At 59.2% G+C, this 92,255-nt stretch carries 71 protein-coding genes and 11 pseudogenes; 38 read left to right on the forward strand and 44 right to left on the reverse strand.

Annotation, left to right across the window (positions count from 1 at the left end; translation table 11 throughout):
• The 3 genes and pseudogenes from O7A60_RS25070 to O7A60_RS25080 form a co-directional block, all read left to right on the forward strand.
• A pseudogene (locus O7A60_RS25070) lies at positions 1–414 on the forward strand (malate synthase G); the annotation flags it as partial.
• A gap of 1 nt (position 415) precedes the next feature.
• Positions 416–619, forward strand: coding sequence for a heme-binding protein (locus O7A60_RS25075; protein WP_337108463.1), 204 nt, complete (start codon positions 416–418; stop codon positions 617–619).
• 400 nt (positions 620–1,019) lie between these two features.
• Positions 1,020–2,189, forward strand: coding sequence for a M20 aminoacylase family protein (locus O7A60_RS25080; RefSeq protein WP_337108464.1), 1,170 nt, complete (start codon positions 1,020–1,022; stop codon positions 2,187–2,189).
• 1,011 nt (positions 2,190–3,200) lie between these two features.
• On the opposite strand, the gene O7A60_RS25085 is transcribed toward O7A60_RS25080, so the two are convergent.
• The 3 genes and pseudogenes from O7A60_RS25085 to O7A60_RS25095 form a co-directional block, all read right to left on the reverse strand.
• Positions 3,201–3,899, reverse strand: a complete 699-nt coding sequence (locus O7A60_RS25085) for a class I SAM-dependent DNA methyltransferase (protein ID WP_337108465.1) — start codon at positions 3,897–3,899, stop codon at positions 3,201–3,203.
• Between the two features lie 630 nt (positions 3,900–4,529).
• Positions 4,530–5,117 (reverse strand): annotated as a pseudogene (locus O7A60_RS25090) (transposase); the annotation flags it as partial.
• A 35-nt stretch (positions 5,118–5,152) separates the two neighbouring features.
• Positions 5,153–6,946 carry a gamma-glutamyltransferase family protein gene (locus O7A60_RS25095; RefSeq protein ID WP_337108466.1) on the reverse strand — a complete coding sequence of 598 codons (1,794 nt, stop codon included), beginning with the start codon at positions 6,944–6,946 and terminating at the stop codon, positions 5,153–5,155.
• Positions 6,947–7,611: 665 nt separating this feature from the next.
• Between O7A60_RS25095 and O7A60_RS25100 the strand changes: the two genes are divergently transcribed.
• From O7A60_RS25100 to istB, 3 genes and pseudogenes are all read left to right on the forward strand, one after another.
• Positions 7,612–9,168, forward strand: coding sequence for a serine hydrolase domain-containing protein (locus tag O7A60_RS25100; RefSeq protein ID WP_337108467.1), 1,557 nt, complete (start codon positions 7,612–7,614; stop codon positions 9,166–9,168).
• 280 nt (positions 9,169–9,448) lie between these two features.
• A pseudogene (istA, locus tag O7A60_RS25105) lies at positions 9,449–10,983 on the forward strand (IS21 family transposase).
• Entirely contained in the window at positions 10,916–11,650 is a 735-nt protein-coding gene (gene istB, locus O7A60_RS25110) for an IS21-like element helper ATPase IstB (RefSeq protein ID WP_337108468.1), read from the forward strand. Before istA ends, istB begins: the two are co-directional and overlap by 68 nt.
• Positions 11,651–11,884: 234 nt before the next feature.
• On the opposite strand, the gene O7A60_RS25115 is transcribed toward istB, so the two are convergent.
• The 6 genes and pseudogenes from O7A60_RS25115 to O7A60_RS25140 all read right to left on the reverse strand — a co-directional run bounded on the left by O7A60_RS25115 (position 11,885) and on the right by O7A60_RS25140 (position 21,102).
• Complete coding sequence (locus O7A60_RS25115; RefSeq protein ID WP_337108469.1) at positions 11,885–13,390, reverse strand: amidase; 1,506 nt, start codon at positions 13,388–13,390, stop codon at positions 11,885–11,887.
• Positions 13,391–13,471: 81 nt separating this feature from the next.
• Positions 13,472–15,808, reverse strand: a complete 2,337-nt coding sequence (locus tag O7A60_RS25120) for a penicillin acylase family protein (protein ID WP_337108470.1) — start codon at positions 15,806–15,808, stop codon at positions 13,472–13,474.
• 303 nt (positions 15,809–16,111) lie between these two features.
• Positions 16,112–16,383 (reverse strand): annotated as a pseudogene (locus O7A60_RS25125) (ATP-binding cassette domain-containing protein); the annotation flags it as partial.
• A 110-nt stretch (positions 16,384–16,493) separates the two neighbouring features.
• Entirely contained in the window at positions 16,494–18,095 is a 1,602-nt protein-coding gene (locus tag O7A60_RS25130; protein WP_337108471.1) for an ABC transporter substrate-binding protein, read from the reverse strand.
• Between the two features lie 857 nt (positions 18,096–18,952).
• On the reverse strand, positions 18,953–20,104 hold the full coding sequence (locus O7A60_RS25135; RefSeq protein WP_337108472.1) for a porin: 1,152 nt from the start codon (positions 20,102–20,104) through the stop codon (positions 18,953–18,955).
• Positions 20,105–20,439: 335 nt separating this feature from the next.
• Positions 20,440–21,102, reverse strand: coding sequence for an antitoxin Xre/MbcA/ParS-like domain-containing protein (locus tag O7A60_RS25140; RefSeq protein ID WP_337108473.1), 663 nt, complete (start codon positions 21,100–21,102; stop codon positions 20,440–20,442).
• Between the two features lie 1,198 nt (positions 21,103–22,300).
• Here O7A60_RS25140 and O7A60_RS25145 point away from each other — a divergent pair.
• Positions 22,301–23,908, forward strand: a complete 1,608-nt coding sequence (locus O7A60_RS25145; RefSeq protein WP_337108474.1) for an ABC transporter substrate-binding protein — start codon at positions 22,301–22,303, stop codon at positions 23,906–23,908.
• A gap of 242 nt (positions 23,909–24,150) precedes the next feature.
• Here the strand turns inward: O7A60_RS25145 and O7A60_RS25150 are convergent.
• Positions 24,151–24,500, reverse strand: a pseudogene (locus tag O7A60_RS25150) (FAD-dependent oxidoreductase); the annotation flags it as partial.
• A 648-nt stretch (positions 24,501–25,148) separates the two neighbouring features.
• On the opposite strand from O7A60_RS25150, the gene O7A60_RS25160 reads away from it, so the two are divergent.
• From O7A60_RS25160 to O7A60_RS25175, 5 genes and pseudogenes are all read left to right on the forward strand, one after another.
• Positions 25,149–26,390, forward strand: coding sequence for an ATP-grasp domain-containing protein (locus tag O7A60_RS25160; protein ID WP_337108475.1), 1,242 nt, complete (start codon positions 25,149–25,151; stop codon positions 26,388–26,390).
• A 475-nt stretch (positions 26,391–26,865) separates the two neighbouring features.
• Positions 26,866–27,378, forward strand: a pseudogene (locus tag O7A60_RS32010) (IS630 family transposase); the annotation flags it as partial.
• Between the two features lie 274 nt (positions 27,379–27,652).
• Positions 27,653–29,542, forward strand: coding sequence for an IucA/IucC family protein (locus O7A60_RS25165; protein WP_337108476.1), 1,890 nt, complete (start codon positions 27,653–27,655; stop codon positions 29,540–29,542).
• 168 nt (positions 29,543–29,710) lie between these two features.
• A pseudogene (locus O7A60_RS25170) lies at positions 29,711–29,964 on the forward strand (transposase); the annotation flags it as partial.
• 426 nt (positions 29,965–30,390) lie between these two features.
• Positions 30,391–30,936, forward strand: a pseudogene (locus O7A60_RS25175) (IS110 family transposase); the annotation flags it as partial.
• Here the strand turns inward: O7A60_RS25175 and O7A60_RS25180 are convergent.
• The 7 genes and pseudogenes from O7A60_RS25180 to O7A60_RS25210 form a co-directional block, all read right to left on the reverse strand.
• A pseudogene (locus O7A60_RS25180) lies at positions 30,937–31,151 on the reverse strand (IS481 family transposase); the annotation flags it as partial.
• A gap of 96 nt (positions 31,152–31,247) precedes the next feature.
• Positions 31,248–32,033, reverse strand: coding sequence for an ABC transporter permease (locus O7A60_RS25185; protein WP_337108477.1), 786 nt, complete (start codon positions 32,031–32,033; stop codon positions 31,248–31,250).
• On the reverse strand, positions 32,033–32,947 hold the full coding sequence (nodI, locus tag O7A60_RS25190) for a nodulation factor ABC transporter ATP-binding protein NodI (RefSeq protein ID WP_337108478.1): 915 nt from the start codon (positions 32,945–32,947) through the stop codon (positions 32,033–32,035). The genes O7A60_RS25185 and nodI overlap by 1 nt, the downstream gene beginning before the upstream one ends.
• Positions 32,935–33,267: a hypothetical protein gene (locus O7A60_RS25195; RefSeq protein WP_337108479.1), complete on the reverse strand. Its 333-nt coding sequence runs from the start codon at positions 33,265–33,267 to the stop codon at positions 32,935–32,937. Before O7A60_RS25195 ends, nodI begins: the two co-directional genes overlap by 13 nt.
• A gap of 938 nt (positions 33,268–34,205) precedes the next feature.
• Positions 34,206–35,561 carry a chitooligosaccharide synthase NodC gene (nodC, locus tag O7A60_RS25200; RefSeq protein ID WP_337108480.1) on the reverse strand — a complete coding sequence of 452 codons (1,356 nt, stop codon included), beginning with the start codon at positions 35,559–35,561 and terminating at the stop codon, positions 34,206–34,208.
• The gene (gene nodB / locus O7A60_RS25205; RefSeq protein WP_337108481.1) at positions 35,548–36,234 is read right to left on the reverse strand and encodes a chitooligosaccharide deacetylase NodB; all 687 of its coding nucleotides are present in this window, start codon (positions 36,232–36,234) and stop codon (positions 35,548–35,550) included. Before nodB ends, nodC begins: the two co-directional genes overlap by 14 nt.
• Positions 36,231–36,863, reverse strand: coding sequence for a NodA family N-acyltransferase (locus O7A60_RS25210; RefSeq protein ID WP_337108482.1), 633 nt, complete (start codon positions 36,861–36,863; stop codon positions 36,231–36,233). The genes nodB and O7A60_RS25210 overlap by 4 nt, the downstream gene beginning before the upstream one ends.
• 223 nt (positions 36,864–37,086) lie before the next feature.
• On the opposite strand from O7A60_RS25210, the gene O7A60_RS25215 reads away from it, so the two are divergent.
• A complete protein-coding gene (locus tag O7A60_RS25215) occupies positions 37,087–37,341 on the forward strand; it encodes a hypothetical protein (protein WP_337108483.1) in 255 nt (84 codons plus the stop codon).
• Positions 37,342–38,294: 953 nt separating this feature from the next.
• On the opposite strand, the gene O7A60_RS25220 is transcribed toward O7A60_RS25215, so the two are convergent.
• The gene (locus tag O7A60_RS25220) at positions 38,295–39,353 is read right to left on the reverse strand and encodes an NADP(H)-dependent aldo-keto reductase (protein WP_337108484.1); all 1,059 of its coding nucleotides are present in this window, start codon (positions 39,351–39,353) and stop codon (positions 38,295–38,297) included.
• Positions 39,354–40,252: 899 nt separating this feature from the next.
• Positions 40,253–40,996, reverse strand: a complete 744-nt coding sequence (locus tag O7A60_RS25225; protein ID WP_337108485.1) for a sulfotransferase — start codon at positions 40,994–40,996, stop codon at positions 40,253–40,255.
• A 497-nt stretch (positions 40,997–41,493) separates the two neighbouring features.
• Between O7A60_RS25225 and O7A60_RS25230 the strand changes: the two genes are divergently transcribed.
• The 3 genes and pseudogenes from O7A60_RS25230 to O7A60_RS25240 all read left to right on the forward strand — a co-directional run.
• Positions 41,494–42,432 carry a LysR family transcriptional regulator gene (locus tag O7A60_RS25230; RefSeq protein ID WP_032935642.1) on the forward strand — a complete coding sequence of 313 codons (939 nt, stop codon included), beginning with the start codon at positions 41,494–41,496 and terminating at the stop codon, positions 42,430–42,432.
• A gap of 234 nt (positions 42,433–42,666) precedes the next feature.
• Positions 42,667–43,257 (forward strand): NodA family N-acyltransferase, encoded by a 591-nt coding sequence (locus O7A60_RS25235; RefSeq protein WP_337108487.1) that lies wholly within the window; start codon positions 42,667–42,669, stop codon positions 43,255–43,257.
• A gap of 131 nt (positions 43,258–43,388) precedes the next feature.
• A pseudogene (locus tag O7A60_RS25240) lies at positions 43,389–43,680 on the forward strand (beta-ACP synthase); the annotation flags it as partial.
• 119 nt (positions 43,681–43,799) lie between these two features.
• Here O7A60_RS25240 and O7A60_RS25245 read toward each other — a convergent pair.
• The 13 genes from O7A60_RS25245 to O7A60_RS25305 all read right to left on the reverse strand — a co-directional run bounded on the left by O7A60_RS25245 (position 43,800) and on the right by O7A60_RS25305 (position 55,330).
• A complete protein-coding gene (locus tag O7A60_RS25245; protein ID WP_337108488.1) occupies positions 43,800–44,693 on the reverse strand; it encodes an SIR2 family NAD-dependent protein deacylase in 894 nt (297 codons plus the stop codon).
• 39 nt (positions 44,694–44,732) lie between these two features.
• Positions 44,733–44,945: a putative nitrogen fixation protein NifT gene (nifT, locus tag O7A60_RS25250; protein WP_337108489.1), complete on the reverse strand. Its 213-nt coding sequence runs from the start codon at positions 44,943–44,945 to the stop codon at positions 44,733–44,735.
• On the reverse strand, positions 44,942–45,268 hold the full coding sequence (locus O7A60_RS25255) for a nitrogen fixation protein NifZ (RefSeq protein WP_337108490.1): 327 nt from the start codon (positions 45,266–45,268) through the stop codon (positions 44,942–44,944). The genes nifT and O7A60_RS25255 overlap by 4 nt, the downstream gene beginning before the upstream one ends.
• A gap of 70 nt (positions 45,269–45,338) precedes the next feature.
• Positions 45,339–45,533, reverse strand: coding sequence for a 4Fe-4S binding protein (locus tag O7A60_RS25260; protein WP_027144865.1), 195 nt, complete (start codon positions 45,531–45,533; stop codon positions 45,339–45,341).
• A gap of 35 nt (positions 45,534–45,568) precedes the next feature.
• Complete coding sequence (nifB, locus tag O7A60_RS25265; RefSeq protein ID WP_337108491.1) at positions 45,569–47,020, reverse strand: nitrogenase cofactor biosynthesis protein NifB; 1,452 nt, start codon at positions 47,018–47,020, stop codon at positions 45,569–45,571.
• 233 nt (positions 47,021–47,253) lie between these two features.
• The gene (gene nifA / locus O7A60_RS25270) at positions 47,254–48,954 is read right to left on the reverse strand and encodes a nif-specific transcriptional activator NifA (RefSeq protein ID WP_337108492.1); all 1,701 of its coding nucleotides are present in this window, start codon (positions 48,952–48,954) and stop codon (positions 47,254–47,256) included.
• A gap of 570 nt (positions 48,955–49,524) precedes the next feature.
• Entirely contained in the window at positions 49,525–49,824 is a 300-nt protein-coding gene (locus O7A60_RS25275) for a ferredoxin family protein (protein WP_027144869.1), read from the reverse strand.
• 13 nt (positions 49,825–49,837) lie between these two features.
• Positions 49,838–51,145 (reverse strand): FAD-dependent oxidoreductase, encoded by a 1,308-nt coding sequence (locus O7A60_RS25280; protein ID WP_337108493.1) that lies wholly within the window; start codon positions 51,143–51,145, stop codon positions 49,838–49,840.
• Positions 51,146–51,156: 11 nt separating this feature from the next.
• The gene (locus O7A60_RS25285) at positions 51,157–52,266 is read right to left on the reverse strand and encodes an electron transfer flavoprotein subunit alpha/FixB family protein (protein ID WP_337108494.1); all 1,110 of its coding nucleotides are present in this window, start codon (positions 52,264–52,266) and stop codon (positions 51,157–51,159) included.
• Position 52,267: 1 nt separating this feature from the next.
• Positions 52,268–53,131, reverse strand: coding sequence for an electron transfer flavoprotein subunit beta/FixA family protein (locus tag O7A60_RS25290; RefSeq protein ID WP_337108495.1), 864 nt, complete (start codon positions 53,129–53,131; stop codon positions 52,268–52,270).
• 181 nt (positions 53,132–53,312) lie between these two features.
• A complete protein-coding gene (nifW, locus tag O7A60_RS25295; protein ID WP_337108523.1) occupies positions 53,313–53,696 on the reverse strand; it encodes a nitrogenase stabilizing/protective protein NifW in 384 nt (127 codons plus the stop codon).
• Positions 53,697–53,756: 60 nt separating this feature from the next.
• Entirely contained in the window at positions 53,757–54,935 is a 1,179-nt protein-coding gene (nifS, locus tag O7A60_RS25300) for a cysteine desulfurase NifS (RefSeq protein WP_337108496.1), read from the reverse strand.
• 74 nt (positions 54,936–55,009) lie between these two features.
• Positions 55,010–55,330, reverse strand: coding sequence for a HesB/IscA family protein (locus O7A60_RS25305; protein ID WP_027144875.1), 321 nt, complete (start codon positions 55,328–55,330; stop codon positions 55,010–55,012).
• 1,165 nt (positions 55,331–56,495) lie between these two features.
• Between O7A60_RS25305 and O7A60_RS25310 the strand changes: the two genes are divergently transcribed.
• On the forward strand, positions 56,496–58,235 hold the full coding sequence (locus O7A60_RS25310; protein WP_337108524.1) for an ABC transporter ATP-binding protein: 1,740 nt from the start codon (positions 56,496–56,498) through the stop codon (positions 58,233–58,235).
• Here the strand turns inward: O7A60_RS25310 and O7A60_RS32015 are convergent.
• Positions 58,199–58,489, reverse strand: a complete 291-nt coding sequence (locus O7A60_RS32015) for a hypothetical protein (RefSeq protein WP_415926857.1) — start codon at positions 58,487–58,489, stop codon at positions 58,199–58,201. The genes O7A60_RS25310 and O7A60_RS32015 overlap by 37 nt on opposite strands.
• On the opposite strand from O7A60_RS32015, the gene O7A60_RS25315 reads away from it, so the two are divergent.
• Positions 58,463–60,133 carry an ABC transporter ATP-binding protein gene (locus O7A60_RS25315; RefSeq protein WP_415926858.1) on the forward strand — a complete coding sequence of 557 codons (1,671 nt, stop codon included), beginning with the start codon at positions 58,463–58,465 and terminating at the stop codon, positions 60,131–60,133. The genes O7A60_RS32015 and O7A60_RS25315 overlap by 27 nt on opposite strands.
• A gap of 184 nt (positions 60,134–60,317) precedes the next feature.
• Here O7A60_RS25315 and rpoN read toward each other — a convergent pair whose 3' ends face one another.
• Positions 60,318–61,733 (reverse strand): RNA polymerase factor sigma-54, encoded by a 1,416-nt coding sequence (rpoN, locus tag O7A60_RS25320; protein WP_337108498.1) that lies wholly within the window; start codon positions 61,731–61,733, stop codon positions 60,318–60,320.
• 12 nt (positions 61,734–61,745) lie between these two features.
• A complete protein-coding gene (locus tag O7A60_RS25325; protein WP_337108499.1) occupies positions 61,746–62,297 on the reverse strand; it encodes a peroxiredoxin in 552 nt (183 codons plus the stop codon).
• Between the two features lie 944 nt (positions 62,298–63,241).
• Between O7A60_RS25325 and O7A60_RS25330 the strand changes: the two genes are divergently transcribed.
• From O7A60_RS25330 to O7A60_RS25420, 19 genes are all read left to right on the forward strand, one after another.
• On the forward strand, positions 63,242–63,937 hold the full coding sequence (locus O7A60_RS25330) for a nitrogen fixation protein NifQ (RefSeq protein ID WP_337108500.1): 696 nt from the start codon (positions 63,242–63,244) through the stop codon (positions 63,935–63,937).
• Between the two features lie 134 nt (positions 63,938–64,071).
• The gene (locus O7A60_RS25335; protein ID WP_337108501.1) at positions 64,072–65,304 is read left to right on the forward strand and encodes a cytochrome P450; all 1,233 of its coding nucleotides are present in this window, start codon (positions 64,072–64,074) and stop codon (positions 65,302–65,304) included.
• Positions 65,305–65,349: 45 nt separating this feature from the next.
• A complete protein-coding gene (locus O7A60_RS25340) occupies positions 65,350–65,553 on the forward strand; it encodes a ferredoxin (RefSeq protein WP_337108502.1) in 204 nt (67 codons plus the stop codon).
• 162 nt (positions 65,554–65,715) lie between these two features.
• Positions 65,716–66,258 (forward strand): nuclear transport factor 2 family protein, encoded by a 543-nt coding sequence (locus O7A60_RS25345; RefSeq protein WP_027144883.1) that lies wholly within the window; start codon positions 65,716–65,718, stop codon positions 66,256–66,258.
• A gap of 191 nt (positions 66,259–66,449) precedes the next feature.
• On the forward strand, positions 66,450–67,967 hold the full coding sequence (locus O7A60_RS25350) for an SDR family oxidoreductase (RefSeq protein WP_337108505.1): 1,518 nt from the start codon (positions 66,450–66,452) through the stop codon (positions 67,965–67,967).
• A 260-nt stretch (positions 67,968–68,227) separates the two neighbouring features.
• Entirely contained in the window at positions 68,228–69,310 is a 1,083-nt protein-coding gene (locus O7A60_RS25355; RefSeq protein ID WP_337108506.1) for an LLM class flavin-dependent oxidoreductase, read from the forward strand.
• Positions 69,311–70,335: 1,025 nt separating this feature from the next.
• On the forward strand, positions 70,336–70,545 hold the full coding sequence (locus O7A60_RS25360; RefSeq protein WP_337108507.1) for a hypothetical protein: 210 nt from the start codon (positions 70,336–70,338) through the stop codon (positions 70,543–70,545).
• 498 nt (positions 70,546–71,043) lie between these two features.
• Positions 71,044–71,940 (forward strand): nitrogenase iron protein, encoded by an 897-nt coding sequence (gene nifH / locus O7A60_RS25365; protein WP_027144886.1) that lies wholly within the window; start codon positions 71,044–71,046, stop codon positions 71,938–71,940.
• An 87-nt stretch (positions 71,941–72,027) separates the two neighbouring features.
• Entirely contained in the window at positions 72,028–73,527 is a 1,500-nt protein-coding gene (gene nifD / locus O7A60_RS25370) for a nitrogenase molybdenum-iron protein alpha chain (protein WP_027144887.1), read from the forward strand.
• A 120-nt stretch (positions 73,528–73,647) separates the two neighbouring features.
• Positions 73,648–75,189, forward strand: coding sequence for a nitrogenase molybdenum-iron protein subunit beta (gene nifK, locus O7A60_RS25375; protein ID WP_337108508.1), 1,542 nt, complete (start codon positions 73,648–73,650; stop codon positions 75,187–75,189).
• A 59-nt stretch (positions 75,190–75,248) separates the two neighbouring features.
• Positions 75,249–76,739, forward strand: a complete 1,491-nt coding sequence (gene nifE, locus O7A60_RS25380) for a nitrogenase iron-molybdenum cofactor biosynthesis protein NifE (RefSeq protein ID WP_337108509.1) — start codon at positions 75,249–75,251, stop codon at positions 76,737–76,739.
• 2 nt (positions 76,740–76,741) lie between these two features.
• The gene (nifN, locus tag O7A60_RS25385; RefSeq protein WP_337108510.1) at positions 76,742–78,124 is read left to right on the forward strand and encodes a nitrogenase iron-molybdenum cofactor biosynthesis protein NifN; all 1,383 of its coding nucleotides are present in this window, start codon (positions 76,742–76,744) and stop codon (positions 78,122–78,124) included.
• Positions 78,090–78,590: a nitrogen fixation protein NifX gene (gene nifX / locus O7A60_RS25390; protein WP_337108525.1), complete on the forward strand. Its 501-nt coding sequence runs from the start codon at positions 78,090–78,092 to the stop codon at positions 78,588–78,590. The genes nifN and nifX overlap by 35 nt, the downstream gene beginning before the upstream one ends.
• 16 nt (positions 78,591–78,606) lie before the next feature.
• Positions 78,607–79,086, forward strand: a complete 480-nt coding sequence (locus O7A60_RS25395) for a NifX-associated nitrogen fixation protein (RefSeq protein ID WP_337108511.1) — start codon at positions 78,607–78,609, stop codon at positions 79,084–79,086.
• Positions 79,087–79,299: 213 nt separating this feature from the next.
• Positions 79,300–80,166, forward strand: a complete 867-nt coding sequence (locus O7A60_RS25400; RefSeq protein WP_337108512.1) for a universal stress protein — start codon at positions 79,300–79,302, stop codon at positions 80,164–80,166.
• Between the two features lie 115 nt (positions 80,167–80,281).
• Entirely contained in the window at positions 80,282–80,485 is a 204-nt protein-coding gene (locus O7A60_RS25405; protein ID WP_337108513.1) for a CCE_0567 family metalloprotein, read from the forward strand.
• The gene (gene fdxB, locus O7A60_RS25410; RefSeq protein WP_337108514.1) at positions 80,482–80,799 is read left to right on the forward strand and encodes a ferredoxin III, nif-specific; all 318 of its coding nucleotides are present in this window, start codon (positions 80,482–80,484) and stop codon (positions 80,797–80,799) included. The genes O7A60_RS25405 and fdxB overlap by 4 nt, the downstream gene beginning before the upstream one ends.
• A 74-nt stretch (positions 80,800–80,873) precedes the next feature.
• Positions 80,874–81,083, forward strand: coding sequence for an exopolysaccharide production repressor protein (locus O7A60_RS25415; protein WP_337108526.1), 210 nt, complete (start codon positions 80,874–80,876; stop codon positions 81,081–81,083).
• A 161-nt stretch (positions 81,084–81,244) separates the two neighbouring features.
• A complete protein-coding gene (locus O7A60_RS25420) occupies positions 81,245–82,258 on the forward strand; it encodes a 1-aminocyclopropane-1-carboxylate deaminase (RefSeq protein WP_337108515.1) in 1,014 nt (337 codons plus the stop codon).
• Between the two features lie 148 nt (positions 82,259–82,406).
• On the opposite strand, the pseudogene ccoS reads toward O7A60_RS25420, so the two are convergent.
• The 8 genes and pseudogenes from ccoS to ccoN all read right to left on the reverse strand — a co-directional run.
• Positions 82,407–82,556: pseudogene (gene ccoS / locus O7A60_RS25425) on the reverse strand (cbb3-type cytochrome oxidase assembly protein CcoS); the annotation flags it as partial.
• The gene (locus O7A60_RS25430; RefSeq protein WP_337108516.1) at positions 82,553–84,820 is read right to left on the reverse strand and encodes a cation-translocating P-type ATPase; all 2,268 of its coding nucleotides are present in this window, start codon (positions 84,818–84,820) and stop codon (positions 82,553–82,555) included. The pseudogene ccoS and the gene O7A60_RS25430, both read right to left, overlap by 4 nt.
• Positions 84,817–85,332 carry a FixH family protein gene (locus tag O7A60_RS25435; protein ID WP_337108517.1) on the reverse strand — a complete coding sequence of 172 codons (516 nt, stop codon included), beginning with the start codon at positions 85,330–85,332 and terminating at the stop codon, positions 84,817–84,819. The genes O7A60_RS25430 and O7A60_RS25435 overlap by 4 nt, the downstream gene beginning before the upstream one ends.
• Entirely contained in the window at positions 85,329–86,888 is a 1,560-nt protein-coding gene (ccoG, locus tag O7A60_RS25440) for a cytochrome c oxidase accessory protein CcoG (protein WP_337108518.1), read from the reverse strand. The genes O7A60_RS25435 and ccoG overlap by 4 nt, the downstream gene beginning before the upstream one ends.
• A 313-nt stretch (positions 86,889–87,201) precedes the next feature.
• A complete protein-coding gene (gene ccoP, locus O7A60_RS25445; protein ID WP_337108519.1) occupies positions 87,202–88,065 on the reverse strand; it encodes a cytochrome-c oxidase, cbb3-type subunit III in 864 nt (287 codons plus the stop codon).
• 2 nt (positions 88,066–88,067) lie between these two features.
• A complete protein-coding gene (locus O7A60_RS25450; RefSeq protein WP_337108520.1) occupies positions 88,068–88,217 on the reverse strand; it encodes a cbb3-type cytochrome c oxidase subunit 3 in 150 nt (49 codons plus the stop codon).
• Positions 88,218–88,227: 10 nt separating this feature from the next.
• Positions 88,228–88,959 carry a cytochrome-c oxidase, cbb3-type subunit II gene (gene ccoO / locus O7A60_RS25455; protein ID WP_027144904.1) on the reverse strand — a complete coding sequence of 244 codons (732 nt, stop codon included), beginning with the start codon at positions 88,957–88,959 and terminating at the stop codon, positions 88,228–88,230.
• Between the two features lie 10 nt (positions 88,960–88,969).
• Positions 88,970–90,580 carry a cytochrome-c oxidase, cbb3-type subunit I gene (gene ccoN, locus O7A60_RS25460; RefSeq protein ID WP_337108521.1) on the reverse strand — a complete coding sequence of 537 codons (1,611 nt, stop codon included), beginning with the start codon at positions 90,578–90,580 and terminating at the stop codon, positions 88,970–88,972.
• A 144-nt stretch (positions 90,581–90,724) separates the two neighbouring features.
• Between ccoN and O7A60_RS25465 the strand changes: the two genes are divergently transcribed.
• Positions 90,725–91,240 carry a hemerythrin domain-containing protein gene (locus tag O7A60_RS25465; RefSeq protein ID WP_337108522.1) on the forward strand — a complete coding sequence of 172 codons (516 nt, stop codon included), beginning with the start codon at positions 90,725–90,727 and terminating at the stop codon, positions 91,238–91,240.
• Here the strand turns inward: O7A60_RS25465 and O7A60_RS25470 are convergent.
• Positions 91,237–91,983, reverse strand: a complete 747-nt coding sequence (locus O7A60_RS25470) for a Crp/Fnr family transcriptional regulator (RefSeq protein ID WP_337108527.1) — start codon at positions 91,981–91,983, stop codon at positions 91,237–91,239. The two genes, O7A60_RS25465 and O7A60_RS25470, sit on opposite strands and share 4 nt — an antisense overlap.
• Positions 91,984–92,255: the final 272 nt, after the last annotated feature.

Genomic DNA, 92,255 nt, shown 5'->3' on the forward strand with positions numbered 1-92,255 from the left:
GAGCTCGACAACAACGCGCAAGGCATTCTGGGCTATGTCGTGCGCTGGATCGACCAGGGCGTCGGCTGCTCGAAAGTGCCTGACATTAACGATGTCGGCCTGATGGAGGATCGCGCCACGCTGCGCATCTCCTCGCAGCACATTGCCAACTGGCTGCATCACGGCGTCTGCACGGCCGACCAGGTTATGGAAACGATGAAGCGCATGGCGGCGATCGTCGACCAGCAGAACGAAGGCGACCCGCTCTACCAGCCGATGTCAGCCGATTTCGATCGCTCCGTCGCCTTCCAGGCCGCCTGCGACCTGGTGTTCAAGGGCCGCATCCAGCCCAACGGCTACACCGAGCCGGTGCTGCACGCGCGCAGGCTAGAGCTGAAAGCGAGGACCGTCTGCGAACGTGCTGGGGGTAACTGACATGAGTGCACTGAATCTGGCAGCCGCCAACAAGATCATAGCAAGTGCGGTGTCCGCGGCGCAGAAGAGCGGCCTCAAGCAACTGAGCGTTGTGGTCGTCCAAGCCGGCGGTGTCCTGATCGGGTTCCAGAAGCTGGACGGAGCATCGATGCGGGAGGATCGTCCCCGTTCCTGGTGGAGTTCTGGTATGAAACAATGCGGGTGACCTCCTCGGCGCCGTAGGTATTACGGGCGATACTTCCGAACCACGAGCAACGGCAGTGTATTGGATCGAAAAGGGGCGGCTTGATCCCTCAGCCCGGCATAAGCGGCAGTAATCCGTTGCTCTTGAAGCCGACCACCTCTTATTCGAGACCTACCTGGAAAAGCTGTGCCCCATTTCAAAACGTAGGGCTTTGTGTTGCATATGTTTCAGAAGGCGGTGCAGTTTGGCGTCACACGGACGCGCTCATGCACCAATCTGCTTAGGCACATATTATTGAGCGATCGGAAGGATGGGCTCCCAATCCCGAGCTCAAAAATGCGCTTCACATAATGGCCGTCCCTTCGCGGCATAACGTGGTTGCCAGAGTGGTTCCGCAGCATTTCAAAAGGTCTGATGCAGCATGACGAGTATTGAAACTTTCCGGGAGCTACAGGGCGAGGCGACCGACTGGCGCCGCTATCTCCACGAGAATCCAGAGTTGGACTACCGATTGGAGAACACAGCGAGGTTCGTGGCCGAGAAACTGGCTTCGTTTGGGATCAACCATATCGAGACGGGTATTGCTGAAACCGGCATCGTCGCGTTGATTCAGGGCCAAGGCGGAGACGGGCCCACAATCGGATTGAGGGCAGACATGGATGCTCTACCAATCGTTGAAGCTTCCAACAAGCCCTGGTCTTCGAAAACACCGGGCAACATGCATGCATGCGGTCACGACGGTCACACAGCCATGCTCTTGGGTGCAGCGAAACACTTAGCTGCTACCCGGGACTTCAAAGGCACTGTCGCCCTGATCTTTCAACCGGCCGAAGAAGTTGAACTCCCGTCGGGCGCCTTAAGAATGGTTCAAGAAGGGATCTTGGATCGCTTCGGCATATCCGAAGTCTATGGCATGCACATCGCGCCAGGCATTGACATCGGCAAGTTCGGCATCTGCCCTGGCCCAATCATGGGGTCGCAGGACGATTTCGATATCGTCGTTAAGGGAACAGGAGGCCATGCGGCTTCGCCCCACCGAACCACTGATCCAGTCGTGATCGCAGCACAGATCATTCTAGGCCTGCAGGCCCTCGTTTCCCGTAGGACCGATCCCCTGGAGTCGCTTGTGATATCCGTCACCAAATTGAGGGCCGCCCAAGCCTACAATGTCATTCCCGATGAAGTTGAGATCTCCGGAACCGTTAGGACGTTGGGATCTACCCTGCAAGACTTCGCCGAGCGAGAGATACCGTCGGTTGCCAGAGGTATTGCTCAGGGATTCGGTGCGGACATCGAATTCAAGTACATGCGTTCCGTTCCGGCTACCTTCAACAACCCCGATAACACCAAGGTGGCCGTTACCGCGGCCAGAAATCTGGTGGGCGCGTCGTCCGTGAACGATGCAGTCAGAGTATCCATGGGCGCGGAGGACTTCGCCTATATGCTGCAGGAGCGGCCGGGCGCCTACATCTTTGTTGGCAACGGACGGACCGCTGAATGTCATAACCCGGCGTTTGATTTCGATGACGAGGCGCTGCCTTACGGCATTGGCTGGTGGGTGAAGCTGGTAGAGCTAATCCTGGTGCGGTGAGCGCCAGTCCGTCCAAAACGCCGACGTGCGTAAGGAGCAACTCTGGTCTGCGGCTGACGAGCGTTGCAGGTGCGGGGACCAACACCGCGCTTCCGTTCCGTCCCCGATCGATCAACCTGGCCGCCTTCGCCGGAGGATGGATGTGGGCGCGCAGCTGGGCTCGATCCCGACTCGCTATTCGCACGGCCAGCTGTGAGACGCAGAATGGCCGTTCATGAGTGGACCAACACCGCGGCGCAGCACAGTTGCTCGGCAATCCTCCAAGTTAAATTTGCCAGAAATCTTCACCCGTTACGCACAAACACATGAGATACGAACTATCTATGGATAAAGTGCGGAAGGACTTGCGCTGAAGTATTGTTCTTATATAACTGCGGCGACTGTAGCCAAATCACAGGACGCTCCGCAGCGAATGAGCACCAAGGTAACCCCGCCGGGGAAATCAACCAATGCGTCCTATAGCGCAATCACGAGGGATAATACAATATGGCGCTCTACAAAAACGGCGATGAACTGAAGTGTACAAACGATTCAAAGTTCGACGAGATGCACACCCCCGGCACTCGCGTACCCTACTCAGGGATATACGTTTGTACTAACTGTCGCGACGAAGCGGCGTGTAATCACGGCGACCCGCTCCCGCCGCAAAATCATCGCCAACACTCTACTAGCAAAGGCGATATTCGGTGGAAGCTGCTAATCCAGACCCAAAACGGTCCAAATTAATGGTTCTATCCCCTGCCGGTGCTACTAGTATCGGCCGGGCTTTTGCGCAGGGTGGTGGATGGAGAAGCAGCCACCTCGGGGGGGCGCCTTTAATAGAGCTGCTGTCTGTGGCTACTGCCCCGCAAGGCCACATCTCAGAGATTGAAACCCTGATGGCTGTACGTCGACGCCTCCCTGCTCGGTCTGTGATTAGGACACCCAAGACATCCAGGGAGATAACCCGATGACCAACGCCATGATAATGAACCAGCGCGCACTTTGATGAAGAATGCGGATTGCAATCTTCTACCCGAGATTGTTTCCGTTGCCGCCGGGCGCCCGATGCACTTGAAAAGCCCAGTAGTGCGCCTCGTCCTCCCCGATGTATCTGCCGTTGCTCAGATATTGGACCGGTGTAAGGACGCCCTCCTCCTGGAGGCGCAACACCTCCGTTTCGAAGGATGTTGCCTCCGCATAGATCCTTTCAGTGCTTACCACCACAAAACCATTCCGGCGCGTCGCGCGGGCCAACTCGCGCAGCCCATGCGGGCTGACATGTCCCAGCATGAAGACGCCGCAGCACACCGTCATATCATAGCTCGCGCTGGAATAGTCAGAGAGCGGCCTATTGAGGTCAATATCGCCTTGGACATTCCGGTAGATGCCGGTTTGCCTCGCCATGTCGGCCATTGTCTCGGAAAGATCGAACCCATCGATTAAGCGGAAGCCGAGCTGATCCAACTCAATGCCAAGTAGGCCTGTACCGCAGCCAGCGTCCAGGATTGCGATCGCTGCTCGCTCTTTGTCCATGTAGGCCGCTTGAACGGCGCCCGCCAGTTCCGCCACGACCAAGGGGCTGCGATAGTGTTCGCGCTCTACGTCCAGCTCGTAGCAGCCGGCCCACGCACGGTAATATTGGACCAAGCGATCGGCGTCGCCGTCGAGCGCAGTTGATGCCTCGATTCGCTTCTTGCGGGCTAGCCGAATTCCATTTTGTCCGGTCAACTTATTATTCCTCAGAATGGAGTAGATGTAAGCTGGCCACCTTTCAAAATCTGAGGCCAAATATGCCGATAATTTGTTTCGCCGAGTACTTCCTCACCATGCGTGAAGCCCGTCGTGCTAAGAGTGAACCAGCCTTTGACCAGCGTCCTCTTCACCATTGTCCGCAGCTTCCGTCTGTAAAGCGGGGCTCGACGAGCGCCTTTTCCGATCGCGACCGGGCGTGAAGCCTCTCGCCGAGTTGGGGGCAATTCGGTCATTTCCCTTCATCCATGCTGAGTTCGTCTCAGAGTGAGCGGCGTGACGACCGAAGCGCCCAATGTCTCAAAGGCGGTGATTGAGCGCGGTCAAGACGTGAGGCCATAATCGGTGATCCATTCAGCACCAGTCTCGGGGGTTCCAAAGGAGTACCCATAGTCGTCTCTCGTATCTAAGAAGTCGCCTGGCTGCATCGGCAGTCTTAGCTTCGACAAGCTGCCATCCAGCTGCTGACCTCCGACAGTCAGCGGGCATCCGGGTAGAAGCAAGTAGCATGCCGAGCCAAGCCGCCTTACGCCCTTGACGACCCAGCGGACGCGTTCCTGGTCCTTGGCATTTGTCCAATCCCGAACATAGAAGAGTCCGTTTTGAAATTCACGGATGAGCGTTTCGGCTGATGAGATTGCCCATTGCGACCAGGATCATGGCTTGCGAGACGTCGATGCGCTGCTCGCAGTCGCGCACGAGGCGGCGCCATCTTGTCATCCAACCGAAGGTCCGCTCGAGGACCCAGCGTCGGGGCAGTATCTGGAACCCTTTGGTCGTGGATCGACGAATGATGTCGACCAGGAAGTCGAGATAGGCGGCTTTGTCCATAAGCTACAGCTGGTCATTAGGCACGTCGGCGAACAGATGTCTCAGGGCCAGCGTTTGTGGAGAGCATCCCGGATCGCCTGAGCACCGGCACTGTGGAAGATACGGGCGGTGGTGAAGTTGGCCATCGACAGTCGCTTATCCGCATCGACGGCAATGTGTCGCTTGCGGCCGACAATCTACTTGCCGGGCGTCCTAACCGCTTGTTTCAGCTTCCGGAGCTTCGACCAACTGCCTGTCGATCACGCCAGCCGTGGGACTGGCCTCGCTCCCGGCTCGCTCGCGATCCAGCATCAGCACCACATCCTGGATAGTCTGGAACAGAAAGCGCCGCGCCAACTCGCGGAACCAGCCGTAGGCCGTCTGCCAGGGGGCAGCGGCGGCGAACGTCGCGTTCCTCAAGCCTACCAGCCTATTGCGTGGCATGACCGCCGGGGATCAGAACTGGTAACCCTAACCCCGGTTTCCTTGCTCATCAAAGTGACTGTCGCACCCATTCCGCATGTTGAGACATGGCTGACTGCATGACCCATGTCTTTAAGGGTTGCTATGGTTTCCTGCGGGAACCCGCTCTCAAGAGTGAGATTACCTCTCGAACAGGTGTGCGGGTAGAAAGAATTGGGCACTGAGTTAGTAGCGAATCGCCGCGCCTCGACGGCGGTCTGGGCGTTCATTTCCCATACCAGCATATTCAGGATGAGCTGTAAGTTCGCTTGCACCTGGGCATCGCCGCCCGGGCACCCAAAGGCCATGATGTCGCCTGTCGGGCTCGTCAGAATATAGCTGACGAGGGTAGTGCGCGGCCGTTTTCCGGGAGCGACGCAGTTCGGATGGGATTCATCCAAATTGAACATCTCACTGCGTGTGCTGAGTGTGAAGCCCAACTCTTCCAGGAAAACGGATTTGGAGAATGCACCGCCGCTCGGTGTACAGGCAACCACGTTGCCGACGGCATCAATAACAGAAATGTGCGTGGTGCCGGTTTCGGGACCGCTAGCGGGCTTCGGCGAAGCCTCACATGACGCTATCGTCCCGGCCCGGAAGCCGTCGATGATTCCCGGAGCTGGCAGTCCCGCCATGGCTCTCGAAAGGTCGATCAGCCTAGCGCGGTCTTTGGCGTATTCCTTCGACAGCAACGCGCTCTGCGGGACCTCGACCAGTTTCGGATCGCCATAATAAGCGTCACGATCGACGAGAGCTAGTTTCAGCGCTTCACTAACAATATGGATATAGCCGGGCGAATTGAACTGGAGTTTTCGGAGATCGAAATTCTCGAGGATGTTCAGCGCCTGGATCAGGACAGGCGCTTGCGACCAGAACGATTGGCACTGGATTGTGCAGCCTTCGAACTCTCCCATCACTGGCTGTTCATAATCTTCTTGAAATGCCTCGAGGTCGTCCTTTCGGAGCGGGCCACCCAAGCGTTTGGATGCAGCGTTGATCTCGTCGGCGATTGCACCAGAATAGAACTGCACACGCGCGGCGCCGATGCCCTCCAGGCGTTCGAGACCATTCGCGGCGTTAGCGAGCGATTGAAGGGTTCTGGCCAGGGCTGGCTGCTTGAGGAGATCGCCAGTCTTGCCGCGCTCTCCTCCGGGATAAAAGATCTCGGCCACGGCCGGGGTGAAACTTTGCAATTGGTCGCGCCCAAAGTCATCAAGGCGCGCAACCATGTATTCGTAGAATGCTATTCCCTGCGAGGCGTACTCGATGGCCGGCTGAAGCACTTCTTGGATTGATTTCGTGCCGTAGTCCCTCAGCATTCGCAGAGCCGCCCCGAACATACCCGGGGTCGTGAAGGAGAGCGGTGCCTTGGGGCCGGGCCCTGTTGGTATGCTTCTCTCCCCTTTTTTCAGGAAAAAGCCCGATGTAGCCTCTTTCGGCGCCGCGCCCTGACCACACAGACTGCGCACTTCGCGTTTCTTGGCATCCCAAAGCATGCATACACATTCGCTCCCGAACGAGAACGACGATGTCGGCTCGACCACCGCCGCCGCGAATGTGGCCGCGACAGCGGCATCGAAGGCATTGCCTCCCTGCATGAGCATGCGCGCACCGGCAAAGGATGTCAGCCAATGCCCGGTGGAAATCACGTTGTTTAGGCCGTAGATAACCGGCCGCACCGTGACTGATCCTTCCTGATCGCCGCTCTCGCTATATTCTAGCCGATCCGTGTGCGCACTCAGTATTACTTCCATCAGCCTGTCCCAACTAGCCGCACGATCCCAAGTACCTCAATGAGTCGCATCCTTCTGAGGCAGCCGCGCGGTTGATCCATGCCTGGAGGAATACTAAGAGATTGGAGCATGCAGGCGGAAAGTTTACGCCAAAATGCGCCTGGGCTGAAGTATCAACCTCACAAATGGGGCGGGTTTGAAACGCCCTTTGCGAAGCCCAGCGGCTACGGGAGACATCCCGGTGCTATTACATGTCGCTCCGCGGTTGATCCGGGTTATGGAAGGTTCAAACGAACACAGTTTGCTCCATTGGGAGAGTGACCACCCCGCTCGTCCCCAACATCTACCGTCGTCGAGGTTCGCGCGCCGATCGGTCGAAGAACAACCTCCTTTACCGTACCCGCTGATTGCTTGATTGCCGGCCGCCTTGTGCCTGCAGCAGTGAACACGTGGCTGTCGGTGGAAAATTACTCACCCTTGTAGTCGGCCCAGTTGGACCCTGAGCCCCTTGATCTCGTCGAGGATTTCAAAGCAGTACGTGCGGCTTCAAGACTGAGACATAGCAAACATCGCCGCTTATGCGGCCTGTTCTTCAAAAGCCGATGCATTTTGGCGCGAAACTCCCCTGTCCATGCGCCATTGTTCTCGGCGAAGTCCACTAGCATCACCGCCGAGGAACGACGATCATGATCAAGTCACACGCCGATTTTGCGAAGCGCGTCGACGCGCTTTTTGGCCAGTTTAGCGAGGCTGAGATGCCTGGCGCTGTCGTTGCGGTGACGGAGAACGGCCAGGAGATATTCGCTAGCGCCTACGGCTTGGCGAACATCAATGACAATCTACCGATGGGGCGTAAGACTATCATCCGTATCGGTTCGCAGAGCAAACAATTCACCGTGCTGCTGATCCTGATGCTGGAGGCGGAAGGCAAGCTCAGCCTGGAGGATGAGGTGCAGGAGCACCTGCGCTATGTCCCCCGGCTTGAGTACCCGGTTAAGCTCAATCACCTCGCCTCCAATACCAGCGGCTACCGAGACCACCTAGAAATGATGACCATTGGCGGCCTGTCAATCTTCGCGCCCTCAGACCGTCAGACCGTCCGTGATGTCATTGCCACGCAGGATGGGCTCAACTTTAAGCCCGGCAGTGCGATGACCTATTCGAATGCCGGCTTCTTTATGCTATCCGATATCATCGAGCAGATCGAGGGCGCGACTTTCAACGACGTCCTGCGCAAGCGCATCACCGGCCCGCTCGGTATGGACGACACCTCCCTCCTGTTGCGCGATGGGTTGGCGATGAAGCGCCTGGCCGCTCACTATACAAAACGCGCTGACGGCTGGGCCCATCTGGGTTGGGGGATTGAATTCGGCGGCGAGGGCGGCATGGTTTCGACGCTCGACGACATGGTGCTCTGGCAGCAGAACCTGACCGATCCCATGGTCGGTACAGCGCAAATGTATGAGCGCATGAGCGCACCCTGTGTCTTCGACAATGGCGCTACAGGCTTATACGGCCTTGGGTTGGTGACGGACGTGTATTGCGGCCGTCGCGCGGTTGGCCACGGTGGGGCGGTCGCCGGCGGCAAGTCGGAATCGATGCGCTTCATAGATGACGGGCTCGGCATCGTTGTCATCGCCAATAACGATCAGGTTGCCACCTTTGCTGTCGCCCACCGTATCGCCGACATCTATTTCGGGATCTCGGCGCCAGCGCTGATCAAACTTCCTCCCGGCCGGTACCGGCAGGAAGGCGGCACCAATGTGATTGAGATCGTCGACCAGAACGGTGTGCCGACCTTTGTCAGTTCTGATGGTGTGACGGGATTTGATTTCCGCCATCCGGGCGGCCCGAAGCCCGAGAGATCGGTCACCGACCTTGTTCTCAGTCCGCGGCCAAACGGCACGATCGACGGCACGTTCTGCGGCACGCCGAGAATCTACGTCCCCTTGGTTGCAGATCCTAGGGCAGCCGCTCCTCTCGCCGGCCGCTACGTAAACAACGCCCAGGGCCTTGAGGTCAAGATCGATGGCGATGTGCAGCGTGGCGTGTTCCGCTTGCGCTCCGATATTGGCGCAATGAAGGCGCCCATCGTCGCCGCGGACAAGGATCTCTGGTTCCTGCTCCAGCCCAGCACGGGCATGCATGCTGGCCTACCATGGAGTGCCACGCTGAGCGTCACCGGAAATGGTTTCGAGTTGAACTCGGAGCGGGTCAAGAGACTCCGGTTTACGCGAGCCTGAGCGACACCAAAAATGACGATAGTCAGCCTCCCCGTGCCGAAACTTCAGTGCCATGACGTTCGAGAAACAGGAGATGTGGTGTGTCTCCATCCGTGTGGAGGCCTGATCCTATTCTAGGCGGCGGATGGCATGGATAAGGACGCAGTCGAAGAGGAAAGAGTGTGTTTTTTCGTGGAATGAGGACCCTGTTTGAGGGGTGATTTTCGTCCCAACGGGACCCCTTAATGATGATGGGGTCATCAAGATGCCTCCGGTTTGATCGGAGGCATTTGTGTTTTGGATGTTGGTCGTGGAGACGATTGCAAAGATACGCCGGCTGTCGCTGGTGCAGGGGAAGTCGATCAAGGCGATCTGCCGGGAGTTGAAGATCTCCCGGAAGGTGGTGCGTAAGGTGCTGCGTTCGGACGAGACGGAGTTCCGCTACGAGCGCAAGCATCAGCCCTATCCCCGGATGGGCGCCTGGCGCGACGAGTTGGATCGGCTGCTGTCGGCGAATGCAGCGAAGCCGCAGCGAGAGCGACTGACGCTGATCCGCATCTTCGAGGAACTTCGCGGCCTCGGCTATGACGGCAGCTACAGTTCGGTATGGCGGCATGCGCAGAGCTGGGAGTCGGATCGCGGCAGCGCCGCGGCCGAAGCCTATATCCCGCTGAGCTTTGCGCCCGGCGAGGCCTACCAGTTCGACTGGAGCCACAAGATCGTCCTGCTCGATGGCGTGACGGTAACGGTGAAGGTGGCGCACATGCGGCTTTGCCACAGCCGTATGTTCTTCGTTGGCCTATCCGCGCGAAACGCAGGAGATGGTGTTCGACGCCCATGACCGGGCGTTCAGCTTCTTCCGCGGCGCCTGCACGCAACGCGATCTTCATCGGCAGGGATCGCCGCTACAACCGCCGCTTTGCGCAGATGTGCGGGCATTACCTTGTCGAGCCGGAGGCCTGCACGCCGGCGGCTGGCTGGGAGAAGGGTCAGGTCGAGAACCAGGTCGGGCTGGTGCGCGAGCGCTTCTTCACGCCAAGGCTGCGCTTCAAGACGCTGGAGGATCTCAACGGCTGGCTGGCCGACAAAAGCGTCGCCTACGCCAAGGCGCATCGCCATCCCGAGCAGGGCGATCGGACGGTCTGGGACGTCTTCGAGGAAGAACGGGCCAGCTTCATTCCCTATGCCGGGCGCTTCGACGGCTTCCACTGCATTCCCGCATCGGTGTCGAAGACGTGCACGGTGCGCTTCGACAACAACAAATATTCGGTGCTGTCGAGTGCCGTCGGCCGGCCGGTCGAGATCCATGCCTATGCCGACCGGATCGTCATCCGCCAGGATGGAGTGGTCGTGGGGGAACACGTTCGCTCCTTCGGCCGCAACGAGGTCGTCTACGATCCCTGGCACTACGTGCCGGTGCTGGCCCGCAAGCCGGGCGGCCTGCGCAACGGCGCGCCGTTCCGGGAATGGGTTCTGCCATCAGCCATGGAGAAGGTGCGCCGCAAGCTCAAGGCGGCCGATGGCGGCGACCGGCAGATGGTGTCGATCCTCACCTGCGTGCTGACCGACGGATTGAGCGCGGTCGAGGCCGCCTGCCAGGAAGCCCTCGATCACGGCGTCTCGTCGGCGGCAGTGATCCTCAACATCCTGGCCCGCAGCCGCGATCCGGCGCCGGGCACGATCCTTTCCATTCCCCAGGCGCTGAAGCTGGCTCACGAGCCGATCGCCGACTGCGCCCGCTATGACAGTCTCAGGAGGACAAGCAGCCATGGAACGCACCGAGGTTCTGGAACTGATGGGGGTGCTGAAGCTCTTCGGGATGCGCGCGTCCTATGACGAGATAATGGGCGTCGCCATCAAGCGGCAGCACGAGCCGCCGAGGATCCTCGGCGACCTGCTGCAGGCCGAGATATCGGAAAAGCAGGCTCGCTCCATCAAATACCAGCTCACCGTCGCCAAGCTGCCGCTGGCCAAGGATATCGAGGACTTCGATTTTGCCGGCACGCCGGCCAATGAGAGCCTGATCCGAGAGCTCGCCCGCGGCGCCTTCGTCGCCGATCAGCGCAATGTCGTCCTGGTCGGCGGCACAGGCACCGGCAAGTCGCACCTGGCCATCGCCATTGCCCGTTCCCTCATCCGCAACGGCGCACGCGGCCGCTTCTTCAATGTCGTCGACCTCGTCAACAGGCTCGAGACCGAGACCCGTGCCGGCCGGCAGGGCCGCATTGCCGACCATCTTACTCGGCTCGACTTTGTCGTCTTCGACGAACTCGGCTATCTCCCCGTCGCCCAGGCCGGCGGGCAGTTGCTCTTCCATCTGATCTCAAAGCTCTACGAACGCACCAGCGTCATCATCACCACCAATCTCGCCTTCGGCGAATGGCCCACCGTCTTCGGCGACGCCAAGATGACGACCGCGCTGCTCGATCGGCTCACCCATCATTGCGAGATCGTCGAGACCGGAAACGAGTCCTGGCGCTTCAAGAGCCGCTCTCAAAGCTAAAGCCAAAAAGCCAATCAGCCGCGCCCGATCAGGCTGTGCAACCCCGACCAGCTTCGCCTGATCGGGCGCTTACGGCGTGCCTCTCACAAGCCCCAAAAGGGGGTCCCTTTTGCGCGAAAATACAGAGTCCCGATTCCACGGTCATTGACAGAAAGAGCTCGCCCCATAGACAGGCAGTGCCACTCGGCGAAGATCGGAGCCCGGAACACCCACATCGCTCAAATCCCTTCGCTTTTAATCAAAGGTAAGAAAGCCATCTGCGGAGCTCAAGGGCGGCGCGGATTTGAGCACATCGAGATTCGGCGCGCATGGCGCGAGGTCAGAGTGTCCCGCAATCACCTGCTCGAGTTCATTTGCCATGGCGAGCAGGCCCAGATCGTCGTGACGGCGCCCGACGATTTGCAACCCGAACGGCAGCCCGTTCTCGTCGCGCCCGCACGGGATGGTGATTGACGGATGGCCAGGAATTGTCGAGGCGTAGGCCATGGCGAGCCAATGGTAATAACTTTTGGTCGCCTGACCATCGATTTCCGTTGGGTAGAGTTCCCGCCAGGATCGCGGACTTATCGCGACCGCCGGCGATAACAGATATTCGTACTCCGCGAAGAAGGCCTGCCAGTCACGCTGATAACGCCCTTGTGCCATCAGGGCCTTCGCGACATCTTCTGCGGAGTAACTACGCCCTTCCGCCACGTTATTCGTGACGTTCGGTCCAACCAAATCAGGCTGGTTGTCGACCAGGTCGGCAAAGCGAAGGAACACCACTGCGCGCAGAACTGAAAAGATTTGATCGGCGTCGCTGCAATCGGGCGTGGTTTCGTCGAGCGCGCCGAAATACGGCTCCAAGCGCGACAGAATACTGCCAAAATGACGCCGAACGATGCTCTCGGTCGGTGCAAAGCCGAAATCTTCAGTCGCTGCGATCTTCAGTGATGATAAATCCCGCCGCGGCAGATTGGCAAAACTTCCCGGGTCCCAAAGGGTACGCCCGTCGATCACCGTCGTGAAAGGATCGGTCTGGTCGGGCCTGGCAAGGACGGAAAGCATCAGGGCGCAGTCTGCGACGTTGCGAGCCATCGGTCCGGAGGTCGACCACGGGATCAATGCCATGGCGCGAGTGTCGCCAGGCACTACCCCTGGACTCGGCCTGTAACCGACGACGCCGCAGAAGGAGGCGGGGTTGCGGAGACTTCCGCCGGTATCTGAGCCGGTGGCGAGCGGGGCATAGCCGCAAGCCAGCGCTACGGCGGATCCGCCGGACGAGCCAGCGCAGCTTCGACTGAGATCATGCGGATTGGCGGTCACGCCATAAACGCGGTTTCTCGTATTGCCACCCGCGCTCCATTCAGGATTGTTGGTCTTGCCGATTGGCATTGCGCCAGCTTCACGCATTGAAACGACGATCGCATCGTCCTTGCTGGCGATGTGGCCGCGGAATATCTCAGAGCCGAAGGTCGTGGGCAGGCCCTTGACATCGATCATATCCTTGACAGTGAAGGGCAGTCCCTGAAGGGGTCCGAGAAGGAGCCCCGACATCAATCGGTCTTCTACTGATTTGGCACCGGCGCGGAGGCCATCGAAATCGCGCGCGACGAGCGCATTGACGGCGTGGTCGATGGCTTCTACCCTGGCAATGCAGGCATCAGCCAGTTCAAGTGGCGAAAGAGCGCGGCGGGCAATTAGGCTGCGTGCCTCGATGGCGCCGAGATCGGCAGGATCGGTCGCGGAAGTTTGCCTCACGTTTCGGGTTCCCCCATAGAGAGAAGTTTGGCAGAGCGGGACGGAACACATTATGGTTTTGGGATGGACGCTCCCATCACGTTAAGCTGGCGCAAGAACGATCATCGAAGATGTCGCCTCATCGACTTTTGTCATGGAGTAGAGCAACGGTTTGTATTCACCTTGCCTCCAGCTCGACGCCAGATCTGCATAATGTGCCGATCCCGGAATGCCGGACTGTCCGGGATTATTGATGAAGAGACTCTCGTCCCAGTTTCCGACGTCGATTACCATACGTACAGACGGGCCGGCGATAACCGAAAAATCACTTAAGCGGTAAGTTGCGTAGTTGAGGGTCGAGCCGCTGCCGCCTACTCCTATCGATTCCGAAGACCAATTCGTACTTACGAGTGACTGGAGAGCATGCCGCAGATGTAGCGTGTGGAGACGGCCCCACGACCAACTTGCGGGATCTCTCCCCATCAACGTCGAACATTCCGTCCAGGCATTCACGAGGCTAGTTTGCAGATCCTCAACAAGTTCCATACTAGGCGCAGCGTTTTCCAGCCACGCGGCAATGCTTGGAGGGTCAAACGGCATGAGTAACGGAATCACTTGAGCACAGGCAGCTTCACACCTCGCGACCAAGGGCCCCAGGTGTTTGCTCAACCAGACCTCAAACAGAGCTGCTGGCGCCGAATCCGCTGACAGATCGTTGTCCCAATTTGCTAGAAACTGCCAGATTGTCAGATCGCCTGCATCCCTGAAAAGCTGGGTCACGGCCTTGGTAATCCGCATCGCAAGAGGGGAGAAAGTCGAGCATTGCAGGTGGATGCAGTCTTCCAAGGAGAGAAGCTCGTCACGGCTAAGCTCATAATGCAGCCTGTCGTGTCTGCTGCTGTCCAGCCATTCGTAGGCGATTGCCGGATTAGATTTTGACCAGTCATCTGGAACGTTCATTGCGTTCGCCGTGGCGATAAAACCGCGCGCTGGATTGAGCTCTGATGGACCATTGCTAGGGCAAAGATAGCCTCTCCACTCGAAACGACCGTCTCCTGGTACGGGGAGGAGACCATCCCAATTCTCGCGAACAGGCGTGGCCCCGGAAGGCTGCCAAGCAATGGTATTGCTGGTGTCCGCATAAACATGATTGACCGAAGGACATCCCCAACCTTTAAGGCTACGCACATATTCATCATGACTCTTTGCCCTCATGACCGAGAGGCTGGCCATATAGGGCGCCATTCCCGGATCCATCCAGACAGTCCTCAGTCCGAAGGTGCGGTTGTTTTTCTCGTCTTGATAAAGCACTGGTCCGTGGCGGGTGAACTTTAGCCGAACCCGCTGTTCTGAGTATCCCTTGACCGGAATGACTTCGTCGACGACGTGGACTTTCTCCCGACCACCATCGTAGGCGTATCTATCGGGATCAGCCACATCAGTATCATAGACATAGATATCTTCTTGATCGGCACCAAAGATCGTGAGGCCGAAGGCAGCCGTTCCGTTGTGTCCCATCGATATGCCGGGGGCCATTGGCTCCCCAGCGCCAATTATGTTCAAACCCGGCATTGCAAGATGCACGAGGTAACGAATGGAAGGTAGAGTGTGCGTGCGATGAGGGTCTAACGCTAAAATGGGGCGGCCAGTTGTCGTCTTTTGTGCCGAGATTGCCCAGTTGTTTGAGCCTTGCTCAAAGGACGAACGGCTAACCTCACCAGATGGAAGCACGGCAGTCCAAGCGCCGGCCTCCTCTAATGAACAGTTCAGTCTTTCTTCCAAGAAGGTTACCGGGCTAACTGCGAGCTGAAAATCCCGTAACACTCGGTCGCTCATTACTGTCGGGTCAAACCCCGCCGCAGGCGTGGGAATGCGGCCATGGGACAGTTTCTTTCGAAGTAAGTCGAGCTTTGCCCCGAGTTCCGGACCGGCCAAAGCCATGACTTTGGAGCGCACGAGTTCGGAAGACGCATTCCGCGTTAGGCAATGGGTGCGAATGCGGACGACATCTTCCGGCTTCCAGCGATCCGGCCGATTTGCTAGTACAGCAAATTCGGGGGGAAGCTGGGCTAAGCCGACATCGCAAGCATCGATGTAGGCGTTGATGCCGCTTGTAAATGCAGCGCAGATTTCTTCAGCGTCTGATCCGTATGCTTTCCATTCAGACGCCATGTCGCCGCGATAGAGAAAAAGGCGCGAAGCCCTGTCTTGCGCAAGATATCCAGGGCCAAAATCGCGCGAGAGAAGGCCAAGGCCCCGTTTGCGGGCCAGATCGATTTGCCACAGTCGGTCACGTGCCACATTCCAACCCTGCGCGAAGAAAAGATCGTGTAGGTTTTTTGCTCGGATGTGGGGTAAACCCCATCGATCGATATTGATAGACACTTCGCTATGAAGCCCCTTCACTTTCAGGAGCTTCGATGCAATCGCCGTTGTCATACCCGGATCCCCTATAGACCAAAAACGCTTCCTCAGCGATGCCTCGACTACTTGGGCTGTCGAGGCTTGCTCGGCCGCCTATCGGTGCGTAGCAAATCAGATATCGGGCCGCTGCCAAGGCCGGTTTCCGATTTCAGCCATTACGGTCCCTCCTCCTTTCACCTCGGTCAGAGTTACTTCGGCACCCCCTCACGCGAAAGTTGACGTGCTGTCGACGTGATGCCCAAATTTGTCCCCGCCGCACCTAGCACTCTCCACGCCTATTCGCGGGGACAAAGCGCTGACGATCACGATTTGTAGGTTGAGCGGAGAAAGGCCGATCAGACGAGGCTGAGGCAGTAGGGCTTGTTGCATCTGCCGGTCGGAGAGGTTCAGGAGGTCCCGTCCGTGAAAGCGGATCTGGCCGCCGATGGTATTGGCGGTCAGCTCCCGCAGCAGGCGCAGAATGGAAAGGACGGTGACGCTCTTCCCGCATCCGGATTCGCCGACATGCCGAGCGTTTCGCCAATTTTGACCTGGAAGCTGATGCCACCCAAGGCACGAGGACGCTGCCTTCCCCGAGAATATAGCGACAACTTGAGATCATGTTGCCCCGGCTGGGGATCTTCGGCGGCACGCCTACCCCAGGAAGCTCAGATGGCATTCGCTGAGACCATCCTGCCAAGGGCATAGTCAGCCATCGCGCTCATGCCTTCTGCATGTTCCAGATTGCAATCAGGCTCGGCATCTCGATAAGTCCAGCGAGAGTCTTGCGGCGCGCGATTGGCGTAACCTTTTGGCCCAGCCTAGTGTCGCCGACGAAGTCCCACCATATTCCCTGCATCTTGCGAGCCAGGGCCTTGCGCTCGTCGAGCGTGTCGACATCTACCCATTTGGCCCGCAGCGCTTCATATTCCTCGCTCTTTGGCCAGCCAAACCAGGCCTTGTCGCCACTCGCGTTTAGGTAGACCTGAGCGACTGGATTGCCGAGGGAGAAATCGGAAGCGCTCGAAATGAAGATGCTCCAGCCGCCGTCCTCAACGGGACCCTTGTTCGCCCGGCGTTTGGAAAGCCCACCCCAGTCGCTCGGCGCAAGCTCGGCATTGACCCCGATCTTCCGGAGCGTGGCCGCCAGTAACTGCGAGGCATCGGAGGCTTCCCGCCAGTCCGTCGGTTGAAGAATAACGACCTTCTCGCCGGCATATCCCGCCTCCTTGAAGAGTTGCTTGGCTCTTTCCGGATCACCGCGTTTCTTGAACCACCCCGTGTTTTCGTCGTTGGAATAGGGAGTTCCGTTCCCGAAGATTGAAGTTACGGAGGCCGTGTATTTTGGGTCGGGAGCAATGACGCGTAAGAACGCCTCCTGATTGATCAGGTATAGCATCGCCTGACGCACCTTCACATTGTCGAACGGCTTCTGCAGGTGGTTCATGCGAAGGCACCAGTCTTCTCCCGTTTTGTCCAAGACTTGAAGTGCAAGGTTGGGATCGCTCTCGATTACCGAGTAGAGATCGGCAGGCGGAGACCAGATGAAATCAGTCTCACCCGCTTGCAAGGCCGCCACAGCAGTCTGCTCATCTGCGATATTGTCCCAGATGACGCGATCGACGTTGACGATCTTCCCGCCGGCGAATCCGTTAGAAGGCTCACCACGCGGTACGTATTTTTCGTTGCGATCGTAGCCAACGCTCGCGCCAGGTTTCGCAAGAGCGTGATTGAACTTGAACGGCCCCGATCCAATGTTCGCGGTCACCTGCTCGGTTGCGGGGCGATCCGCGTCCTTCTCGCGCATGATGAACAAGCATGGCTGCGATACTTTTGCCAACAGGTCGATCAACACTCCTAGCGGCTCCTTGAGCGAAATCGTGAACGTCTTGTCGTCCTTTTTCGAGATATCCTTGGCCCGCTCCATGAGCAGTTTTCCGCCAAAATCCCTCTGGCCCCAGCGGCGGATCGAGGCGACACAGTCCGCCGCAGTGACCGGAGTGCCGTCGTGCCAGCCGAGACCATCCCGGAGCTCGAACGTATAGGTCTTCTTGTCGTCGGAAATGCCCCACTTCCCGACCATTTGCGGCTGCGGCTTAAAATTGGAGTCGAGCGAGAATAGCGTGTCGTAAATGGCCAGGCCATGGAACGTGGCGAGGTCGCTGGTCGTAAAGATCGGATCGTAGACTGTGAGGTCACCCATTACCATCCGGACCGTACGCGCGTCGGTTGGAGCCATCCGCGCCCGAAGGACCGACGGCATCGATACAGCCGTGCCGGCCGCCAGGCCCACCTTGATGAGGTCGCGTCGAGAGATTGTCATACTAAGCGTTCCCTTCTGAGCCATTCGCGCGATTAATCCGTGCGCATCTGCTGGATGAGCACAAGAGCATAAGCGCGCGAAGGCGGAGTATTTGCGCCAAAATGCGTTCGCTGCTGAAATGCGGACCACATAAAGCGGACGGTGTGAAACGTCAGCCTCAGCGATCCCCCACGTGACTAGATGGGCACCGTTAGGTTGACCGGATGCGTAACAAGCATGGTCTTTGTGTAGAGCTTGATGGTCTGAGGCCATCTTATCATTAGTTACCTTTGCCATTGCCTCGCAATGCGTCGCGAGGTGTCACACCAAGCCTTGAGGATATGCTGGTCCGCGCCATATGTGATCTGTGGTCTCGGCTTCGACCGGACCCTGAGACCTGTGCGCTCGGTTCCATTCGGCGTCTCACCGATCTTACTGGACGGTCGCGGGACTTGTACCCGCATTCTACGATGACTTCGGAAAATCTGACAGCTAGACTAACCACAGCCTTTCCGATGTTTTAAGGCGCCACCTGGGAGGTTTCGAGGAAGAGATCGGAGCCGACTTCCTCCCGAAGGGTTAGGCAAGTAGTACCTGCTGGTGAGCCGCAATGGCTGCACGCCTGCCGAACTCGCCAGACCAGGCCTGCACCCAAATCTCAGGACCTGCCGAGCTGACGTTGGGGCTTCAACGCTAGGATCTTGCGTTAAAAAAAGGGCGCCCCAAGACAGGGCGCCCTTCGCATCGACGAGTGCTCGGGTTGGAGGTCAATATCAAGCAACCCGCCGACAACCTTGTGTCCCTTCACCAACCGGTTTTGTCTCAGGTGGTGACGCTCGTAGTTGCCGGTGCGAGCGCCGAGATTAGCCTTTCAATCCTCAGAACGAGCGCTGAAAGCGGAGGAAACCGCCGACGCTGTTCTTCTTGTCGGCAGCGGTCCAGTTGCCGAACGGAGTTCCATCGTTGAAGTGACCGAAGTGATCGTAGTCAACTTCGCCGGTCACCTTGAAGCCGGGGACGATGTCGTAAGCGACGTTCGCCGCCACGCCGTAATTTTTGTCCTGGTCACCCGAGACCTGGAGATTGAACGAGGTCTTCGGGTTGAACTTATAGGTGCCGCCGGCCCACCAAGCCCAGTGACCGCCCCACTGCTTGTAGAAGTCGCGACCGCTGGCAACGTCGAGTGAACGTTTGTCAGTCCCGTAGCCGAACATGGCGAACAGCGACAGCTCACTGGTTACGTTGAAGTCAGCACGAACCTTGCCGGCCCACTCTTCGTAGTTGCTATCATAAGCGACAACGCCGGTGATGGCGCCCCAGCCCTGCGTGTACTTCACACCGCCGACAACATGCGGAACATAGCTATCGATCGTGCCAACGTAAAAGACGTTGTTAACGTCCACCGAACCCTCTTCGAGCGAGACCACGGCCGAGAAGCCGTTGCCGGCGTCGAAGTTGTACTGGATAAGGTTGGTGGAGAAATCTCCGTAGGGAACAATGGTGTCGTTGATAACGTTGCCGGCATATCCGATGAACGTGTCGAAGGCCGAATCGTCCAGACCGACACGGAGCCCACCAAGCTGGATCCAGGCAAAGTTCAGCGAAGCTCCCTTGTTGTGAGCTTGGTTACCGGCGCCGCCAGCGTAGTAGGCGCTGTTGCCGAAGTTGAAGCGCGTCTCGGTGTAGGTCTTCAAGGTGCCGAGCTCGGTTTCCTGGCCGGTCCAGGTCTTCAGGTTAAAGCGGGTGTTCTTATGCCAGGTCCCCTGGTCCTTGCCGTTGAGAACGTCTGTCGAACGTGCGCCATCGAAGCTGCCGACATCGCCAGCGCTGATGTCGTAACGGACATACCCGCCGATGCGCAGACAGGTTTCGGTGCCGGGGATGTAGAAGTAGCCCGAGCCGTACACGTCGCAGATCTTGACGTATTCAGCCGGTTCCGGCTCGGCGACCGTCACCGCGTCAGCGGCGCGAGCGCCGGAAACTGCGATCAGGGCCGCAGCTGAGCCGAGAAGAAGGCTCTTGATGTTCATACTTTATCTCCATTCAAAGATTTGAAAAGGGCGAGGACGTCGATGGACGAACCGCTCCTTGTCCCCACGATCGAAAAAGATGCGCATCGCGATGCATCCTTCCCGGCTCGACGCTATTCATCGGTCGAATTAGTGCAAGTTGAGATTCCGCTTTCGCGACGTTAAATAAGTACACGTGGCATTTTTGCCACTAAACTGTCAGTATTAATTGTACAAACTGCACAACTATACATCCACTACAAATCGCACAAATGGTACATCGGCTCCTATAAACCTTGGCCGGAAAAAGCCGCGGCCTTAACGGGCGGCTTTCCGATTAAAGAGCTGGCGCCTGGCTAGTCATCAGAAAGAGATTCTAGTAGAGAAAAAGCCTGGGCGGCCGAAGCAACATCTATGGTCCTACCTTCTCTGAGCAATTCGATAGGAACGCGACCCTTGAGAAGAGGCGAAGGGGCAATCAGCCACAGCCACGCCAATCTGGGATCGGAGATAGAGGAGAGCACCTGCCTGATTCCGAGTACAGGCCTGCCGTCGATGAACTGAGCTAAGGGAAACACATGCTTGCGAGAGCCTCTCCGAAAGGCAACCACATCGTTGTGCCGCTGCCACCAATGCAGCGTGGACCGAGGTATTCCAAAACGCGTCTCGAAATGCGTCGACCCTGCAACAGGGCCGGCCCACTCTGCAATGCGTGCGCCTCCTCTCGGGCAAACTGCCAGAACCGGATGCCCGGGCGGATGATCGGCAGACCGGGGTCGCGAAGCGATCTCACACGCCTGGGCGTTTAGCCGTCGCGCTCCTTCGGCCTCGAGCCTACCAAGAAATTCGGCGGCCAAGGCGGTTAGATCCTTGGACGGGGAGCCCGAAGGCACATCAGCAGCCTTTTCACCCTGCTTCGCCTCGTCGCATTGGGCAAGAATGCGCTGCACTTCTTTCATGACAAAGCTTGAAAGCTCAGCCTGGCGCTTTTCAACGCCAAGATCACTCGATCCGGTCATATGTGGCTATCCCGATAGTATCCTCCTCAGCAAACCGCCGAAAGAGTGTTGAAGACACTAAAGTTAATGGACGGCGATGTCGTTCGTAAGCCACCGAGGCGGGATCGGTTGTTCTGTCCCGTTTGGCCTGAGCTTCACAACGCGTCACGACCTCTTCATATATATTGCTGTTCCACCGACTAGGGAAACGCACATAGCCGACCGGTTATGACCCACGCGGCGCACCCGCCCCTAGCCAACTGATCATAGGCCGCTGGGTGCCAACAAGGCCGACCATTCATCTTCAGATTCAAATCTAGCGCGACATTGCTTTCTATTTGGCGGCAATTTGTAGGTGATGGTGAAACGCCAATCGCAATCTGATCCAAGCTATGCAATAGACGATCAATCGGCATCCTCGCTAGCTACCGACATTTCTGGCGTCGGGTCCACCCGCCACGCTGCCCGCCTTGGGAGCTAATCAGGGCGCTGCCGATTTAACGGTGCCCGCCTGAACCGCTCGGCGCCTCGGCTGATAGCGGAGCGCCTCGCGGGGATGAAGGCTGTTGTAACGCTCGGTCCACAAAGCAAGTTTTCCATCACGGCTCTGGAGTCGGGCCGTAGTGAGACGCGGACGTAGTCGCGTTCCTCGGCCATTCCGTGGACTGCGGGCTTTGGAGGGTGTTGTCCTCGGCTCGAAGCTGATATCGCAGGCAAGAGTCTGGTCTCGCGGGCGATGAAGCATGAGCCATTGTCGCTCATGGAGCGGGCCAGGGACATCTCCAAGAACGACGACAAGACCTTCACATTCGCGATCAACGAATAGTGGAGCTCCTGATCGATCTGCTGGCGAAAGGGCGGAGCCGGTCGTATTTATCATGCTCGAGACGGACGCGAACCGCTCAGCCCCCCTGCCTGTGCCCGACTCGCGGCTGCCTAAGACAGATCGACGCATAGCAGCGCAATCCTCGAACAATGTCCCCTCCCATTTCGAGCGTCGAAGATGCCAGACAAAGGCTAAGACGTTTCAAACGAAGCCGCATCGTGGGTCCTCCACGTCAACAGTTGACGCATTTGGCGTAAACGTTCCTCCCAACGATGCTATCGTACCCATCAGGCGCTTGTTGGAATGACAGGCAAATCATTCCCTCCTGATGTCGACGGCTTTGATAGGCGCGGACCAACCGCGCAAAAGTAATTAAAAAGGGGAAATCGAAACATGACAATCTCTCGACGAGACCTCATCAAGGTGGGCATGGGGATAGCAACGGCTATATCGATGCCATCGATCCTTCGGGCGCAGACGGCCCCAACCGACGCGCGGACGGTCCGGATGGTGATGGGTGACCTCAGAGTCTTCGATCCGATCTTCGCGACCGATGACCTCGCCACCTTTCATGGCTTGGCAATCTACGACACGCTATTCTCGCTCGACTCCAAGTTTAAGCCGCAGCCGCAAATGGTGAGGAAGTGGGGCGTTTCCGACGACAAGAAGACCTATACGTTCGAGCTCCGGGATGGGCTCGGCTGGCACGATGGCACACCCGTCACGGCGGCGGACTGTGTGGCTTCGATCCGTCGCTGGGCCCAGAACGATGCCGGCGGAAAACTGCTCATGGAGCGGGCCAAGGATATCTCGAAAAAGGACGACAAGACGTTCACGATTGCGCTCAAGGAGCCGCTGGGATTGTTGACCGATCTGCTGGCAAAAGTATCGCAGCCATGCCTGTTCATCATGCGCGAGAAGGATGCTGATCGCCCCGCAACCGAGCAGGTGATCGCCAGCATCGGGTCGGGTCCGTTCAAGTTCAATCCATCTCTTGCGAAACCTGGCGCGAGCGTTGGCTACGATCGCAACGAAAAATACGTAACGCGCGGCGAGCCTTCTGACGGATTTGCCGGCGGGAAGATCGTTAACGTGGACCGCGTCATCTGGGACAATATCGCAGATCAGCAGACCGCTGTGTCTGCGTTGCAAGCGGGTGAGACGGATTTCATCTGGCTGCCGCCGGCCGATCTCTACTCGGTAATAGAGACCGATCCAAACCTTGAGCTCCAAGTATTGGATACGGCAGGCAGCGATTGGTGCTTTCGCATGAACTTTCTGCAGAAGCCGTTCGATAATGTGAAAGCGCGCCAGGCAATGTTATACTTGATTGATCAGGAGGCATTCTTGCGCGTAATCTCCCCCGGCCTCGGATACGGACACACCACCACCTCGATATTCGGGAACAACACGGCCTACACCAATGACGAAAATACGGAATGGCATAAGAAGGGTGGCGATCCGGAAAAGGCCAAGCAACTCTTTAAGGAGGCCGGATATGCCGGTGAGAGGATAGTCATTCTCGACCCCTCGGGCTGGCCAGAGGCCCATGCCGCGGTAGAGGTATTGGCGGCTGCGATGCATAACATAGGGGTCAATGCCGAGCTTGCACCGAGCGACTGGGGTGGGCTTGTTGCGCGCCGCATGAATAAAGGCGCCATTGAGAGCGGCGGCTGGAGTATTTTTCCGACGAGCGACTCCGATTTCGTGCTCGGGAATCCCCTTTCTGCGCCTTATTTGGCCGCGAATGGTGATCAAGCTTGGTATGGCTGGCCGAAGAGCGACGAATATGAGGCGCTTCGCGCCAAATGGGCGAACGTCGAGACTCTCGAACAGCGCAAGGCTCTGGCCCGCAAGATGCAACGGGTTTGGTGGGATTTCGTCGGCGACGTCAGACTTGGCCAAGTTGTTACGCCAATTGCACGCCGCAAGGAACTCACTGGACTCATTGAGATGCCGCAGCTGATTGCAATGTGGAACATGGAGAAGATTTCAGCCTAGAGACATCCGTTTCCGCAGAATAAAAAATGATCGTCGCCGTTACGGCGATGGTCGAGATTCGGGTGGCCGCCCGGAAGCAACCCCCCAAGGAAACTCCTGGCAAAAAAGACCGTGCTGCCGAACAATCTGGAGAGAGACGCCGCCAATTTACAACAATTCTGGACACTTTCGCTCTCCACACAGACCAGTGGGTGCGGGTCGCCCCGCGGCTCATCCCCAAACTGTCTCTGTACCTGACAGGCTAACCGGTCAGCCCGGCTTTCCCCTTCAGTGGACGCTCTGGCGCTTACGCAGGCCTGAGCCAAGCCCGTGGTGTACTTGTAATGTCACCGGTCGAGTCGGACGGGGTGTAGAAGCCACCATGAACGTCACCGTGCAGAGCCGGTTCTATTGCGGCGATCTCCTCTGCGGTCACGGGTCGCCGGTCCAGTCCTCCTTCAATTAGGAGCTCGTTCACTTTCGTTGCGTGATCGAAGCCGGTCTTGTCCCAGTAGAGGATGCCGCTGCGGAGATGATCGAAATCGATGCTCTCCCGCTCCGCAATCTCGAACATGTACTTGCGGGCCGCGATCGCCATGCGCGTGGTCGCGAGGTCACATCGTAGCAGTGCTCCAAAAGTGCGACACGCGGTGATACCGGCGCGAAGAGGAACGTGCCGCCATGCGACACGGCGGTGATCGTATCGAACGGCCTGATTGATTCCGGCTGTTCAACTCATTGCGCGGGCGAGCAAGACGGTCGTTGGTAAGGTTGAATCCAGCCTTTCCAAAAGCGTCGTTCCTTCGCCATGACCCGCCGCTCCACAACTCGACAAAGGCGAACTTCGAGGTGCGGTCGATAGCGACGAACAGGAGCTGGCCCCTTCAGTGCGCACCTCTGCAACCGATCGGTAGCTGTTGAACTTGTTCTTCGCGGGCCCGTCGCCTTGGATATCCGGCAGGCGGCTGATGCCCCTAACGCTGCAAGCCGCGGCGCAATGAAGACGAGCCAGATGCAGGATTGTCTCCTGCAACCTCCCGGGCAGGCGAGGGCAGGCTCACGGCTATGCCCTGCATGTCGCATCACCCACTCGGGGACGCAATCCAGTCGTTCAACAATCCCGCAAACAATTTTCACGGAATTTTTGCGACCGCCGATCTCTGACAATGATAGCTTCACCGTAAACTTTGAGGTCGGGTGCGATAGAAGCTGATGCCTGTCTACGCTCGGACCGCCTGGCACGCAACGGAGAATCAACTCTATGGCAAGAAAAGCGTTCATCATGGTTGAAGGCCATAACGGTTTTGGTCTGCTTTTCGTCCAAGCGGCCCTGCGTCTCGGTCTTCATCCAATTACCCTTTCGGCCGATCCAACCTCCTACGACTATCTTGCGGCGGGAGGAATCGAGGCGATCCGTGTCGATACAGACGATCTCGGTGCGCTGATCCACAAATGTTCCGAGTTGCGTACGACGTATGACATTGCCGGCATTATTGGCTTTTCGGGCTCGGACGAGTCCGCCTGTTTGACCGCTGCCAAGCTCTGTCGGTACTTCGATTTGCCGGGACCGGACCCCGTATCGATTGAACGATGCTGCGACAAATTCACTCAACGTCAGCTCCTTGCGGGAGCCGGCGTTCCAATACCTGCCTTTCGCTCGGCAACGAATGCTATGGAAGTTGAAAGCTCTGCTGCGGAGATCGGCCTGCCGGTCATCCTTAAGCCAGCCGTCGGCAGCGGCAGCTGCGGAGTCCGATTGTGCAGCAATGTCGACGAGGTAGCCGAACACACGACTTATCTGTTGGGCGGGAAGCACATATGGCGGTCTCCGCCGAGGATACTTGTCGAAGAATTCGCTCAAGGTGCATTCCACTGCGCTCATGTGACGGCAAATGAGGTCATTGGGATTGGCGCCGCTGAGCTCGGGCCGCTACCGCACTTCTCCTTTCGTCAGTTCACGTTTCCGGCTCCGCTCAGTGACGACGAATACAAACGTATCGCCGAAGTTTCTCTGAGCTGTTTGCAAGCGCTTGATCTTGGCTGGGGGCCAACGAACGTTGACCTGCTGTGGACGAAACGTGGCCCCGTTGTCATTGAGGTCAATCCGCGTCTTGCCGGCGCGCCCGATCCTCAACTGATTCAGTTAGCTTACGGTATCGATCTCATCACTGAGCACATCAAGCTAGTCATCGGCGAAAACTGGGACTTGCGCCGAAGGCGTTCGCACACTGCCGCTGTGCGGTACCTAAATCCTGATCATGATGGTATTCTCGATTGGATTGATGGCGACAGTCAGGCGTCTGCTATATCTGGTGTCGTCGAGGCCAAATTGTATGTTAAACCGAAGACGCTTATCGTTAGGAAAGGCAACTATCAAGACATGATCGGACATGTCATTGCCAGTTCACCCAACCTTGCCAGAACCGAGGCGACACTTCAGCGTGCCATTGGCTCAATTACTTGGTCCATCACACCACTCCCTGCCTCTGGCGAACACAAATAATCAGCGGCCTCGCATCTCCGGGTCAGGTTCACGCGGGGGTCGTCAATACCGCAACCGAGGCGCAGCGGCTTGAGGTCTAAATACCAGAGCCGTTCGTGCTGGCCGGGCACGCGCCGACACTCTTTAGCAGAGCGGATCCGCCATCACCGAGCAGCGCGTCTCGAAAGGGCTCGCCTCCCACGATGCGATACGGAGTCAGCACCTCGACGGTTATTGTCGCCGTTGCAAGAAAGCTGCTATAGCGCTGTGGGAGTACTTGACTGAACGGCGTCCTATTCGAGAGTTGCTTGTCAAAGCTATCCCGAGAAGACTAAGCCTTCCAACTGGCTGGAAGCCGAATCAAAGACACGTCTCGCCTTTGGCCCCTGCCGCGGCAAGCGGGATATTGGTGCAGCCGTCCCAACCAGCGATCGTGTGTGAATTTCACCAAGCTTGACCGTGCCGCGTCACGCAATCGGGCTCGGCTCACGGCGGCGAGCCCCTGGGGTTCAAAAAACCCTGTTCGCTCCTGCAGGCCCGCGCCGACTCGCGCGGGGAGGGAACGCTGGCGCTCCTGGCAGGCTGGTCTCGACGCGAGACGGCTTGTGTTTATCACGAGACCTGGATCAAGACCAACAGGGCGCGATTATACGGCTGGGACCATGCGGCCAGTGGCTGCGTGGCCTTGCCCCGCAGCCACTGGCGCCGCTGACCTCCTCGGAGCACTGCGCTGCGGCCCGATGAGGACACCATGTGTCTTCGACGGACCGATCAACGGCCAGTGCTTCCGGCGTATGTGGAGCAGCTCGTGCCACTGCTACGAAGACCTGGTTAAGCTCGGGAGTAAGGCGGCCAAAGCCCAGATCGCCAAGATCAAGCACTGAATGCGAGCCGCTCAGAAGCGAACCATCGCCGACACGAAGCGACACATCGGTCTCCTCGTCGCGACGATCGAGCCCAGCGAATGCAGCAAGTACTGCCAAACCCCGGATATGCTTCCGTAAAACCCTTCAGGCGCTTCAACCGGGCACCGCTGAACACAACACATCGGAAGCGCGGGGCGCCGACACGAACTGTAGCTTTTTGTCCGGTCCGTGACACGGTGGCCTTCGCTTAGCTGCCGAGGCGCCCTTGTTTAAGTCACTGAACAACATGCCCGATCTTTTCTGGCGCTCCTTCTGCTCAGTTGGCACAACTTTTGAATCTTCCTTGGGGGACAGGAGCTGCCGGGGGCGGGTGACAGTGTTCCGCGTATCTGCCAAGTACTAGTCAGAGGACACCCAATGGACGAGAGGAAGCCATCCGCTTCAAATGGCGAAACTCAGGCGCGTGACGCGCTGCTTTGGGAGAATGCATCGCGCAATGCGCTCAATCGGTTGGTACGCTGCCTGTTCGCCGAGCGCCTTCTTGAACCAGAGAGCTTATTTTGGGCCTGCGATAGCGAAGAAGCCTGGCTTCCCCTTTGGCAGTCGCGCCGAGTACTGCATTTCACCGAACTGCAGCGTGCACCTGCCGGAACATTGCAAAATCGTGGTCCGATTGAAATGCTGGACGGAACCGGCGGCCGACACCGGATCAATGATCCCTCCCGTCTCATAAGGCAGGTCGCGCCTGCCCTGGCGATTTCGCCTGCACCGGACTGCTTGGAGAACTTTTTGCGGGACGTCGAAAACAGCGTGCGCAATGACGTCCTGGCGCGTCGCCACCGGGAGCGCTGGAGCGCCGCGCTACGAGGGAAAGTAGCTAAAGCAGGCGCGTCAGGGTTCCTCGCTTATCTTGTTAAGAGCCTGCCGCCGCACCTGGCAGCCATGACTCTCGATCAGTGGGGTGCGTTGGAAGGTCACCCCTTTTATCCGACATGGAAGGCCAAGCCCGGCCTCTCGCCTAAGGACGTGAGTGCGTTATCGCCTGAGTTCGATGCTCGTGTGCCTGTGCGCATCACAGCGCTGCGCAAGGATTGGGCTTATGTGGAGAAGATGCCGCACGTCGGCAGCTATTCGGAGTGGTTTTCACAACACTTTCCAGACGTCTGGCGCGACTGGGTCAAAGGTTTGGGTAAACGTGGAGAATTGTCCGAGGAGTGGCTTCCTCTGCCTGTCCATAGCTGGCATCTTGAAAATTTCGTGCGCCGTGAATTCGCGTCCGAGATTGCTTCGGGTGTTTTCGATCCGGATGGCCCAGAGATCCCGACGCTGCCCTCGATGTCCTTCCGCACAATGCTGCCGGAATCGCAGGAACCGACGGCCTTCATCAAGCTGCCGGTGGCGATCCGGATGACCAGCGCAGAGCGTACTCTGGAAGCCATCGCGATTCGCATGGGGCCGCGCCGCAGCACCCTGATTGCCGATATCCTGTCACAAGAGAAGGATCTCCAGGAGACGCTGGAGATCCTTCCCGAAGAGCTGGGGGCAATCTTGCATCACCCCGAGACGGGCGACGAGCATCCGGGCCGCTTTCTTTCGGTGGTTTTTCGCAACGCGGATGGCCTTGCACGCAAAGACGGGCTTTTACCCGTTACTGTAGCTGCACTGTTGACGCCAAACCCGATCGATGGCCGCCCGCTCATTTGCGAACTGATTGCGAGGAACGGCGACGAAAGCAACGCTACGGTATCTGCGTTTTTTCATGCCTATGCAGGCACGGTCATCCGGCCGATACTCAGCATGTATCTGCTTTACGGAATTGGCCTTGAGGCGCATCAGCAAAACAGCATCATCTTGTTCGATGCAACCGGCCGCTCACAAAAACTATTGATCCGCGATTTAAGCTTCGACGGCAGTTATGCGCCCCTTTTCGAGGAACGTGGGTATCGTCTAAAGCCCTTCAGTTCTAAGGAGATTTTACCCAGAATACTCAACGAGAATATGAGTCCGGTTCGCTCATTTATCATCGATGCCTGCTTTATCTGCCATCTTCATGAGGTCGCACTGTGCCTTAACGAACAGTATAGCCCGACCGGGATGAGCCTCTGGCGGATCCTGCGGGAAGAAACGGAGGCAGCTTTTGACGCGCTCAGGCCGCGTATGTTCTCGGACGCATTCTGGCTGGAGGAACGCAAGGCTTTTCTGGAGAATCCCTGGCCGACTAAATCAGTGCTTCGGATGCTTTTGGAGCGCTGTCCAGAGAATGGTATCGAGCATGATCTTCCCAATCCGCTAACGGAAGTGGAATGAAAACGCCTCTGCCGCGCCTCGCGGATTCGGGCCTGTTTTGTTTTGCTATTGATCCGATACCCGAAACTGGACCGTTCAGAATTGAAGTTTTCCGCTGTAGTTTCCCGGTTGGGAGAAGAGCAGAGAGCGATGAAGACATCGTAGTTTTCGGACGCACAGAAGGCGTTCATTTTGAAGCAGGGAGCGGACGGCATTCCGGTGGCGGAGATCTGCCGCCGCGCGGGGGTCAGCCAGGCGACCCACTTCAACTGGAAAAGAAAGATGACGGGCTGCTGCCGATGGATAGGAAGCGACTGAAGCTTGAGGATGAGAACGGCAAGCTCAGGAAGCTGGTCGCCGACCTGTCGCTGGACAAGGAGATGCTGCAGGATGTGATCCGCCGAAAGCTGCGAGGCCTGGTCGCAAACGCGAGCTGGTCTCGGATGTCTGTACTGAGTGGAACGCGTGGACGTGTCAGGACGCTGCAACAAGTCTGTTCCATGTCGCCGCGAATAGGAACAGCCGCAGGCGACATGATCGCTGCGATTCTTATCGAGTGAAGCCCCGGTCATGCCGGCCCCGGTTTGCGCCGCAACCCTGGCGCCCGCCGCTTTCGCCTCGTCGGTTAGCTGTGAACTTTCCATAGGTTGTCGATTCGGGGCCTGACCGAGGAGACGGGAGTTGCCACGCTTCAGATTCGCCGGAGGGTCAGAATGAACATCCAAGAATGCCCGCTTGACACCGCAGCGTCGATAGAAAATGGGTAAGACCGTATGTCCGCCTCTGTCGGTGAGGTGGCTCGCCCTACACTGCGCGTCCGAGGGTTGCTCGGGCGGGCCGAGCCGATCCTCACCACAGGAGGACGAGCCGTGGCAGATTATAGGGAAGCATTTGTCGGAATCGATGTCGCGAAGCTGAAGAACGCCATCGCGGTTGCGGATGTCGGCCGGCAAGGAGAGGTTCGCTTCTTCGGCGAGGTTGATGCATCGGACGTGAGTATGCGCCGTGTTGTCCAGCGGATCGCCGCCAAGTTTGATCGGGTGTATTTCTGCTACGAGGCCGGCCCGACCGGCTATGGTCTCTATCGGCTGATCCGATCGCTCGGCCATGAATGCATGGTGGTCGCCCCATCGCTGATCCCAAGGAAGGCCGGCGACCGAGTGAAGACAAACCGCCGGGATGCTCTTTCCCTGGCCAGACTGCTGCGCGCCGGCGAACTGACGGCGGTGTGGGTACCCGATGAAAGTCACGAGGCCATGCGGGATCTTGTCCGCGCCCGGGCAGCTGCAGTCGAGACGCTGCGCGTTCACCGGCAGCACGTGAGCGCCTTCATGCTCAAGCACGGCCGTATCTATCCGCGCAAGAAGGGCTGGACGATGCGCTATCTGCGCTGGCTGCAGGAGCAGCCGTTCGATGCGGTGCAATGAAGAGCGCCTCAGATGCGGGATCGTGGGCTGCAACGCGTAGAGGCGATCATCGAGCGGCGATAGCGTGTGCCGACGGAAAGCGACGATGACAACCTCGTCCCTAGCTAGATAGACAGAACCGTCGATCTCGGCTCGCTGGGGCCGGTGGGCAGATCGGTGGTCGAACTCCGCTTGTTCCATATCGCGAACGTCTTAGGCCTGAGAAAACTCATGGTGATTTAATCGCAAGTCCAGCGCGCTGCAGTCAGCCAATCGAGTCATAGGCCTCGGCTATCTTCTCTCCGAAGGCCGAAAGTGCATCAAGGCATAAGGCGTCGGCGCAACAGTGCCGACGACAGGAAGAACGGCAACACAGTGTAGATGCACAGCGCGCCGATATGCAGGCCGACGCTGACGGCCGGGCGGCCAAGCATGGCCGGGCGAATAAGCTCGATCGAATGCGCAAGCGGCAGGAAGCCGGCTACCTGCTGAAAAACCCCAGGCATTCGGCTCACCGGGAAGACAGCGCCGGATGTGAAAAGCATGGGTGTGATGACCAGCGTCTGGTAAAAAACGAGGTAGTCGTAACTGGGCGCAAGCGCCGTCACGACCAACGCCAGGCTCGCGAAAGCCAAACCAGTAAGGGCAAGGGCAGGCAGCGCGTAAAGAGCGGATGGCCATGCTACATAGCCCAGCACAGTGGCGACAACCATGATTCCCGTACCGGCCATCAGAGCCTTCGTGGCTGCCCAGGCCAATTCACCCAGCACGATGTCGCCGAGCGTGAGCTGTGTGTACAGCATTCCTTCCCAGGTCCGCTGCATGCGACCGAAAGCTGCATAGATCGTTTCGAACGTGGAGCCGGTCATCGCGCTCACAGCGACCATGCCGGCTGTCAAAAAAGCAATGTACGACGTGCCCTCAACTTGACCCACCAAAATTCCGAGCCCAAAGCCGAGCCCGAACATGGAGATCATGGGATCGGCCACGTTCCCGATAAGCGAAGCAAGCGCGACTTTTTTCCAAGCAAGGTAGTTGCGGCGCCATACAGAGACCCAATTCCAGGCGTTCGACGGCAGAGCCGCCGCATAACGGTCACCTATCATCATTTCTCCATCTCGCGCCCGGTCAGCCGCAAAAAAACATCCTCCAGATTCGGTGGCCGCTGCAGGAGACGCAGACCCGCGCGCCCGTGCAGCTGCACACGGACCTGCTCCGGATCGGGCGCATAGCAAAACAGCGTCTCGCCGCTCACCTCGCTGCGCTCGACGTATGGCTTGACTATCGCGCTCAGCTCATGCGGGTTGCCCCCGTATATCTCAAGCACCTGGCACCCGATCTGGTCTTCGATGAGCGTGTGTGGGCGCCCTTCGGCGATGATGCGCCCTCTCTCGAGGACGCACAGGCGGTTGCACAAGCGCTCGGCCTCTTCCATGAAATGGGTGGTCAAAATGATCGTCTTGCCCTGCGCCAGGAGCTTGCGCAGCCTCTCCCATATCAGGTGGCGCGCGTGCGGATCCAGGCCAGTGGTGGGCTCGTCCATGACAAGCACCTGTGGGTCGTTGATTAGCGCTCGCGCGAGCGTCAGGCGCCGCTTCATGCCACCGGAAAGTGCGCTGACGCGGGCATCGGCCTTGCTCTCGAGGCGAGCGAACTCAAGCAGTGACGGTATCACCGCTTTGACCGCGCGCGTGCTCATGCCGAAATAGCGCCCGAAAACCAGCAGGTTCTCACGTACAGTGAAGTCAACGTCAAGATTATCGAACTGTGGGACGACCCCGATGCGCCCGCGTGCCAGGCGAGCGCGTGCTGGTATTGGCATATCCAGCACTGTGATCTTACCCGCGTCAGGGGGTGTCATGCCGAGAAGCAAACGGGTAATCGTGCTTTTGCCGGCGCCGTTCGGGCCCAGCAGGCCGAAGCATTCTCCCGCCGCGACAGTGAACGACAGCCCGTCCACAACCAACTTGTTGCCATATGACTTGCTCACGCCGTCCAGGTCGATAGCTAGCCTAGACATGCGTTCGTCTCCCCTTGCAGAACTCCGCCGACCAGCACCAGGTCGCTTGGAGAAAATTGCGAAGACTCGAGCGGAGAGAGGAGGGGCACGTCGCTGATGCTCGGCGAATTGGCCTCACCGTGCCAGCACTCGCTCACGCGCTTATCGCCAGCCCTTGCATGCTGACCGTCTCCCGCGACGGCAGTCCCACTCGTGTCCAGATACCCGGCAATCTGAGTGGGCAGACGTTCGTCTTGCTTCTCCTGTTCCAAGTGACGGAAGAGGCTTCCGTCCTCGGCATGGGCAATCGCCCCATCACGCGTCAGCTTTTTGCCATGCATGCGTATTGTGCCTCCATTCTAACGCCCGCAGGCTATTCAGCTTTCGCAGAGACGTCGGTCCTGTTATCACTAGGATGCCGCTTGACCTCTTGTGTATTGGGTCGTGAACCGCTCGTGGAGCTCTGCTCCTTTCTCCACACCAGACAAAGCATCGCTAAGAAGTACCCGACCTGAGTGAGAAACGCGCAGAGAGCCGACTGACCGAACGAACCGGTCAAGTAATAGGTCGCCGCGGCGAAGGCCGCTGATGCGCCGATCACGTGTATCAAGAAATATGATGCTTCCATTCGGCTCTCCTAGTCTCCCGCTTTCGTCGGCCGGAATTCGATCCACCCCGAATCGAAGCCGAAACCGGAGCACGCTGTCTTTGTTGACGATTCACATCTGCACCTGCTGACGGTCGGCCTGGTCTTATGGAGCATGCTGTTGCGGTGTCGGCGCCGGTGGCGTGCCTTAGCACCGACGAGTGGCATCGCGCGCTGACCGCCAAATGCCGACCGACGCGAGCATAGTCGCCAGCTTTCGGATAGCCGCGCGCATATCGGCCTTGACCGCAGCGGCCGTATAGAATTTCCGCAGCGACAATCAGATCGACGACCCCCGGATCGAGAACATTTCAACCCATCCGAGCCTGAGGCAGACGTGTTGCGGCTCGTTCATCGGGTCCGCCGTCGAACTTGTGCTCGCCGCACGGCGGCGACGACCGCGAGCCTGCGGTAGTGGGGCGAACGTTCCGTCAAATGCCCCGGCCGGGCATCCGATTTGGCGCGCGTTCGTAACAGGCCACTCGGAATGCGACAGCTCGGCGCTTGCGCGTGAGCCTCGCGCCCCAACGGCTTGCTGTCCAGTCGCCATGAATCGGCCGTAGCCAATTCTAAATCCGACCAGCGGCGACTGTCGTCCTCTGACAAGACGTGTGCCCAATATCAGATAGGCAATCACTCTTGGCTGCCGATGCCGGATGACATCACCGTCGAGAACTCCCTCAAAAGAGTGGGCCTGTGCGATGGCGCCGCATTGTCCGGCAATTCCGTGGCTCTCGAACCGACATCGGGGTTTCCAATCGGGCCGCCTTTGCCACCGCCGCTTGCAACCGTGGCAGCAGAGTCTCGCGACAACCAATCGCTGTTGCTCAAGGTGCAAAGCGCATACGCCTTCAACGGAAGCAGAAGAAAGAGATTGATTGGAGTATGTAGACAAAACCCCAGAAACCTCAGTTCGCGAGCACGAAACGCTGCCACACAGCAGCGGATCAGGGTCATGGCCGCAATCATGATTCCTGTCCACCAAGGCACCGAGCCAGTCAGCGCCAGGTGCGCAATCCCAGTTGACACCGAGACGGCGAGGAGCAGCGGCCCGACATTTTGTCCGACCACGTCCAACGTCAGATAGCGATCGAGGCTCGGAAGGAGTCGCAGCGATAGCAAAGTGTCTCTGAAGGTGCTCCGTGCCCATCGCAGTTGCTGGCGCAGATATGGCCGCAGCTTATCCGGCACGACCGTTGCCGCAATCGCGTCCGGAATGTACTCGGTTCGCAGGCCTGCTTTCAGCATGAGGATCGTGAGATGCCGATCCTCGCCGAAGTCGCTTAGCTTCCCACGAAACAGCTGCGTTTCGTACTGATCAAGTACCATGAGAAGCGCCGACCGGCGGTACATGGCACATGGGCCACAGCAGCACATGACCGCACCGAAACGAGCCTGTGCCGCGCGCTCCTCGTTGCAAGCGAGCCAGTACTCCATGTCGATCAACCGGGTTAGCCAATTCTCGTTCCGGTTGCTGGCTATCAACTGACCCATGGCCGCGCCGATCTGTGGATCCCTCATTTTCAGCGCAAGCTTCGTCACGACATCAGAAGCCAGCGTCGTGTCGGAGTCGACGTTGAGCACCAAATCTCCGGATGAGCGGCGTATGGCGGCGATCTGCGCCTTGCGCTTTCCAACATTCTGCGGCAGCAGAATGAAGTTGAACCTCCGGTCGACCGCGTAGAGATCGTGAACAGGTCGCAGGGCAAGGCGATTTGCAGAGCCGTCATCGACGACATAGACCCGTAGTTTTCCGGCGTAATCTTGCTCCGCAATTGAGGCTAGGCAGGCCGACAGCGTGTCCGGGTCCTCATTGTAGCAGGGAATAATGACATCCACACTTGGCAGAAGCTGGGGGCGGGCTTCGCCATCCGAGGGCGACGAAAGGTCTGCCGGCGAAGCATAAACCGTCTGCATGCTTTTATAGGCAGCCGAGAGCAGTGCGTAGGTTGAGACAGCACCAGTGCTGATGGCGTTAAGCAGGTTCATGGGATTCCACTTCGTTCAGTTGTGTCGGGAGGGAGCGGATTGCAAATCCCCGCTCGTGCAGCTCTGGAATGAGACGAGACAGAGCCGTAAGCGTCTGGTCCCGCAGACCGGCCTGAGTGTCCGGCCTGAACTCGTTAGGAGGGGAGCCATCGTGCAAAAGCACCATTGCGCCTGGGCGCACAGAGGCAACGACTGTGTCGACAATCGCGTCGACCCCGGGACGAGACCAGTCGTGAGGGTCGATCGACCAGTGGACCGGGATGAGACCGGCGCGCCCACAATGCGTGAGGACTTGTTCGGTCCAGTTGCCATACGGCGCGCGCATATGCGCCACCGAGGCTTGGGAACAGGCAATCCGAATGACCCTGTTTGCCTCGAGTATTTCATAGTGGATCTGGGCAGGCCGGCATCCGGACAGGTCCGGATGCGTCATCGTGTGGTTGCCGACCCGGTGCCCTTCTGCAATCATTCGTTGGATGAGTTTGGGATGGTCTGCCGCATACGCCCCGATGACGAAGAAAGTTGCCGACACCTCGTTTTCCGCCAACAAATCGAGGACGTCCGGTGTGCAAACCGGGTTAGGACCGTCGTCAAACGTCAAGTAAACTGTACGCCGGCCAGTGCCGTTGGCGCATTCATCATGGACTTCGGATATGCAGTTGGGGGCTCTCATAGCTCTGGCCCGTTCCGATCGATAATCGTCCCGGCCGGCCATTCGGACATCGGCTGTGCAATCGGGAGAACAATGAGGACGACGTCCTCCGTGCGGGTTGGCGGTTTGTCCAGACGCGCACATGGAAGGGTCGATCGCACCCGGATCCCGGACATGATCGTCGCCAAAGCATTTCGGCTGAACCTTGCAACATGGTGCTGCAACGCGGGTCGCACCGCCCCGAAGGCGAATGGAACTTTGAGCTCCTGCAGTACCGGATACATCACCCGCACTGAATGGGCCATCCAGAGTCCCTCTAGATCCGGACGTACTCCCCGGAGACCAAGCTCACCCACCAGCAGATCGACGGTGCCAATGCGGATGAAGCGGCGCAGCAGCCCAATGTGAGCCGCCACGCCCATGGAGTCATAGCCGACTGCACGCAGCTCAGGCCTCGCCCCGCCCCAACTTTGGCTGCCTTCGAATGATTTCGCGTTGAAGCTCCCGGTCTGCCCATAGATCTTGCGAAAGAACGCGGCGAGTTCCACATGCTCATCAAGTTCAAGCTCACTTTCCCAGCACAGTCTCCAGCGGAGGTGAGAGCGCGTAGAGCAACTCTCTACTTCTCTCTGTTTTGTAGAGTCACGCATCACGTGATCCGACCCTAAAACATTCGAAAGCCATACCCAAAAGCTCGGGAGGGTGGATGTATAAGTCTGGTCGGTTCGGCCATGCGCGGTGTATATTGAAGAGCATAGCAGCCGGACATAAAGGTCGGTTGATGCTATCCTCGCAACCAGAACTGTTCCCCTGGGAGTTCACGGCGTAAACAACACTCTCTATCAGGTCTCTAACTCTGGGCTCGGGGTTTTAATGCAGCATTTGCTAAAATTGGGGAAATTTATTGTTTTGATGGATGTCATCCAGGTCATGGATGGCAGCGATGCGGGTGCCAAGCGACATCGCGCGTCACGACCAGAAGTGCCGACCGCAAGATACATGCCAATCCGTTCAACCGCAGGAATGGCATCGTTTGCTGGTATTTCGGCCATCATCGATCAGCCGTTTTGTGCGGATTTCCGCACTTGCCAGCGGCATTCCGCACAGTCGTCGTCGTTGGTGGGTTAGAAGCTAAACGCGCTGCCGCCCTGCACCCAAAGAATCCCGGCGTGCATGGCGCGCGAATTCCGAGACTCATTGCAAGCACGACACTTAGAGTTGCGGGTGTTTGGCTCCACCATGCTCGGGCGCAGCCATGTCACTGCATCGGAACAGGAAACCCTGCCCGCAACAGAGTCCAATCGTGGCGCTATGCGTCAGCCTCTGCTGGCGGGAAGCGCGCCGTTGAGCGCGGCGACGGTATCGGAGGGCCAAAGCGCTGGGAGCACCAGGAAAATCCCAAATCGCTGCTAACAGCCCTGCAGGTTCGCCGAGCTTTCTCCTCAACAACGGTATCCAAGTGGTGGACGCGAAGACGTGCGCGACCAGGTTGTGCAATCGTCAACGGTGTGGAAGTACGCCTCCGAGGAGGCTCTTGGCAGTCGCGTGGGCCGAACCGAAGTGACCGCAACGGTGCCAATGTGTTTCTGCGAACGGCGCCTTGAAGCTGGCAAAGGGCGAGCTCGGCAAAAAAGTCCAGATGACCGCGAAACTCAGCTGCGTGGTGTTGCAACACACCCGTGCCGCCTTGTTGTAACCTCGGTTGGGGTGGCGCAAGGTGGCACGATCGAGGAGGTCGCGCTCGCCGCCTAGAAGGCGATGCTTATCCGACGAATTCGAGTCGCTGGTGTTGAGCAACTCACCGTTGCTCAACACGTTCCGATTCCCGTCCAGCACTCTTGCAGGTAACGCGCGCCTGTCTTCGCCTTCGCAGGACCACAAGTCGCCCAAAGGCCGGAGTGGGACGGTACATTGCATATCGGTTCGGTCGATGACTGCTGACTACAGCAATCGATCTGGAGCAGGGCGCGATCCTCGCTGCAAGCTAATTGCGAGCTTATGGGCGTGCAATCAGACTGGGCAGCCTAACAGCAAGGTTTGTAAGGACCGGCGTGCGCGCCCGGTCTCAACCGCTCGGGGCGCTAGGCTGCGGGTGACGTTCCGTAACGCTGGTAAATGGCTTGAATTCCATCGAGGACCTCGCGTGAAAGCTTGACGTCCACACTGGCGAGGTTGTGTTTCAGTTGCAGCACGGAGGTAGCGCCAACGAGGGTACATGCGACGAATGGCCGGTTGGTGACGAATGCCAACGCGCCATGCACGGGGTCAATGCCATGTTCTCGAAAAAGCGTGGTGTAGGCGAGGGCGGCCTGCTCTGCCCTTTCGTTGCTGTAGCGAAAGAACCGTTTGAACAAGTCCAGCCGAGAGCCTGCTGGCCGCTGCCCTCCCATATACTTGCCAGTCAACGTACCCATGGCCAGCGGCGAATAGGCTAGGAGGCCGACCCGCTCGCGCTGAGCCATTTCGGCCAGGCCGTTCTCGAAGTCGACGTTGAGCAGATTGTACGGATTTTGGATGCTTATCACCCGGGCCAAACCGTGTAGTTCCGCTTGATGTAGGAATCGCGCAAGGCCCCAAGGCGTTTCGTTGCACAGTCCAATGTGGCGAACGCGACCGCTTTTGACGAGCGCGTCCAACGCTTCCAGCGTCTCCCGGATCGGCACCGTATCCTCGTCGAGTTCGTACTGGTAGTCTAACGATTGAAAGACATTGGTGCTTCGGTCGGGCCAGTGCAGTTGGTACAGATCAATATAGTCCGTCTGAAGCCTTTGAAGGCTGGCGTCTAAGGCCTCAAACAGATTGGCGCGCGTGTAGCTGACGCGACCCTCGCGCACATAGGGCAGGTTCGCCTTGCCTGCTCGAACGGGCCCGACGGCTTTGGTCGCGAGCACAATGTCTTCCCTGCGGCCGGTGTTGTTGCTCAGCCAGCTGCCTATATACGCTTCCGAAAGTCCATGTGTCTCCGCGCGCGGTGGCACAGGGTACATTTCGGCAGTATCGACCAGGTTTATGCCGGCCTCCAGAGCCGCGTCCAATTGCGCGTGCGCCTCGGCTTCCGTGTTCTGCTCTCCCCAGCTCATAGTGCCCAGGCCGAGAGCGCTGACTTTCAGGCCGCTCGATCCAAGTTCACGATACTGCATCGGTGTCTCCTTCTTCTCGTATTGCTCGTAAGTGCATCAAGGTATGAGGCGTCGGCGCAGCAGTGCTGACACAGCAACGGCAACACCGGAGGCGGCCAAACATCGCCGGACACCGAATTAGGCTCGATCGAATGTGCAAGCGGCAAGAAGACCGTAAAGATCTGAGCAGCTTAGCAGCAGCTTTATCGGTTGAGCCCGTGCGGCAGCTTTGCCGAATTAGCACGGCCGCAACGGAACACACAGGCTCGATTGGTGCTCTGGCAGACGACTAAAGGTCGTTCCTCTCGAGCCATCGTTTAGACGATCATCCTCAGGGGTTTCAAAATTTAGCTTAGCTTCAACTCCCTTACTGCAGCATTCTCTAAAATTGGCAAAATCGATTGTTTTGATGGCGGCTATCCAGGACATGGATAGTGAGGCGCCTTGCCTGAGCAGCATTAAGCGTCACCACACGCCTTTCGTTCGTTCCGGGTCTGCTGAGTAATGGACGTTGCGGCTATTACACAGGGTATGAAGGAACATCGCGATGAGCCCCAACATGGGCCAGCAGCGATGTATGAGCCCGCGTTCTGCCGAAACCGCGATACCGTCACGCCGGCTAGCCCGCGGCACCAACGGCATGCGCATATCGAAGGATCGTACCAACTCTGCGTATGACACAATCCTGCCGGAACAGATCCGGCCTCTCTTGGAGGCTTTGCGACACTGGGTATCGCCTCCTGCACGTCCATCGTGCCTGATCTTTTTTGATTCACCTAGCCTTCGTAAACTTGCGTTCCTTCCTAAGATCGCTGCCGCAGAACAGGCAGGTTGGTCGCGTGCCACACCGCAGGATCGAGCTTCGATGCATGCGGGCGGGATTGATGCCGAAGACGATGCCAATCAGGCTCGAGCAGATATCAGACGGTCTCACCGATCTCAAAGAATCCCGCGTAAGAGCCGCCCGCGAAGTGGCGCCGCAACTCTTCGAAATTCTCAATGGTTTGGTTAAGGGGGCGCGCTTCCTGGCGCTTAAGGTTAGCAGTCCCAGTATGCTCAAACATCGCAACCCCCAGGAAATCCCAAATCTTAGCCATGCACGCGGAGGGTTCGCTAAGAAGGTTCTCGTACTCGACCACATGCAAGTCGGCCGACGCGAAGGAGCGCGCGACCCGATTGTGGAATTCGTCGGCGGCCTTGAAATAAGCCTCGCAGCAGGGGATTGCTAGTTTCACGGAGGGAGTAGCGTCATTGTCAGAACTGAACTTCAGCCACTGGCGGGTTTGTCTCGCCTGTGTCAGCGAACGCAGCGATTCCAGTGTGTTCTTACGGACCATGAGGATAACCTTGAGGCGCGGCCAACGGGCAAGCTCAGCAAAAAAGCCCGGACGCTCGTGGAACTGGGGTTCGTTGATCTTGCAACCAACGCGTGCCACCCTCTTGTTGGTTTGGTTTGGATAGCGCAAGTAGGCGAGTTCGAGGAGTTCGTGATCGCTGCCTGCCAAGCGGCCCTTATCGGACCAGTTCGTATCGTAAGTGTTGAGCAACTCACCGTTGCTCAGTACGTTCGGATGCTTGTTCAGCAATTCTTCCAGGTAGTGCGTGCCCGTCCTTGGCATCGCAAGGATCACAAATGCGCCAGGCGATGGCACGGGATGGGTCATAGCATAATCTCCAATGAATATTGCTGAGGGCACTTCGTCTGGGGCCTAGTGAATAGACCCCGCCAGTTCCATCAAACGGTCCAGCACTGCCTTATTTGCGTTACAGCTTTGAACTGGCTGCAGCGAGCATCCTAGGCCCATAGGTGTTTCGAAGAACGCGAGTTCCACATGATCGGCACGTTCAGTCTCCAAGAACAAATCTCATTTGGAAAGCGCCTGAGGCTGCCATCACACGATCCCGCCCAGAACAGTTTCAGCACCGGCTGCTTTGCCGGTGCTGAGCCTCCAACCAGCCTAGGGGAGCTCGGTTGCAGGCATCCCGACCGGCCGCACCGTCGTGGATTGACGCTCGGTGTAACCTTGGGAACCAGGGCAACTGAACAGCCATGGATATAAGGCGAACTTTCGCGGCTGACATTTTTCTATGCAGGAATTCATAAGCCGCGTAAAATCGAACGTTTTTATGGCTCCCATCCACGCTACGGATAGATGAACACGTGCGCTTCAAAGGCCTTGATCTAAACCTCCTCGTCGCGCTCGACGCTCTCATGAATGAGCGCAACCTCACCGCTGCTGCGCGCAGCATCAATCTGAGCCAGCCCGCCATGAGCGCGGCCGTCGGCCGGTTGCGCGACTTTTTCCGTGATGAGCTATTTACGATGAGGGGCCGCGAACTTGTCCCAACACCCCGTGCAGAGGGGCTTGCTCCCGCCGTCCGCCAGGCGCTGCTACACGTCCATCTGTCCATCATTTCCTGGGACGAGTTCAACCCGCGTCAATCGGAGCGTTGCTTCAGGATAGGCATTTCCGATTACATGACGCTGGTTTTTTTTCAAGCGGTCGTGGAGCGTGTCGCACGGGAAGCTCCCGCAGTCACCTTTGAGTTGCGGGCTCTCGACGAGCACCCCGATGACCTCCTCCGGCGCGGTGAGATAGATTTCTCAGTCCTTCCAGAAGTGTTCATGTCCAGCGCCCATCCCAGAGCAGCACTGTTTGAAGAGACGTTCGTGTGCGTAGGCTGCCCTAAGAACGAGGCGCTATCTCGTCCGCTTACATTCGAGCGATACATGTCGATGGGACACATTGCAGCCAAGTTCGGCCGTACGCGGCAGCCCTCCATCGAAGAATGGTTGTTGCTTGAGCATGGTGTCAAGAGACGTGTCGAGGTGGTCGTTCAGGGCTTTAGCATGATCCCTCCCATGCTACCGGGCACCAACCGGATTGCGACCTTACCGTTAAGGCTGGTTAAGCACTTTGCAGAAGCAATACCCCTGCGGATCGTCGAACTTCCGGTGCCGCTTCCCGCATTCACCGAGGCCGTACAATGGCCCGCGCTTCACAACAACGACGTGGCAAGCATTTGGATGCGGGAAATGCTTTTGCAGGGATCCGACTTGGCTTGTTCGCACGACGCTGGAGCGCTTAAGAGCTCCTAGTTTCGAAGAACGCAAGCAACTCCGCGGATCAGGCAGGCCAAGGCGCGCTGTGGATGGAGGCGGAAGGCCGTACTCGAAGGCAGGTAGCGCTGCCATTCATGACGTCGATGGTTTTAATCCAAACAACAAATTTTACCAGATCGGCCGGGTGTTGCATGAACCGCGCCCTGAGTGAAGCAGCTGTGCCTGGCACCGCACCAGTGCTTCGAATGATGTAAGCGAGGGGTAGTGTCCATGAGCTCTGAAGTGCGGTGGAAAGTGTGTTGGGAGAGTGAGTTGGAACTCTGCGATCACAAAGAGCTCGCCGAGTTCTTCAGAACTATCTTTGCACGGACCGGGTCCTTCAACGCGAAGCCATTCGAAAGCTATCGCAGTTGGGCGGGTGCGAGGCCTGAGCTGCGCGCAATCGCCTACGATTCGCGCGGCGTAGCGGCTCATATGGGCGCTCTGCGCCGTTTCATACGGATTGGCGACGAAGATGTGCTGGTGGCCGAGCTCGGATTGTACGGTGTGCGCCATGATCTTGAACGGCTTGGGATAAGCCATTCAATCAGCGCCATGTATCCGACGTTGCAGCAGCTTGGCGTGCCCTTTGCTTTCGGTACCGTCCGGCACGCGATGCGTAGCCACTTGGAAAGGTGGTGTCGGGGCGGTCTAGCGACCATGAAATCGGGCATGCGCGTGCGGTCGACCCTCCGGGATGTGTTTGCCGAGCTGCCGCCGACTCGCGTCGAGGACGCACTCGTGGTCGTTGTGCCAGTTGCGCGCCAGATTGATGAGTGGCCCTCGGGTACCTTGATTGACCGGAACGGCCCGGAGCTATGAAAGGACACCCATGCCCCACAGGCAAACCAGATTTGTTGGAGCAACCGGCGTCCTCAAACGCAGTGGCGCGGTGCTGGCACTGATAGCGGGCCCGCGGTCCCCCATCGAACGCATGTAGAAGGACTGGGAAGGGCCGCAACGCGCGATGCTTTGCCTGCCTGGCCGATGCCGGGCTGAACATCGAGGAAGTCGACTATTTTAACGCGCGCGGCACCTGCACAAAGATCAACGATCAAACCGGGACAGTCGCGATCAAGCGTCGCCTGCGCGATGACCATATGTGAAGGTGTAGTGCCGCCTAAGGCAACTATCGTGAGCCGGATCCCGATTGCGATCTCAACATACGCCCAAGGTGGCGCGCGAGAGCGACAGCGAGTGGCGCTGAGCAACACTTTCGTTTTTGACGGCACGAATGCCGTTGTTGTTCCAGGAGGGTGTAGGCATCGGACACCGGACCTTGGTAACGAAGCCGTCGCCCTAGGAGCGCCGCTAGCCGCACTCACCTCAGCCGGGGCGTGATCCAGGGTCGGCTGGAGCCTAGCTCAACCGTTCTGGTCACTTGGCAACGAGCCGGCAAGCCGAGCCGCAGCTTCGCTTATCGGCATGTCAATGACTGTGACTGCGCACGCTGCCAGGAAACGGCGTTCGTTTCTGGTCAGCTCCGACCCATCGATTAGCGCGAAATGTGGGCCGTCGGAGCGCTTCATGATCTGCCGGGCATAGGTGCGCAGCATCTGATCGTCGAACCGGCAGCCGAGGAAGAAAAAACCCCGATTGCTGCGCCGCTGCTTCACCTGATCAGGGATCGGCGTCTGGATGTCGATGTCTGTCAGCGCTTCGACATAGTCGGAATCTGAAATCAGGAAGTTCGCCGCCGGCCTGACACTGCCATGAGGCACATAGAGAACCGTCTCAACGGAAGGCACCGCGTCGAGTTCGTTTCCGGACAAATCATAGGCTTTGGTCCAAATGTCCCTGGTTTCGTTCGCCCGGGTGACGCCCTGTATCTCTACGACATCTCTTCGGCCGGTGGCGATCAGGGCTGCGCGCATGGTGCCATCATACCAACTGTCGACGATGAGCGAGAGCGGCAGTGTGGCGAGCCAGGCGTGGAGCGCCGTCGGCGCTGCCGGCGCGGCGAAGATCTCGGCCATCCAACCCTGGAGCGTCCGGCGATGCCGGCGCTGCTCGATGAACTGCGCGACAGACCACATATTGGTGCGGATCTTGGATGGAGCCGGCGCACGCTTGGTAAGGGCCGCGGCCACCGCCTCAGGACTATGCGGTACAACAGGCTTTGCGCAGCCGAGCTGGAGGAGACCCGGGCCCAGGTAAGGAACAATCGCATCGGCCGCGAGCGCTCCCTTGAGCAGGTCAAGCCGCGTGTCTGCATGGCTGTCCCGAGTGATTAAAAGATGGCGCGGGAAGGTGTTCATGCTCAGTCCTCTTGGGCTTCATGCCGTCATTCCGCCGTCCTAATCCCCGTCGGATATTTTCCTGGCCTCAACGGTGATTGGCAGGCGCGTATCTCGCGGCAGGTCGGGCAGGACGAAGCGCCAGCCGTTCCTGAGCATGACGGCCCCGCCCCACAAGCCTTCGTTCTCAACCTCAATGATCGGCTCTTCGAGATCCTTCTTGGGAACATAGGCCGACAGGCCGGCGCCGGTCCTGCGGATCATCAACTTCATCCGGCTGCTCCCTTGCCAGGAGCAGACGTAATTTCCGCGCTACCAGCAGCCCCGGCATTCTCGAGGCTCACCATTTCGCGCGCCCGCATTCCCACGACCGTGCCACGGCCGATCCATTCGACCGCATAGATGTAGAACTGCTGGAGAAAGGTGCCGATGTCACGCACGTACCCTTCGTCACCCTTCAACACGAGGTTTTCCCCGATCTCCCTGCCGGGGTAGGTGCCGTCATTCTTGACGTGACGGGTTGCGCGGACCCGTTCACCCGGCATGAATCGTGGAGGATTGCGGATTTCGACCTCCTGTTCGCGCCCCAGGGTCATGGCTGTTGTTCCTTTTCGCGGTTGGAGGTTGGAATGGAGAACTCAAGGCGCCTCGCCAGCCGATCGGACGTCAGGCGGGAACGCAGGTCATCTCCACCGGACAGACCGAGGCGCATTGCTGTGTGTCGAAGGTGTCCTTGCATTCGGTGCACTTCTCCGCGTTGATAACGTAGGCCTCGCCTTTGAATTTGATCGCACCCGAAGGACATTCGAACTCGCAGGCACCGCATTGGGTGCATTGGGATGCGATGATCTTGAACGCCATTTGTCGTCAACTCCTGGTCAGCTGATTGAGAGATGTCAGGCCGTCGCGGCCAATGGTTTGGCCCCAGACTCGGCGGCGTAGACCGTGCTGATCGCGGTCTCGATATGCTCATAGCCGTAGTCATCCATTGCCCGGATTCCGGCTGCCCTGAGCTGAGTCTTCGGGCTATCCCCGATCTTGGCGCACAGCACGACGTCTATTCCTTCGAGGGCCGCGATCACGCCTTTTAGGGTGGCATCTTCGCCCCAGCCACCCAGGCAATACTGCTCGACCGTCCGATGCCCGACCAAGCTGATCCCTTCCGGCGAGGCCTCATAGATCTGGAACTCTCTCGCGTGACCGAAGTGTGCGTTGACACGGCCGCCGCCCTTGCTCGCCACGGCGATAAGAAGCGACTTGCCCGAGTCCGCTCCTTTGACCAGTTCAGTCGCCTCGCTTTTAGCCGCCGCTCGATCGCCGCGCTCGCGCGCGACCACCTCCCGATAGGCCTCGCGCCTGCTTGCGTCATAGGTGACCTCGTCGGAGATCTGGTCGAGCGTGAACTCCTGGCCACGATCATCGCCCAGCAGGCCAACGGCATCGGCCCGGCACTGCCGGCAATGGCGCATCAATTTGGCACCGCCCTCCAGACGATCTTGAAGAGCCTTCAGCTCCATCGCCCTTGGGCCTCGTTGCCCGGTCAGCCCGTAATGCGTACCGTGCTCCCGGTCCGAAATCAGCGGCATGATGTTGTGCAGGAAGGCGCCGCGCTGCTTGACCCATTTGTTGACCTCGATCAGGTGCTCGTCGTTGACACCGGGGATCATCACTGAATTGACCTTGGTCAGGATGCCGCGCGCCGCCAGCATCTCCAGGCCCAACATCTGGCGCTCGTGCAGGATCCGGGCGGCTTCGACCCCGGTGTGGCGGCGATGCTTGTAAAAGATCCAGGGATAGATCCTTGCGCCGACTTCCGGGTCGACCATGTTGATGGTGATTGTCACGTGGTCGACATTCATGTCGCACAGCTCGGCGACATGGTCCGGCAACGCCAGCCCGTTGGTCGAGATGCAAAGCTTTAGGTCGGGGATTTCGTTGACGATGCGTTCGAACGTGGCCTTTGTCTTGTTCCAGTCGAAGCAGGCGTCGCCAGGTCCTGCGATGCCGATCACGGAAAGCTGCGGCACTACATTGGCGACCGCGATCACCTTGCGCACCGCCTGATCTGGTGTCAGCTTTTCCGAGACGACCCCAGGTCGGCTCTCGTTGGCACAGTCAAACTTGCGGTTGCAGTAATTGCACTGAATGTTGCACGCCGGGGCGACCGCCACGTGCATGCGCGCGAAATAATGGTGCGCCTCTTCTGAATAGCACGGATGGTCCTTTACCTTCTCCCAAATGGCCGGCTCCATATCGCCAGGCCTTGCGGACGAACCGCAGGTTGAAGACGCGCATCCAGCCGATTTCGCGGTGGTTTCGCTTTGAAGCGAAATCTTCGGTGCCGACATCGAATGGCTCTGCTCCTGGCTGACTTACACATCCAGGTGCAACAGCTATGCCAGCCCCCAATTGGGGACATTTACCCAAGATCTCGGCTTTTCATGTCTGATTTGTCAGTTCGCTACGACCTGGATTTGTCCGGGTTCCGACATTGAAGGAGCGTATCGATCGACAGAGCACCTCTGGCCCGCACAGGGCGCAGGGCACTCCGAAACTTCACATCGTTAGACGTTAAGCTCGTCTAAAATTTTCTGACGTCGATACCATGGCGGCGTATAGCATAGCCGACCTGGCGCGGCGTGAGGCCCAGGATACGAGCCGCCTTTGCTTGGTTCCAGCCGGATTTTTCCAATGCGTCGAGCAGCCGGTCGCGTTCCGTCAGGCGCGGGCTGCCCATTGCGTGACCGTTGGGATCGTTCCGATCGGCCGGCAGCTGCGATCCATCTCGGTTCATGGTGCCACAAGCGAGATCGGCGACGCCATTGGGGCTCTGCGAACAGCAGGCTCCTTTCCAGATGAGCGAAGAAAGACACTGGCCATTCCTGCAGGCGAAATCCGACGGAACTATCGTCTCTGACCGGGCAAGTGTCGCCGTCCTTTGCACGCAGTTTTCCACCTCCCGCACATTGCCAGGGAAGTGGCATGCCGAGATCACATCAAGCCCCGCTGGTGAGAAGGTGAGATCGCGATTGTTCTGCTTGTTGAAGCGATCGAGAAAGAATTCGGCAAGGAGTCGAATGTCTCCGGGGCGCTCCCTGAGCGGAGGCAACCTAATTGATATCACATTGATGCGGTAATAAAGGTCGGACCTGAACTCCCCATTCAGCACAGCCTTTTCAAGGTCCTTGTTGGTGGCGGATATAAGCCGGACATCGACCTTTAGCGTTTTCGTGCCGCCGACCCGCTCCAGTTCGCCTTCCTGCAAGACGCGCAGCAGTTTGGCTTGAAAGGTAGGCGAAATCTCGCCGATTTCATCAAGCAACAGGGTTCCGCCATGCGCCAATTCGAAACGGCCGGCGCGCTGCGAGACAGACCCAGTGAAGGCGCCCTTTTCGTGCCCAAACAGTTCCGATTCCAGGACGGTTTCAGAGAGCGCGGCGCAGTTCACCTTGACGAAGGGCTTGTTCTTCCGAGCTGAGAATTTATGGATTGCCTTTGCAAAGGCTTCCTTGCCGGTGCCGCTTTCCCCCCGCAGCAGCACGGGGGCATTCGTGCTTGCCACGACCGGGACCATTGCGAGCACCTGTCTGAGCGCGGGACTCTTCCCCACGATTCCGTCGATTTTGACGTGCGGATGCCGATCACCATCCGTCCTGCCGTCGGCGGGCGATGGTTCCGGTTTCTCTTCAACATGCCCTTGAACCCCCATGCTCGGGAGGCGATGGAGAAAGATGATTTGGCCGACGAGGATGGCGACCCTGCTTAGGAAGCCTACGTCCTCGTCAGTGCGGAAATTGGTCGAGCGGTCCCCGACGCGGTCGATCCACAATGTTCCAAGGGTTTCATCCTGAGCTTTGAGGGGAACACCGATAAAGCTCACCGGCAGAGTGTCGCTCCTCAAGCGCATCTGGGGAGCAGCCTGAAATAGTTCCGACTTGCTGATATCCTGTTCGACCAACGGCGTCCCCGTCGCGACGATTTGGTCTAATACGGCCCGCGGGATGCTGCCGCAAGTGGCTGATTGAGGTGGACGGACGCCGCCAGCAGTGACGACAAACCCCGGCTCTCCGTCAGTCCCGGGGACAATGATTTCTCCATGACGCATTTGCACAAACGAGGAGAGCCGGGCCATGGCATTGGCAAGCTTGGTCTCCAGCCTGCCGGGGGCGGTCAGGACCTTCGATATCTCGTAGATTCCCTCGAGCGGGAGATGCGCTCCGCGCCCGCTTTCGTTGGTCTCCCCAGGCTCTGCATCATCGCCTTCATCCCGCCGCGCATCCATGGAAGTGCCTCCGAATTTGTCTAGGATGCACTCGCCAAGCACACCTTAAAACTGAAGTTTCTAGAGATATCCCGAGCTACGAGATGTGAGTCGACTTGGGGCTTGCGGGTTGGCGTGGCGGGGCGACGTATCTAGATCCTTGAAGCTTGCCGGCCAGCACAGCCGATCATGGCGCAAACCCTCGTGGTCGCTGAAATTTCATAGCCGAACGATAGCGAATATGCGCTGGCCCACCAGCATCTCCAATGCGGCATTGTGGACGTCCGCGAGCGTCGGGCGAAGCAATGAGACAGCCGGTCGCTCGGTCCGCCAGACCCAGCAGAAGTGCGTCAGCATGCGAACGTCGTTCCACCGTCAAAACCGGCAACGGCGTGCTTTACAGCAGGTTCAAACTCAAACCGATCTGATATCATTGTGGCGTCATCGGGGGCGCTCCTCGATTGCTAAGCTGCTTTCGCAAAACAACTTTCCCCGATTCGGAACCCCGATGCACTTCAACAAAGCGAGAGGTGCGCTGCAACGCATACATGCGACAGGTTCCGTTGGCTCACTCTGCTGCTGCATGCCCAGCTATCCGAACTTAAAGAGGACACCGAAACCGCCGCGCGGATAGTTCCACGTGATCTCCCCACTTTCCTCGCACAACACTCGGCATGTGCCACACTCCATACATCCGTCGGCCGCGATCTCAACTTGGCCCGTGGCGTTCAGCTCATAGCATTTGGCAGGGCAGATACGTGTCAAGGCAAGCAGGTTCGCGCTCGGGCTTTGGTGAGGTCGCACCTTGATGTGCGGACGCCCTGCATCGATCAGATAACGGTTTTGATATAGCTTGTCCTCGACGCGGACGGGCGGCACTGTGATCGTCATTTTTTGCCCTCTCTCAGCGCCAGGCCAATGCCAAGCGAAGCGCGTCGCTGACCAGCCCCCAGCGCGAACGCCCCTTTATGAATGCAGCAGTGGTCGCTTTTTCCTTATCGATCTTCGGGGTGCCATCGACCCGCACGAGGTTCTGCGCGGCCAGAGAAACCAGCTGCGGGTATCTCATGAAGAAATTGTGCGAGTTGGTGTGCAGCAGTGCCGGCATGTCCTTATGCTTTCGCAAGTCCTTGAGGACGAACGAATCGTCCAGCATGGTTTTGTAAAGGACGAGGTTCCGCTTGGTCATCGGGGCGTTCCGGCTCTTGACCTGTACGATTGCTTCGCCTGCGATACGGCCGGACGTCATGGCGAGGTTCGAACCCTCACGGTGAACCGCGTTGTTCAACTGCGCTGCATCTCCGACGGCGACCCAACCGTCACCGAAGAGCTGCGGGATCGCCTTATAACCACCTTCGGGTATAAGATGGGCGGCATATTCCTTCAACTCCGAGCCCGCTATCAGCGCTCGTACCGAAGGGTGGTTCTTGAATCCCTCGAGCAGGGCGTAAGGGCTCTCCATGGTGGCGGCGAAATCCGAAACGAGGCAACCGATACCAAGGGAGATCGATTCCCTGTTCGTGTAAAGAAACGCTAGCCCGGTCATGCTGCGGGAGATGGTGCCCGCCGCCTCGATCACGCAGCCTTCATTGCCCTTGAGGCCGAAGCGCTGCTCGATCACCTCTTCGGGCAGGAAATGCATTTCCTTGACCGCCAGCGCCACGGTTTCTGGCCGCGGCATTTCGCGCAGGCCCGACCGCGTGCCAAGCAGTCCGTTAACGCCTTCTGCGAGTACGACCACGTCGGCCAAGATCCTTTCGCCGGCTCTGTCGGTGCGAACGCCTATGACCTTGTCCTTGATATCGTATACGAGCTCCGTCGCTGTCGTCTCGCACAGGAGGGTCGCGCCGGCCTCGCGCACCTTGCGCGAAAACCACTTGTCGAACTGGGCGCGGATGATTGTGTAACGGTTTGGCTTTGCCTCGTTGAAGTCGTCGGACCGATAGTGAATGCCGGCATGGGATGTATTGTCCATCATCCAGAAGCGCTGCTCGATCAGATGCCGCTCAAGAGGCGCGTCATCGCGAAAATCCGGGATGATCTTCTCTAACATGTTCGCATACATGATGGCGCCCTGGACATTCTTAGAGCCCGGATACTCGCCGCGCTCCAGTTGCAGCACCTTCAAGCCGCCGCTTGCCATCGTGAAAGCAGCTGCGTTGCCGGCCATGCCGGCGCCAATGACGATAGCATCGAACTTTTCCTCAACCATAGCCGTCTTCCTTAGCTCGCAAGCTTGTCGCGATTGTGCGGCGACAGCCGCCGGGTGAAGGCTTCCGTCAACGCCGGCAGGAAGCGGATCGCATCGGTGGCGATACCGATATGGGCGAAATCGAAAATCGGCGCGTTCGCATCGGTATTGATGGCCACGATCAGATCGGCGCCTTCAATGCCCACCCGGTGCTGGATGGCGCCGGAAATTCCGGCCGCGATGTAGAGCTTCGGCCTGATGGTCTTGCCGGTCTGGCCGATCTGCCGTTCAGCCGGCATCCAGCCCTTCTGGACCAGCGGACGCGAACAGCCATATTCGGCGCCGAGCGCCCGCGCCAGCTTCGTCACAACCTGCAGGTTCTCCGCCCCGCCCAGCCCAAGGCCTCCCGCGACCACGACATCGGCATAGGCGAGATTTGCCTTTACCGACTGCGTATCAGGCAGGAAGCCAAGGACCTTGGTGACGATCTCGTCTTCAAGCATCGACAGCTTGTGTTGGACGACCTTCCCGACCGGCTTATCCATACGCGGCGGCATCGCCATGACTCTCGGTCGGACTGTCGCCATCTGCGGCCGGCAGTTGAGCGTATAGATGGTGCATAGCAACGATCCCCCGAAGGTCGGCCGGGTCGCGGCAAGGGAGCCGTCAGGATCCACGTCAAGTTGGGTGCAGTCGGCCGTGAGCCCCGTTAGCAAGGTCGTTGCCACGGAGCCGGCAAGGTCCCGGCCGCGCATGGTGGCACCCAGAAGCAGGATCTCGGGTTTGTATTGATTGACCAGGTCAGTCATTGCCCTGGTAAAGGGCTCGTTGCGGTAGTCGGCGAGCAGCGGCGTCTCCACGATATAGACAAGGTCGGCACCATAGGCGAAGGCCTGGGCAACGGCATGCCAAGAGGCCTCTCCCGGCGGTCCGAGCACGATTCCCGCAAGCTGCACGCCAAGCTTGTCGGCCAGCTTGCGACCTTCCCCGAGCAGTTCGAAAGAAACCGGATGGACTTCGCCGCGCTCCAGCTCGATGAAAACCCAGACGTGCCGATACGCCTGGAAATGTTCCGGAAGATCCTTCTTCATGCCGGCTCGACCCCCGGCGGCAGGCGGGGTTTCTCGGTTCACGCTAGACATCCTACGCTCCTTGCCCTGAACCACCCTCGAAGGCCAGTTCGTGTTCCAGCGCCGGCTGGCGCGCGAAAATTGCGGCAATCAGCTCGTCAGCGAGATCACGCAGCGCCTTGTCTGCGGTGTCGATTTGCACCGCCTTTTCCGCCCGGCTGGACGGGGCGAACACACGCTTCACGACAGTTGGCGAGCCGCGAAGACCGCATTTGCCGAGATCCTCGATGCCAGCCTCGCCCGCACTCCACTTCACGATCTCGCTGCGGGCGGCGCGCAGGGCATCGTGTAGCGAGCCGCGACGGATCACGTTGACACCCTCCAGCATCGTAATGAGGCAAGGAAGCTTGCTCTTCAGCATCTGCATGCCGCCTTCCGCGCGGCGCTCGACCTTGATCTCGCGCGCATCGAGATCAAGGGAGGCGATCCTCGCGACGTAGGTGAGTTGCAGGAAATCGAGGCGCTTGGCGATGCCAGGCCCGACCTGGGCCGTGTCGCCGTCGATTGTCTGCTTGCCGGTGAAGACGATGTCTGGCGGGCCGAACGTCTCACCGATCTTGCCGATTGCCTGAGCGAGCGCAAAGGAGGTCGCCAGGGTGTCGGAGCCGGCAAAAAAACGATCGGTCAGGAGCACCGCGCGGTCGGCGCCGTAGGTGAGCGCCTTGCGCAGCGCGTCCTCTGCCATAGGGGGCCCCATCGTGAGCACGGTGACCTCGCCGCCGTCGATGTCGCGTAGTGTGAGTGCTGCTTCGAGGGCGAACAGATCGTATGGGTTGATGATGGTAGGCACACCCTGGCGCATGATCGTGTTGGTCACCGGGTGGACGCGTATCTGCGCGGAGTCCGGGACCTGCTTGATACAGACGACGATATGCATGCGGTCTCTCTGGCTCCTGTCGCGGCGCGGCTTGGCGCTTCATCTGCTTGCAAGCACCATTCGTGCCAACCGTTGAGCATCGCGCCATACCTTTGAGCCGCGGTACTCTGCTTCTGAGGTGTGTCCGAGAGAGGCGGGTTTGCCAGCTTTGCGACATTGTCGTGTCGCATCCGTGTCGCGTTTACTCCTTTCCGAACGGCTTCAGGATGGAATCGAACGGGACGAAGGTGCGGCCCGGCGTGGCGGGGCGATTTGGATCGTGGTCTTTGAGCACCTTGAAGACACGGTGCCTGAGCGGCGAGGACGTCGCGAAGTCCTCATAGGCGCGTTCCAGTGTCGCGCGCGCCCGCGCCGCGATCACCAGGTCCGTGAGACCGGAGAAGTCCTCTTCGGCGAGATATTGGCCCATGCGCTTCATGATGTGGAGCCGCGAGACATCGAGCACCTTCGGATCATAGGAGACGCCAAGGGCCACGAAGAACTCCTCCGCAGCGGACAAGCCTTTCAGCCGCGTGAGAATGTCGGTGAGGTCGATGATTGGCCTTTGGGTGGAACAGTGGCTCATTGTAAACTCCCTGGTGATGATGGTCTCGGGGTCGGCTTCCTTCTCGACCAAGATCCGCATTCAAATCCCATCGCCGTATCCGGTGCAGGCCGGGAAGGGGTCACGCAGCTTCGCCACCAGTGCGGGCACGACCTCGAGCACCCGGTCGATATCCAGCCCGCTGTTGTCGCGCGACAGGGAGAAGCGGATTGCCCCTTGTGCCGCGCTGCTGGCCACGTTCATTGCTTCCAGGACATGGCTGAGCTCCTGCGAGCCGCAACCGCAGGCAGAGCCAGAGGAACAGGCGATACCCTCGCGATCGAGAAGGAGCAGCAGGCCATCGGCCTCGACGTTCTCGAAGGCGATGTTGGTCGTATTCGAGAGCCGATCCAGCGGATCGCCGGTCACGAAAGCGTCTGGAATGCGCTGGATAAGTCCGCATTCCAACCGATCGCGCAGAGACTTTATGAGCTTGCTGTCCTCATCCATGAATTTCATGGCAAGTTCGGCTGCCTTGCCAAGCCCGACGATGCCAGGCGTATTCTCCGTGCCGGCGCGCCGGTTGCGCTCCTGGTGCCCGCCCTTGATCAGCGAACGGAAGTGCACGCCGCGCTTTACATAAAGCGCACCGATCCCTTTGGGGCCGTGCAGCTTGTGACCTGAGAGCGACAGCATGTCGATTGCTGTGGATTTCAGGTGGATCGGGAGCTTACCGACCGCCTGCACCGCGTCCGTATGGAACAGGGCACCGACTTCCTTGGCCGATTCAGCAAGCTCGGCGGCAGGGAAAATCGTGCCGGTCTCGTTGTTTGCCCACATGATCGAGACGATTGCCACGTTTGTGGTCAGCGCCGCCTCATAGGCGTCGACGTCCAGCCGGCCACGACCATCCACCGGGATCTTGTGCACCTTGAGGCCGCACGTCTTCTCAAGATGCTCGCACAGCGTCAGCACGGACGGATGCTCGACCGCGGAGGTCACGATCTCTGTGCGCTGAGGCATCACCCCCAGCGCCGAAAGGATCGCCGCATTGTTGCTTTCCGTTCCGCCCGATGTGAAGGCGATCTCATCGTCGAATTCCGCTCCGATCAGCGCTTGCACCTGCTGGCGCGCCTTCTTCATGGCTACGCTCACGGCAGCGCCATATCCGTGCTTTGACGAAGGATTGCCGAACTGATCCATAAACAGCGGCCGCATGGCTTCATAGACTGCGGGATCCACTCGCGTGGTTGCGTTGTTATCGAGATAGACCGGCCTCATGAAGCTCTCCTTAGCTGACCAAAACACAGACTTTGGGCAGACCCGACCGTCAACGAGTCTCTTCTCTCAGGCCCTCAGCCGAAGGACTTCCCGCAAGCGCATTTTTCCCCGGCGTTCGGGTTATCGAAGACGAAACCAGAGGATTCGAAGCCGGTGACGAAATCGACGGTCATACCCGCGACATGGATTTGCGAGCTTACGTCCACGAACACCCTGACGCCGCCCGTCTCGATGACCGCATCGCCCTCACGCGCGAGGCTTTCCAAGCCCATGAGATACTTCAGTCCCGCGCAGCCGCCCCCCTCCACTTTAATGCGCAGGCCTTCCGCCGGCTGCTCGGCTTGGGAAAGCGCGGTCCTTACCGCGGCGACAGCATTTTCAGTGAGCGTGATCATGGGACGCCTTCTCCTCGAGTGCGCGATGCGTTCGCCGATCACACGCATGTGCCGTGCCAGGGAGAAAATTGTTTTCTGAACTAGGCGATGTTTTTAGCGCCGGCACATCGCAGGTCACAAATCGTCGGACATCGCACAACACGCAGCCGGTGGGATGGAGTGGGTAGAGCTTTTCCCGCGCATCCGCTCTTCCCTAGATACGCTGGGCACCAAACACCCATTGTCGGCTTTGTCGAGCCCACAACATACCGGTGTCCCGCCAGCTTCTCTTCAATCCATTGAATAATCTGGAAAGCTGTTCTGTGAGGCTCTTCGAGGCAGTTGGCATAAGTTTTGAACCTCCTTCGTTGCGAGGCGGCAAGAAAGCGACCGCCATTCATGTCACCCGTGACATCGCAGCGAAGGAAGGACAGCATAATGGCAGGTCTGCCTCAGATCCCCTTTCAATGGGCCTCGTGGTATTTACATTGGCCACCTCCCAAAACACGTTCGCCGCCATTGTCGACCTTCGGCAGATCTTGACGGTTCAGCTGTGACCCATCGCCGATTCCATCGGCACACCTCCGCTTCTGCTTCGACCTTTCGGAAGCGCGCAGAGACCGGTAGCAACTGATTGACGATGAGATCGCAGCCATGAAGTTCGATGCCGGCAAGGCGACCACAATGGAGTCAGCTGGCTTTCGCGTCGCGAGCTGCGGGACCTCCGGCCCCGCAGTCTCCTTCCCCTATCACGACCAGCGGCCTTCGCCGTCGAAAAACTGATCGACCCCGACACCAATCGGGATGCGATCGCACCGGCTGGCGACCCATTGGGGACTCCGGCTGGCAAAGATCATCCGACGCAGTGCCGGCTCAACGACCCCCTCTCGAAGGACTCGCGTCTTTCGATCACCGAGCTTAGCCGTTCACCTGCTCGTCGCGCTGAAATTCAACGGTCGGGAACATAGCAAAAATGGAATGCGAACCTTGGGCAACACTCCTCCAGCAAGTGCTTGCTCCGGTAGACCGCCCAACTTGCTCGCCAGTGCTGAGGCAAACAGATCTGAAACCTACGACCGTGAACAGTCATGCCGATGGCGCAGCAAACAATCCGAGGAATCCGTTCGCACATGTCGAGGCGGCGGGCTGGGGCCAGGGCCTGAGGACGCTCACGCGTGTTACCTACATGAATTTGCGTCACCGGTGGCAGGTTGCTATCGCAATTGGGTCGACGTTCATCGCCGCAGCCCTCCAACTGCTCATTCCTAAACTGCTCGGTCAGGCCGTTGACCAAGTCCGGATGGGTGAGGGCATCTCCGGCGGTACCGTCGAACAAGCGCTTTGGACATCGGCTCTCCTGCTGCTCGCCGTCAGTGTGCTGCGCGGCCTATTCACATTGGCGCAGAACTACTTTGCCGAATCGGTCGGGCATCACTTCGCCTATGAGCTGCGGCTCGCCTGCTATGACAAGATCCAGCGCCTCAGCTTCTCCTTTCACGACCAGGGGCATTCAGCCGATCTGATCACCATCTGCATGCTCGATATCGAAGGTGTGTGCTGGTATTTCTCCACAGCGCTGGTCCGCGCTGTCCTGCTGGCCATGTTAATTGGCATTGGCGCCTACATGCTGCTCTCCACCAATCTGGAGCTCGGTGTTCTGGCGCTGAGCTTTGTGCCCTTCGTCGCATGGCGCTCATCGCGGACCCAGCTCAAGCTGCGCGCCACCTGGGACGAACTGCAAGGGCGGCTCTCCGTTCTGGGCCGCGTCATGGAGGAAAATCTCTGCGGCATCCGCGTTGTCCGCGCTTTTGCCGCACAAGCCTATGAGATGCTGAAGTTCGAGCGTGTCTCCCAGAATGCGCTCGCACTTGCCCAGGAACGCGCCGACATCTACGCGCGCGACACTTCGGCGATGACCTTCTCCTTCTTTTTTGCCATGGGGCTGGTCCTCTGGATTGGCGGCAGCAAGGTCATCGCAGGTGAGATCAGTGTCGGAACTCTCACGACCTTCCTGACATTCATGACCGTCCTGCAAATGCCCGTCCGCCAAATCGGGTTGATGATCAACGCTTTCGCTCGCGCTTCGACATGTGGTTCACGTCTGTTCGGCTTCCTTGACCTGGACATCACGGTTAAGGACGCACCCCACGCTCGTCCGATCAAGATCAGCGAGGGCACTGTGCGCTTTGACAATGTCTCGTTCGCTTATCCTGGCGCTGAAAACCGCCAGATCCTGCGGAATATCAGTTTCCAGGCCCGTAGAGGTGAGACTGTCGCTATCGTCGGTCCACCCGGCTCGGGAAAGTCGACAATCGCTCACCTGATTCCGCGTTTTTACGATGTCACCGGGGGCACCATCACGCTTGATGGGCAAGACATCCGCAACGTCACTCTTTCCTCGCTACGCAGGGCGGTCGCGGTCGTGCAGCAAGATCCGTTCTTGTTCACCACAACGGTCGAGAACAACGTCGCTTATGGAGACCCCTGGGCCAACGAACCGCGGATCGAGCGCGCAAGCGAATCCGCCCAGCTGCACAACTACATCCTAGGCCTACCCGCTGGCTACAAGACGGTCGTGGGCGAACGTGGCGTTTCCCTCTCCGGCGGCCAGCGCCAGCGTCTCACAATTGCCCGCGCGATGATGCTGCGCCCATCAGTCATTGTTTTTGACGACTCGACCGCGGCGATCGACGCCGCTACCGAACAGCGCATTCGCTCGGCCATGCGCCGTTTCGCCAAAGACCGCGTGACGATCATCATTGCCCACCGGCTGAGTTCGGTTATGCACGCCGATCAAATCCTTTTCGTTGAAAATGGCGAGACTGTCGAACGTGGCACTCATGAAGAGCTTCTGGTCAAGGCAGGGCGCTATGAGGCTCTTCACAATCTTCAGACGCGCCCACGCGATGATGACGGCGCGAACTGATGTCCCAGATCCCCGACCATGAAAGCGAACGCAACGGTGTCCGCGACGGTACGCGTCCGCCGCGGGCTGTCGTTGGCTCGCATCGGATCGAAGACGAGGTGTTCGGACGGGCTTTTGACAAGAACATTGTCCGGCGGATCTGGGCATTCGTCGAGCCTTACCGGACCAAGGCTGTTATCGCGGTTGTCGCGGTCCTGATCTGCGCCGGCGTGCAGCTTCTCATCCCGTTGATCATCCGCTACGCGGTCGAGCACGCCATCACTCCAGGAAGCCGCGATGGCTCGGCGCTGCTTGCGGCTGCTGGCGCCTTTTTTCTCGCGATTCTGGTCAATCGCGTTGCCAGCTACATGCAACAGAGCGTGATCGGCAAAATGGTCGAGGTTGTGCTCTTCGACATTCGCCGCGCCATGTTCGGCCATCTGCAGAAGGTATCCCTTTCCTTTATGGACCAGACCGAGGTCGGACGTCTGATGTCGCGACTCCAGGGCGATGTCAGTTCAATCCAGGAATTTCTCGAGACCTCAGTGCTTTCGGTGGGCGATATCGCCCTTCTATTCGGCATCATCTTCGTCATGCTGTGGCTGGACCTATCGTTGGGGCTCCTTACGCTTTCGGTCTTGCCAGTCCTCTTCATCGTCCGCATGTCCTGGCTGCCGAGCGCCCGCAATGCCTTCATGGCCGCGACCGAGACCAATTCAGCCACCAATGGCGCGCTGGCCGAGGCCATTCATGGCGTGCGGGCCGTCCAATCCATGGATCGCCAGCAGATCAACTTCCTCCTCTATGACGACAAGGCCCATGCCAATCTCAAGACGCAACTGACAGCTGCCAAATACGCCCAGGTCATGGTGCCGATTGTCGATACCCTCACGGGCCTTGCCATGGCCGGCATCGTGCTGGGCGGTTCAAAGGTCCTGAACGACCGCATAGATGTGGGCGTGACGATAGCATTCTTGTTTTATATCCAGCGCTTCTTCGACCCGATCCGTTCGCTCACCCTGCAGTATTCTGTCATGCAACGCGCAATGGCCTCGGGCAAACGACTGACAGAGGTGCTCGATCTGGACATTGAGATTCATGACAAGCCAGACGCCAAGGCGCTTTCGCCGCAGATGGACGGTTCGGTCGAATTCAGGAATGTCACTTTTGGCTACGATCCCAAACATCCGGTGCTGAAAAACATTTCCTTGAAGGTCAGCCCCGGCGAGACGGTCGCCCTGGTTGGCCCAACCGGTTCGGGTAAATCGAGCGCCATCGCACTCGTTCACCGCTTCTATGATGTCCAGCGCGGCCAGGTGCTGGTCGGCGGATATGATGTGCGCGATCTGACCCAGGAATCGCTCGGACGGCAGGTCGCCATGGTCCTGCAGGAGCCGTTCCTCTTCACGGGGACGATTTTCGACAACATCCGCTATCACAGGACGGACGTGAGGCGCGACCAGGTTATCGAAGCCGCCAAAGCCGTCGGCGCCCATGACTTCATTGTAAGCCTGGCCGGCGGCTACGACGCCCCTTTAGGCGAGCGCGGCGGCAATCTCTCGCTCGGCCAGCGCCAGCTCATCAGTTTCGCTCGCGCTCTCGTGGCCGATGCCAAGATCCTGGTCCTCGACGAGGCGACCGCCAACATCGACAGCTACACGGAAATGCTAATCCAGAAAGCTCTGACAAAGCTTCTGGAGGGCCGCACCGGCTTAGTGATTGCCCACCGTCTTGCCACGATCCGCAATGCCGACCGCATCATCGTGCTGCAGAACGGAGAAGTGATTGAAACCGGCAACCACGATCAGCTGATGGCCATGGGCGGGTTGTACTTCAAACTCTACAATCTCAATTATGCCTCGTTCGACGACCTTCCCGAGGAGCAACTCGATATCACCGCAAAGGGGGGGCAGACTTGATGCCGCGGCAGCTGTTAACGCGATTGCCCTGACGGGTTCAGCACCCGGCGGAGCGGCCGCACCCCAGCGGGGCGCGACCTGGGCCGGACAAAGGCCACAGCCACCTCTCACACCAATCAAGAACGCCCTCGACTTGAATCATGAAGCTTTCGCCGCGGGGACGAGCGGGCAGATTGGATTGCCATCAAGGCCAGCCACGCTTCTCCCGGCGACGTTGCACGGAGGAGGGGATGTTCATTGCCTCCCGGTATTTCATGACGGTGCGGCGAGCGAGGTCGATGCCGTTTTCCCTCAGCCGCACAGCAATCTCCTCATCGGAAAGCACGGCATCTTCTGCAGCGATCATCGCCTTGATCTGATGGCGAACGGCTTCGGCGGAGTGGGCGTCGCCGCCTTCGCAAGAGCCGATCGCCACGGTGAAAAAATACTTCAGTTCGAACACGCCACGCGGTGTGGAGATGTACTTGTTCGACGTCACCCGGCTGACAGTCGACTCATGCATGTTGATAGCATCAGCGACGGTTCTGAGATTGAGGGGCCGCAGATGCGTCACGCCATGTCTCAAAAAGGCGTCCTGCTGGTGCACAATCTCGGCGGCCACCTTGATGATTGTCTTGGCGCGCTGGTCGAGGCTGCGGACAAGCCAATTCGCGTTCTCCATGCATTCGTTCAGGAATGCCTGATCCTTTGGGTTTTGTGCGGTGAGCCGCGAGACTTCGACGAAATAGCTTTCGTTGATTAGCACCTTGGGGAGCGTGTTAGGGTCAAGTTCGACATTCCATCCACCTTCGCGCGACGGCTGCACCCAGACCTCAGGTTGTATTGATTCCGGTCCTCCTGATTGAAATCGGTGGCCAGGCTTGGGATCGAGCGCACGCAGTTCGTGCAGCATGTCTAGAAGGTCCTCTTCATCGACCCCGCAAAGCTGCTGCAATGCCTTGAACTCACGGTCAGCAACCATCTGGAGATTGGCCACCAAAACTGCCATCGCTGGGTCGAATCGGTCTTGCTGACGCAACTGTAGTTCAAGGCACTCGCGGACAGTTCGCCCAAATAGCCCCGGTGGGTCAAAAAGCTGCAAGGCTGCCAGAACCCTTTCCACGACAGACAGGGGAACATTCAGGATTCCGGCCAGCTCCAAAAGGTCCACCGGAAGATACCCGGTGTCGTCCAGATGATTGGCAAGCGCGCCGGCAATCATCCGCTCCTGTGGGTTGAACGCGGTGAGGGCGATCTGGCGAGCGACATGTTCGTGCAGTGTTTCGGGATTGGCGACAAACCTCTCCGGGTTAACGTCTTCCCCTGGCCCAGCGGCGGGTGTGTCGCGCGTTGACTTCTCTTCCCTGAGTCGCTCAGAAGGCTCGGCTCCGTTTTCGCGTTCGCCCCTGGGCGGATCCTCGCCCAAAACCGACGAGAAATCATCATCAGCCTCACTGTCGTTTGTAGTCAGCTCCAAAAGGGGGTTCTTCTCGACTTCCTGCTCTACGAACTGGCGCAGTTCCGTATGCGCCAACTGCAGTAAGCGAATCGACTCGATGAGTTGAGGTGTCAGAACCAGAGATTGCTTCTGGCTCAGAAGCAGGCTTGCTGAGGACTTCATGATTATCTGGCCCTATCCTGCGCGGAACACGCCATTGGTGCCCCTCAGGGTTTCAAGAATTTTCTGCGGGGACGAGACGCCATAGGGGTCGGTTTCGCAGTTGTCGCAGAAACCTTCTTCCACGAACCACTGCTGCACCACGCCATCGTTGATGAGCGCGGCGTAACGCCAGGAGCGCATGCCGAAACCGACATTGTCCTTGGCCACCAGCATACCCATCTTGCGCGTGAACTCGCCCGATCCGTCCGGGATGAGCTGAACCTTCCGCAGCCCCAAGGCCTTGCCCCAAGCATTCATGACGTAGGCATCGTTGACCGAGACGCAGTAGATCGCCTCAATCCCCTCTTTCTCGAACTCGTCATAGAGCTCCTCAAAATCCGGCACTTGGTAGGTCGAGCAAGTCGGCGTGAAGGCACCAGGCAGCGAAAACAGGATGACGCGCTTGCCCTTGAAATAGTCGTCGGAGGTTTTGTCATCCCAGCGGAACGGATTTGGCCCACCAATAGATTCGTCGCGAATACGCATGCGAAAAGTCGCGAAGGGAATCTTCTTGTTCACGGTCATCAAGTATTGCTCCTGTAGAAGGGAAACTGGCGCAGTGCTTCTCTGTGGGCCGGACGCAACATCACACTGCCGGCACGGATCAGGCGTTTTGCGGGGCCTGATCCTTGCCGTCTTGACGGCAACGGTCAGGCTTTCGCTCTTCGGCACCCGGCGACGTCGACCTGGGTGGCTTGCGTTCTCTGGCACGCCTTCTACGGCCATGCCGATGGAAGGGATATCGACGAAGAATTGCTCGTCCTCGAGAAAAGCGCGCGAGGGCGCTCACATCAGGATGGCGGTCGAGGGCAAGACAGCGATGTTCATCGCTGTCGACGATGTTTCGACCAGCATCCTCGCCGTGCTCGAGACGGATAATCCCGCCGGCTCCCGAACGGCCGCAGACGTCCGCCAATATCTGAACGCACCGGACATGCGTTGCCTCACCGTCAGCAACGGTGGTGGTGGCCAGCGTAGCCGCCAAAGGTGCTCGCATATGGGGGTGCCCAGCACTCAAGCCACATCGACATTGCCCGTCGCTCTTCAAGGCTCATCTCCTCGGTCCGTGAAGCGTTCACTCATCTCCACGCATGGATCGTGCCAAAGGAAAAATCGCTTCTAAAACAACGTGACGGGGGTCCAAGATGCTGTGTCGCATGTCGGACATCTGACATGCGAAGGCCCTCGCGTGGCTCGCGCAATTCCGCTTCCGCTGTGGAGTAACTTGTCCAAGTTTCCCGGGATGGCTGAACGGACGTCCCAGTGTCGGGTTTGTCGAATCGACGACGCTCGTGTCGTCCGCGTTCTTGCTGCGCTCCCACTAAATCCCTTCTAGGGCCCTCGTTGTGCCGTTGGCGGCGCAGTTGGCACGGCGTTTGAATCTGCTTGCCAGAGCGGCTGGACGCCGCCGGTAGGCTTTCATGTCGCGAGCCACATCGCGGTCGAGGCAACGAAGCAGGGAAGCAAGAATGTCAGGTCAGTCCCACGAGGGCATTATTTGGAAAACGGGCGTCACCCGCCGAGCTCGAAGGCCCTATCGCCCTGATCGGCTTCCACACGCAAAGTCGTCCGGCGCCGGCCAATGGCCTTCGATCGATCCGGCGGTCAGGTTCGACGAGCACGTCCTTGCCTGTGTCCTCTCCAGAGCGCTCGAGGAGATTGATGCCGGCGAAGCGACCGCGACACAGGCAACCGGCCTTTCGCGTGCCGATCTGCGTGATGTCCTGACGGACCGTTTCCCGCATGTTCCTATCAGTTCCTTCGCCCTGGAAGAGGCGACCGACCTCGAGCCTGAGATGGAGGAACACCTCCTGCGCGACCTGCTGCTGGGACAGGCCCGGCCGGGAGACCCGGCCAGCGCCCGGTTTGCCAAAATCATCGCTCGGCGCGCCATGCGCGATGACCACCTCTGGGAGGATCTTGGCCTTTTCAATCGGGCCGAACTCAGCCGCTTGCTCGCTACACATTTTCCGACACTGGCAGCCGGCAACACCAACAACATGAAATGGAAGAAGTACCTGTACCGCATGCTGTGCCAGGCTGAAGGCTTCTCAATATGCACCGCGCCCAGTTGCCGCCAATGCAGCGATTTCGAAAGCTGTTTTGGCTCCGAGGAAGACGAAAGCTGCCTTGCACGGATCAGGAACGACATCGGCCTGAATTAAAGGCTGCATCCGTTAGAAGTGCGAGGCCGCGCGCCTCCCCCCGGCAGTGTTGCTGGAAGGAGGCAAGTTCATTGCTTCGCACTTTTTGTCACGGTGCGCTCGAGCCCTCCATACGGCCCCCAAGGAGGCGTCAGATGAAGAAAAATGAAGTTGCGAGCAGTCCGGTCCCGGACCATGTCCCGCCCGAACTGGTAAGGGACTTCAGCCTGTTCACGTCGCCTGGGATGCCCCCCACGGTCAACGGGGATCCTCACGCAGCTGTCGCCTGCGTCCATGCCGGGCCTCCGATCTTTTACGCCCCCCACAACACGCGCGACGGCCGGGGTACCTGGGTCATCACGCGCGCCAGAGACCAGCGCAGAGTGCTGCAGGATACCGAAACCTTTTCCAGCCACCGGAGCATCTTCGCCTCCGCGCTCGGCGAAACCTGGCCGATGATCCCACTCGAACTCGACCCACCGGCGCATGGTGTTTTTCGTTCACTCCTCAACCCACTGTTTTCACCCCAGCGCGTAACAGCGCTCGAACCAGCTGTCCGGGAGCGGGCGATCGCACTCATCGACAGGATCGCCGCCTCGGGCACAAGCTGCGATGTCATGAAAGATTTCGCCTTCCCTTTCGCGGTCAACATCTTTCTTCGCTTCCTCGGGCTATCGGACCACCGACTCGACATATTTGTCGACTGGGGGAAGGATCTCCTCCACGGCGAGCCTGTCAAAAGGTCGGCGGCGGCCCAGAAGATTGTCTCTTTCATCGACGATCTTGCAGCCCTGCGGCGCAAGGTACCCGTCGGTGATTTCATGACCTTCGTCGTGCAGGCTAAGGTCGAGGGCCGCCCGCTGACCGACAAGGAAGTCCGCGGCATCGGCGTGCTCGTGTTTGTCGCGGGTCTCGACACGGTCGCAGCAGCGATAGGTTTTGATTTGTCCTATCTTGCGCGCAATCCGAAAGACCAGGAATGGCTGCGGAGCAAACCTGAACGCATCGGGCTGGCAGCCGAAGAATTGCTGCGCGCCTTTTCGACCGTGCAGATGCTGCGCGTGGCAACCAAAGACATCGACTTCGAAGGCGCGCCCATCCGCAAGGGGGACTACATTTCCTGCGCCACGATGATTGCCAATCGCGACCCGGCGGAATTCGCATGCCCCGACACGGTCGATCTGGCGCGAGAGGAGAATTCCCACTCCGCCTTTGCCAATGGTCCCCATCGCTGCCTTGGCTCACACCTCGCACGGCGCGAGATTGTCATTGGCCTGGAGGAGTGGCTGGCGCGCATCCCGGCGTTCCGGATCAAGGAAGGCACGGCGCCCATCACCCACGGCGGCCATGTGTTCGGGATCGAAAATCTGATCCTGGACTGGTGCTGACCAGACCGTCCTCGATCCGCGGGAAAGAACTATGGAGCTAGGGCCATGCGCATCATCGTCGACAAGGCCAAATGCCAAGGGCACGCGCGATGCTGGGCACATGCACCGAACGTCTTCACCCTTGATGACGAGGGCTACATCCTCCCCGGTGACATCAAGGTGGCAGCGGGAGACGAACTGCTGGCCGCACGAGGCGCCCGATCCTGCCCCGAACGTGCACTGGAAATCGATGGCACGGCCGGTCCTTGACCGGTGTCCGTCTTTGTCTCGGGCGTGTCGCGGCCTGGCTGCATCGAGCCGCATCAAACGCGCAAAAAGCCGGGCGGGGGGCGATCGAGCGCCGGACAATCGGTGTTGCGGCACCTGAAGGCGCGAAAACGCCTCTTGCAATCTTAGAATTTGGAACAAGCAATGGACCATGCAAAAGTTATCGAACTGCTCGACCGGGAGGCCATCCGTGACTGCCTCTATCGGTACTGCCGCGGAATAGACCGGGCCGACGAGGCGGCACTGCGCAGCGCTTACTGGCCAGATGCGCACGACAATCATGGTGCCTATTGCGGCCCGGCCGAGGGGTTCATCCAGGTTGCGCTGGATATCTTCAAGACCAGACCGCGCTACGTCCATCAGGTCACGAACATCCTGATTGATTTCATCAGCCCGGCTGAGGCCGCAGTCGAGAGCTATTTCACCGCTTTGCAACGCGGACCCGACAAGGCCGGCGAAATACGTCAGGAGCTCCTCTGCGGCCGCTATTGCGATCTGTTTCAGAAGCGGGAAGGGGCGTGGCGGATCGCCGGACGGACGGTGGTCTACGACTGGCAGGAGGAGCAGATCCCGCCGGCCGGCTTTGAGCCAGAGCGGTTCGGGCCCCGGCAGCCGGTCGGAGCACCGCATCCAGTCGACCCGGTCTACGCGCTCGCCACGCGCGGCGGCGGGGGCGAAAGATTATGAGCGTGCTGCACTGTCCCAGCCCCTCTTGCGGCGAAAGGCTGTCCCCTCGCCACCATGCTGCGGAGATAATTCCTGACCCAGAGCGGACCTGGTCCACTTGGGAGGGAATTGAACCCCCATCAGAACGCGCTGCTGTTTCGAAACCGGACCTTCCGCCACTTGGCGTCAGGGCGCTACTGGCAGAGCAGGTCATGAACCGCCTGGCAAGACGCATCGTGATCATAACCGGCGCTGCAGGCGGGATCGGCCGTGCCCTGGCCGATACGTTTGCCGCGGATAGAGACGTCGTCGTTGCTGTAGACCTTCCCGGCAGTGGGGTGCTTGAACTGGCCCGCGGTCTCGGCCGCCCGCACCTCGGCCTCGAGTACGATGTCTCGAAAAAAGACGACATTCTTGCGCTTTACCACCGGGTCGAAGCACAGTTCGCGCGGATCGACGTACTCGTCAACAACGCGGGTATCGGGCCCACCGTGAACCCAACTGTCGAGACCAGTATCGAGTCCTTCCGACGCACCCTGGCGGTAAACCTGGTCGGTCCCTTTGCTATGGCCCGCCAAGCAGCTAGGCGGATGCAACCTGGCGCTGCCATCGTCAACGTCGCCTCGATATCGGGCACAGTCAGCAATCCCAAGCGCAGTGCCTACGCTGCGTCGAAAGCGGGCCTGATCTCCTTCACGAAATCTTTGGCGTGCGAGTGGGCTTCGCGCGGCATTCGCGTGACGGCGGTGGCACCGGGCTATGTGCGCACTTCGATGACCGCGGCACTTGAACGTGACGGCAAAGCGGACCTGTCGGCGGTGCGCCGCCGCGTGCCCATGGGGCGCATGGGGCGCCCCGACGAGATCGCCCGGGTGATACGATTTCTGGCCAGCCCACAAGCCAGTTACGTGACCGGTTCGGTGCTGACGGTTGATGGTGGTTGGACGTCCTTCAACCAGCCGGGCGATGCACATCCGCCGGTCGATGGGACTCCAGGAGCCGAACTGTCCCGTCCAGCCGAGCAGAGCGGCGGGCGAATCGTGCTTGTCACGGGCGGGGCAAAGGGCATAGGCGCGGCCATTGTCCGCCGCTTTGCCGCGAACGGCGACACCGTCGTGATTGCCGACAGAGACCGCACTGCCGCGACAGAACTCGCTCGATCGCTCGGCAGAACGCATGTGGCGTACCCCCTGGACGTTGCGGTCGAGAGCGAGGTGGTGGCGCTGTTCGATCAATTGAGGGGGCGCTTCGGCCGCTTGGAGGTCCTCGTCAACAGTGCTGTTGCCGGTGATCAACAAATGTCGGCCCAGACCCAAGACGTTCTTGATGTCACTCTCACCGGTGCCTTCACTTGCGCCCGTGAAGCGATCAAGATGATGGGCCCCGGAGGCATGATCCTTAACATCGGACCGATCAACACCTTTCTGCCCTTGGCACCGCGCCAGGCCTATGGTGCATCCAAGGCGGGGTTGGAAATCCTGACCCGGTGCATGGCGGCCGAAGTCGGGCCGGGCGGCATTCGGACAGCCACCATCGCTCCTGGCTACATCCGCACGCCTGGCAGCAGCCTCGACCCGAAAGCGATCAGCCGGCGCATCCCGATGGGCAGGATGGGAGAGCCGGAAGAGGTCGCGGACGCAGTGCTGTTCCTCGCTTCGCCAGACGCTTCATACATCAACGGCTCAATCCTGTACGTGGACGGCGGCTTGACCTCGTTCGGTGCTGCATGATTCGCCAGCGAACGCGATCAGGAGACAACCGAGGACGTGGGATGATTGGCCACGCAGCTGGCGGGCTGCGGCTGGTGCACCAAGCCCCGCGGAAGGCGGGTCCGCATTAGGGCCAACCTTCCGGGCGCGGCTGCGATCGCCGAACCGCAAGCGGCTTACCGCAATCGGTGGATCGAGCCATCACCGAGACAGGATCGACACCGCGGCCAACGCCCCGACTCAAGCCCCCGATCACCCATCTCTGTGAACAAGGAACCGTCATGGAATTCGCGACATTTATCCTGGCCGCTCAACGCGGCTATCACCAATCGTCCGGCAGTGTAATCCGCAACGCCATCGAACAGGCGGTGGCATCGGAGCAGGCCCAATTCAAAACCGCCTGGTTCGCCGAACACCACTTCAACAACTACAGCCTGGTTCCGTCGCCGTTGATGATGGTGGCGCACTGCGCCGGCGTGACGAAGACCATTCGGCTTGGCACCGGCGTCTGTGTTCTCCCGCTCTATCAGCCACAGCGCCTGCTCTCTGAGATCGGCTTCGCCGACGTTGTTTCGAACGGCCGCCTCGAGCTTGGAGTCGGCTCGGGCTACCAGCAGTTCGAGTTCGAGCGTTTCGGCGTCGATGTCGATGAGGCGCCGGCTGTATTCTCTGAATATCTGGATATACTTCTCAAGGGTCTCAGCAGGAAGATCTTCGAGCACAATGGCCGATATGAGAAGATACCGCCGACGGCGATCTCGGTACGCACCCTTCAGAAGCCGACCCCGCCGATCTGGATCGCCGCCGGGTCCGAGCGCAGCATGAGCCGGGCGTATCGTGAGGGACACAATCTTTTTGTCACAGCATTCCACAACGGCTTGGAGACTTTGAGCATGTTGCGCGAAGGCATCGAGAACGCGGCCGCGTCCGAGGCTAAGAACGTCGCGCACGCTAGGATATCGCTGCTGCGATGCTGCTATGCCAGCGACAACGCCGCGGAAATCAACAGCTATCTTGACAATGCCCGGTTCCAGCGCCGGCTATCTGAAGCACTGCATCAGCGCCGCCAGCAGAGCCAGGACGGCTACCTGCTGCAGGAAATACCGACGCAGCAGGATCTGTCCTTCGAGACTATGCGCGAGAACTTGCCGATCGGCAGCGTGAATCGGGTAATCGACCGCCTACTGGAAGAGATAGATATCCTGAAACCGGACCAGATCGCCATTCAGACCCAATTGGGAGATTTCGACCATAACACGATGCTGCGCCAGCTCGATCTCTGGGGGGAAAAGATCATCCCGGCGGTCGACAAATCGCTTCGTCACACCGTGGTTTCAAAGTCGCAACCGCCTGACTCGAATTAGACTGCGTTGGCGTAGCGCTGCTCGCCATGGGAGACCGTCCACGGACGCCGCGATGCGCCAGCATAGCAAGCTGCGGTTTGGTCGGGACATCGTGTTCGAACGGCATCGCTCTTGTCCGACAAAACGCGCCCGCTTTCACCGACATTTGGAGCGGGAAACCAGCTTCAACCTTCGGTGATGGCGCCCGTTCGTCAGGCTGCCGTCAGCAATGACCCTCTATTGAGGCCGTGGTGATCCGCCTGCCACTCAAAGCTGGCAGGGTGACTTTGATCCCGAATTGACTAGGAGACAGAACATGAAGAGATCCTTCCTGCTGCCTGCCACCGCGATTGGCTTACTCGCTCTGTTCATGACAGCGAAATCGTTTGCGTTGGAACTCAACGACCACTCAGCTCCGGCGCCCATGCCACCTGCGGGATCCAGGCCATGCACGGCACCAAGCGGCGACGGCCAAGATCACGCCCCCGATCCGACCGGTGATCTTGGGATCGGCGAAAGACTCCTCTGCTTCCTACGGCTAGGGACGTGCACCGATCCTCGGTTCTGAGGCTTAGCTCTCTGCCTAAAAATGAGACCGTGCCGTTAGCATCTGCTCCGGTTCACCTGGTCCTGATGGCTGCTGCCTCAGGATGTCGTCAGCCGCGGTGCGTAGGTTCGTCAAATCGACCCACCCACGCCCTGCGGGTCAAGGCCGGCGGGGTGCCTCGGCACAATCTGCCGTCCCAAATTGATCAACGGAGACAGAAATGAAGAGCACCGTTTTGGTGGCAGCGGCAATAATTGGTTTGCTGGCTCTGCTTGTGATAGCAAGATCATTTGTGTCGGTGGCCGATGCGTCGACTCCGGTAGGGATCACGGGTATGGCCCGGCATCCGTCAGCACCTCGCCGATCCGCCTGGTTGGCCGCTCCGTCAGCATGTCGTCAGCCGCGGTCCGTAGGATCCTCACATCGACCCGCCGGCCACCTGCGGCAGGGCAGGGGGCGACTCGATCTGCCGTCCCCAATTCGATGAACGGAGACAGAAATGAGGCGGATCATTCGGGTGGCGATAGCGCTTGGATTGCTGGTCTTGTTTGTGGCAGCGAGAGCATTCGTGTCCCCAGTCGATCACTCGGCGCCGGCAACGGCCACGGCACCGAGCGCCGATCAGAACCATAACGCCACAACCGAAGCAGATGATCGTGCCGTCAAGGACAACTACGATTACATCTGCCTATCGCGATGGTTTTTCTGAGCTCATATCGCAGAGCGAAATCGTCTGCGTCGGAAGCCACGCCCCGCTTCGGTGCCGGGCAGCAGGCGATGACAGCTTTGGATGCCAGGCCTGTGCAGGCTATGATCCTGCTAGTGGATGCCGACGACGCCGACCAGTTTAGACACGGACCACTGGCGGCTTTTTGGTAGAGGCGCTCGTCTCACAAAGACCTTTGTAAACGGCGGCATGCACGTGGCCAAGGCCAAGGGTGTGTTCGATTGCGGAGCTGTGCCTGTCTCACCGGCGACATCAACCAATCGACACCTGTGGAGGCTTTGTCGGATCCGCGACATGGGTCTTTGATCAATATGAGTCGTCTTCAAGGAGGATAAACCTCTGGAATTACAACCATAATTTTCCGCTTCAGGTCGGGCCACGCAGGTTGGCACGAGTTTTGATCCCGTTCTTGGGAGCGGCATGATCTGCCGGTCTTTCGCGTATTGGCCCCAATGGATGGAACGAAGGAAGGAAAGCTACATGTCGCGTTTGCGTCAGATCGCATTCTACGGAAAGGGGGGCATCGGGAAATCTACCACCTCCCAAAACACGCTCGCTGCCCTGGTCGACCTCGGGCAGAGGATTCTCATCGTAGGCTGCGATCCTAAGGCCGACTCGACCCGTCTCATCCTTAACGCGAAGGCGCAAGACACCGTGCTCCACCTCGCCGCACAGGAAGGGTCCGTCGAAGATCTCGAACTCCAAGACGTGCTGAAGATCGGTTACAAGGACATCAAGTGTGTCGAATCCGGCGGACCCGAACCGGGCGTCGGTTGCGCAGGACGAGGCGTCATCACTTCCATCAATTTTCTTGAGGAGAACGGCGCCTACGAAGACGTGGACTACGTCTCGTACGACGTGCTTGGTGACGTTGTTTGCGGCGGCTTCGCAATGCCTATCCGCGAGAATAAGGCACAGGAAATTTACATCGTCATGTCCGGTGAGATGATGGCGCTCTACGCTGCCAACAACATCGCCAAGGGTATTTTGAAATATGCCCATTCGGGCGGCGTGCGTCTAGGCGGGCTGATCTGCAACGAGCGCCAGACGGACCGCGAACTCGATCTGGCTGAGGCTCTCTCGAAAAAGCTGAATTCCAAGCTCATCCACTTCGTGCCGCGCGACAACATCGTCCAGCACGCGGAACTCCGCAAAATGACGGTGATCCAATATGCGCCAGACTCCAAGCAGGCTGGGGAATACCGCGCGCTTGCCGAGAAGATCCACGCCAATGGCGGTCAAGGCACCGTGCCGACTCCCATCACCATGGAAGAGCTGGAAGACATGCTGCTCGATTTCGGCATCATGAAGACGGAGGAGCAGATGCTTGCCGAGCTTGCGGCAAAGGAAGCCCCCGCGCCTGCGGCCGCTCAATAGTCCCGCCCAGGGCGCCGGACATCCCGGCGCCTCCACCGAACGGCGTCTACCAGGCGCCAGACGAAGAACCTCAAAAAGGGCAGCTTTATGAGCCTTGACTCCCAAACTGACGGCGCCTTGCACACCAAGCTTATTGAGGACGTGCTATCGCGATATCCAGACAAGACGGCAAAGCGGCGCAAGAAACACTTGGGCGTCGCTACGCGCATACAAGAGATTGCCGGAGAAGCCGAGCCTCTCTCTGAATGCGACGTCAAATCCAACATCAAGTCCATTCCCGGTGTGATGACGATCCGGGGCTGTGCCTATGCCGGTTCCAAAGGCGTCGTGTGGGGGCCGGTGAAGGACATGGTCCACATCTCGCATGGTCCCGTGGGGTGTGGGCAATATTCCTGGTCGCAGCGCCGCAACTACTATGTCGGCACCACCAGCATCGACAGCTTCGTGACGATGCAGTTCACCTCAGACTTTCAGGAAAAGGATATCGTCTTCGGCGGCGATAAGAAGCTGGAAAAGATCATCGACGAGATCGAAGAGCTTTTCCCGCTGAACAAGGGCATTAGCATCCAGTCGGAATGCCCGATCGGGTTGATCGGAGACGACATCGAGGCCGTCTCGCGCAAGAAGGCCAAGCAGCACGAAAAGACCATCGTGCCGGTGCGCTGCGAGGGATTCCGCGGGGTCTCGCAGTCGCTCGGCCATCACATTGCCAATGACGCAATCCGCGACTGGGTCTTTGAGAAGAAGGACGTTGAGTTCGAGCCAGGTCCTTACGATGTCAACGTCATCGGCGACTACAATATTGGCGGTGATGCCTGGGCCTCGCGTATCCTGCTCGAGGAGATGGGCCTGCGCGTGGTCGGGAACTGGTCGGGTGACGCTACGCTCGCCGAAATCGAGCGCGCGCCGAAAGCCAAGCTCAACCTCATCCATTGCTATCGATCGATGAACTATATCTGCCGACACATGGAAGAAAAATATGGCATCCCCTGGATCGAGTACAATTTCTTCGGACCCTCCCAGATCGAATCCTCGATGCGCACCATCGCCAAGCATTTCGGGCCGGGGATCCAACAGAAAACCGAGTACGTGATTGCCAAATACCGACCGCTAGTGGATGCGGTTATCGACAAGTATTGGCCGCGCCTGGAGGGCAGGACGGTCATGCTCTACGTCGGTGGCCTGCGCCCTCGGCACGTGATCTCCGCCTACGAAGACCTTGGCATGGAGATCGTCGGCACAGGCTACGAATTCGGGCACAACGACGACTATCAGCGCACCGGTCACTACGTGCAAGAGGGCACGCTGATCTATGACGATGTGACCGGTTACGAACTGGAGAAGTTCATCGAGGGGATCCGGCCCGATCTCGTCGGCTCCGGCATCAAGGAAAAGTACCCGGTCCAGAAGATGGGAATTCCATTCCGCCAAATGCACTCCTGGGACTATTCCGGTCCCTATCATGGGTATGACGGCTTCGCCATCTTCGCCCGCGACATGGACTTGGCCATCAACAACCCGGTCTGGGACCTCTACGACGCGCCCTGGAAGAACAAACCCGCGGCTGCGGCCATCGCAGCCGAATAAAACCTTGCTTCCCATCGCCTGCTCGGCCTCGAGCACCTGCGGTCCTTGATCCGCAGGAGACCCGAAAATCATGACGTCCCTGTGCCGCCGGATGGCGCCGCCAGATCAAAGAGGTACTCCATGCCGCAGTCGGCCGAAAAAGTTCTCGATCACGCTCCTCTGTTCCGGGAGACGGAATACCGAAAGATGCTGGCCGCAAAGAAGCTGAATTTCGAATGTCCGCATCCGGACCAGATCGTCACCGACCAAAGCGAATTCACCAAAACCTGGGAATATCGGGACAAAAACCTCGCTCGCGAAGCGCTGGTCGTGAATCCGGCCAAGGCCTGCCAGCCACTTGGCGCGGTGTTCGCCGCCGCGGGCTTCGAACGCACCATGTCGTTCGTCCACGGCAGCCAGGGATGCGTGGCCTACTACCGTTCGCACCTGTCACGCCACTTCAAGGAGCCAGCGTCGGCGGTCTCGTCCTCCATGACCGAAGACGCAGCGGTGTTTGGCGGCCTGAAGAACATGATCGACGGGCTCGCCAACACCTACAAGCTCTACGAGCCGAAGATGATCGCCGTCTCTACCACCTGCATGGCAGAGGTGATCGGCGACGATCTACATTCGTTCATCGAAAACGCCAGGCAGGAAGGCTCAGTCCCGCGGGACTTCGAAGTGCCTTACGCACACACCCCAGCCTTCGTCGGCAGCCATATCGACGGCTATGATGTCATGGTCAAAGGTGTATTGGAAAACTTCTGGAAGGGGAAGCAACGCTCCGAAGTCGCCAACACCGTAAACATCATCCCCGGCTTCGACGGCTTCTGCGTCGGCAACAATCGCGAGCTTAAGCGTCTGCTGGATTTGATGGGTGTGTCCTACACCTTCATCCAGGACGCCTCCGACCAGTATGACACGCCATCGGACGGCGAATTTCGCATGTACGACGGCGGCACCAAGATCGAGGACGTGAAAGCGGCTCTCAACGCCGAGGCAACCCTGTCGTTGCAACACTACAACACCCGCAAGACGCTGGAATATTGCCAGGAGGTCGGGCAGACAACGGCCTCCTTCCATTATCCCATCGGTGTCGAGGCCACCGACGAGCTCCTGATGAGGGTGTCGGAAATATCCGGCAAGGAAATCCCGGAGGCGATCCGCCTCGAACGTGGCCGCTTGGTTGATGCGATGGCCGACAGCCAGTCATGGCTGCACGGGAAGAAATACGCCATCTATGGTGACCCCGACTTCGTCCACGCTATGGCCCGCTTTGTCATGGAGACAGGCGGCGAGCCGACCCACTGCTTGGCTACCAACGGCACCAGTGCCTGGGAAGCTGAGATGAAGAAGCTGCTCGCAGCCTCCTCCTTTGGCAAGGACGCCCAGGTCTGGGCGGGTAAGGATCTATGGGCGATGCGCTCTCTGCTCTTTACAGAACCGGTGGACCTGCTGATCGGCAATTCTTACGGCAAGTATCTGGAACGTGACACGGGCACGCCGCTGATCCGACTGATGTTCCCCATCTTCGACCGTCATCATCACCACCGTTTCCCGCTCATAGGCTATCAGGGTGGGTTGCGCGTGCTCACCACGATCCTCGACAAGATCTTCGACAAGCTCGACCGAGAGACGATCGAGACGGGCGTGACCGACTATTCCTTCGACTTGACCCGCTAAAGCAGCGGCCACGCATTAGGGTGGCCGCTATTCCGGACGGACTTTGGAGACCGACGCAAATGTTCTTGCCCAATGCCAAACTGCGGGATGTCTTCAACGAGCCCGCTTGCGAGAAGAACCAGGGCAAGGATGCCAGAACGCGCAAAGTGGGCTGTTCCAAGCCGCTGACGCCAGGGGCTGCAGCCGGAGGCTGCGCTTTCGACGGTGCCAAGATTGCGTTGCAGCCCATCACCGACGTCGCGCATGTGATCCACGCGCCGCTCGCCTGCGAGGGCAACTCCTGGGACAATCGGGGCGCGATATCATCCGGGTCGGCCCTGTGGCGCACAAGCTTCACGACCGATCTCACCGAACTCGACATCGTGATGGGGCAGGGCGAGCGCAAGCTTTTCAAGACGATTCGCGAAATCAGCCAAGCTTATGCGCCAGCGGCGATCTTCGTCTATTCCACCTGCGTGACCGCGCTGATCGGCGATGACATCGAGGCCGTCTGCAAACACGCGGCGGCAAAGTTCGGCTTGCCGGTGGTGCCGATCAATGCGCCGGGCTTCGTCGGCTCTAAAAATCTCGGCAACAAACTCGCTGGCGAGGCTTTGCTTGACCACGTCATCGGTACCGCAGAGCCCGATGATGCAGGCCCTTGCGATATCAACATCATCGGCGAGTTCAATCTCTCTGGAGAGTTCTGGCAGGTAAAGCCACTCCTTCATCGACTCGGCATCCGCGTGCGCGCCTGCATTCCGGGCGATGCACGCTACCTCGATATTGCCTGTGCGCACCGCGCCCGGGCAGCGATGATCGTATGCTCGACCGCTCTCATCAGTCTCGCCCGCAAGATGGAGGAGCGTTGGGACATCCCGTTCTTCGAGGGTTCCTTCTACGGCATCGCCGCCACCTCGCAAGCACTGCGCAACATCGCTGATCTGCTCGTCAGAAAGGGGGCCGATCCGGCGCTCATCGACCGCACCGAGGCGCTGATTGCACAGGAGGAGGCGCTTGCTTGGAAGAAGCTCGCCGCCTACCGCCCCAGGCTCGAAGGCAAGCGCGTGCTGCTCAACACCGGCGGTGTCAAGTCCTGGTCGCTCGTCGATGCGCTCATGGAGATCGGCATCGAGATCGTCGGAACCTCGGTCAAGAAATCGACCGTTGAAGACAAGGAGCGCATCAGACAGACGCTAAAGGAAGAGAACCAGATCTTCGAGTCCGTGGCCCCGCGCGAGCTTTACGCCATGCTCTCACAGGGCCATGCCGACATGATGCTGTCGGGCGGGCGCACCCAATTCGTCGCGCTCAAGGCAAAGACACCCTGGCTCGACATCAACCAGGAGCGTCACAACCCGTATGCGGGCTACGACGGCATGGTTGAGCTCATACGCCAGATCGACCTCGCCATTCACAACCCGATCTGGTCCCAGGTGCGCGAGCCGGCACCGTGGGATAGCTGTCCTGCTGTTGAGGATGAGCTCACGAGCACAACCAGCGCCAGCACGACGAGCCGCGCTCCTGAGAAATTTGCTCACACCACGGCGAAGGCCGTCGGCCAGGGTTGAGGATGGCCAGCATTCTTCCCCCGACCAAATCGGCCGCGGTCAATCCGCTAAAGTCGTCACAGCCGCTGGGTGCTGCGTTCGCCTTTCTCGGAGTCGATGGCGCGGTTCCGCTGTTCCACGGCAGCCAAGGCTGCACCAGCTTCGCTTTGGTGCTCTTCGTGCGGCATTTCAAGGAAGCGGTCCCCCTCCAAACAACGGCGATGGACGAATTGGCGACAATCCTCGGCGGCGCCGAGCATCTCGAAGAGGCGATCCTTAACCTCAAGACCCGCACCCAGCCAAAGCTGATCGGGGTCTGCACCACGGCGCTGATAGAAACGCGTGGCGAAGATTTCGAAGGCCACATTGCCACCATCAAGCGCGAGCGCGCGCAAGAGCTCGCGGGTACGCAGATCATTCTGGCCAACACGCCGGATTTCGACGGCGCCATCGAAGAGGGCTGGGCCAAGGCCGTCACCGCGATGATCGAAGGCCTCACACGGCCCGGCGAGCAGGTGCGGAAGTCCAAGAAGATCGCGATCCTGCCCGGCTGGAACCTCACCGTGGCCGACATCGAGCACTTGCGCGAGATGGTGGAAAGCTTCGGCCTCGAACCGGTGATCCTGCCGGACGTCTCCGGCTCGCTCGATGGTACGGTGCCGGATCGCTGGATCCCCACCACCTATGGCGGCACCAGCGTCGAGGACATTCGCCAGCTTGGCACAGCGGCGTACTGCATTGCCATTGGCGAGCACATGCGCTGCTCGGCGGACGCGCTGCGGCGGCTGACGGGAGTGCCTTACATACTGTTTCACTCCCTTACTGGATTGGAGGCCGTCGATCGGCTTGTCTCGCTTCTGTCGTGGATTTCGGGCGCGGCGGTGCCGGCCAAGATACGCCGTCGCCGGGCTCAATTGCAGGATGCCCTGCTCGACGGACATTTCCATTTCGGCGGCAAGAAAATTGCGATCGCTGCCGAACCAGACCAGCTCTACCAACTGACGACCTTTTTCGCTGGTATGGGCGCCGAAATCGCGGCGGCGGTGAGTACGGGCGATAGGTCAAAGATTCTCGAGAAAATTCCCGCGCAATCGGTCCAGGTCGGCGATCTCGGGGATCTGGAAACCCTTGCTGCAGGCACTGACCTTCTTGTCACCCATTCCCACGGGCGCCAGGCTGCAGAGCGCCTCGGCATTCCGCTCATGCGCGTTGGCTTCCCCATATTCGATCGCCTCGGCAGCCAGCACAAGCCCACAATCCTCTATCAGGGGACGCGCGACCTGATCTTCGAGGTCGCCAACATCTTCCAGGCTAACCAGCATGCGCCGAGCCCTGAGACCCTTGATCCATTCCGAAACCGAGAAATCACAGATGACCTCGCTTCGTCGCCTCTCGCTCGTCACTGACGAGGCCCACGCATCGCCGCCCGAAAGGCAAGCCGGGGCACTGCGCGTGGCGATCGCCACGCAAGACCTGAAGGAGCTTAACGCCCATTTCGGATCGGCAAAACGCTTTGCCGTCTACGACGTGACGCGCGCCGAGTGGAATTTCGTCGAAGCAGTGGCGTTCGATGACGTTTCCGACGAAAGAGGAACGCATCGAACCGAGGGCGATGACCGCATCGGCCCAAAAGTGCTGGCGTTGAAAGGCTGCCATCTCTTGTTTTGTCTGGCGATCGGCGGGCCCGCCGCAGCCAGGCTCGTTGCAGCAAAAATCCATCCGATCAAAGTGCAGCACCCCGAACCGATCGCTAGCGTCCTGTCGCGAACCCAGGAGATGCTCAGGAAGGCTCCTCCGCCGTGGCTGCGCAAGGTGTTGGCGGACGCGGGCGTACCCCGAAAGAAACCGCCTTTCAAGGATCATGAAGATTGAAACGAGGAGATGCGCAATGACTGATGCGGAGGTCATCCCTGCTGTCAAAGAGGACGAGGCGGCGCTTGCCACGCCTTTCGTCAAGTGCCTCGTGCGGCTGGTTCGCGCACAGGACTCTTACGGCTCATGGGAAGGCAAACCGGACGCGGAGCTGCTGGCCGATTTCATTGTCAGCAAGGAAAAGCGTCGTGAAATCCCAATCATCGACGATCCGGATCCAGACGTGCTGTGGAGACTCGACATTTACTACGCCGCTGTCGGGCTTGCGATCGAGGAGCGCTCCTGCCTGATGGCATCGCCCATGATGAAAATTAGCCACGAGGGCTTTGGGCGCGTGATTCTCACCGCGGGGCGATTGGTGGTTTTGTCGAGGACGCTGCGCGACGTCCACCGGTTCGGCTTCGAGACGTTTCGGAAGCTTGCTGAGGCCGGTACGAAACTGGTCGATGATGCAATCTCGGCTATCGAAATCTATCCCGACGCGGCCCGGGCGTGATGCAACGCTCAGACCCTTGCCGGAACTGGGACGAGTGTGCTGCAGGTCGCTCATCTGTGCCAACCCAAGCGAGACCACAAACTGGCCGGCTACGCTCCCGATGAGCAGGGCGGCAGACATGAACCAATACGGTGCCACCGCCCATTGTCCCACCTGCTGGGCAGGTGCGGCTTCGAACGGGCGCACGTACAGGACTTGGAAAGAAGCATTCAATTGACTTTTAAAACCGTGCTGTGTGTGACGGAAGTTGAGCACTCCGATCAGGACGTCAGAACCGCCGCCGACTTGTGTGTCGAGGTTGGCGCACGTCTGTCCGTCCTGATCATCAAATTTGCTAGGCGTCGCCCGATCCGCCCAGGCGTCTGGCCTGAGCACACAGCAGACGTGGTCAGACTGGAAAGACGAATTCGCGAAATCGATACCATTTCACAGGATAACGCAAGACTGGAAAAACGGCCCAAGGAAATCAAGACACTGCTGGAAGCCAACGGGGCTCCCTGTGAGGTGGACACCGACTATTGCGACCAGGCCTGTGTCGGTGACGTGGTGCGGCAGCGGACGCTCTACGCAGACTTGACAGTCATCGGACCCTCACTCCTCAACGATGACGAGCTCGGACCACTTGCTATTGACGCCAGTCTGGTGAAATCGGGAAAGCCGGTGCTTGTGGTTCCGTACGGCGCCAAGGCCTCTCTGAGGCCGCGGCGCATGCTGATCGGCTGGGATTCGCGAGCGGAGACGTGGCGTGTGGTTCGGGCAGCGCTGCATCTGCTATCCGGTGCAGAGGAAGTTCGTGTCGCACTCGTCGATCAGGAGGCAACCGGGAACGGCAACGACGCCGGGCAGCGAATGTACATTGCGACCTACCTCGCCCGACACAATATACGGGCAGCTATCGACTGGCTGCCGAGCGCCGGCCAGTCGCTGACCACAACCCTCACGCAGCATGCGATCGACACGTCCGCCGACATGGTCGTTATGGGCGCTTGTGGCCAGAGGCCGCTGCGTGCGCGGATCTTCGGCGGTGTGACCAGATGGATAGCTGAGCAGCCGCCATTGCCGCTGTTTGTGGCGCGCTGAAGATCGAGGGTGTTCCCGTACGAAGTAGTTAAGCCTCGCCGAAACGGTTCGGCTGGAGGCCAGCCGAAGAGTCACCGCCAGCGAGCGCCCAGTGCAACCGGTTCGGAGAGGAAATATGTCGGACCTTGAGGATCTCCAAATGAAAATCCGCAGGCTTCAGTCGCGCGCGGGAACCGCGAAGATGGACTTGCACGATCTTGCCGAGGACCTCCCGGTCGGCTGGCGCAAGATAAAGGCCGTCGCCGAGAAAACGTTCGACGTTTTTGCCGAGTGGGACGCTGCAAAGACAGAACTCGCTGCCCTGGAGAAGTCAAGATGACCAGCCCGTTCGTTACCCGCGACGGCTCCAGATGGATGCCCGACTATCTGACCGCTATCGACGGCGCGACGTGCATCGGCTGCGGCCGCTGCTTCAAGGTCTGCTCTCGCGAAGTCATGCACCTTTACGGCGTCGATGACGCGGGTGAAATCCTCGGCATTTGTGACGACGAGGACGACTTCGAAGGCGAGCTCAATCGCATGATCATGGTCGTCGATCATGCCGGCCGCTGCATCGGCTGCGGAGCCTGCGCCCGCGTCTGTCCGAAGAACTGCCAGACCCATGTTGCGGCCGAACCCCCGCAGCATGACTGACGAGGCAGGAGGCGTCAGTGCCCCTCAGGATGTTTTGTCACATCATGGCGTTGGTCCTGCCCACCAACGCTCTCATGGTATACCTCGTCTCGCATTCCCTCGGAGCGGTAATGGTCAAGACTCTGGGTTGTGCGCTGGTTCTCCAGGCAGGCTATTTCGCAAGTGTGCTCTTTCTCATCTGGCGGTCTGGCCGTCTTGCGAGCGCTGCACAAAGGACTAAGCAATGCGATGGCGACCGGGACGTTCGGCGCCAGTCGCCAACCTGCCGTGGGGACGAGGGATGAAACCTCGGACGTCGCAGCACCGCGTGCGCCTCACCTCGTTTCACCGGCCAATGAGATGAAATCAACGACGGGTTCTCTTTCGATGTCGAGGGGCGCAACTGACCCGAAAACGAATTTGGAAGGACTTGTGGATAGCTCAATCATGCACCGCCGGAGAAAACATGCTGGAAAAATTCGAACGCCACCCGCTCACCTTTGGCCCAACCCCGATCGAGAAGCTCGACCGACTCGGCCAACATCTGGGGGGAAAGGTGGACATCTACGCCAAACGCGAGGACTGCAACTCAGGTCTCGCATTTGGCGGAAACAAGCTCCGCAAGCTCGAATACATCATCCCTGACGCGATCGCGTCAAATGCCGACACGCTTGTCTCTATCGGCGGTGTCCAGTCCAACCACACACGCATGGTCGCTGCGGTCGCCGCCAAGATCGGCATGAAATGTCTCCTGGTTCAGGAGAGCTGGGCGCCGCATGAGGATGTCGTCTACGACCGAGTCGGCAATATTCTCTTGAGCCGCATCATGGGAGCAGAGGTGCGGCTGGTCGACCAGGGCTTTGACATCGGTATCCGCCGCAGTTGGGAAGAGGCACTCGATGAAGTCAAGGCAAGGGGCGGCAGACCCTATGCGATACCGGCCGGGGGCTCCGTTCACAAATATGGCGGCCTTGGCTACGTCAGGTTCGCGGATGAGGTGCGCGCCCAAGAGAAGCAGCTCGGGTTTGCCTTCGACTATATCGTCGCATGCACGGTCACCGGCTCGACACAAGCCGGCATGATCGTCGGCTTTGCTCAAGACGGCCGACAGCACAACGTGCTCGGCATCGATGCCTCCGCAACCCCCGAGCAGACAAGCGCGCAGGTGCTAGCAATTGCCAATGATACGGCGAAGCTCGTTGAGCTTGGCACGGAATTCACCGAGGATGACGTGGTGCTGCTCAAGGAGTACGCATACCCGCATTATGGCATCCCGTCGGAGGAAACAAAGCAAGCCATCCGTCTGAGTGCCCGCCTCGAGGGTATGATTACCGATCCCGTCTACGAGGGCAAATCGATGCAAGGGATGATTGACCTCGTCCAGAAAGGCTTCTTTCCAGAGGGTTCGAATGTCCTCTACGTTCATCTGGGCGGGGCTCCGGCAATCAACGGGTACGGCCATACGTTTCGCAACGGCTGAGATTTGCACTCATTACCCGCAATCCGGCTCGTATGCTTGGCGATAGGTGAATTCCAATTCCCGTTTGGGCAAGAGCGCTCTTGCGCTACGCTCGCGGCGATCGGCGGCTGGAATTCGACCCCCACATGGTCGCGCGCTCGGTCAAACCGTCCGGCTTGTCGTCCCGGTCGATCAGGATGCGCTCTGCCGCACCGTCGAGATCGTCGTATTGGCCGCTACGCAGTGCCCATAGGAAACCCGCCAATCCAAGCGCGCCGAGGAAGAGTGCAACCGGGATGAGATAGACAAGGGTCGTCACCGGGACTGGACCAGTATGTCAGCGCGAGCGCTCTTTTCGGGTACATTCCCGAGCCCCGCACGCTTCGTAAACGCATGAAGCCGCATGGCGTTTGCGACAACGATCAGTGAAGAGGTGGACATGGCGATCGCCGCGATGAGCGGCGTCACGTATCCCGATATCGCCATCGGCACGGCAAAGGTGTTGTAGACGATTGCAATGGCTACGTTCTGGCGGATCAGCCGGCCTGCCTTTCGTGAAACTTCCAATGCAAAGGGCACCGCCAGAAGGCCCTCGCGCAGGAAAACGAAATCGGCGGCATTGCGACCGATATCAGCCGCGGTGGCGGGAGCCATCGAGACGTGCGCGGCCGCGAGGGCCGGCATATCGTTGAGCCCGTCGCCTACCATCAAGACCTTGTGACCGGCCCCGGTCAGTGCCTCGATGCGCTCGACCTTGCCGGAAGGAAGAAGCGAGGGCATGAAGTTGCCGATCCTCAAGGACTTGGCCACCTCACCGCAAGCCTTGGCCGTATCGCCGGACAACATCTGGACGGACACGCCAGCAGCCTTCAATTCCTTTACGGCGGTCCCGGCGTCGGCGCGCGCGGCGTCCTCGAAGTCAAACGAGGCGACGATCAGGCCATTCCTCGAAAGCACGGTCCCGCCGCAGGCTTCCCCACCGGTCCCTTCGGCCCATCCCTGTCGGCCCAGGCGCCAAGTGTTCGCCTCCGTGGTGGCCTCGAGGCCGAAGCCAGGACGTTCGCTGATCGAAGCCAGCCTCGGCCGATTGGAAGAACCTGAAAACACCGCGATCGCCACTGAGTACGGATGGCGAGAATGCGTGGCCATCTCGGCTGCGATCGCCAGCATGGCCGGATCGATGTATGGCGCGTTGGTAAGACGCGGCTGTCCAAGAGTCAGCGTTCCGGTCTTGTCGAACACGGCTGTGTCGATGGCCGCCAGCCGTTCCATGGCCGAACCATCCTTGACCATGATGCCGGCATCGAACAAACGCCGCGCCGCGACCACCTGCACGATCGGCACGGCAAGGCCGAGCGCGCATGGGCATGTAATGATGAGAACCGCGATTGCGATTGTCCCGGCCAGATGCCAGTCGCCCGATGCCGTCATCCAACCAAGGAAGGTTAGGAGTGCGGCCAGATGCACCATTGGTGCGTAAAGCGCAGAGATGCGGTCGGCAATCCTGCGGTACTGCGACCGGCCACCCTCGGCGGCTTCCATGAGCCGAACCATTTCAGCGAGGAACGACTCCTTCGCGGCCGCCGTCGCCCGCATGGTGAGCGGACCAGTGAGATTGAGCGTGCCGGCCTGTATATGCGCTCCAGGGCTAACGGCACGAGGCGTGCTTTCACCGGAAACGAGCGAGAAATCGAGATCGGAACTGCCGTTGAGGACGTCGCCATCGACCGGCACGCGCTCTCCGGCGGCAACCACCAGGTCCATGCCCGGCTCGATCTTCCCGACCGGCAGGTATTCGCGCACCCCGTCACCGCGCAGCACCATGGCGCCGCGGGGGGCCAGCCGCGAAAGGCCACTCACGGCGCTGCGTGCCCGTTCGCGCATCACATGGTCCAGCGTGCGGCCGATCAATAGGAAAAAGAGCAGCGACACCGACGCATCGAAATAGGCATGCTCACCATGGGTGATCGTTTCGTAGAGACTCATGGCATAGGCGAGTGAAATCCCGACCGCGATCGGAACATCCATGTTCATCCGCCCATGGCGAAGCGCATTCCCCGCCGAACGGAAATAGATGCGCCCAGCGAAGGCGAGCGCAGGGATGGCAACCAGCGCCGAAACCCAATGGAAGAGGTCGCGGGTAACTCCTTCTGCACCGGACCAAACCGAGACCGACAGCAGCATAATGTTGCCCGCGGCAAATCCGGAAACGGCCACCGCCCGGATCAGCTCCGACAAGGACTTGTCCTCCTTGGCGGTTTCGGGGTCGAACAGATGCGCCTGAAAGCCAAGCCGTTCCAGCGTAGCGAAAATCGGTGGCACCTGGTCGCCATGCCAGCGCACTGACACGCGCTTGGTGGATAGATTCACGCGAGCGCTTTCGATGCCCTCCAGCTTTCCCAAGGCCGCCTCGATGGCGTGTATGCAGGCCGCGCAGTGAACCCTCGGCAACGACAGATCGGCCTGGTGCATGTCGCCGCCCAAACTACGGCTGGCCAATTTGATCTCGTCATTTGAGGGCAGGGCGGACGCTGCGTCGACGACGACCAGTGCCGCGTCGGCGCCCGGCGCGCAGCAGCTCATCGGAGCGCTCCCTTCGAGATCATGATGCGGCGGATATCACGAAATGGCAGAGCAAGGCCCGCATCGGCGTCGATCTCGACGATCCAGACGCCATCTTTCGGTGTATGCCGCGCGGCAAATTCGCCAAGACTATCGGAACGGCCATCCGAAGCCGCGGCAAGTGTCACAGCTCTGTCCTGCGCATCGTAGGCCGGGTGCCGAAACAGCACCCGCACGCCGTGCAGCGGCACAGGCGTGCCGTTGGTATCCACAAGGCTGTAGCGAACCTCGCCGGAGACTATGGTCAACCTGCCTTCCCAGCCAAGTGCGGCTTGTGCCCGTCCTTCCCTGGCCTTTTCGTTGAACTGCTGGCTGGCCACATATGTGTTCTCCACCACAAGGCCGGTCCAACTCGTGCTGGCAAGCGTTGCCATGGTCAGGTTGACGCCGATCACGATCCCAAAGAAACCGAGCACTGTCAGGAGCATCTGCTTGCCAGTGAATTCGCGTTTACTTTGCGTATTGGCTTTCATCTGGCGATCTCCGGCGCATTGAAGCTGGCGGTATACTCGGCCGATTCAGAGCTTGCCTCGTCCCCAATCCGAAACTTGAAGCTTTGCACCGGTGTGTTGATTCGGTCCGCGGGTTGGCGGACGAAAACTTTGAGCATTTTGAGCCGGTCGGGCTCTACTGGAACGACGAATAAGCGGCCGGCTGGCAGGTCGACGCCGTCGATACTCATTTCCGCGCCGGCGAGCCCTTCTAGGGTGAGGACGATCGTCCTGGGCTGCGGGATCATGTTGAGCAACTTGACGGTGTAGCCGTTTCGGATTGAGCCGTCCGAAAGCGTTACAAATTGCGGATTGCGGTCGTGAAGGACATTCAACTCCAGCCGCTCACGCGTCAGCAGCCAAGAGATGAGCACCAATCCGATCGCCAACCACGCCCCGAGATAGATGAAGGTGCGCAACCGGAAGATCTTGCGCAGATGGAAGTGCGCGACACCCTCGCGGAAGGTGGCGCTCGAGTTCCGGATCAGCGCCGGGTTGATGGCAACGGTGCCGCCGGCGGTCGCCAGTGCCAAATTGGCATTATAGTCCGCCAGCGTTGCATAGGAGATCAACCCGCGCGCGCGGCCGAGCTTGTCCATGACGCCATCGCAGGCATCGATGCAGAGCGCGCAGGTGATACACTCCATCTGCTGGCCATTCCGGATATCGATACCCATCGGGCAGACCGCCATGCAGGAATTGCAATCGACGCAATCGCCGACAGGCTGTGCGGAGGCCAGTGCTTTCTTGGCATGGCGCCAACGGGGTTCACCGCGCCAGTCGTTGTATGTCACGGTCAGCGAATTTTCGTCGAGCATGGCGGCCTGGATGCGTGGCCAGGGGCACATAAAGGTGCAGACCTGCTCGCGCATCAGCCCGCCGAACACGTATGTGGTTCCGGTCAGGACGGCGATGGTGACATAGGCAACGGGTGCCGCCGTGCCTGTCGCAACTTCGCCGAGCAGCCTCGGCGCATCGGCAAAGTAGAAGATCCAGGCCCCGCCCGTGGCAACTGCGATGACCAGCCACACGACATGTTTGATCGCACGCAGAAGCAATTTGCGCGCGCTCCAGGGACCGGCCTCAAGTCTTATGCGGGCATTGCGATCGCCTTCGATCGCGCGCTCAACCAACAGGAACAGGTCGACCCAGACCGTTTGCGGACAGGTGTAGCCGCACCAGGCCCGCCCGACCGTAGACGTGACCATGAACAGGCCGATGCCGGCCATCATCAAAAGGCCCGCGACGTAATAAAATTCCTGCGGCCAGATTTCGATGAGGAAGAAATAGAAGCGCCGGTTCGCGAGATCCAGCAGGACGGCTTGGTGCGGCGCGAAGGGGCCTCTATCCCATCGCAACCATGGCGTCACATAATAGATGGCGAGTGTGATGACCATCACCTGCCATTTGAACTGGCGGAAACGGCCCGAAGTCCCCTTCGGGAAAATCTTCTTGCGCGCGGCATAGAGCGGTTGCTTAACCATGACGGAGTTCACAGTCTCGGCTGCGCGCTGTTCGATCTGCCTTTGGTCCAGCACCGCACCTCCACTCGGGCAGTCTGCGCCTCCCTCAGCAAGTTTGCCGCAGGGGCGGCCGCGGCGCCTTGATCCAAATCAATCCCGCTAGCCGAAAGTAGTCGAGGCCCGGCCACAGCCGGGCCTCGTCGCTTGACGGTGGTGGGTGGTGAATAGGCCCTTCCCCTATTCCCCGCGCCAAGCGAATGGACATAGACCGCTAGTCCGTGACTTTGGTCTCCCCGATGTCCCATGCTGGCGTCACAACCTGGGTCGGGGCCCGGCTAAAGCCGGGCCCCGTCGCTCGACGGTGGTAGCGGTGAATAGGCCGCTTCTCCTATTCCCCACCGCCAAGCGAATGCACATAAACCGCAAGCTCCTTCACTTTTGTCTCCCCCAGACGCGCCCCCCATGCTGGCATCACACCCTGCTTGGGTGCGCGGACCTGCGCGGCGATTGCGCTTTCGCCCGAGCCATAGAGCCAGATCGCGTCAGTCAGATCGGGAGCCCCAACCTCCCGGTTTCCCTTTGCCTTTTCGCCATGACAGGCAGCGCAATTATCCGCGAACACGTTGGCCCCGGACTGGATCAGGGTCTTGTCGAGCACCGGCCCTGAAAGGCTAGCCACATACGCGCTGACCTGGCTGATCTGCTCGGGTTGAAGCACGTCTGCGAAGGCCGGCATTTCCGACTGGCGAGTATCGAGGTCAGGAGCAAAGCGGATGCCGTGGGTAATGGTCTGCTGGATCTCCTCGGCCTTGCCGCCCCACAGCCAATCGTCGTCGTTAAGATTTGGAAAGCCCTTGGAGCCTTGAGCGCCCGAGCCATGGCACTGCACGCAGTTGACTTTGAACGTCGCGCCGCCGGACGCGACAGCGAATTCGCGCAGCGCATCATCGGCAGCGATTTCCAATATGGTCTTCTCCTGAATGGCGGCGATATATTTGCCTTTGGCGGCTTCCGCTGCCGCCAGCTCGTTCTTGACGTTGTTGCGGCTGGAATAGCCCAGCACGCCCCTGGTCGCTGACGACAGCATGGGCCATGCTGGGAAGGCAACGGTGTACGCCAGCGCCCAGGCAATCGTGGCGTAGAAAGTTATCACCCACCACCGCGGCAACGGGTTGTTGAGCTCCCTGATGCCGTCCCATTCGTGACCGGTCGTTGAGATGCCAGAGACTTCGTCGATATGCTCGCGGCTCATCATCAGTCATCCTTGAACGGGATCTGCGCGGCCTGATCGGCCCGTGTTCTGCCCCCCGGGCGCAGGGCAAAGGCTATGCAGCCGACGAAGAACAGGGCCATGGCAAGCAGGCCCCAGCTGTCGGCGAACTCCCGCATCAAATTATACCCCATGCGTCTCCCCCTACCGGTAGCCAGCTGCATCGTCGTAGGTCTTGAAATCGACCAGCGTGCCGAGCATCTGCAGATATGCGATCAGCGCGTCCATCTCGGTGACCTGAGCTGGATCGCCGTCGAAATCACCGACCTTGGCTTTGGGATAGCGCTTCTCGAGCTCCGTCGTATCCGCCGCCGGGTCTGCTTGTGCTTTCAGATCGGCGTTGGCATTGGCGATCATGTCTGGCGTGTAGGGAACCCCGACGCGAGCGTTCGCCAGGAGATGGGTCGAGAAGTCTTTCACCGCAATTTGTGTGTCCTTGAGGAACCCGTAGCTCGGCATGATCGATTCAGGCACGACGGAGCGCGGGTTTGTCAGGTGCTGTGTATGCCACTCGTTGGAATAGCGGTCGCCGACACGCGCCAGGTCCGGACCGGTGCGTTTTGAACCCCATTGAAAGGGATGGTCGTACATCGACTCGGCTGCGAGGCTATAGTGGCCATAGCGTTCGACCTCGTCGCGGAACGGCCTGATCATCTGGCTGTGGCAGAGATAACAGCCCTCGCGCACATAGATGTTGCGTCCGGCGAGCTCCAGCGGCGAATAGGGCCGCATGCCTTCGACTTTCTCGATCGTGTTGTCGAGGTAGAAGAGCGGGGCGATCTCGACGATGCCGCCGATGGTCACCACCAGCAGCGATCCCACGAGCAGGAGCGTGGCGTTTCTCTCGATGAGGGCGTGTTTGGCCATCAAGCCCATGTCTGGCTCCTTATTCGGCAGGCTGGAAAGCGGACACGGAACCCGGCAATGGCTGTTCTTCGCGCTGGCGGCCAAGAATGGTCATCGTGATGTTCCAGGCCATGATCAGCATGCCGGCGAGATACATCGTGCCGCCCGCGGCGCGCATGACATAGTAGGGGTGCATGGCGGCCACCGATTCGGCGAAGGAGTAGACGAGAAAGCCCTGCTCGTTGTATTCGCGCCACATCAGGCCCTGCATGACGCCGGAGACCCACATCGCTGCCGCGTAGACGACGATGCCCAGTGTCGCCAGCCAGAAATGCCAGGTAACGAACCGAAGCGAATACAGGCGTTCGCGGTTCCACAGTTTCGGCACCATGTAGTAGAGCGCGCCGAATGAGATCATGCCGACCCAGCCGAGTGCACCTGAGTGAACATGGCCGATCGTCCAGTCGGTGTAATGCGACAGCGAATTGACTGTCCTGATGGACATGATCGGACCTTCGAAGGTCGACATGCCGTAGAAGGCGATCGCGGCTACCATCATGCGAATGATCGGGTCGGTGCGGATCTTGTCCCAAGCCCCTGACAAGGTCATCAGGCCGTTGATCATGCCGCCCCAGGACGGCATCCACAGCATGATCGAGAACGCCATGCCGAGCGTTTGCGCCCAATCGGGCAGGGCGGTGTAATGCAGATGATGCGGGCCGGCCCAGATGTAGAGGAAGATCAGCGCCCAGAAGTGGATGATCGACAGCCGATAGGAATAGACCGGCCGGTTCGCCTGCTTGGGCACGAAATAATACATCATGCCGAGGAAACCGGCAGTCAGGAAGAAGCCCACCGCATTATGGCCGTACCACCATTGCGTCAGCGCGTCCTGGACACCAGAAAATGCCGAATAGCTCTTCGATCCAAGCAACGACGCAGGCATCGTGAGGTTGTTGATCACATGCAGCATCGCGATGGTGACGATGAAGGAGAGGTAGAACCAGTTGGCGACGTAGATATGCGGTTCCCTGCGCTTCAGGATGGTGCCGAGGAAAAGGATCAGGTACGCCACCCAGACAATCGTCAGCCATATATCGACATACCATTCCGGCTCGGCATATTCGCGGCCCTCGGTGACGCCCAGCAGATAGCCAGTTGCGGCCATGACGATGAATAGCTGATACCCCCAGAAGACGAACCAGGCGAGCTTGCCGCCGAACAGCCGGGCACGGCAGGTGCGTTGCACCACATAGAGTGAGGTGCAAATAAGCGCGTTGCCGCCAAAGGCGAAAACGACGCCGGATGTGTGAAGCGGCCGCAATCGGCCGAAATTGAACCACGGCTGAATGTTGAGGTCCGGATACGCCAGCTGCAGCGCGATGACCACGCCGACCAGCATGCCCACGACGCCCCAGAACACTGTGGCGATGGCGCCGTACCGGATCGGCCCATCCATATAGGCCGATGGATCAATCGGAGCTGCCGGTTTGAATTCGATGTTGCGCAGCAGAATAGCCGTGAAACCGGCAAGGACAAAGAACAACACCCACATATGTTGCCGGAAAGGCGCGTCTACACCCAAGCCGGCGCCGACCAGGGCCGCGAATGCGAACACGCTCAAAACGACAATCTCTGTGGCGAATCTCATGATATGTCCCTGAGCCGCATTTGATACGGACGCGGGTCCGCCCCCCAGTAATTCCGCAAACGGCGCGTTGGCGCCTTGATCCATGTCAAGGGCGATGATCGCCAGTCAGACAATTCTGCGTCTTCAATTCACGGAGATGCCCACATGGCCAGTTGCAAATCTTCAGGCGTCAAATGCAAAGCCTGGCAGTTTGTCGAAGGCTGCCTTCCTGGCAGCCGGCCGTGCGGGGATGTCTGTCTCTTGCACGATCGCAAGTTGCGGATATGCGACGAGCTGGAGGCGATAGCCGACAGACTACCCTCGGTGGACCGGTTGAAGTGCCGGCTGATGGCAACCGAGTTGGTGCCGCTGCTGCGCATGAGCCATGCCCGTGAGGAAGAGCATCTCTTTCCTGCGCTTGCGAAAGACGCAACTGAGGGCAAGCGGATGGCGTCGCTAGGTCGCTTGCGGGCCGAGCACATCGAGGACGAGTGCGCCGCACAGGATTTAACCGATACCCTGCTGACCATCGGGCATGGAGGTGGCGTTGCCAACCCTGAGGCCCTCGGTTTCATGTTAAGAGCCTTTTTTAGGGCGTCACGGCGACACATCGCGTTTGAGCGCGAACACGTCCTGCCATTCATCGCACAGCAGAATCGGACGAAGCGACCGGAGGCCTAAGTGTCAGAACACGCCCAAGTACCCGAACAGCGTTGCAGTCGGCTCACGTTATCGACCACGACATGGCGATTGTTGTTGATCCGGATGACGCCGTTGGTACGAAGCTTTGTCAGCTGACGGCTGACGGTCTCGACAGTCAGGCCGAGAAAGTCGGCGATGTCGGCACGGGTGAGCGGCAGATCGAAAGTTGCCGATTCCTTGCCGGCGTCCGTCGTCGGGTCGATGTTCCTCGCGATCAGGAAAAGAAAACTCGCTACCTTCTCGACCGCCGTCTTACGGCCCAAAGTCACCATCCACTCGCGAGCTTCATCCAGTTCCATCAGTGTCTGCTTGAGCAAGCGGTGTTCTAGAGCCGGTGCCTCCCTCATCATCCGCTCGATCGCCGCTTTCGGGAACGAGCACAGCGAGACTTCGGTTGCTGCCTCGGCGTTGATCTCGCTTTCCGACTTGAACGGCCGGCCCAGAAAATCGGGCGCGAATTGAAGCCCGACGATCTGCTGGCGTCCGTCCGCAAGACCCTTGGTCAGCTTTACAACGCCCGAAAGCAGGTTCGAATATGTTTCGATTGCTTCGGCGTCGCCGACCAGCTCGGTTCCAGGTGGAACGCTGTGTCTCGACGAGGCCTTGGCCAAGGCGACCAACTGATTGGGCTCGAGCGCGCCGCATAGCCCGTGGCACCGCGCGTCGCAGGATTGGCAAAGCACAGGAAGGACATCGCATTGAACGTCTTGTCGGATGGTCATCATACGGCCCGTACTGATAATCGTGGCGGCAAGATAGCACCGCTGCTGGGTGAGGTATTGCGTCAGTTTGTCCCCTCGGCGCCCTTGATCGAAATCAAGGCGGCCGCGGTTTGCACAGGGCAAGTTGCCCTCAGGCACGAAACAGCAAACCACGGCACAGGTCCCGAATGGAGACCATGCCGCGTTACACGAGCTACCCAACCGCACCATCTGGACAGCAGGAACTGGACTATGGGCAAGGTAACAGGCTTTCTCGAAATCGACCGGCAGGT

Source organism: Mesorhizobium salmacidum (SeqCode) (genome assembly GCF_037179605.1).
In the GTDB taxonomy this organism is placed as follows: Bacteria; Pseudomonadota; Alphaproteobacteria; order Rhizobiales; family Rhizobiaceae; genus Mesorhizobium; species Mesorhizobium salmacidum.

What these genes read in the sequence shown, in the direction of transcription:
- O7A60_RS25275 (WP_027144869.1), bottom strand. Translation starts at nt 49,824, where the DNA reads ATGACGATCACAGTGCCGCCCGTCCGCGTCGAGGACAAGCTATATCAA.
- O7A60_RS25225 (WP_337108485.1), bottom strand. Translation starts at nt 40,996, where the DNA reads ATGACCCATCCCGTGCCATCGCCTGGCGCATTTGTGATCCTTGCGATG.
- O7A60_RS25345 (WP_027144883.1), top strand. Translation starts at nt 65,716, where the DNA reads ATGGACCATGCAAAAGTTATCGAACTGCTCGACCGGGAGGCCATCCGT.
- nifK (WP_337108508.1), top strand. Translation starts at nt 73,648, where the DNA reads ATGCCGCAGTCGGCCGAAAAAGTTCTCGATCACGCTCCTCTGTTCCGG.
- O7A60_RS25260 (WP_027144865.1), bottom strand. Translation starts at nt 45,533, where the DNA reads ATGGCGTTCAAGATCATCGCATCCCAATGCACCCAATGCGGTGCCTGC.
- nifD (WP_027144887.1), top strand. Translation starts at nt 72,028, where the DNA reads ATGAGCCTTGACTCCCAAACTGACGGCGCCTTGCACACCAAGCTTATT.
- O7A60_RS25285 (WP_337108494.1), bottom strand. Translation starts at nt 52,266, where the DNA reads ATGTCTAGCGTGAACCGAGAAACCCCGCCTGCCGCCGGGGGTCGAGCC.
- O7A60_RS25405 (WP_337108513.1), top strand. Translation starts at nt 80,282, where the DNA reads ATGTCGGACCTTGAGGATCTCCAAATGAAAATCCGCAGGCTTCAGTCG.
- O7A60_RS25340 (WP_337108502.1), top strand. Translation starts at nt 65,350, where the DNA reads ATGCGCATCATCGTCGACAAGGCCAAATGCCAAGGGCACGCGCGATGC.
- O7A60_RS25135 (WP_337108472.1), bottom strand. Translation starts at nt 20,104, where the DNA reads ATGAACATCAAGAGCCTTCTTCTCGGCTCAGCTGCGGCCCTGATCGCA.
- nifT (WP_337108489.1), bottom strand. Translation starts at nt 44,945, where the DNA reads ATGAAGTTGATGATCCGCAGGACCGGCGCCGGCCTGTCGGCCTATGTT.
- O7A60_RS25095 (WP_337108466.1), bottom strand. Translation starts at nt 6,946, where the DNA reads ATGGAAGTAATACTGAGTGCGCACACGGATCGGCTAGAATATAGCGAG.
- O7A60_RS25160 (WP_337108475.1), top strand. Translation starts at nt 25,149, where the DNA reads ATGGCAAGAAAAGCGTTCATCATGGTTGAAGGCCATAACGGTTTTGGT.
- nifX (WP_337108525.1), top strand. Translation starts at nt 78,090, where the DNA reads ATGACCTCGCTTCGTCGCCTCTCGCTCGTCACTGACGAGGCCCACGCA.
- O7A60_RS25350 (WP_337108505.1), top strand. Translation starts at nt 66,450, where the DNA reads ATGAACCGCCTGGCAAGACGCATCGTGATCATAACCGGCGCTGCAGGC.
- O7A60_RS25165 (WP_337108476.1), top strand. Translation starts at nt 27,653, where the DNA reads ATGGACGAGAGGAAGCCATCCGCTTCAAATGGCGAAACTCAGGCGCGT.
- O7A60_RS25430 (WP_337108516.1), bottom strand. Translation starts at nt 84,820, where the DNA reads ATGAGCTGCTGCGCGCCGGGCGCCGACGCGGCACTGGTCGTCGTCGAC.
- O7A60_RS25330 (WP_337108500.1), top strand. Translation starts at nt 63,242, where the DNA reads ATGTCAGGTCAGTCCCACGAGGGCATTATTTGGAAAACGGGCGTCACC.
- O7A60_RS25335 (WP_337108501.1), top strand. Translation starts at nt 64,072, where the DNA reads ATGAAGAAAAATGAAGTTGCGAGCAGTCCGGTCCCGGACCATGTCCCG.
- O7A60_RS25120 (WP_337108470.1), bottom strand. Translation starts at nt 15,808, where the DNA reads ATGACAACGGCGATTGCATCGAAGCTCCTGAAAGTGAAGGGGCTTCAT.
- O7A60_RS25235 (WP_337108487.1), top strand. Translation starts at nt 42,667, where the DNA reads ATGAGCTCTGAAGTGCGGTGGAAAGTGTGTTGGGAGAGTGAGTTGGAA.
- nifN (WP_337108510.1), top strand. Translation starts at nt 76,742, where the DNA reads ATGGCCAGCATTCTTCCCCCGACCAAATCGGCCGCGGTCAATCCGCTA.
- O7A60_RS25210 (WP_337108482.1), bottom strand. Translation starts at nt 36,863, where the DNA reads ATGCGTGACTCTACAAAACAGAGAGAAGTAGAGAGTTGCTCTACGCGC.
- nodI (WP_337108478.1), bottom strand. Translation starts at nt 32,947, where the DNA reads ATGTCTAGGCTAGCTATCGACCTGGACGGCGTGAGCAAGTCATATGGC.
- O7A60_RS25100 (WP_337108467.1), top strand. Translation starts at nt 7,612, where the DNA reads ATGATCAAGTCACACGCCGATTTTGCGAAGCGCGTCGACGCGCTTTTT.
- O7A60_RS25450 (WP_337108520.1), bottom strand. Translation starts at nt 88,217, where the DNA reads ATGGGGTATAATTTGATGCGGGAGTTCGCCGACAGCTGGGGCCTGCTT.
- nifS (WP_337108496.1), bottom strand. Translation starts at nt 54,935, where the DNA reads ATGAGGCCGGTCTATCTCGATAACAACGCAACCACGCGAGTGGATCCC.
- O7A60_RS25280 (WP_337108493.1), bottom strand. Translation starts at nt 51,145, where the DNA reads ATGGTTGAGGAAAAGTTCGATGCTATCGTCATTGGCGCCGGCATGGCC.
- ccoO (WP_027144904.1), bottom strand. Translation starts at nt 88,959, where the DNA reads ATGGGCTTGATGGCCAAACACGCCCTCATCGAGAGAAACGCCACGCTC.
- O7A60_RS25290 (WP_337108495.1), bottom strand. Translation starts at nt 53,131, where the DNA reads ATGCATATCGTCGTCTGTATCAAGCAGGTCCCGGACTCCGCGCAGATA.
- ccoN (WP_337108521.1), bottom strand. Translation starts at nt 90,580, where the DNA reads ATGAGATTCGCCACAGAGATTGTCGTTTTGAGCGTGTTCGCATTCGCG.
- O7A60_RS25415 (WP_337108526.1), top strand. Translation starts at nt 80,874, where the DNA reads ATGGTATACCTCGTCTCGCATTCCCTCGGAGCGGTAATGGTCAAGACT.
- O7A60_RS25395 (WP_337108511.1), top strand. Translation starts at nt 78,607, where the DNA reads ATGACTGATGCGGAGGTCATCCCTGCTGTCAAAGAGGACGAGGCGGCG.
- nifH (WP_027144886.1), top strand. Translation starts at nt 71,044, where the DNA reads ATGTCGCGTTTGCGTCAGATCGCATTCTACGGAAAGGGGGGCATCGGG.
- O7A60_RS25215 (WP_337108483.1), top strand. Translation starts at nt 37,087, where the DNA reads ATGCAGCATTTGCTAAAATTGGGGAAATTTATTGTTTTGATGGATGTC.
- O7A60_RS25255 (WP_337108490.1), bottom strand. Translation starts at nt 45,268, where the DNA reads ATGACCCTGGGGCGCGAACAGGAGGTCGAAATCCGCAATCCTCCACGA.
- O7A60_RS25435 (WP_337108517.1), bottom strand. Translation starts at nt 85,332, where the DNA reads ATGAAAGCCAATACGCAAAGTAAACGCGAATTCACTGGCAAGCAGATG.
- nodC (WP_337108480.1), bottom strand. Translation starts at nt 35,561, where the DNA reads ATGAACCTGCTTAACGCCATCAGCACTGGTGCTGTCTCAACCTACGCA.
- ccoP (WP_337108519.1), bottom strand. Translation starts at nt 88,065, where the DNA reads ATGAGCCGCGAGCATATCGACGAAGTCTCTGGCATCTCAACGACCGGT.
- O7A60_RS25470 (WP_337108527.1), bottom strand. Translation starts at nt 91,983, where the DNA reads ATGACCATCCGACAAGACGTTCAATGCGATGTCCTTCCTGTGCTTTGC.
- rpoN (WP_337108498.1), bottom strand. Translation starts at nt 61,733, where the DNA reads ATGAAGTCCTCAGCAAGCCTGCTTCTGAGCCAGAAGCAATCTCTGGTT.
- nodB (WP_337108481.1), bottom strand. Translation starts at nt 36,234, where the DNA reads ATGAGAGCCCCCAACTGCATATCCGAAGTCCATGATGAATGCGCCAAC.
- O7A60_RS25360 (WP_337108507.1), top strand. Translation starts at nt 70,336, where the DNA reads ATGAGGCGGATCATTCGGGTGGCGATAGCGCTTGGATTGCTGGTCTTG.
- O7A60_RS25140 (WP_337108473.1), bottom strand. Translation starts at nt 21,102, where the DNA reads ATGACCGGATCGAGTGATCTTGGCGTTGAAAAGCGCCAGGCTGAGCTT.
- O7A60_RS25185 (WP_337108477.1), bottom strand. Translation starts at nt 32,033, where the DNA reads ATGATAGGTGACCGTTATGCGGCGGCTCTGCCGTCGAACGCCTGGAAT.
- O7A60_RS25310 (WP_337108524.1), top strand. Translation starts at nt 56,496, where the DNA reads ATGAATTTGCGTCACCGGTGGCAGGTTGCTATCGCAATTGGGTCGACG.
- O7A60_RS25245 (WP_337108488.1), bottom strand. Translation starts at nt 44,693, where the DNA reads ATGAACACCTTCCCGCGCCATCTTTTAATCACTCGGGACAGCCATGCA.
- O7A60_RS25325 (WP_337108499.1), bottom strand. Translation starts at nt 62,297, where the DNA reads ATGACCGTGAACAAGAAGATTCCCTTCGCGACTTTTCGCATGCGTATT.
- nifE (WP_337108509.1), top strand. Translation starts at nt 75,249, where the DNA reads ATGTTCTTGCCCAATGCCAAACTGCGGGATGTCTTCAACGAGCCCGCT.
- O7A60_RS25465 (WP_337108522.1), top strand. Translation starts at nt 90,725, where the DNA reads ATGGCCAGTTGCAAATCTTCAGGCGTCAAATGCAAAGCCTGGCAGTTT.
- nifW (WP_337108523.1), bottom strand. Translation starts at nt 53,696, where the DNA reads ATGAGCCACTGTTCCACCCAAAGGCCAATCATCGACCTCACCGACATT.
- O7A60_RS25220 (WP_337108484.1), bottom strand. Translation starts at nt 39,353, where the DNA reads ATGCAGTATCGTGAACTTGGATCGAGCGGCCTGAAAGTCAGCGCTCTC.
- istB (WP_337108468.1), top strand. Translation starts at nt 10,916, where the DNA reads ATGGAACGCACCGAGGTTCTGGAACTGATGGGGGTGCTGAAGCTCTTC.
- fdxB (WP_337108514.1), top strand. Translation starts at nt 80,482, where the DNA reads ATGACCAGCCCGTTCGTTACCCGCGACGGCTCCAGATGGATGCCCGAC.
- O7A60_RS25075 (WP_337108463.1), top strand. Translation starts at nt 416, where the DNA reads ATGAGTGCACTGAATCTGGCAGCCGCCAACAAGATCATAGCAAGTGCG.
- O7A60_RS25195 (WP_337108479.1), bottom strand. Translation starts at nt 33,267, where the DNA reads ATGCATGGCAAAAAGCTGACGCGTGATGGGGCGATTGCCCATGCCGAG.
- O7A60_RS25130 (WP_337108471.1), bottom strand. Translation starts at nt 18,095, where the DNA reads ATGACAATCTCTCGACGCGACCTCATCAAGGTGGGCCTGGCGGCCGGC.
- O7A60_RS25080 (WP_337108464.1), top strand. Translation starts at nt 1,020, where the DNA reads ATGACGAGTATTGAAACTTTCCGGGAGCTACAGGGCGAGGCGACCGAC.
- O7A60_RS25305 (WP_027144875.1), bottom strand. Translation starts at nt 55,330, where the DNA reads ATGATCACGCTCACTGAAAATGCTGTCGCCGCGGTAAGGACCGCGCTT.
- O7A60_RS25420 (WP_337108515.1), top strand. Translation starts at nt 81,245, where the DNA reads ATGCTGGAAAAATTCGAACGCCACCCGCTCACCTTTGGCCCAACCCCG.
- O7A60_RS25145 (WP_337108474.1), top strand. Translation starts at nt 22,301, where the DNA reads ATGACAATCTCTCGACGAGACCTCATCAAGGTGGGCATGGGGATAGCA.
- nifA (WP_337108492.1), bottom strand. Translation starts at nt 48,954, where the DNA reads ATGGATGCGCGGCGGGATGAAGGCGATGATGCAGAGCCTGGGGAGACC.
- nifB (WP_337108491.1), bottom strand. Translation starts at nt 47,020, where the DNA reads ATGTCGGCACCGAAGATTTCGCTTCAAAGCGAAACCACCGCGAAATCG.
- O7A60_RS25355 (WP_337108506.1), top strand. Translation starts at nt 68,228, where the DNA reads ATGGAATTCGCGACATTTATCCTGGCCGCTCAACGCGGCTATCACCAA.